Origin of the sequence: Pseudomonas sp. NPDC089569 (assembly GCF_050280625.1) — a bacterium.
Lineage (GTDB): Bacteria > Pseudomonadota > Gammaproteobacteria > Pseudomonadales > Pseudomonadaceae > Aquipseudomonas.
The window spans coordinates 1-101,190 of record NZ_JBNNVQ010000002.1 but is presented as its reverse complement, the minus strand read 5'-3'; the positions used below and the strand labels follow the sequence as shown (position 1 = coordinate 101,190).

Here is a 101,190-nt window from a genome sequence, read left to right as displayed (position 1 = left end):
AATTCCGGACATCCACATTTAGGTAAATGTCCATTCCACGCTAATTCCCTATCAGAGTCACCCTCCGCGCCGCCGGGCAAGTGAGTGTGGCTATGGCCGTATCAGCACTGATGATTACTCACTATTTGGGTTGCCGCCGCGGGCATTGTGGAGTAGACCGAATCATTTCTGGCCCGATCGCTCAGGGGTGCAACATGGGAAACGAACCCTTTATCTTGAAGTCGGTGACCCGGGCCCGCGAGTGGGTCGATGCCTATGCCACGTCCCTGAAGATCGAAAAGGAAGAATCCTCCAGCGTGCTGGCATTGCTTTGTGGCTTTGGCTCCTGGGACGTCATGGTTTTCGCCATCGAATCAATGCCGCCGACACCCTGTGACGAGTCCATCGGTGAAGACGGGGCCAGCGAACGATTTGAGGGGTATATGCACGTTTTGGTGTGCCTGCAGAACGTCAGGCCAGCCATAGCCATGTTCATTCTTGAACGGCTCTCGCCGTCGGCGAACTATCCCTTCAAGGCTTTTACTTTGGAAGACGCCCTGGCTGAGGAAGCCAAGGCCGAGGATGACGACCTCGATGAGGAACTGATCAGCGACCTCGGCGTGCTCCCCAGCCCTTTACGGGTGTTCACCACCGCCCGTATGTGCGGACATGCCAATCAAAATGAATGGGCTAACTGCCTCGAATCCATTGGATGGTACGTGGACCCCAACAGCATTGGCGAGGACGCGAACATAGGGGAGCCCTCTTTTGAAGTTGTCGACGAGAACCTCGGCCGGATACCGGTTTACCTTGGCTCAATGACTCGGACACCTGAAACCGACGACGATCCATCGGTTCGACTCATGATGAAAGCCTGTCTTGGAGACTTCATTCAGGAATACGCTAGGGATGAAGTGCCCCACCACGTGTTCTTCATCCTGTGGCAATTCCCGCAACACAAGGAAATCAGCGGCAATGACTATTGCTGCATCGGTGTCAGATATTCTTTGGTGGATGAATCATGGAAAGACATATTAATCAGTCAGGCGTGTGACAGTCCCGGCCGGATGTTGGAGTTGAACGACAAAGTCGGGCCTATTGCTGAAATCGGCCTGAGCAAGAGCCGTGTGGAGCTGGCCGATGGCGGGAAGACCCTGGGTAGTACCTTTGCAGTCATTCTCTCAGGAAAATTTGACCCGGATGAACCGCCACATGCCTGGAACATACAGAGTGACGAGTTGGATGGCTCCGGGTGGGGCCGACTGCACCTTCCAGACTTTGAATCGGCTGATGTCGAGGACTAGGCCGAGCCAAGGCACTCATTTCACTGGCTTCAGACCTACCCCTTTCGCGTGAAGACGAGCCTTTGATTGCTCATAGGGCTCTCCGGTCGCAACTGACCGTTCGACCACATCAAGCAGGCCAAAGCCGGTTTTTGCCACCTCTGCCCGTTCCATGGATTCGAGCCTGGCCATGACCAGGCGACGGAGTGTGATGAACACCTGCAGCGTGTTTGGCATCTCACGAGCCCACTCTCCAGCCTGCTGTTCATCCTGGCACTGAAAGCCCAGTTGAACCCCGATGTTTGTCACCCAATCGGCATACACCGGGTAAAGCACACATAGGTCGCTAACCTCCAGCCCTCCCTCAAGTGTGATCACCTTGTGGACGAGCTGCTTCTGGACCAGGCACGTCTTCAACAGCATCAGGTGGGCCTCTGCCGTACTAGCTTGACCGTCGGCCTCCAGAGCACGCCTCAGAAGCTCACAGAGGTCGTTGAGGTTGAGAACTGTCGTAGCAGTCATGGAATGAGACCTGCGCTGGGATTATCCGGGGTTTGTGAGTTGTCTTGGGCCAGCCGGTGAAGTCGACCTGAAGAACGTGGAAACGTTGGCAGAGCCGATAGTGAGGTGTGCCAGCCCTATTGATGCCACCCGTGCGTGTCGGGGAAAGTCTTCAGCACCCCATAAACGGTGGCTCCAAGCACGGCCGTAGCCAGAGTGAGCACCATCGCCACAATCAACAGGCTGCGCATCATGAAACCACACTTCCGTTATTCGCTTGCGTAAGTCTTGAGCCGCCATTCGTGCTGGGCTCTTGAAACCTCAGGCAACATCACCATGTACTCCACCTGGTCCAACTGATCCGCAGTCTTGTCGAACATGTCGCTTGTATTTTGGCGACCCTTTATGAAGCGGAGAAAGATGGACTGGTCATTAGCCTTGACCACATTCTGGAAGCGGTCGTATTGCTCCAATTTCGACGCCCGCAAATCAATGCGACCCTTAGCGATTGCGCTAAGTGCAGCCGCCCGCAGTTCTGCGTCGTTTGGGTTTTTTGTGAGCCACTGATACCCGATATAGCCGCTGGTCATACCACCCACTGTGGTACTGGTTTTTGACATTGCGTCAATGACACAGGATCGAGCGCGGGCCGAATATTCATCATCAGTTGAACCCTGATCAGAGCAAGCCCACAAGCGATGCACGTCAGCTTCAGTGTCGTTCTTCTTCTGCTCGATGAACCTAACCATTTCCGGTGTCCCCAATTCGCGCATTGCAGCGCGATACGCGCTGGTGTCAATAGTGACCCAAGCGGAGAGGCCCAGAAGGACCGTAATTGCAGAAAGCCTATGAAGGGGTTTTAACGATCGTTTCATTGCCATTAATCATCCGTTGTTGCAGAAGTCCGACAGCGATGCTGGTGCAAGACAATCCGTTGCGGTGCAGAGCCTACTCACCCATCTCAGCCACAATTTTTGCCTGAACTTTCATTGGTACCCGGTGCCTGGGAAATGATCGGCTGGCATCGGCGATCCAAGAGTTCGCTCAAGTACTCGGCGTCATTGGCAGCGTCGACACAATCCCGATCTAACGCTTGCTGCAGTGACTGGCGAAGCCAGTAGCTTGTGCCGGGGGAGGAAAGCACTTTCTGAATTTCGTCGTCGATAGTCATCGTTGTCCTGATTTATCCAGCTGGAACCAAATTGGTTAGTTTGGAGGCGGTTCTGCGGCAGCGCTGCTTTCTACGCACACTGGGGCCGCCGGAACCAGGTCCTGCGGACCGGTGCCACAAGAACTGCAATACCAGCCATTCCGCTTAAACGTTTTGGTCCCGGGCACGTGAGAAAAACACCGATGCTCCATGTTTAAGGCTTTGCAGGAGGAGCAGGGAGGCACAAACACGTTGTTGTTCATGGCTGCGCTGCTCCTCTCGCCTCGAGGCAGCTTTGCGAGGTCTCCTGGCCGCGAGCAGCTGTTTTCGCAATCACACCATCCCCCACTCGAAAAACTCACATGGGATCTGTTTTGCCTTTGGGGTATAGGTGGCCACGTACTCCAACTGGTGGGCCTTTTCAAGGAACAGAGACCCGACCAAATTGCCGCCACTGAGCAGGCCTTTGTCCCCATGACAGTCACGATCACCAACGCCATAACCCATGCGTTTCAATTTACCTGCAGGGACTGCACCCAACGTGTAGGTCTCATCTCGATTCGTAATGACGAAATATGCTGGTTCCTGGACCGGTGACCCCAAAGAATCAGTGCAAGGACTAATGCTCATTGATTGCTCAATCATTATTGGTTTTAGGCGAAGCGCAGGTGCGCCGTTAAAGCGTGCGAAACGCTTCGGGCAGAACGCTATCGCAAAGAACCGGCGTCGTGTAGCCAAAATGAGGGCTAGAAATTCAAGGTGAAAATGGAAGGCAGTTCAGGTGTTGTTGGTCGCATAATTAAAAGCGCGAAATTGATTTTGCTTTTTTGAGTACGTCTTGAAAAAGAACAACTCGACGTAAGAATGACTCTTAGCGGGTATAGGCGCTGCTGTAAACAGCACGGATCAGGAGGCTCGACAATCTATGCACCCCGCACAAGCAAATAGCTAAAGGAGTAACGATGGAAATGCAATGGTGGTACTGGGTTGTTCTGGGCTTTGCCCTGGCAGCTCTGGAAATTTTCACAATGAGCTTTTTCGTACTGTGGTTCGGGATCGGAGCTGTACTCGTAGGATTGCTATGTTGGGCAAGCCCCGAACTAACCCTCGCAAACCAACTTTTAGCGTGGACTGTATTGTCGACGCTGTTAGTGGTGTTCTGGTTCAAGGTCATTAACAAACGAGGACCTGATACTCGTTGGACCGCTGAGGACGTGATCGGTCAAATTGGTTTGCTCACATCCCCAGTATCTGAATTCGTTAAAGGTCGGGTGCGGTTCCAGAAACCAATCCTCGGAAGTGAGGAATGGGTATGTGTTTCCAACTCGGAAATTCCATCAGGGGAGCGGGTACGCATCGTATCCGTTGAAGGCAACACTGTGCGTATTGAAATCGCTTAAGCCGGCTCAGCCAAAATTTACTCAAGGAAGCAAGAAAATATGTCAGGTCTAATTCTCACGGGTGTGATCGCTGCGTTTGCCATTCTTACTCTTTATCAGGGGGTTCGCATTGTTCCGCAAGGCGAAGAGTGGATCGTTCAGCGTCTTGGGCGCTACAGCAAAACGCTCAAGCCGGGACTCAACCTGTTAGTCCCGTTCATGGACGAGGTGGCTTACCGCTTGCCTACCAAAGACATCATTTTGAAAGTGGACCAGCAAGAGATCATCACCAAGGACAACGCGGTCATACTCGCAAATGCTATCTGCTTTGCAAAAGTGGTTGATCCTCAAAAAGCGTCCTACGGCGTAGAAGATTATCAAGAGGCTGTCACGACATTAACAATGACTTCGTTGCGGGCCATTGTGGGTGCAATGGACTTGGACGAGGCACTATCGAGCCGCGACAAAATCAAAGCACAACTGAGGGACGCGATGTCCGAACAGACTGAGGACTGGGGCATCACTGTCCGCTCAGTTGAGATACAAGACATCAAACCATCGGAATCGATGCAGGGTGCAATGGAGCGCCAAGCAGCCGCTGAGCGCGAAAGAAAAGCCCAGGTAATTGAGGCTGAGGGCACCAAGCAGGCGACCATTTTGGAAGCTCAGGCTCGCCAAGAATCTGCCAAACTTGACGCTGAGGCTCAGATCGCCCTGGCTGAAGCGTCAGCAAAATCGATCACGTTGGTTAAACAGGCAATGGGCGACCAATCGGTACCAGCGTTTTATCTCCTCGGTGAGCGCTACATCACTGCTATGGAGAGTCTGGCTGGTAGCGAAAACTCCAAGATCGTTCTCCTGCCGGCTGATTTGCAAGGCACGATCGGCGGCTTGCTTGGTGGAATCAAGAAAGTCTAAAAAGCTACTGCCTGCGAGCAAGCGGGTCATCACCTCTTGGTGGGGCACGAAGTAAGCGTGACCTCGACCTGCTTTTGCTCAGTACAGCATCCAAAAAGAGCTCCGAGGCCCTCTTGGTTATCGTAGGGCTAAGGGCGCATTCAGTAGTATCCCTACCTAGTGCTTCTGGCACACGTTGACCGAGCTTCTAATGGACTCATCAACTAATCAGGAGCACGACATGTCCCATGTCATCAACACCCCCGGCAACAAGTGGATTCGAGCGACCAAAGTCATCGCCGAAACTGATACCCAGGGCGACGCCACTGTCAGTGGCTTCTACCAGCGCCTGGCCACCGGCATTCGCTTCTATGGTCTGGATGGGGAACTCTTTGCCTGCCTGATCACCAACCGTCACGGCGTGTTCTTCGTAACAGCCAACGCTACGGTGAAAGGCACTTGGTTCATGCAGAGCACCACAACGCATACCGAACGCATGCTGGGCATCGAAGGACTCGGTTACCGGGCGCAAAAGGAACTTGAGCAGAAAATCGTTGATGAGCTCGACATCTACACTGCGAACACGACTCTGGCCAAACACGGAGTAACCTTCGAGCAGTTCGTAGGAATGGCTAACCAGGAACCAACTTCTGAAGACGCTCTGCAGGTCTTTTACAGGGCCGGACTTACCGCCGACCTTCAAGGGATTGAAGACGACGGCTACTTTTTGGCTACCCGTCTCGGTCGAAACATGCTTGCCGGGCAAGGCTACGACACCGTGGGCGGCAAATGGGTGAAGCTCCCTGTTGCATCCGCTGCATGAGTTACGTCACCGGCCGGCTCCGTCCCTGAGGGATGGCGTAGGCCTCCTCGCCCCCGTTGAATTTTAAACCCCTGTTTTAGCTGGAACCTGCCCCACCCAAACCTGAGAATGGGAACGCATATGCAGAGGGCCTTGACTGCGCGCGCACCGTGGTTACCCCTTGCCTCATTGATCGGCGATTTTAAGGGTGTCATGACTCATTCCGAACTTTGCGAAGTCGCCAAGAAGTGGCTTCGTCGTCCCAATAGCCAAGGCGGGCATGGCTGCCAAGTCGCCCTTTCAGAGTGCCGATCCGGCTGGGGTGGTGAAATGCCGGACAGTATTGGCTTTCGCGCAGCTACGCGCGAAACGGAGACCGTTGTGGTTGAGGTGAAAGTATCGCGCAGCGACTTTTTGGCCGACGCCAAGAAGCCACACCGGGCCGATGGCGAAGGAATGGGCCTCTATCGTTACTTCATGTGCCCCGAGGGCCTGATCCAACCCGACGAGGTGCCTGAGCGCTGGGGACTACTTTGGGTAAACGCCCGCGGCAAGGTGATCGCCAAGCGCGGCCCTGTCGCCCTTTCTCAGAACAGCGGCACGTTCCAGACTGTTGCAGCCGCCTGGCAGCACAGTCGCGATACAAATCGCGAAACGTGGCTGCTTGTTCGAGTAATGGCCCGAATTGATGATCCGGACAAGGTGAAGAATTCGATCAATACCGCCCTGCGCGAGCAGGCCCGGCTTGCCAAGATTTGCAACCAACAAGCGGATGAGATCCGGTCATTGAGAATGACCAAATCACAGGCAGCGTGGGGAAACATCCAGCCAGGCGAGCTACCGAAAGCCACTCCACGTAAGGTGCGGGTACCCACCGCGGAACAACATTAATGCACTCCAGCACACCAGCTATGCGGAAAAGCTGGCAGTTCATGGAAAGCTGGGCTGCACCGATCGGCTTGTTCTCACGCTGAATTTCTAAGGTGTATTTTGGGTGGCACCCTCCTCGATCAGCTCTGAAAATGGGCAATCAAATGCCCCTTGAGTCCATCCGCCGTGCAAACCCAGGACAAACCAGACATGTCGTCCACCGGCCACATCGCTCCTCGCGCCAGCCAGGCAGCGCTGGAACTGATACGCGCTGACCTCCTGCAATCCGGTTATACAGTCGACGACCAGACCTTAACGAGCGCTCAGCGCTTCATTAACGGTCAGCTCTCGTGGCATGAGTTTCTCTCGCAGGCAAGTTTCGACAACCTTCCGGCTGAGGCCTGGTCGGAATGGGCCAAATAATCCAGCACGCCAAGCGGCCTCAATAAGGCGGGCTGACCCGCCTGTTGCAACCCGGGGTTCGCTGGATTGACGGGATCGATTCTCTAGGTCGACTTTCAAAGCCAAAGGTAGGAAGTGACGCATTGATGCTTGTGTGTGAATTGAATGCCACAGATCGGAGATGCATCGCGGAGGACTGGAGAGTGCCTCTGCCGTTTTCCGTTCTTAATACTTCAGGTGCGAGGGTTCAGGCACGGGGTATCCGGGTAGACGATGTGCCCATGATTTTCACAGGGCATTCGCGATGAGCAACAATCACCCAATGGGTCTTTCAGACTTGGAAACTCGCAAGCTGGTCCGCAACGTCAGCGCTGCAGTGGCCAACTCTTTCTACGCCTGGTACATGTTCGAGCCTCATCTAACCCACTACACCGGCATCAGCACCCAGGACCTTCAGGGTGCGTTCATGTCTGCCGCCGTGGCCATCGCCAAAATCGCGGTCAAAAACTACGAGATATGTTCCCGCGAATCGAATGGCCCCTCGTTTGTGGCCACCTACTGCGAACAGCCGTTCCATTTCCCCAGAATGCCAGCCGACTTCATCGGGGCCCCCTTTCTCGAGCGTGTAACGCACGCCGAGTGGGCGGCGCTGGGGACAGCCTTAATAGTCCCATCATGGCTTGAACAATCGATTCAAGAATGGGCGCAAGCACAAGGCCTGAAACTCAAACCGCAGGTGGCCCTATGAAAGTCAGTATCCGTTCGATTGCAGGTTTTTATGTGAGCGGAACACTCGCGGAGCTTCACAGGCAGAAACGCATGGGCGATGCGGAGTACGACCGACTGGTTAAACAGGCCAAGAACTATCTGGCGGCGCATGGGAAACAAGATCCGTTCGCCGAAAAGTAAATGACCCACGCCCGGGACGCCGGGCACTGTCTGTACGCAAAGGAAATCCTGATGTCCCGGCCTATGAATAAACCCCGCGCCGCGCAGCCCACACCGGAATTCATTGGACTTATGGGGTCCGTGCCTGATTCCGTGATGGCTTTGATCATCGAAGCGCAACGGCTCAACGGACGCATCAATGTCACGCTTACCTTGTGCGAATTGCAACTCCTCGAAGTCGCCCGGCGGGAACTGAGCGAACGCGGTGTCTGTATTACGTTCGATGTAGACGAATCCGAGAAGGTGGAGCTTGCCGCCGGAATTTCACCAGAACAGGCCCAAGCATTCATGCTTCGCCGTAACCGTGTCGTATCCGTCGAATTTAAACCCGGTGCCCGGGGCGGTAATGAGCTAACCAAGAACATCCCCTTTTTCACTTCGCTGGGTAAGTAGTCCAGGTCCGAGCGAAGGCCGGCGATCGACTCGGCCATCGCCAGTCCTGCCTTAACCCCGCTTTGCTCCCGACCTTGGTAAACCAACTAACGGCGAAATTTTCTTAATACCTGCTTCTGGCACCGTCGGGCCAATACGAACATGGACTCATCAACTTTGGGGATAAATTCATGCGTAGATCCGCCGCCCGCAAAGCATCCCCCATCACCGTCCACACCCTTTACGCACGGCGTGAGCCGACCACCGACGCTTTTGCGCAGGCGATCGGTGTGAAGGGGAAAACGGATCTGGTTCTGTACGAAGACAAGACCTGCACCAAACCGGCATCCCGATACATGTGGTGCTACGCCCGGCCAACGAGAGCCAATAAACGTGTCATCCACAACTGCTGCCCCTACAACCTGGAATGGCTGCCAGACCTCAAAGCTGCTTGAAGCTACCTCAATCATCAGGATTTGAAATTCATGATTTATGAAAGTGAAATCATCCCCAAGGGCTCAACAGTCGAGTGGGGTTTTGTCTTCAAAGAATGCGCTGAGAGTGAGGGCGAACAATTCGTCCTGATGCTCGGCATATCGGCGGACATGAACCTGGACGAGATTGAGGCCAGCTTCAAGGCCAATGAGTGGGCGGCGAAGGCTATCTGCTCAGCCTCACTGACGTTGGTTGGGGAAAGCGCTTCTCCGGGCACCTTGCACGACAACCCTGCCTTGGCCGCGCCCGGGGAGGATCATATGCGCATCGCCAAAGCGGTGATGGACGCCTGCCAGCGGGCCGTCGACAAGTCACGGTCACTTTCGAACATCAACCTCGAAAACGTTGTCGACAGCGCGCTGCGTCAGGGATGAAAGCCCGGCATCGCGGGCTTTAATTTACTGCTGAGCGGATTGAGCCATCGCCTGCGATACGGAGACCAATGAACGAGGTGCTGAGCCTTCCAATTCCTGGAGTTCTGGAGTCAACCAGCGATGGATTAAACAGCCGCTTCCCCAGACTCAGGCGTTTCATGCGCGATTTTCCCTTTCTCAAGTTCAATCGCAGCACTGAGAAGCGCGAACTGTTGGCGCTGAATCTTGACCCAGGCCACCAGCGCTTTCAGTACCCAGGTGTTCATCGACCGCTCGTTCCGCTTCACATTATCAGGACCAATGAGCTGGGTGCCGACTGGTTGCTGGCTTTGGGGAATATCGCTGATTCGTTTCACATCCTCGCGCACCGAATCGCGCACCTCATCCGGGAATCGAACGACAAATTCGCGTGGTTGCGTGCAGACCTTAAGGTCAAAATTAGGTACACCCGCCAGAACGCGCATAGACAGCTCCTCACCGAGATTGGCAGTAAGGATGCGCTGCATTGCGCTTGACCGCTCAAAGCCCGATAGCGCCTCAAGGATCGCCGCTACCACCTCGGAGTTGATACTCCGGCCTTGATGGAGACCAATGCCCGCCATCTCCTCAAACAATTCCGAATACCCACGGACGACGAATTTGTCGGCAGTACGGCTGTCGGTTTTCTTGCGTGGTTTCGGTGGTACCCGAGACGCGCGATATGCCCGATCAAGTGCACGAAGTGCAATGGGGTTTTCAATGGGTTTCATTCAATGGGCCTTCAAACGTCAATGCAGTGCAGATTTTGAGTGGATGGTAGTTTGGTGCGGCAGCTGATCGAACAGAGCTGGCGAAGTGCCCGCATTATTCCACGGCCCGGCTGCCAGGTCGAAGTTACCTATCGGCAACCTGGCTTTTTCATGCCCCTGAAACGCATTGGCCCCCTCGAATGGGTTCAATGTGGCGAACTTATTTTGTTTCCAGGTTGTGGCACGGGAATTCACCCCTGAAGATGTACCGAAATACACCTCTGCAAGGACTCACTATGACTCGCTCTATCGACAAGATCATGGAAAATCACCGGGTAGCAGCTGAACGCCGTCGGGCCGGAAAACGGATCTGGGATTACGAAATCGATGTTAAAGCGGTGTTGCACGAAGATCCTCAGAACAAATCGAATGAGCACTGCGCCAGTGTAGCCAACCGAATCGGCGCACTGCTGCGCGAACGTCTACCTATCACCTGGCTCGCGACTGACAACGACAAAAGCGATGAAACCATCATCGAAATTGTGGAAGGGATGGAGGCACTCAAGCACGATAGCTATGAAGGCGAGAATGACATAACGCCGCTGTCCGACCTCAACGAAATGCTTGCGCAACTCTATGACTGGGCGGACACAAAACGGGTGTGGCTGGGCCTGTAAACCCGACGTCACGCTGACTAGCCAACCTAAACAAGCCCCTCCCTGCCGCGGCTTCGCGAACAGAATCGAAAAATACGACAAGGGGCTTCTCTAGCCAAAGCTTTATCGGCCGTTACATTTCAATGACGACCGCTAAGGCCAAGGCTTATGAAAAACTCAACGTGCATTGTCGTGCCATTCCCAACACAAAGCGGCACTGCAAAAGAAGACGCCTCCACGGTATTCCCGGACTTGTGCGGTAAAGGTTTGGAAGTAACTCCAGCGTTGAAACAGACGATGGCAATAGCTTTTTCGGGGTTTGGGATCAACGTCGACGCGGTTAAGACGCACAGCCAATTGTTCCAGGCCGGGCATCACTCATTGCGCAATCCAAAATTGTTCATTCCTTCTGTGGATTTCGTCCGTAGTGAGGCAACCAGGTTAAATGCATTGGCGCGACTGTTGAGTGAGGTGCAGCACTCCCTCACCAAAGATCGGAGTGGAATGCCGGCGCGACTACGGACTGAGGCCCTGCGTGATATTGCAGACGGGAAACCGATCAGCCCTGAGCGTTACTCGAGACTGATCCGGCTGAGCCGGTTTGACGTCATATCCAACCCTGACAACAACGCCTCTGCTGACACATCGAAGAGCCAGTGAAAGGAACGATCTCGCGCCCTGTTCAGATACAACGCTCCCCCGCCCTCACTCATTCACCAATACGTCCGGAACAGATATGCCCGCTAAACGCCCACTACATGACCTGCTCACGGCTGAACCACTCTTCCCCTCCCAGGCTCGCGAAGCCATCGAGCGACGCCTTCGGAATGCAATTCTGGATGGGACGCTGATACCAGGGACGGTAGTTCGGCAGCAGGACGTCGCAGATCTGTTTAGCGTGAGCCGGATGCCCGCTCGGGAGGCGATGAGACAGCTCGAAGCCCAAGGACTACTTGTCGGCACACGTCATCGAGGCGTGATGGTGGGCACCCTGGCAATTCAAGGTGCAACCCCCACCGCGCTCTCAAAATCTGAACTGCTAGCAATCCTGGACCAGTACCCAGAAGACGCAACATTCCACTTCGCAGCTTCGGGCCCCAAGGTTGAGTTCGTCGCACGTCCTAACTCGCCGGCCCCACTCCTACACCAACCACCCGCAGAAACGGCACACTGACCCCAGGGCATTGCCCCCTCTACGTAAATTTCCAAGCCCTATTTTGAGTTGTTGTAGCGCATTGAGCGAACAACAATACCGGTCGATCCGGGTGGGTCATCCACCTGACAAATTGCAAGGCCGCGAGGAGATTTACCATGCTGATGTTGTTGATTGTCGCACTCATAGCGGTATCGCTTGCGTGCGCATTATTGTGTCGAAAAGTGCACCAACTCAACCTCTGGCTCGAGAGCAGTACCTTGCGTCTCCGCGAATGCGAATATACGTTGGCTTCTAAAGAGTACAGCCCGGTACACGAGTTTCAGGCCACTGGCAGCCCCAAAGTCATCACAGAGCCCAAAAAACCAAATCAGGCCTGGATCAACCACGCATACCCTCTTCAACAGCTGACCATCAAGCTGCAGGGCACGCGCCACACCACACCAAAAAGCATCATCGCTCAACTAGGGACTGTGACTAAGCGACTGAACGCAGGCGATTCAGATGGGCAGGCACACGATGACGACTTTGGATACCACTTCGAATTCGTCAAGGCATCACCCGGTCCGTCTTTTTTTGATTCGCCCGCCAGCCAGCGTTGATGAATAGCATCGTACCTGGTGGTAGTGAGGCAGTTTAATCACTGAACAGGAAATACCTACCCAATCGCAGAGTCAGCAAGTGGTTCTGCGATCATCAAGATTGTCGCCGACGCTTCTGGCACACATCCGCCAAGACAACCATGTACTCCTCAATTAGCCATGAGGTGTCCGTCGATGTCTTCCAACTACAACCAACATTCGCCCCATATCGCCACTGCCCTGGGCTTGCGCGAGTTATTGCCGATTACAGGCGTTTTGTCCCAAGTGAAATTTTCCCGGGACTGCAACCACGCGATTGGTACGATCTTCGGTCACAGCCCCCTCACTGACGCCGGCCAGATCCGAACGACCCCCATCACGAAGGTGTTCCGGGTGGCGGACCATACAATTGGCGTTAGCCGCACAGGGTCTGTATATGTCTTGGCCGATTTTGAGGAAGGCGGTTCGCACCAATTGCTGAAGCTCTGCAGGAAGCTAGGGGTACCAGCCCCAAGCGAACTGACGGACCCAACGGCGTACCCCATCAATTCAAGCGGTGTCCTGCAGTGACATCCTCAGCTCAACGTCGACAGTGCTGGTACCGTAGAATTGGGCGACTGTGGCCTCTGTATGGCAGTGGCCCTGGAGCGCGGACAGATCGTGATTGAAGCGCGTGCTCGCCTTTGCCAATCGGAATTCAGATGAAACCCAAACGACACCCTAACCCGCTCTCCATGCCTTTGCCGGGCCCTCACCTTCAGGACCTTCTTACGGACTACATTGATCAGTCGGTACCGGTACTGAAAATCCGACGCGACCGCTCCGATTGGTACCCAGGGTCAGCATTTGAGGGGATGGCGATCAACGCTCGCCGGCAGATCTGGCGCGCGCGCTTCCTCAAGGGCGAAAGCGGGTCTGAATGGTTCAGTATTTTTCTCGACGCGATCGGCATCTGGTGGACGGTGGACTACGTTGCCTGGGGGCAAGGTTGCGCGTTCGTATCAGCAGGCCCGAATCGGTTTTACTGGCCACATGGGACATCAGGTCTGGCGCATCTGGTGCTCCGGCCGCTGTATGTCAATTGGTTGCTGGAGCTGGCACTGACTGCCGAATTTGGCCCCGACACACTCCATGGCATTGCGGGAGATCCGATCCTGCTCAAGGAGTATGACGAGTACGTCGAGCACTTCGCGGCCTTTCTGGAGCATTACCAGATCGGCGGTGGACCGGGAATACGGTAGTGTGAAACTGAGCGTTTCTCGCCGCGGCGACAAAATCAGATACACCCTGACTATCCCGGCCAGCCATGACGCTCTTTCGTCGATCGTGAAAGCTCGCACTGAAGGCCAGGGTGCTGAAGCGCTGGCTGATGACTTTGCGCTGAGTACATCTGCCTTACCATCGCCGGCACACATCACGGGCAACACAGCCTGGCGCTCTGATCGCGGTTAGGGGGAAGGCTTTCTTCCCCTGCTTGCCTCACAGATTTTCTAGCCTAGGTTTTGGAGTGAGGAGCCTGTATCTGCTTCGTATACTCGCCAAGGTTCGACTTTCTATTTCCAGAGGACTCCGGGTGAGACTTCGTTCGACCGCGCTCTGCGCCATGCTTCTTACCGCCAGCGGCTTTATTTCAGCTGAGACAGTTCAGGTAACAACGACGGGCGACATCACGCCGACCACAACACACGTGCAAGGGGTAACGGCCCAGGGCAAATGCACCTATGTCGGCGAGCTGACCCATGACGAAGCCGATCAGAAAAGTTATGTGGTCTTGTACGAGGTGAAGTACTGCTCCGCCGGCGGCCGCGAGATCGTTAGTAAAACGATCGACGCCAGCACCCGGATTGGAGAGATCCCAGTTGATCTATCCTGTGATCCTGCCCTGCAGTGCCCACGAAACATCCCTGCGGGCACTGCATTAGAAGTCACTCTGTAGCAGAGGTTTACCAATGGAGCCAAGTGGGAAAATATACGCCACTCCGTTCAAGCTAGAGCGCATGGGCTACCGCCTGTTCAGCATCCTGCGTCACCACATAGACCAAGCCGTTCCCATCCTCCAGGTTGGCCAGGACCGGATGAGGTACTACCCAGGAAATTCCTTCGAGGGTTTGCTGGGAAACTCCTATACAGATCGCCGCCTTGCGCGCGCCAGCAAAGCGCCAAGTGGACCAAAGTGGTTCAGCATCTATCTGGATGCCGATCAGGTCAGCTGGCAGGTGAACTACGTGGTCTGGGAGGACGGAAATGTGTTCGTGACCACACCGACGGAGCGTTTCTACTGGCCAAACCATACCCTGGGCCTGGCACGCTTGGTCATCCGCCCACTTTTCATGGACTGGATGCTGGATCGGGCTTTGAAAGCTGAGTTTGGCAACGACTACATGATCGAAGTCGCGGACGACCCGGTGCTGAGCCACGACTTCGCTGCTCATCGCCAACAGATGGCTGCTTTCATGGAACACTTCCAGATTGCCCGATGAATGCCCCGCCATTCAGCCTGAGCGCAACAACCGATTGACGACAGTAAGGACAAGCATGGCAATTCAGACGAAGTTCTTCGTACACGACAAGACGCAAGCGACCAGGGCGGTGACCGGACCGGAATATTACGAAGAAGCGATCAAACTGGGTTTTCGCGAGGTCACTGCTGAGGAATTCGACGCGTTCATGGCAAAAGCCCGGGCATCAAGGCCACGCAAACGCAAGGAATCCATGAATGCCTAAGGCTGGAAATGAAATACCGCATCAAACCTCACCAGGTAGCGTCCCGTTGAAATCGGCCAAAGCGCTTTCATTTGGCAGTGTTGTATTCATTGGGATCTTCCTGTACGGCACTTGGCAAATCATGAGCACGTATCTTGATGAATGGTTCAGTGGGAGCGAGCTCACCGCAGAAGGGTACGCGGTAATCGCCAAGGACTATCCTGGCCTGTCTGAAAAAACCAAGCTGGTAATCGACTTCTACTTGAACAAAGGCTATTTGGCGGTGCGCGACACCACACCGATCTATAGTGCCATGCTCAATGACTTACCTAGCGTGGAGTTAAGCCCAGGACCAGACCTCGGCGACCCCAAGGAGTCCCTCAATAATGTGATCTACCGGCGAATCATGGGCATTCCCACTCAGTCCAAGGGAAAGGACCTGATGATGCAGCACCGCCAACAGTAGCGTCACCGCACACTTAATTCATTTGTCGAGGGTTCTGCCACTCTGCATCCGCCCTAAATATGGCATTACTTATTTAGGAGGTTCATCCCCATGCAGCAGGTCAGTCCTGGTCACACCAAGCCCCGGTCGGCACCTACCGACATTAGCAATGGTCCATCGTTGGATAATGTTGCAGCTTACCTTGAGCAAACAATCGCCCGGCTGGAAGCCCATCGCGACAATCTGCTTTCGGCCGTCTGCCTAATCGCCATGCACGACGAACAGCGCAACGCCAACTACTGGCTTATCCAACGAACCAAAGCGTTCAACCGAATCGACGCTCCGAGATTCTTACAGATTGCTCAATCTACCTTCGAGGCGATCGACAGCGTGGCTAGCGGTATGGTGGCCAACACTACCCTGACCAGCTTCCTGCATGATGTTGGTGCCGATGCCAAAGCAGCCCTGTGCCAATTCAACAGACAGGTCGGTCGCTGATGAAAAACGTAAATATTCGCTACGAGCAAGATGACTGGCGGTCGATGAAATCGGCCCCAAAGAACAAGGTGATACTCACCGATAAAGGCACAGCCCGCTTTGTTGATCCTCGGCACTGGGGGAGCCCCGTAAGAGGCGGCTGGTACCTGTGCAGCACAGCCGGGGACATACCGACGTGTTCTGAATCAAGAATGGCGATCAGCGCGATCGTACCGACGTGCTGGCGTCCAACTCCTCAACTGCCTTTGCCTGCCGCGGTTGAGGCCCCCAACAAACCGAACATTGATCTTCGGACGATCCACGAGGCCCAAATCCAGTGGTGGTGGACGGATAGCCATCTTCACAACGTTGATTACCACATATCCGTGAATGACGGGTCGAGGGCGGAATTAGCCCGACTCTGTAAAATCCATGATGTGGTAGACGACACCAGCTACTGCTGCCAGTGGGAGGGCCTTCAGATTGTCGGCTCGAATCTGGAACAGGTTACGAAGGCTGCCAAGGATCTCGCCAAATTCATGCGACAGTTCAAGCACATCCAGTTCATTTGACCCATACGCCTCACACAACCTGCCAACAGGTTGCCAATAAAAAGGATCAACCCACAATGAAGATCTACGTAACGCTGACAGCCGCGGAACTGGCTGAATCAGGCCTTAGCTCAACTCAGCTTCAGACCTTGATTGTTGAACGACTGGATACCGGTACACCTTCCCTTCCAGGCTTCAGCGTGACCATTGAAACCACACCACAGGCAGTGAAGCTCCCACAGGTCCAGGATCTGGATATAGACCTTCCCCGACATCGGCTTCTTAAGGATTTTGACTTTCAAGGTATTTCGACTCGCTACGTCACGCAAAACACCGGCAGCGTATGCCTTTGGATATCGGCGATCCCGAAACTTGAGGCCATTTCCAAACATGAGTTGTGGATCGATGTTCATCGGTACGCACTGATTGCTGCGGCAATTGCTTTGAAATTGTCCAATGGGAACGCGGAACTCCAGATCGACGACATCGTACGGGTTTTGACCGATCTCAACCAACTGCGCAACATTGTGGACACCCTCTCAGCGACCGTCTCAGTCGAACATGCAAACGCCGTAGACTGGCTGCATGCCTTCCTGCATTTTTGGTACGACGAAGATTGCAAGGTCTGGAAGACCACACTTTATCGAACGCTGCTGCAGTACCTGGCAACAGAGCTGACGTTACTGAACGACTGCACGGAAGTAGTGAGTGCGGTAGCTAATGGTTAAACAGTAATACCAACAAATCAGGCTACCACCGCAATTGCGGTGGTAGCCGGACGATCAATCTTCAGATTTTTATCGTGGGGCAGTCCCGCACATGCTTCTGGCACTCACACCGCCAACGAAAATACTCGCTCAATCCAAACACACAGCAGGATCTCGGATGAGCACAGAATCCCCTCTCAGCACCGCCCGGCGCTTCGCAGAAGCAAACGTAGCGACCCTTTCGACAGATCTACTGGCCTGGCACAAGCAAACCACTCTCCCGGAGGGCTGCCTGTTCCATACGCTCGCTGAGCTATGCCGGGTTACTTCCGGTGATACCGATGACGAATACCAGCAAGCCGAAACGCTTGTCGTACACGCCGCCCTGGAGCAGGCGACCTACGTCGATGCATTGTTTTCTGCGCTGGCCAAATACGCTGCCCGCGGGTTGAGTCCCACGCTGACGGAAACAGAGCTGGCTGAAATTGATGATTTGGTGGGGAAACGTCCGCTACCGCCGGCAGTTGACGTGGCAGCCGTTCAAGGACGCTTAGGGGCGCTCATCTCGACAATCAAGGAAGCGTTGCAGGATGAGCGGGCGGAGCAGTGCTAAAACTCCTGTCGTTCTCAGGTCCATTTGGCAAGCGCCTCGGTACCTTTGAATGATTGCAGCCTTACCCAGGTAAATCTTTCATCGGCACCGGGGGCATCGCTATCGGGTGCAGGCGTCATTTCCTGCACCAGGGATAAAAATCGCTCCCCCTCCTCGGCCTGGCTTATCACCACGTAACCGCGCCCTTGCGCCCGGACGACTTTCAGCACTTCTTCAAAAACGAGTGGGGGGAATGCCCAAGGCTCATCAATCACCAGCGGGCGAGATGGCTCGCTAGTGATCTGGTGCCAAAACCAATGCGGTTTGGTCAAATCTGCGGACCGACCATTAACAAAAACAGCGTCTGGTAACGCCACCGAGAGCAACCACGTTTTACCTACCCCACAGCGACCGGTTACCAGCACTGCCCTACGATCCGCCATCCACTGTGTAAACATCGCGATCGGTAGTTCCCGTTCCCGCCGCCCCATTTGGCACATAACCAGGTGGATCAGGTTGCGTCGCTCACGCCGACTCAAAAACCTGGCCTTAAACCCGACCAGACCACCAGCCTCGATTTTGACACGAGACTCATCCATAACCTTGTGCCCAAACGGTGGGAGGCCTACTCGGACCTGGCCCGCCTGCCAGGCAGATTTAACGCACTCGTAAAACATGGGCTCCTCCTATCCAATAGCCACGCCGGACAACGTTGGTTGGCGTCTAAGAAACTTGATCATTGCCTGCACCACCCCATCCTCGCTCCATCCGAGCGAGATCCTGAGTCCAATCTCTTAGATTGCCGGGAAGAAGTAACTCGTGTTTGGCCCTTGAAGCCGCCGTATAGAGAGTCGAGCACACGCTGGCCATGGAGTGAGCGGTACCTTGCTTAGGAGGGCGCATCAGGTCTCTGGAAATCAAGACGGTGTCGAATTCCTGATTCTTTACGTCGTCGACCCGAGCTAGCTTGATCATCGCGCCCGGATCGGTGCAGTGGTCATTGGTAAACTGGACGAACGCCTCAAGTGTGAGACCTCGCTCGAGCATCTCGTTGGCGGCGAGGAAGCCATGGCTGCCTCCCATCGCGGCCGTCAGTTCATCCCAGGTGCCATACCTGAAGAGCATGCGGTGGTTGGCGCGAATGCCGAGCCGATGGAGCTGCACTAGACCGGCCACAAATGTATGGAACTCATCCAAAGCCCGCGGTGGGATATGAAAGTCCCCGTCGGCATCGAGCAGCTTCTTGAACCAGGTGAACAAACCCCATTCGTTAGCCACAATTATCGTGGTTGGCTTTTCAGGAATTGGGCTGTTTTCATCGTAGGGAATCATCACAGTCGGGTACCCTGCCTTCCCTTCAAACTCCTCTTTGACCGCTCCAGGGTGAAGCTGGATGAATGGGTTTAGGACATCGCCCATTTGTTTGCCTGATCGAAGCGATTGCGTGACATTGCGCTGTCGCACCAGTTGGCTGTGCTGCGACGGTAGCCCGTGCAAATGCTGGTAGTCGTCCCCCAGTGTGAGAACGGCTTGCGGGCTACGATCAAGTATCTGGAGCATTGGGACCGACATTTCGTGACTTTCGTCCACGATGATGTGGGTGAATTTTTCCGGAAATTTTCCGGTTCCCAGGGACAGGTACTTAATCCGATGAGCGTTTCGTACTGGGAATCGGATTTCAGGTGAGGACGGCCACACGGTCTCACGCCACATCAACCGACTGTATTCCAACAGCACCGCGATATCGACCTCTTTGAGTCGATACCCAGTGGCGGGCAAATGCTTCGCCTCGATCTCCCGACTACCTGTCATGCAGAAGCTGTACATCGTCCGCCGACACAGACTGGCCACTTCCTTGGGGCTCAAACGCCCTACCGCCTGGATCTTCAACCACTTCGCCATCTGTTGATCGGTGACCAGGTAATTGGTTTGGGCCCGCTGCGTGTCTGTGAGCTTCCAAGCCTGGTCAGTTCGGTCGCTGTTGAGGATCAGGTTGGCCATATGGCCAAAAGTGTACGAATTCAGCTGCGCGTCGTTTGTAGGTAGTTGCACACGCGCCCTGAGGGCGACCAGCTGACTGGGTAGGTAGGTCATCAACAGGGTGGTAACCGGGTTCAAAAACTCGAAGATCTTTGAAATCAGGAACGTTTTACCTACCCCGGCATAACCCTGAAGGTGGAGTGATTCATCCAGGCCTGTTCTGAGCTCGTCAAGGATTCGCCCCTGCTGGGCCCGCACTTTAAAAACGGAGCCGGAGGGGAGCACAACTTCACGGGACGGAGGCTGCAGCCGCTGGCGGTGGCGCTGTGAAAAAGTAAAATCCCAGCCCCCATCACCTACCAGGTATTCGCGGGCGGCAACGGTCTCGGCGTCAAGAAGGCTGATGCCCTGCATCTGAAGTTCAGCAAGACCGGCGCTGAGGGCGGCCGCATCGAATCGCGCCAGAACTTGGGAAGCGAACGTGGGATTGCCCGGAGCAACCTTCGCCAGCCCCGCACGAACAGCCCCTTCGAACATCACTTCGATCTTTGTGAGAGTTACCTTCTGGTGCACTAATGCTGGAAGGTTCTGCAGCAGTAAGACACACGCCAACTCGGCGTGGGACGCTCCGAGAAAGAAGGCATTGACTCCCTGATTTTGGCTCAGAGCGCCCGCAACCTCATCTGCCAATGGCAGAAAAAGCGTTGGTGGAGGAGCAAAGGTGCCAGAGCGAATCATTCGCGGTCTTCCTCAACAGATGAAGGTAGTTCGAGCCGGGAGTTTAACCCTTAAGGTGGCTTTCACCGTATTCCTTTGGTTTTACCAGAAACACACATGATAACGGGCGCGTTAGGGCCGGCGAATTAAATCACGCGGCCCAGGGTCCTGGCACAAACCAAACCTCGGTAGGATCTATGCAATCAATCAAGAGGGTCGTACTGGTATGGCACTGCTCTCCGCTGGCCATGCTGTTGAACTCAAGCGTCAGTATGCCGATCGTGAATTGGTCTCGACCTACATAGACATCTTGGCTGTCGAGCATACTCAAGGTGAGGATTCCCCCACGAATGCCAACCTGGTCGATGACTTCCGAATAGGCCAGAGCCTGCTCCACACGGCCCCATATCATTCCATGAACAAGGACTGGGCATTGGCTGCGGAAGAAGTACTCACCGCCGCGCGGCATGGCATTTCAGTTTGCCTGGGCATTCAATTTGAGCGATTCAACCACGAAACCGCGAACAAGCGCCTGTTGCACATTCACGGTTTGTTGACTCAATACCTCGATCAGTTGGACGGGGTCACAGGGACAAAAGCTGCACAGGCTTACCGTGACCAACTTGCTGATCGTGTGATTGATGAGATCCTGGCCGAGGAAGCCAGCCGTTAAGGAAGGTCGATCGAGATCGCCCATACCGCCTGGGGCGATCTCAATCTCGGGATGGACTAACGTCCGAGGCTGATAGTGGATGTTAACTTCGACTTCTCGATTCCACCTCAAGTAGCCTGCGGCCCTTTGTCGATTGACCACCATGCAGGCGTGCCGGCGACCTTCAGACGCCACTGACTGGCGAGCACCCAAGCTCGCAGAATGAAGCCGAACCCTCCCATAGCCCCCAATAGCCCAAACAGCCTGGCTACGAAAGACAGGTCAGGCCCCCACACCAGATACCAAATCGGCACAAATGCCCCAAGCCCGAACACCAGGCAAAGGACAAAAGCCCTGCGCAAAGCCTGCGCGGTCATTTCAGGAACATCCGGTTCAACCACCATTTCATCAGAGATTTCGCGCTGCATAGACGCCCACTCCTCGAGCTCGCCGAAGTCGCGAAACAGAAGGGCGTTACGACTGCCCCAGCTATCCCACCCAACGACAAACATCCCGTCAGCATCCTCACCGGAGCGATCAAACCAAAACTGCTGGCGGGCCCACTCAATTTGTTCGGGCGTCATGCGTCCACTCCTAGGCGCACGTGCAGACGCGGCGACTAATAACATATCGAAGCACCAAAGAGGTGACCCCACCCAGGCACATCAAGGACATTAAGATCGGCGAATGGATGAACCGGAGAAAATCATTGAACGTTGCTGTATCAGGATTTGACAACACCAGCCAGCCACAAACCGTGACTACTGCCATTCCGGCGGCTCCAGTGATGAAGGTAGTGGCCACAGCGGGCAGCACAAAAAACGCATGCTGAGCGCAACGCACGAGGTACAGCAGGATGTAGCCTGCCTTTTGGATCATCGTCATAGAAAACCCCATATCAGATTTGAATCATTGAATTCTGACGATAGGGAGGCGCTACGTGGCCTGCAATCCAAAACAAGGGTCAAAAATTCCGTCTTCGCCAAGGCGCTGAATACCAAAAACAGCTGGCAATTCATGGAAAGCTTGCATACGCCGGCACTCACCAATGAAAAGCTTGTTCAAGAGCTTCTGGCACTCCAGGGTCTATCGACAATAGGCCCATTAACAGGCAGGTGTAATGGCAGCGCGCCGGTTCAGTCGTAAGTACCCGCGATCGGTCACGGCACCATTGCCGTCGTACCCAACGCAAGTGATCGTTTTAACTGACTGGCACTTTCGCCCTATTTCCGTGAGCATTCACGAAACATATTTGAGGTCACACCGTGGAGTACGAATACGAGATCCAGACGTCAGCAATGCGCGATGTCGTATGGATTCACAGCGGGGAGGATGGCTCCACCGTTGCCCGCTTTGGGCGAATGGGGATTGATTTGCACAACACTGTGACCGAAATGCTGAAAGGCGCCTCGCAGTGCCGCCTGTGCACTCACGGTAAGCCCACCCGCTCTGACTGGGCATTGTTTCGCGAGAAAGCGTTGGAATGGTGGGGAGTTAATGTCCCGGACGATGCTTACAACCTGGACCTGCTCATCGATGACAGATCACTTGACCAGACGGCCATTCAGGCAGGCTGATCGATTCTGGCACGCGGCTGCATTCACTAGCATGGACCCACTACCTACTAGGAGCCTGGAATGTCCAAAGAACTCAAAAACGACGCGCATCTTCAAGACGTCACCCCCCAAGCGCTTAATGCCTCAGGTTGGGTGTCGTTCAACAAAGTGGTGCTGGAGCCGTGCATGACCGACGACCTGTCTAAGATTCTGCCCAACCACCAAGCTTTCGTGATTGATAACTTACTGGCCGATCTGAAGGCCGAAGGCTGGAACCTTATTGGTGCGACTGGGGCAAATCTTGACGTAGGTAAGCAGGGGGACGAACCAAAGCTCATTCTGAATTCAGATATCGCCCGACTAGACTTCGAACACCAGCGGGTGGAAGGCGCTCAGTTCATTCTGGTGGAGATCTTGCTCATTAATGGTCGCGTCGTAATCTCCGACTACACCAAGCATCCATTGTTTCATTGCCTGGTATCTAACTTCATTTCCGGGTTGCATCAGCGAATGTTCCGTGCGGTCCCAGACAGCCTACTGACCAGTGACCAGCTACGCGCCAAGTACGACGCGGACGGCGAGCATACCAGTTTCACCAAGCAGGATTGGAAGGATGAGGTCAGCAACGACGAGACCCTTCGCGGCTACTGGGATTGGGTGCAAGCCCAAATTGAACTCACTGGTTTCGAGGCGGAAGCCGCCTAACCAGCGACCGAGCGCGCCCACCCTGGGCTCGCCTTCATCCCCAATCATCGGCGCTGACCGGCCTCGGCTGCGCTGATCCACCCCGTTAAATTTGATTCTGATGCTCGTGGCACGCCGGCGGTGGGGAGAAGATTCTATCTCCCCAACTGATCCGGAGATGCCCATGAACTCGCTCCCACGTCAAAACGTTGTTCCGCCCACCACCCTCCCCTCGGCAGTTGTTTCGCAGTCTGCCGGCCATGCGAACGAAGACGCCCCAGACTATGCCTTCAAGGGGTTCCCATACGACATGGAGGACATTGGCCTCGACGCGGCAGAACTCCAAGCCAAGTACGTAGAGACCGGCGAGCATGACTTCCATAGCCGGGTGGACTGGCGAGGGGCCGTTGCACGCAGTGGCAACAAACTGGAGTACTGGGACTGGGTGCTCACTCAAATCGCCATTGACGACGAAAATTACTAACGGTTCCAGCGGTCGGGGGTTCCCCCTGCCGCTGTTGGACTTAGCCCACTGGGGCCTTCACCTATCAGCACCCATCCCAGGAGCTCAAATGCTTTGCACAAACCACCCAAGCCACTGGTCCCGCTTCAAGTCTCGCCGCTCCCACAAATGCGACCTCACTTGCCGGGTCGCTCGGCTACCCCAGACATTCAAAATTGCGTTGACCGGTGCCCTATTCACCATCGAGACAGCACTGTGTGCGCTGATTGTTGAACCGTTCAGCCTTCGACTGGCAATCGTCTTGTGCGTGCTGATTGCCACTTTGATTTACCAGCTCTGGCGGCGAATCAGCGATCAATAAGAGGGTAAATATTTTTGAGTGCGGCTTCTGGCACGCGACCGCTGGATCGATTCTGAGCCCTCCTTAAACGCAACAGAGGCATTACCATGAAATTGCTCTTCGCAAACCGCATTTACAACAGCCTGTGCAGCATCGTCATCTCCTACGGGGTTATCACGCTCATCAACGGTGCGATGGCCAAGACGGGTTATTGGTTGACCACCACTCAAAATCTGGCCATGGAGTTGGCTGTATTCGCGGCAGTTAGCACAGTCATGTACGGCATTCAACATGCGCTGTTCTCTGGCTTGAAACTTCCTGCCGAGAAGATGTTCAGCAAAGCGTCGCTCGTGGAAGCGGCCGCTGTCGTATTCGTTTTGCTCAGCGCAAGCATGTTTGCGGACGTCGTGTCCTACTACTTTGTCCTTTCGAAGGTCGGCATCGTGCATGTCGCACTCATGGGGGTTGGCGTTATCTTTATCGCGCGTATTGTTTCGGCCTACGTGAGCCAGAAGGGGTTCATCCACGAACATGCACTGGCCCGCGCATGACCTGAGGGCAGAGCAGCAAACAACAAGGAGCCGCCCGAGAGGCGGCTCTTTCATTTACTCGGACTGACGCAAGTTAAAAGTTTGATCATGGGTTCTGGCACGCATGCAGTCGCCGAATTATGGAGGCATCACAACAGATGGTGTCGCCATGAAAACTGAAACTCTCCAAGGAAATCTCCTCAGCTTCTATGTAGCCGTGTCACTCGGCTTTGACAAAGAACCCAACGGCCGCTTCTGGGCCCCCTGGGATAGCTGGGATTGCTCAATCCACTACAAAGGTGACTGCTTTGTGCCCTTTGGCACTGAGGATCACGAGGTATATCGGGTGCTTAAGCATTTGCACCCGGAGGTCATGCGCCTGCGCATCTCGAGCGTGGCCGTGGAAGACGATAAATGGCTTGTTTCGTTGCCGGGACAGCCAGGCTTCCGCGTAACGGATCTTCTGCAAGGGTACGCCTTGGCTATCGTGGCGAGCGTGTACGGGGCAGAAGTGCCAGACCACTACGACTGCCCAAATTTCAAGGCTCGAATCTTCCTGCCGCCCTTCAACGTGCCGTACGGCGAATCGAACATCCCTACACCAGTGAACGCCAAAACCGCATCCACCTGCGAGTTTGAACCAACTCCCACAACCACCTACCGAGAAGCTCTTGAGGAAGCGAAACGAATGAAGGCGGCCGAAGAGAGCCAGGACTATGTCTGTGACGGCCATTCGTGGGTTTTGGCGCGGTTTCATGACGGCACCAGCAAGTATCTGTACGAGGGGAAAAGCACGATCGGCCTCCCTGACTTGAAATGACCAACACCGGCGGCGCTGTCGTGTACAGCGCCACCACAACCCAAATCAAATTTAATGGAGTCGTATCATGGAACTTAACCAGACACTGACCATTACTATCAGTCAGCGCGTCGGCCAGCCTCTCCAGTACTATCCAGAATACGACAAGCACCTGCATCGTATGCAGAGGCTCGCGTTCGAAGTCGGCAAGGTGATGATGAAGCAACCCCAAGGCTCAGTTGCCAAACTGAGCAATGGCGAGTTCATCGGCATCACCGAGTACCGCGGCAAGCTGGAGGTGGTCCTGTTGTACGATTACACGGACTGCCGTCCCATCGATGACGTTTACTGGTTCTGCTTCACCCGGCAGACCTATCAAGATCCTGACTGGGGCAGTGAGGAACAATTGGACGAGATGTCCGAAATCTTGACCGCATGGATGGCCAACCCGGTCTACGTCACCCTCGCGGACCCCGAGCGCCTTCCAAAGCTCGCCAAGCACCTTGAGGCGTGGATTGCTGACTATGAAGCCAACAACAAACCTTCTGTCGGTACCCACTAGCCCATGCCCGGCCAGGCGCACGGGAGCGCCTCCTGGTTCCCACAATCAATCGGCTGCGCGGTAGACTGAATCACCCGGCGCAAGTGAACCTACTCCGCCTCAAGCTGCGCACCTGATTAGCAAGGAAAGTTAAAGCTCACCATGACCGCGATACTCCCCTTCAAAATTTACAAAGGCTCCTCTGGTAAATCCATGGGCACCCAGGCACTCCTCGACGAAATTAGCCGTCCGCAAGGCCTGTGGCACGAGTTCTGGACGAAGCATTTGCGGCTGATCTCGCCGAACAACCGGTTGCCGCGCGGTTTTCGTGAGCCGAAACCAATGATTGAAGAGGCCCCTCAGGCAGGTCTGAACCGTGGACCAGCAATCATGCACGCCAACGATACACCTCTCAATGTGGACGGCCTGCGCGAAGCCATCCAGAGCATGAAGACCAAACCGGTCACCACCAGAAAACGCTAAGCCGGCATAGCTGGTGCCCGCTTAACGCCACGCCCTCCCTGGCTCACCATCGCGCATGAGGTGAGCCAAACCGCTCACCACCACTCCCCCAAACCTACCCCTCCTTGAATTCCCAATCTTTGAAATCAAACACGCTTCGTAGGACCTGCTCGGATCAGCGTGCCCAATAGCGTAAATGTGATCGCAGAGGGTCGTGGCACGCACGGACCCGGCCAACAATAACTCCACTTCATCACTACCCAGGAGTTACAAATGGCTGCTCTCTACGATTTCCGCTTTACCGTACGCCGCGCTGAGTTCAATCGCGGGATGGTCACGACCATGTATGGCAAAAGCAGCGACGTCTTTCGTGAGGAATGCGCCCAACTGAGCTATGCGGACGCCAAGGCCCGCCTGGCTGCGTTGAGTGCGGCAGAGCCCCGCAGCCATCAGGCGTCGATAGCAATGCAGTACCGCGACGACCGCTGCCCGCCGGGCTTCAAAAAAGCCACAAACAAGATCAACTTCGAATCTCAGCAATCCGCCGCGGCCTGACCTGCATCTCAAATCATGATGGGGGTTATTGAGAATTTTCAGCCCCCACTTTGGCTCTGCAAGTGATCGACCTCAGTAGAGAATGAATCGGTACCGATCTGAAGAAGTTACGAATGCGCGAAGCACTCATGCTGGCGGACTTCCCACCGGCCGCCCGCGAGCTGTACCTCAAAATTGCCAAGGAGTACGCGGTGCTCGGCGGTGACATACAAGGCGCAGCGGGCATTGCAGTTCAGGAAATGCCGGCCTGCTTAATGGAGGCCCTACGCATTGCTGTAACACCCAACACAACAAGCGGTTTTCCACCCCATTGTGAGGATTTCGATGAGCACCACTGAACAAAGCAAACAGGATCGGCTGAAGGCCGCGAATGAATTCATCAAGGTCATCGCCGGCTGCGGCCACAAGTTCTTCCTGCACGAAGATAGCGGCGTCATTGCCCGTCTGGACCTGGACCCGGAGGGTAAAGTGTGGATCACCGACGAATACACCCTCAGGCGCGTCAACACGCACAAAAACAACGACTGGCCAGGCTTCAATCACGGTGGCGGACTTCGGGCGTTCATTCAATCCCTCCGCGACTTCATTGTTAGCGGCCGCAAGATACGTGGGCAGTACTTCACTCCCACCGGACCTGGTGAACTGAAAAACAATCACTGGGGCTACGAGGATGCGGAGCTGCTGGTCGTGCGAGAAGCGGGCATTCGCTTGGGACTGGTCGCCGAGACACCTGCCGCCCTCGCATAGCCGCTCAATCGGGCCGAGCCAGTGGAATTTCTGGGGGGTGTTTTGGTTTGCCCCCCCGTTGCGACTTCGATTCCATTGCCAGGAAACCAACCCGATGGAGTGTTCCATGAAAAAATACTGGCGAGAGTTGGGCGAAGCCTACGCGGCACTGCCCCGATCTGTAGTCGTAATCTTCACTATTGTGTCCTTCCTTCCCGGCATTCTAATGGTGCCCCTCGTCTGGTACATGGCCAAAATGGCAGCGGCCACGGTTGCTCAACTCGAACTGCTGAACGCCGTACGCAGTGGCGTTAAGCTCGAACCCAGCAAAGTGAATGAGCTGATGATGCTGTTGTTTTCGGCGTCACCATCCCTCCTCTACCTGGTCGGGGCGATAAGCGTTGTAACTTTCATCTGCTTTGGCCTATTCGTTTTGGTAAGAACAGCCGGTTACTTTGCCGTGCGGGGTGAGAAATCCATGGCGAATGACGCACCGACGGTCGCTAGCGCCTGACCCCAATCGGAGCTCGGAAATCCAGGGGACATTTTGGCTTGCGGGAAGATCTCCCAAGTTCAAGATGTCTCCAACCCCAGCAACCGAGCATCCCCCATGCCAAAACCCTCCGGGCTGATCGTCTTTGAATCGGCAGACGACATTCAAATCAAGATCGTGAATTCCTCGCCAATGCTTTCAGCACCCGGGTTTTTATGCTCACTTCCGGTCTATACACTGTGTCTCACGAGCGGTGTAGAGGACGAGGTTCGGCCAGGTTTCGATGCACCTTTGGCTTACCTGAAAAGTGGTGGCGTTGAAACTGGTAGTAAGCAGGTATGGTTCAAATCTCGTGACGCAGCAAACCACCTGATTCTCCGTATCGAAGAGGCCTTTAACCAGCAGAAAATAGAGCATCAGCTGGACCTTCGGACACCTTATCAAGAATCCTTCAAAACCAAGATTCAGACGTGGATTGGCACTTGTGCGACGGCCATTTTCGTCTGCTTTCTGGGAGCAGGCTCGGCGAACCTTGGCTGGAAGACTTTTGATCCGATCGTTTCCTCGCTCACGGATGTACATCACTCATCTGACCAGCTGCAGGAGAAGCTCGCGCAGGAGGTCTATCAGCTGAATAATGCCCGGAGCAGCCAAGCAGCGATCCGTGAATGGATGGATTCGCGGGCACTTCAAGAACAAAGGTTTGCTAACTTCAAGACCTCATTGAATCTGGCTGAGGAAAAGATCAAGGCCGCGGCCAACCGACAAAACGCGGCTTGGAACGCTCAACAAGCCTCGGACCAGGCCGGAGAGAAGGCCGGTAAAATCATGCAGGCGTTCCAACTGCTGCCGGAGCAAGAACCCCAAGATCAATAGTCATAGGCTCACATAATACTCGGACACAAATCCTGCATTTGTGTCCACCACCAGGAAATGGCCGTTCAGGATGAGCGGTTTTATTCACCGCAACCATACCCTCGACGAATTCACTCCCTAGGTGAAGATTTCATTCCGAAGTCACCCTACTCCGCCGATTCAAACATGCGTCATCCGCCAACGCATATCACGTAAAAGAGCAAAAGCGATCGCCGAGACCTTCCAATCGATGCCCATGAAATATGGGCATTTTCGTTTTCGGCAGCTTCTGGCACGTGAACTCTTACTCGAAAATGGACGCATCAACCAATGAAATGAGGCGCCATTCATGTCGAACCCCCTGTACATCACCCTGACCGAATTCAAAATCCGTGGCACCGATGAGGTTCTGGTCGGTTACGTCGCCAACGACAATGACAACGAATCGGTCAACCGCGTGGCCTCCACATGGGAAGCCTTTAAAGCAGAGTATCCGAGCCGCGAGCATATCTTGCAGCAGCTGCAGGGTGAGGATGCCTTCTGCGGCCTCAGCGGCTCTTATCGCGTCATCAATGGTCAGATCGAGGTCACCGAGGAGGATGAAGATTTGGCAATCTTCAGCTCAATCATTTTCGAGGGAGATGATGGCCTGTTTTGATCTGCGCATGAGCAAGGCGGGCTGGCCCCGCCTTGTGATTCCAACCCAAGCTAACGCCGCACTCGCTGATAAATTTGACGTCAGTGTTGGCTACGTCGCGGCACAACGTAAGCAACTCAACATCAAGGCAATGAACCCCGTGCCTCGCCGCACATGGACCGCTCAAGACGTTGCCCTGCTCGGCAGCAGCTTTGACAGCAAAGTCAGCCTGCTGAGCGGAATTCCGACGACAGCTGACCAATTCAAGCGGTCAGAACTCAGCATCCAATCCTTCGCCTCGACCCTGTGAGCGGGATTTTTTAGCCCTCCTTTTGGTTTGCAAACCGAAGGGGTCAGCGATTCAATCCATTCGGTATTCAACCCCTAACCCAGGATGTCGAAGTGGCCTCTGTACAATCCGAATTGCTCGTTGAGCAGAAGGTTGCCAATGCCCGGAAATCAACCGGCCTAACGTATCTACTGTTCTTTGTTCTTGGGACCTTCGGGGCGCACCGGTTTTACTTGGAAAAGAAAGAGTCAGCGATTGTGATGCTTGGCCTAGGTCTGGTCGGATGCATGTTCTGGCAGCTGCTGATCGTCTCCATCATCTGGTGCACGGTTGACGGATTCCTGATCCCGGGTTTCATCCGTGAGCACAGCGAAACCTTATACCGGGTGGCGCGCCGGGAGGTTGCGCAGCTGGACCAAGGGCCAGACAAATGAGTCGTCGAACTAATGTGCCAAGTGAGGCGCTTAACCGCCTCAAGAAAACAGAACTGATGCTGAAATACTGATGTGAGCCCGGAAATCCAGTGTAGACAACGCGCCTTTTGGCCCTCCCAAGAATCGCGCTTGCTGGGATACCGGGAAATTGAAGGATAGCCGGCGAAGCATTTCCCTACCGCTGCATAAGCAGGGAGCTTCCCGACATTCCACCGAATAGGTGGCTAGTACCCAATCATCCTTCCCCTTTTAAGGGATTGCCTCACAGCAGGGGGTTTTGCTGCCCCCGACCAAGCGATAGGACACACACATGAAATTTGCCCCCGCAATTCTCACCGCTCTTTTTTCGGCTAACGCCTTGGCATCCGCTATCCCCGGCTCCCCTGAAGCTGCTCAAGCTTATGCTGTGCCGTACTTGGTCAACCGGTTTGTCACTGTGGCCAAACCAGAAATCAACGACGATCAGGCCCAAGTAAGCACCATGTTCGCAGGGCAATCGTGCACTTTGTACTTGGTCCAGGACCCCTCTGACGAAAGCGGCACTGGCTGGCGCTTATACGGGTCAACCTGCGGAGCCAGGACTGCCGCTGAGCAGCAAAAGTGGTACTCGACCCATGGATTCGGGAATAGAGAGACGACCACCCAGTAATCAGAAAAATGATCCAATCCTTGGTATCTGCCCACCTTCAACGAGCTGACAACAAACAGGTGAGAAAAATGACGTCCATCTACAGCCAATCACAGGAAACCCATCAGCAAGAACTCCAACAGGTAGCCACTGGTTTGAAACTCGCCGACGACGAAATTGAGGTGACCGCCCTTGAGACCCTTCGCTATGGAATGATGGCCATGCGAAACAGCGAATCACACCAGGAGTGCAAGGATATCTCCTATGCGATGCACAACATCCCCGAGGCCCTCAGTCGACGCGATTTTGAGTTTCTTCGCAGCTCCACAATTGAAGGCCAGTGGGCAATGTGGAAAATTCGTTCGCAGAAGGCCGCACTTCGTTCGCAGAAGGTCGCACACCCAGCCCAGTAAATTTCTACCAGGGGCTAATGGCACACAACCTATCGAGTAAATATTGCTCCATCGAACTTTAACGATGGAGCAATACCAATGACTTCCTTCGCTTTAAGCGACAAGCCTGATCCAGGCGTCGCCCCCTCAAAGTCTACACATCCAATCACCGACGCCGATGAATACCGCGCCGTGCTTGAGGCATGTGTCCAAGCCGAAAGCAGCGAAGATCGGAAACTGGCTCGCACTCTCCGCGCCCAGGTCGACGCATCGCCATTCGGCGGCTGTCCAATGTGTGACGGACGCCCGACGTGGCGCAACGAGCCGGCCTGCGTGACATGCAATGGTGACGGCTTTGTACCGGACTCAATCTCTACCCCCTTTCTTGCTGGCCAGGCCGCCAAGCTGAAAGGGGTGGATTTACTCAATTCTTCAATCCAGCTGCGAGCGCCACTCGGCAGAACCTTTAACGACTTCATGGCGGGCTACAACAGCGAACCGGCGCTGGTCCAGCAGAATCCTCGAGCGCAATCACTGCAGAACACGCCAGCGAAGGAGACAGGTGATGCTTAGTTCCGTCGTTCACATTCTGCGTTTGGGTTTGAAGTCGGCTGCCCACGAGCTTTCTGCCGCGTCGAAAGCCCATGCCTATTACCAGGTAAATCCGCTGACAAAAAGTGACCGTACTTTTTATTGGGTGTTCGGCTTCACCCAGGGCGTATCACGCGCAATGGCAGACCTGCGCAAGGCTGACATAAATCGCCCGGCCTTTGATCCAGGTGCTGAAATCGAGATGAGCTTCCAAGCTTCTAACGCAAAGCGGCCCGTATTGATCGTCGATGTGGTTCGGGCTGATGAGCATGGCGCGAAAATTCCGGTGACCAGCACGCTGAACTACGTTGAGGCCCAAACCGTACTCAGTGCCCTCAATATCCTTCGTGGTACCGGAATTTACTGCCTGAAGGACTACCAGGCCGACAATTTCATTAATCAAGCCAGCTCGATGCTGGCTCCGGGTACCAAACGAAAAACAGCGAGCAACTAAACGAGGCCGGCAGGCCTCCTCGCTTTTGACCCATTTTTGAACTTAAGGAATAAACATGATCTCGACCCAAGTAGCCACCGCCCCTCACGTTGCACAACGCAACCAGGCCATCGCTGCGTTCATGGACGATATGGCCGTTCAAATGGACATTTCCGCAGTCACCATTCGTTCCTCCGCTCCCGATACCAAAGCTGGTGATTTGATCTCGAAAGCAGCCACCGGCATTGAGGAACGCGCCAGCCAGATTCGCACCTTCACCCGTGAGTTCCGCACCAATGGAGACCTGGCTAAGTTTGACCAGGCTTGCAAGGTGGCCGGCTGGCGTCCATCCCCCGACGCATTGGAATCGTTGATGGAGCAAGCGGCCCTGGGAACCATCCAGTAAACCGGGCCGCTTGTGGGCCTGAGGTTGGGTAACTGGCGCACATGAAAAATTGTTGGTGGTACCGATTCTGGCACGTGGGGGGTACTTCTAAGATTTCTCCATCGAATTCACTTGTTGGAGAAAGACCATGAACCAGACCATGAACGTTGCAACCCGTACCGGTACTCGCGATGCCGCACTGCTGACCACCTTTGCCCATGAAATTGGTGGCGAATCTTTCACCTTCGGGGTGCATCTCGACCTGAACTATGGCCAGCGCTACAAGGTTTCCGAGTTCACCACCGGCATGGGCATTGCTGACGTACTGGTCGCCGCAGACCGCTACGCCATGAAGGACGACGCATTCCCTGAGGCCGACATTCTGGCCCTCTCAGAGAAAGCCTTGCAGCGTCTCATTGCCTCGCACGGCGAAGACAACGTAGTTGAGATCCTGAGCAACAACCGCAGTGCCCGGCCGATTATCAACACCATGCACTGAGTAACCGACAGCCCTCATCGCCGTTGGCGGAGCGCTCTCCGCCAACATGAATTTCTAGCCCATGTTTTGGGATGTGGACCGACCAATGCCTTCGATAAACTGAAAGTAGATCATTGGCTGCAAGTGGCACGTCTCCTCAAACCTAAAGCTGTGTACTGCCAAACCTGTGCTTTTTAAGGATCAAAATGAACCAACCGCTGACCATTTACAGCTCGCGCACTGCAGATAAGTTCGTAGTCCGGCTTCCGGACGGCATGCGTGAGCGCATCGCCGAGGTAGCCCGCATCCATCATCGCAGCATGAACTCGGAGATCATCAGTCGCCTGGAGTCGAGCCTGATCAACGCATCTGCCGTCCAGTACCCAGACGGTGATGCTACTCAACTCTCGCCACAAGAATGGCGTCTTGTCGAAGCCTTCCGCAGCCTTGCGCCGCACCAACGTAACGCCTTGCTCGAAATCATTTCGATCAAGAGCGCCAACGACGCCACTGCCGAGGAGGCATAAGAGTGATCGAGTGGCTGCGCGACGAATTTAATCCGGAAGGACGTTGATGGACGGCAATACGCAAAAGCAAATCCTGGATCTGTTGGAGGGTATGCCCAAGAGCAACCTCCTACAGATGCACAAGATCCAGTTGGGGGGCTTCCGTGGTCAGTCCGTTGAAATGCTCATGTTCGGCAACGCTCACCCATCTGAGACGTTTTCAGAAACTGTTGCGCGATGCTTGATCGATGTACTCAACAAACCACTGTTCCCGGTGTTTTTCGACGAGATCCTTCTCTACACCTGCCCCGAGTCAGAAATTAAGGCCCGTTGTGAGGAGTTCGCCAAGCTGCAGGAGGACGCGACAGCCTCCTACCAGGCAAACATGGATGCTTTGGCTGCAGCGTTTCGGCCGACCGAACTTGCCATTGATGACCCGATTCATCGTCTGACTGCGCTGTATGCCGGTGGGCGCTGTGTGGACCTTCGAGACATTTACGCCAAAGGTTCGGATGTGAAGTTGGCGACGGTAGCCTTGATTGCCAATACCGAGCCGTCGTGCGCAACATGGTTGCAGGTGGCACAAGGATTACTTCTCCCGCGAATCACGAGTGACCTTCTAGTTCCCCCCCAATCTTGGGATGCAGCTGTATAACGCAGACTCCGACGATTTTTACATTGGCGGCTTATGGCACAGTCGCCACGACCTCAACATGGCTCCATTCCAACTCAACGAGCCATGACCATGACCCAAGAATTCGCAAATACCTGCCTTGATTTGAACCAGGCCTTCCACCGCTATACCTCCCTCGGAATGACCCGTCGGTTAAAGGCCCGGGCAACAGTGACCCTCATCCAGCATCCAAAGCACGGCTTCCGTGTAGCCCTGCTGCTCGACTACACGACCACTGCATGGGACCCGCGGCTGGCCCCGGCGCAGGCGATCGCTGCTGAGTATTTGTTCGACGGTCTGACTGAGCGCCAATACCACACCGTCATTCGAGCGGCTAAGGCCCTGTGCGGCGCGTCTACGGACAAACAGGTGAACGCAGCACAAATGGAAGCTTTGAACCGGCTGATCCAGTCGCCGTCAGCGGTCTGCATTTTTCGCGATGATGTGGTTCTTTCTGTCCTCGCCCAATCTCTGCCAGACAGCCAGGTTCAAGTCCCTGCCGCAGCCATCCAGCACATGCGCACTGCTGAGTTGTATGACGGGCAGCAAACACTGGTCGGGGCCGTCGGGCCGGTTACCGCTGAGGCGATTGCAGAACGTGTTCGATCAACACTGGCAGTAGGCATGACCGGCTTTTCCAAAGAACGCATCGCCCAGGAACTAGCATCCGGCGAGCACACAAATTGGAACCTTATTCGCGGTCGTGCCGCGTAATTGACCCAACGATGAACCTGCACAAATGCTGCAGGTCGTCCCATAGCCCCCAAGACATCAGAACGACGAGAAATCCCATGTCCCGACTGAGCATTTACAGCAAGTCTACCCCTCACATCCGCGAGGCATTGACCAAGGCTAAGGAGTTGAATCTGACCGGCGTTCTGTCTCAGGTTCAGTTCCCATCCTCGAAATCGGCTCTAGGCTTCGTCTTCGGCTGCGCTGGCTTCGCGGACGAAACGCCGATCCGTACCAGCACCATTACCCTGATAACAAACGACGTGATTTGTACCGAGAGCGGGAGCCAATACATATTGGCCGACTGCCTCGACTCAAAGGCGACTCAGGACAAGGAAATGATCCGCCAGGAATTGATCGAGCACCAACTCGCCCTTGATGAGTGCGTGAACGGGGGCACTCCAGGCCTTTCTAACGTCACCCACTTCCCAACCTCAAAGCGCTAAAGGTTCCCCATGCCAAAACAGCAGATGTACCGAGTAGTCGAGACCTCAATCGTGGGTACCGAACGTGTCGAACGTGATATCGGTTGCAGTTGGAAACCGGAGCGTGCCGCGAAGGAGGAAATGCGAAAACTAAAACAACAGAAATCCACTCGCTGGTTGTCGCTCCAGAAGCAGCAATAGGAGCTGTAACCACACCCCTCACGTAGCACAGCAATGCCGCCAAGCTGGCCGTTCAGAAGTTGGAACTAGGCATTGCGTGCTGGGCGTCACAACGTGAGCGCGCCCGGGATGGCGTAATTGTCCGGCATTACCAACGCGGCTTTCAAAACCGATCTTGGGGAATACGAAAGTCTGCAAAAGGCGAGGAATATTAGTGATTGTACATTGATGTCGATGTACAATTAACACATACACAATACGCCTTGGAGTTGCAGAATGTCCGCATTTCACATCCTCACCATCTTCACTCAGACCAACTGCGTTCGCTCTCACATCGTCCGCTTTCTGGTCGCCGAGAAGGACATTCCCTGCCGCGTTGTGGACATTGCCTCCAAAGCCAATTTGCTGACGTTGGCAGACGTTACCACTGCCCCGTCAATCACTTCCCGCGAAGTAAGTTTGAGCGATTTTGACGTCATCGTTGACTACCTCGATGAGCGATACCCGCTCCCCGCGATGCTGCCCCCGGATGCCATCAACCGGGCGATGTTTAGAAATCAGGTTCGCGCCTTTCACAAAGAACTGTTCCCGATCCTGCCTCGCGCTGTAGCGGGAGATAAGGACGCTCGCCAGCAGCTGGCAGTCGAGTTGCGCGTTTTGGACAGCGCAGTATCCGGCCAACAATTTTTCGGCGGCGATACGTTCACCATCGTTGACGTGACACTGGCCCCATGGCTGTACGCAGCCAAAACCAATGGTGTGGCGTTGAAGAACTTCCCGGCGCTCTGTGCCTATGCAGAACGGATGTTTGCCCGTGATGGCTTCACTGCAAGCCTTAATGAAAACAACGATCAGACCGAAGTGGCCTAACTCAAACTTACGGGGCGCTGGTGCGGCCAGGCCCCAACCCAGGAGTTGAATGCATGAACATCCAACCGATATATCCGCAAATGGCGCACGGGTCTGAAATTTTCTGTTCCAGTTGCAAACAGACAAAACGCGGGAGTGGTGCGTTTGCTGATTTGGATCAGAAAGGGGCATATCTCTGCGTAAGCTGCACGAAAACGGCCATAGGTGGCGTCAAGGCGTCAAAATTGCTGGAGGAGGCGCAAATGCGTTATTTCCGAGCGACTGGTGGGTACTGCCATGGCATGGAGAAGACACCAATTCGGGCTGCCTGAAGCCTGCTCGCACCCCGTTGGTCGCAGCATTCAAACCCCATTCTCGGAAATACGAAAGTTGATGAAATAGCGTCAACCTTGATGATTGTACACTGTGTTCGATGTACAATTAACACATCAAACAAACAGGGGTTCATCACAATGTCTACATCCAACACTCTGGTCATCATCAAAGCAGCTAACTGCGTGAAGTCCAACATCGTCCGTTACATGGCGAAAGTGAAAGGTGTTGAATTTGTTGTGTTGGACTCGGCGTCACCAGCGGCAACCAAGCTCGCCAAAACCTTGGGAATTTCTGAGTTCCCGGCCATCATCGAGCGCGCCCTGATCGTGTCCGATTTTGACCTGATTCTTGAGTTCGTAGAGGAACGATACCCGGAGCCTTCGCTGTTCCCCGCCGAGCCCACCAGCCGCGCAATGTTCCGTACAACGATGCGCCGCCTGCACGCCGAAACCTTCGCCCTACTTGCCCCTGCTGTTGCCGGATGCGCAGCCAGCCGCGAACGTCTGGAGGCTGACTTGGCAGCACTGGACCAGATGGTCTACGGCTCTAAATTCTTTGGCAGCAACGCATTCAGTTGCATGGACGTGAATCTCGTACCGTTCCTGTATGCAGTTGAAAAAGCTGGCCTGCTGGCCGACAAGCTGCGCAGCCTACGCACTTACGCCAGCACCCACATTGAGAGTGCCGACTTCAAGGCGATGTTCCCGTCATCCGAAGAGTCGCTCGCAGCCTGATAAGAATTACGACAGCATGCCGGGGATTTCCTCGGCTTTTTGCTGCCTGCTTGTTTAATCCCCTCCCGCGCCCCTGCTGAGCTAGGACTAAAATTCGCCCCCGCCGGGTTCGAGCCCTGACCTGGGCCTTGATATTGCGCCACCGATCAGCTGGCCTTGCTGTGAGAAAGCAATGAGTCGCTTCCTGCTTTATGTCGCCAATCGTCCCGAGGCATTCAAAGCCGAAAGTGAAAAACCAAGGTGTGTTATGGCTGGGAGCCGTGAAATTCGCTGTTTAGAATTGGGCATGAATCAATGTCTCCAATGCCAGTCATCCCGATCCCCCTTCAAAACGCACGCAACTGACAAGTCAAACTTGACGGTTCGGCGCCTCCCGCTCTTGAAGTGGCGTCATCGCCATGGCCCGGCTGATAGGTTTTACGAACACCCGGTAATGCGGGAAAGAAATTCTTGCGCCGGTTCTGGCACCACTTTCCCGGCCTTAAAGTTTCCCCATCACTTAACGAATGAGGGAAACACAATGGAATTCATCACTGATCTCAAAACCGCGCAGGCCGCTAAGTTCGCCTTCAAAAAGTACAAAGTCGGTGCCGGTACCGAGATGGGCGACGGCGCACCGCGTTGGTCGGCTGATGTCATCCTCGACGGGAAAAAAATTGGCACGGTCAACGATGAGGGGGACGGCTCGCCCTTCAACATCGATATCCCGGTTCCAGAGCAAGATCTGTTGGTGGCTGCCCTGAAAGCTGCAGGCTATGTGCTCGATCTGAAAGTGCCGGGATCTAAACATGTGCTTAATGAGCCTAAGGACTCTTACGAATATCTGACCCTCGCGCTGAATGACTTCGCCGATCATTACGACGAATTGAAGTACTGGAAGTCACGCTGCAAAAACAAGATCGTTGCTCGCCGCAAAGGCGATAAAGAGCGTGAGCACGCGTTCTATTCGCTCGTGTATACCGAAGAGTTGGCCGCAGAGGTGCGGAAGGCCGAAGGTGACAATCTGGTAATGATCGTAAACGAAGCCATCGCCGGCCTCTAAGCCTTTAGGGCCAGCCGCCAAGGGATGGCCCAACATTTCCGAGAACTGCTGCCAATCGCTCACACCGATGGCTCTCAACATGCAAAGGAGCAGCGACGTTGAACGCTACACCAAACAAGTCGGCAAAAAGCCTTCAGATCCCCATAGGACCAGGCGCAAACATTCATGAATACCTCAGCGCCGTAAATGGATTGCCGCTGCTTGCTCCTGAGGAGGAGCGCGAACTGGGACGACGCCTTTACCATCACCAGGATCTTGATGCAGCGCGCCAAATGGTGATGGCTCACCTACGTTTTGTTGGCCATGTCGCCCGCAGTTACTCGGGTTATGGGTTGTCACTCTCGGACCTGATCCAAGAAGGCAATATCGGCCTGATGAAGGCCGTCAAACGTTTCAATCCCGATGTTGGGGTGAGACTCGTTACCTTTGCATTGCACTGGATCAGGGCTGAGATTCACGAGTTCATTCTGCGCAACTGGCGCATTGTGAAAGTGGCGACCACCAAAGCGCAGCGCAAACTGTTCTTCAACCTGCGGAGTCAGAAGAAACGACTGGGCTGGATGAGCAACGACGAGGTAAGCCGCGTTGCTGAAAGTCTTGGCGTTAAGCCAAACGAAGTACGGGAGATGGAAAGCCGCCTGAGCGGGCAGGATCTGGGGTTCGACCCAACCGATGCCGATGACGAAGAAACCGCTATAAGGACGCCAGCGAATTCGCTGGAAGACTTCAGCTATGACCCGGCCAGGCAGTTCGAGAATTCGAGTCAGGGTGAGAACATGGGTGCCAACCTTAAAAACGCCCTCGCCGTGCTGGATTCTCGCAGCCAGGACATTATCCAGCAGCGTTGGCTCATTGACGACACCGCTACCCTTCAGGACCTGGCCACCAAATACAACGTGTCCGCCGAGCGTATCCGTCAGCTCGAAAAAAACGCGCTGGCCAAAGTAAAACTGGCGATGCGGACCATTTGAAAAATCATTGAGTGGGCAGCTTCTGGCACTTCGGCATGCAGCTCAGCATGGGCTCATCAACTGATTACAGGAGCCCCAGAAATGAACACCAAAACAGCAACCCCTGAGCCAACAGTCCGCCTCGACGTCACCCTGACCCTGGCGGATGAAAGCCAAGGCCGGTACTCAATTGCGATCTTTGGAACCCAGCGCCAAGAACTCCCTATCAAGTGGCACCCGAGCGAAACGGACTCGCAAACCGAAACAGTTACCTTCGCACTTTCAGGGTCGCGGTTCGTCGAGTCTGCGGAGCAACTCTCCGGCGAAATCTGGCGCACCCTTGAGTCGTTTGATCTCGTAGACCAGCTCATTGATCGACTCCTTGAAGGCGTGCCTGCTGAGGAAGCCGCTGAAGCCCTCATCGCCACGTTGTGACCGACTTTCCTTCCCATAGACAACAGATAGTCTCCACGCGAGCTTCCGTTGGCTATGTGGACCGTATGAGCATCCAGAAACGGAGCACCGCAATGCACGTCAAGACCACGGCCCCAATCGCAGGGAAAGTCAGCAAAGAAAACGCAACCAAACCAAAGCCGCGCTCAGAAACACATCGCCGCACTGATGGCGTCCGCACTCGCGACTCCTTTGCCAATTGCCCACCGCGATTGGACGAAACACGGCATACATGCCGTCGGCCGGAATACTTCAATGTCCATCCGTTTGTTCCTTGTGTTGCGTGCCTGAGCGCCCTTTCTAGCCAGGCCGGCGGTTCACGTCGGGAAAAGCCGGCACTGCTCACTCGCAACATCACCACGAAGCACCGCGGGAGCCCGCACTCCCGACTCCCTCACACTCCACCTTTAGGAAAACACATGAACACCGCCCCGCCGCAAAACATCGAAGCTGTTCTGGTTACCTCTGAAAACGGGTTCCGTGACTACGACATCAAAGGGCACCCGGTTGTCCACCGGATTACCGTCGGCCACGGCATCCGAAAAGGCGACAACTTCAATGTCTACTGTACAGGTGGTCGAAAAGTCGGTGGTGTCTGGCAAGGCGGATTGGAAAAATCACTGATTACCTTGTTCGAACGGCTCAGATCCGAGATGCCGAACTAAAATCTCTCCGGCCGGCGGCCAGGCGCTTCGCACCAGCAGATGGGACTATGCTGATTCAGTCCCTCACTGGATTAACGAAGATGTCTGGTCCACTCACGGCCGGGGTCGTTTGTTTCCTGATTGGTTGCGGCTCAGGTATTGCGACGGCGGGGCCGCCTTCGCGCGGCTGCGTAATGCTCACACCCTCGGCGGTCACTTTCGTTTCCGCCGAACTAATGGCCTACAGCGATCTGTGTGTACCTGACGGCCAGGTCGTCGGCTATCTCTCAGTCTGGGATACCAGGGCCTGGACCGGCAAAGTGGTACCGCCATATAACCGCGTTACCTTGACGGCAAAACCGGGGGACTCGCCTGCCACCGTGTCGGTACGGACTGCAAGCGGGCTTTATCGGGCAGAAATATCGGCCCTTCAGGGATGCAACTCACTCCCGCCAACTGTTTGCTTCTGCCATCCAGCCCGCTATCTCCCCTACCCGGCTCTCCATCCACCAGTGCTCGCCGACTGCTCCAGGTGATGCCACTACTCACAACTGGATGAAACCAATGCCCAAGTTGCCGAGCGAATCGCCGCCCTCTGGAATTTCGCCTCTGGCACTAACACTTCCGAGCTCGAAGGATTGATTGCGGCGGGAATGACCGTCGATAAAATGATCACTCTGCTACTCGAAAAACACGATCAAAAATCCTGAGCCTTCCCCCCCTACGAATTAATCGAATAACCGGGGGGCTTCTGGCACGCATGCTCCTCGGCGACGATAGATTCATTAACTCGACGGTGGAGACCGACATGAACACAGCTCAGATCAACACTGCAGCACCGACACCACGCTCCCTGGCCGACTTCGGTTTGGTTGACCTCACAAAAGTCTCTTGCGCTTCGTTCTACATCGATGCCATTACCGGCCCCAAGATCACTTTCCGAGAAGTCGGGACCGTGTATTTTGACGATCATGAAAACCAACGCCGCGTCGTGCTCCACCTCACAGTGGAAACGAAGAAACGCGGGAACAAGAAGGTGCTGGTACCAGACAGCATCCCACGCTTCATAGTCTCTAATCTTTCAGGTTACGACCCCCTGAAAAACATCTGGGGCAGTGGTGGACATGAGGAGTCCAACGTCGAACTTACGGTTGAAGAAGCAGCAGCATTCCGTCAACAGTTCGAAGCGCTGCGCGCGGGGATGGTGAAGGAGAAGAACCTCTGGACGTGGTACCGCTCCGACTTGGCTCTTGCCAGCCAATCGGCGGCCTAAAGGCTGTTGACGGCCCCGGGATTTCCGGGGCCGCAATTGGCTGGCAGCTAAAGAAGGGGTCGATATCCTCGGGGAAGCATCTTCCACATGCAGGGCAGGCATTTCATGAACGACGCAACAATCAAAGCAATTTTTCTGGCGAATGGATTCAAGGAGAAAGACCAAGGCGACGGCCACATGGGATTGAACCCCAATGTTTACGACGCAGCCCGGGCTTTGATATCCGCCTTCGCGCCGCCGGCGGACATACGCCGCCCTTTCGGCGATAGCCTGCTCTATGGCGCAGCCAAGGCCTATACGGCCGCTTTGACGAAAGAAGCCGACACCGCCCAGGGCATGATTAACGCCATGCGAAAAACGCTCAACAAACTGCTAGCGAGCTCTCCGGCGAACGTCTGGACGACAGTTGCACGGTTGGTTGGGCACGACGAACATACCTTTGATCAATGGTATGAAGCACATGGCAAGGCGTTGCTAAGTTATGAGCTGGGTTGTGAGCACCTGATGGAAGCAGCGTGGGATGCGGGCCTGGCCAGACACCCAACACCACGACGCTGGGGACGTGCCGCGCGGACTGCCGAAGAAATGACGGCACAGGATACAGCGCTGTATAAAGTGATCCACCAACAGCTTTCACATTACCGACTTCAGGAGCAGCAGAGCGATTCAGAATCCGGCTACCCGCTAGTCGACGCCTTAACCGCCGAAGGAGCCGAGGACATCTCCAGCGGCCAACGAGAAATTGATCGACTGGCAGATCATCTCTTTGGCGAGATTCTGGACAAAATCAACCTGCGCCGGGACTCGTTGGAAAGTCTTCGGGATGTTGCCGACTGGAACCGCGAGGTTGCAGGAAGTATTGGCATGGAGCGCTACGAATTGCAGGCCGAGGTCACCCGGCTCGAAAAACAACTCAAGGAATTGATGCCCGCCGCCGAGGCTGCGAGCGCAATGCTCGCGGACCAGTGTCCAAACTCGACAGTGGGGAATGAACTTGCCCGTGTCTTCGACAAGATTGCCAGGGAGAGTGTAACTCAACGACTATCCCCGACGGTGACAGTAAGCAAAGCCCAGACTGGGGTACCAAAAGTGGCTCTTTGGGTCGTGGCACATCCCGGCGGACAACGGTACTTCCAACGCTACGAGGATGCGCTACAACAAGATCCGGATATAGCGCCAATCGCCTTGATTACTCTCCAGGATCACCTGGCCAATGTCGAGCTACGGGGGCAATTCAAAGAAACGATTCTTCACGCGCTGCTGATCAACCATGCGTTGAAGGCCGAGCATGAAAACGATCCCGAGAAGGCTCTCTCCGAACTAATCAAAATTGAAGTAGCCATGGCCATTGATCCCGCGATATCGGGTTCGCCGCACATAACAATTTCCTCGAAGTAACCATTCATTCTGAATCCGATGGTGGTGGCACGCACCATCCAGATCGAAGATAGCCCCATACATTCCAGTTGGGGCTTCAATCATGCAAGACACCACTTTCCGTCCGATTCCAGAACCGATGATCCGTGTAGGCGCACTTGGGTTTATGTTGGGCCGTAACCCTGCCGACAAGCCCCACAACATCCAGCCCACTGAAAGCCTCTGGAATGCACCTGACGGGCGCGAACTCACCTACAACCAAGCAAAGGTTGAAGCGTGGAATACACCATCGTTCCTGGTGTACTACCTGGTATCAGGCCGTTACTGCCTGGACAATATCTACGAAGCTGACACTTGCCGCCCCGCGGTCTTCGGTACCAAGGAGGCAGCTCTGCTGTTCGTGCAGGAGCGGATCGATGGAAAGCAGAGCATCAGCCGCCAGTTTCTGCTCGAAGGGCCTGGAGCCGACTACCACATCACCAACGATGCAGAGGGCCTCAAGCAAATGCAGTGGCACCTTCCCTATTCCCTGCGTAGTCGCTAGGGGGTATGACGATGGCTTATGAAGATCCTGCAGGTAAGACTCGACCTGAGTTAGAAACGCTTCTGCGCCGCGTCTACAACGAGTACCCGGAGTACAACAACTCCGAGTATGGAAGTGGCCGGTTCGAGGACATGGTCGACCGCTTTGCCGAGGACGCCTTCTACAAACTCCACTTTGTGGCCAAAGCCTTCCTAGAGACGCCAAGGACAAGTCATGTCAGGCATCAGAAGGATCAATCGTAGCGGCCAACATCCGGAAGGCCTGCTCACGCTCCCCGCAGACATAGCGGTCGCGGCAAGCGGCAGCCAGCATCAGAACCACCGGGGTTGCCGCCCACATGCTTTGCGTGAAGGCATAGATAACCGCGGACAAGGCCAGGCTGTACAGGAAGAATCGCCCTTTCCCGCCACCAAAGACCGACCCTATTTGAATCAGGTGGTTGACGTGGAAATTAAAATGGATCACTTCGCGTTGGCGGTCCTCGTGACTTAGCTTCCGGGCCAGTTCAAGCCCGGTTGCTAAAGCCGCGTCGGGATTCTTACGATATGCATCCACAAATTCGCTGTTCAGCCACTCGCGGAACGCGACGGTCTCGGGTGAATCGCTTGCAGTCATGTCCTTCCCTATATTCGGCAGTAAACCTTGAGTCAGTTTGTTTCTTCGGTCGCTTGCTTGTCCACTAAAAGGCAAGGCTTTCAAGACGTTTCTCCACTCGCATTCCAAAACCTAGGATAGAAACTCAAGCTCACTGACAGCCCTTTCCCCTCACTGGTTGCACCCGACTTTCAAACGGGCAGTGTTTTCCATTGCACCGGTTCTGGCACGTACTTGGGCAATCAATACTTCCTGTCAGTTACTGAAATAAATGCGACATCTGACAGGCAAAGGCCTCAATCGGAAGCTCAAGATTTCCGAAATACCTGCGACGGCTGATGGTAATTAATGCGACTGTCCTAGTTTTTGCTGGCAATAGCTGCGACTGGCCGTGCAACTTTCTGATAACACCACGGCGGGCCTGCTGATATGCTTTGCAGGAGGCCCACGCCTCACTCTCTCGGGATCGAGCACGATCCGCATTCAATCCAAACAGAGAGAGTCCTATGGCCCCACGCCAAGCCGCATCCCTTCGCCCTGGTCAGTTCAAACACCTCATTCGAGTAGCCAGCGTTACAGGCCGTATGCCTGAGCGTGACGTGATGCTGATTTGGGTCACGCACACAACCGGCATCCGTGTGACCGAGCTTGCCCAGCTGGAGATTGGCGACGTTCTCTACCCAAGCGGATCGTGGCGGCCCGAAGTGTATTTGCGATCTGCAATCACTAAAGGTGCCGTGCACGAAACGTGTATCTGACCCACCCCCGTTGCCTTGCCGCCCTGGACAACTGGCTTGCGGTGCGGCACCAGCGCGGCTGGGGGCTTTCAGGTGTGGATGAGTACCGGGGGTTTCGCCCAGGTTCAAAGCTGGTCACGACGTTCAAAGGCGAGGCTTATGAGCTGGCATTTAAGCATCGCATGTTGGACAGCGGGCCGGAGGTGTACAGGTGCTGCGACACCCTACAACAAACGTTCAGCCGACTGTATCGTCAGGCGGGCATCAAAGGAGGGTCGTCGCACAGTGGCAGGCGTTCGCTTGCCGCCAAGGTGTTGGCCGCGACTGGTGATGTGGAAGTTGTCCAGACCCTTCTAGGCCACGCATCCCTGGATGACAGCAAGCAGTATCTAACCGTGGATCAAGCCTCGGTTAAGCGTGCATTTGAGGATGCATTGTAGATACTATGTTTATACAATTCTGTTGCAATTCACACCTTGTGTATCTACAATGAGACTACGCTTTAGGAGGTTGTTATGGAAGTCAAAGTCCAGCAGTGGGGCAACAGCGCGGCGATTCGTCTGCCTGCGGCTGTGCTCAAGCTCATGAATCTGGTCAGCGGCGATGTGCTGAAACTCGATGTCTCCGCCGAGGTAATGACCCTCAAACCTGCGAGAGCAAAACCGCATTACCAATTGGCCGACCTGATGGCGCAGTGCGATTTGTCCGCGCCGGAGCCTGCCGAACTGGCCGGGTGGAATTCCATGCCCCCAGTAGGGCGTGAAGCGTGAAGCGGACCAAATTTAACCGGGGCGATATTGTGCGCCTGAACCTGAACCCCACCGCTGGCCGCGAGCAGCAGGGCGATTTTCGTCCGGCGCTGATCATTTCGCCTGCGGCCTTTAACGTTTCGGGCTTGGCCCTGATCGCGCCAATCACCAAGGGCGGCGACTTTGCCCGGTATGCCGGGTTTGCCGTACCGCTGAGCGGTTCCGGTACCGAGACTCAAGGTGTGGTGCTGTGCAATCAGATCCGCACTGTTGACCTTGAGGCCCGTGGCGCCAAGCGGGTGGAGTCGGTTCCCGAGGTGGTGATGGACGATGTACTTGCCCGCATTCAAGTGCTGATCGAGTAGCAGAGGAAAACGCAGATGAAAAAAATAATCGATGTGGTGAACGACGAAGTGGAGGCGAATGCCCGACCCCTACGAACCGTTGCTGTGACCAACTTGCCCCTTGGAATGGCTGTTGGCGTGTTGAGTGTGATTACAGCCATAGCGGGAGCTGATGGCCACTTTGGTTGGGCGGCAGGCGCATTCACCACCGCGCTTGCGCTGTTATGGTATGGCATCCGTCGCACATACAAGTGTTAAGGGAAAACGACATGGCACGCGCACGGCTCCACCTGATTTGCGGCAACTGTGGTTGCAACGATATGTGGTCATACCGCATTGCCCCCGAAGGCACAGACATTGATGGTGACCTGTTCCCCGCCGTGTACCTGTCCTGCGGGAACTGCGCCACGCTGCACGACCTGGCGGATACGGCCAAGAACTCCGACCCCAGCCAGAAGCTAATCAGTTAAGGGAAAACGAACATGGCACTGAAAGTTTTTGGTGGGCTAACGATGGTAAAGGGCAAGCAGGTTCGCACCATCGTTGCTGCATCGAGTCAGAAAAAGGCGGCTGAATTAGTTGGCGTTTCGCTCAGCTATTTGCGGGGCTACTGGTCCGAAACTGGCAATGCAGTTGAATTGAAAACAGCCTTGTCCCAGCCGGGGGTGGTCTTCACGGCACTCCCCGAAAATGACAAACAATTTGCGCCTGTTTCGACAAGCGTTTAATCACGGAAAACGCCGCCATGCCAGTCTCCAAAGTGATCTATGAGTGCATCGGCTGCAAGCGCATGCATGCCACATTTGAGCAGGGGTGTGACTGCCAGAAAAACCCGGAAGGCCTGTACAGGGAATGGGTAGCCACTCCCAAGCAGGTGCCGGTGCCTCAATGCAGTAGCTGCGGGGGTAGCGATGCCCCGTGCGACCAGGTTGATTGCCCTACGATCCCCTGCAAGATCGGCAGGCCGAGCACACGATACGCGGATTTGGTAACCGGCCAAATCGCCGAATGAAGGAAAGAAATCAGCATGAAATCAGAAGTCGCGAAAGGGAAAACAGAGTTCTTCGACAAGCTTACAAAGCAGCTTGCCGATAGACGGTCTGGATTGGGCTGGAAGGACGCTTGGGCGCTTCGACTGGGAGACTTGGGTGAAAAGAACCGTCTTCCTCGTGGCTTCAATGCCAAAAATCTGCGTGAAGCCCAGGGGTGACCCACGCCGTTACCGAGGAAAACGCGGTACCGCCCAAGCCCAGCCCTGCGCTGGGCTGCGGCAGTACAAGGAGGCGATTTCCGCGTCCATGATCGAGCAGGGAGAACAGAGCATGGGAATCCAGGCCAACCAGTTTGTGACAACCGCCAATGAGCGGGTGCTGACCGATGATGGCCAGCAAGGCATGCGCGGCAAGGAGGGTATTGGATCATCGACCGAACGGCACCAGGGCCACGTCGCCGCCACGATCTACGCGAATTGCGCCCAACTGGATAACCGCCAATTGGAGGAGATTATCGAATGGGTCCGCCGTTACAAGAACGGCCAGCAAGGCATGCGGGATAATGAGGGCATTGGCTCATCAACCGATCAGCACCAGGGCCACGTCGCCGCCGCGATCTACGCGAACTGCGCCCAGCTGGATAACCGCCAGTTGGATGAGATTATCGAGTGGGTTCGCCTCTACAAGAAATGATCCGGGAAAACAGCATGACTATCGTAAAAATGAAAACCGCAACCGGCGAAGAAGTGACTGTGAAACTGGCGGAAGGCGCTGGTTCCGGCAAAGGCAAAAGCTTTTTGCCGGAGGTGTCCAAGTCGATTGAGCAGGCTGAGCAAGAACGGCTCAGGCTCAACCGCGAGTATTTCGAGGAAGGCTGTGCCTGCATCCACAGGGCCAAAACGCTGCAACCGTGCCCTACCAACATGCCTGACAGAGAAGCAGTTGCGTTCTACGAGCAAAATTGCAAGTGCTCACGCAACTACGTCCCGAATTGAGGGAAATCTGCGATGAATGTGTTGCTCAGCTTTTTAGTAGCCCTCGGGTTAATGGTATTCGCCTTCTGCTGTCCGGGTTTGCTCGCGAAGCGGTCGGAAGTCATGTTCAAAGGTCAGGAAATTGCCGCTGTGCTCGGGCTTATTTTGGCCTTGGTATGTGCTGTTTTTGTTTGGCTGCTATCCACGCCTGACACCCTGTTTGCGAAGGCGTATCTGAACTGAATTCTGGATAGGAAAAATCCGCTGTACACCACCGGCCCGCATCTGCGGGCTTTTTTCTGTCTTGGTAGTCGCAGCTATTTCCGGAATTTAGCATTTATTTCGGAAACCGACACTTCCTCATCACAGCGACGGCCGGGACGGTGACTACCAGCCAGACGTTCAACATTTGAAGGGAAAACTCGATGGAAAACCAAGACCACGCAGGAAACCTGGCCCTATTCCTGCTGGATAAGACCGGCAGCATCTGGGGTTGTTGGTCCGGGAAACTCACCGCAGCGGAACAACGTGCGCTTTTTGGCCGGTTCCTGGGAAAAGGAAAAATCGTTATCGATGGCTTGAGAGAGCAAATCTGCAACCGCGTCAGCGTTTGCTTCGGTCAGGACTGGGATGATCGAAACGTAACCACCTGGCAGCAGCTCAACTATGCCGATGGATGCCTTGGGTAAGCAGCATTTCCCCTCGCCTTAGTGAATAATAATCGCCATAGCCAATGGCTCTCCCTGTATTGAATCTGGAATACCAATGTCCGGCCTTAACGACCTAAAAGGTGTCGCAACTAACCTCGAAAGCCCGTACGTGCTCAAAGAGTTTTTCCTGTTTGAGTCTCGCCCGCAGAAGCGAGAACAGGCACTGCTTGTTGTAGGCATCGAGCAATGCAACCTTCCTGGCAAGGGATCAGATCCATCCTTGGGGTATGATCTTTTTCGTGCCAGGGCAGAGAAATCAGGCGTTACCAACTCTCCCTTTCACCCTTGGGGTAACTCAATTTCAGTCGCTGTATGTCACAAGACGAGGACTGTGATGTTTGGACCCGTCGGCCAAATCCAAATGTACCCGGAAGGCAGCGGATTGGGGCCGGCCCTGATGGCCAAAGTCATCGACTGGCTGCATAAATCCGAGCTGCATTCGTACAGCATTGCTCCGGGCACCCTCTCGGATAACACAGTCAAGACCGACGAGGCTCGCGTTCAGCGAAACCTCTTCTACATGAATTTTGGGTTCGCTTTGGTGGGCAGTGACAAGCACAAGGCTCCAGCCCTGGGTACGGAGGTACTTAACGGCAATTTCTCAGCTCCAAGCGTCGGCGATTTGGTGGTACCCGCAAAGTACGCAAAGCTACTGCGAAAATGCGCTGACTTTCACTCGGCGCTTAGAGATGAGCGCGCTGCCTTTATTCGGCTGAAGCATGATGTGAGAGGCGATCGAATCTGGGCCCGCGGGCAAACCAATTTCGCCCCGATCAAACGATTTGTGTTGTGGATGATGAATTGCCCGATTAAGCCACCAGAAGACTCCAACCCTTCGGATCTTAAGCGGCCTCGGCCGGGGAGCGAGCTCCCCATTATTGAAGAGCCTACAGCAACGCCGCGAGTTGCCCTGGTGAAAGCCGGACTTCTAACAAGCGCCCTAATCATCAGCGCTCTTCTAATTGCACTGGGAGGGTTCGTAACGGTAAAAGACGCCCAACTCTACTACCGCGTGGTAGACAATCCAGGCTGCTGCGGGTGGGTCGAAGAAAGCCGACTAGCTAGGCCATGGACATACCTGATGGTCGATGAGTGGACTGAGCCCGCTTGGGAGTCTGGGCCGGGCAATACAACGGAGTTTCTGATTTCCAATGGTATGGTTCACGGCGAAATAAAATTCTGGCGCGTCATGGGTGAGCGACCGATCGGTAAGTAGTATTCATCCGTTCCAACCCCAAACGGGGGTGGACTGAACAAAGCAATCGCATAAGCCGCGCCACTCGCTACCACATCCTCAAATCACAGCGGGCGACAAATTGATCGCCCTTGGTTCCAAACTTCATCTCCCTCATTACCCCAATCCCCTGGAAAAACACACCCCGTTTTGGTTTTCGCTCGCTCCTCAGTTTGACGAAAATTCTCCTTGAGGTGCTGGCACGAGCGGTGTCGATGCATCATCAGTGCATCGAATTTAGCTCCAAGGGGAATTGGACATGACCGAGTTGTTCCAGATTGAAGGGAAGCCGGCGCGCCGCGGCGATCGCGTATTTCACAGAGCCCAGACGCGAGAACTGGGCAAGCGCTGGGTAGAAATTATCGAGCTCAAAGATGCCCATCGGGTTAGTGTCCGCGTACTCGAAGGTGCCGGCAAAGGGGCAGTGCCCAGTATCCTGATCAGCGACTTGCGCTGGGAAGAGCACGCCACCGATGAAGAAATTCTGGACATCTACAGCCAGCTCGGCAAAGGCTCTGGCTTGGAGATTGAAGCTTTGGCACTTCTGCATTCACGCGATCTTTCATTGCAGCGTGCCGCAGAAACCGAATTGGAGCTGCGTAGCCAAATTGCCGCGCAAAGCGAGTTACTGACAGAGCAAAACAACCTTCTTTCACGGTGCCAATCACGCCCGCAGTATTTGCCTGACGACTTGGTAACGGGCATTTCAAATGCCATGCGTGCCTACAGAAAGCTTTTTAGACCAGTCCCCCTTCCAAAGACTGCCGAATTATTTCGCAGTAAAGGAACTGGCACCTGGCATGTCGCGGTTCTGCAGAGTCGAATCTGGAAATCGGTTTCTAAAGATTTTCGTTCCAAGCTCGATGCCCGGAAGTGGGCTACCGCAAACGGCTTCCAACTTGACCACTCAGCTAAGGAGCAGGCTTGACATGATTTCATCTGATCTGACGAAAGTCGTAACCGGCGCGCCCGCCAAGTCTCCTAGACTCGTAACCCATGAGGCCGACGATGAGCACGTTTAAGAAAACCTTCACTGGTGAGGCTCCATTCCAAGCTCTGCACGCATGCAGTGACTGGCTGGAAGAGCGTGGATATAGCCGCGGTAGCACCTGCGCGCTCTACCCGACGGGTGTCCTAAATGGAGAATGGGACATTGCGAAGTGGAAGAACCTGACCAAACAAGAGATCGCCGCGCTCGACGGGCAAATCACTGGGAATACGCGTGAAGGTCCTGTCACGCTGCACCTGAAAAAACCTCCCGTCGATCACTCGGAGTAATGGATGCCTGGCAACTCGAGGCTCCACCACCAAAACACAGAAGAAACGCCGGCGGCGTATCGAGGTAGTAAGCTGCATTTCTTGGCGGCTTTAGTAGCGTTGACACTGGTGCTCGCTGTCGGTGCCGCCAGCGCAGAAGCAATCCAGGTCATCAACGACAGGAAGATCATCGAGGGGATGACCCAGCCTGTGATACTGGAGGTGGTCGGTTCCAATCCGCGGTGTGGCTACGTTGCATTCCTGACATTAATCAACCCAGGCACCCCAAAAGCTCAATGGCTGCTGAAGGCAAAGAGCCTCAGTTGTCGGGACCCCGAGCAGTATTCGATCAAGGTTACCGATGCCAAGGCACTGGTGGTTTTGGATGAACTACCAGTGCCGGCCAAGACTACTCTTAATCTCATCGACCGTACGGGTAAGTGACCATGCGGCGCAGCCTGCGCATACAGCCCGCGCTCATAATTCTTGGCCTGGGGTTCTGTCACCCTCCAGGGTGCGTGACGATACCTCCACTCAGGCTCTCCAGGGCCTTCTATCCCAGTGGAGGCATTATGTCGAACCCAACCAACTACAAAACTCTGGCCGGCCTCCTCAAGGCGGCCGAACGCGTACTGCAGGATAACCACAACGGTTCCCGGACCAGGTTCGACGGCATGTCGCACGCGATGTGGCTGCACAATGCCGAATATGTGGCCAATACCACGTTCAGTGACGAAACGTCGATTCAGGAGCTGCGTCGGAAATGGTCCATCAGCCGCCCCCAGGAACTTCGCGGAGGCCATGCAGTGTTCGGATTTCCTCTGCCTACCCGCGAGTACGCGGTAGGAGACAACGTCCCAGGAGTAGGTGAAGTTAAGGATGTCTTCAACGAGCAACTGCTGGTGGGTGGCCAGTGGTTCCACAAGAGTTGTTTCGAAAACGTCACCCGCGCCTGATCAATCCCAGGGACAGTCGTGAAACGTGGAACAAACCTGACTAGTTTGTCCGCGCGCGTCGCGGATGCTTTGATCCGACGCTGTCCGCTCCGTGTCAGCCCCAAGCACACTTCGTGATGCAGATGTAACTGTGGAGATTCCCATGCTCGACCTATCAATCGAAGCGCGCGCCAGCTGGGCACAACGTCTAGTTGTTCACCACTTTGTAGATCTCTCCTTGCTTTCCCTCGAGCTATCGAAAGCACTCCATTCAACTGGTCAACAGATCAGTGCGCCAGATATCCAAAGCCTGATGCTGCAGTGCATCAGCGCGAACCAATTGAACGGCTGGCACCAAGTCATATCCGGAAACCACTATGTCGGGGTACCGCTGTTCCTGCGGCGTTACGGAAAGTGGCTGAGCTCATTGGGCGAGACTCTTGGATTCAACTGCCTGAATTTGGATTTCGAAGACTTGTGGGCTGACGAATCAATGCCAGAGGTACAGGCAATCATGTTTGGGTTGACTGATCGCTTGACGACGGAGTTCCAAGCAGCCAAAAAAATCAAGGACATCTCGGGCCTGGTGCTGGCGCTGAAGAACATGCACTTGTCCAAATGCCGCGGCGATGCTCCGGACCAGACCACTGTACGTACTCAGAGAGCGATACACGGGCTTTGGCTCGTTAAGTAACTTGGTTGGAACAATGGACACTACTTTGATATTCATAGCTACTTTTACCAAAGTTGCGATTTAATGCTTAAAGAGGTCTTGTCACCTGTGGAAAGAACAATTTCAAATGGTGTTTCTTCATGTGCTTTGATTGAGTCTTCCCAAGCAGTTTGCACCGTCTTTGTAGATTCATCAGGCTCTCCAAAGCAAAAATCCACTTGCTTGTAACCATGCGCCTTGATCACGGTGAATTTCTCAGCATAAATCGAGAGCTCTCCTTTCGGCAATATCAATTTTCCGTAATCAAAAACAACGCCATCAAAGTCGCCAGAGTTTAAAATATTGACTGAAAAGCACATTTGACCGGTACGAACTTCTTTGGTATCAGCGCTAGCCATTGATAGCCAAGTTGTTAAATTCTTTAATGCTGCATTAAATTCTTGTATCTGGCCAGGCGTTGGAATTGCATCCGCCATATTTCGCGGCATAGGAGAAGATGACACCGCTGTCAGGCTCCCCTGTAAGCCTCTAGATACGGCAATAACTGTTTCGAAACACGAGTCCTTCCAAGGGTTTCCGTCAAGCCAATCAACGCAAGTCGCATCGCCCTTCATCAGTTCTTTTTGGGTAATTACGTCGCGGATTTTCGCCTCCAGCCAAGGCAATGAGTGAAGCGATGAAATAACTGATTCCGGAATTATGTGCGACTGCAGGGAATAGGTTTGCTCGATACTTTCAATAAAAAGTTCAGGTTTCTGAAGGCTGTGGTTTAGATAGAATCCGAGTGCAACCGAAATCGGACTTAAAAATATTGAAATTATTGTCGTTATAAACGCCTTTCGGCTTGTACTTTCTTCAACCGGAAGTGGAGGCGCGCCGGTTGTTTCAGCTCGCCCGGACGCTGGCTGCGTAGATTGAGTGGATTCAGGCATATTACCTCCTGAAGCGGTGACGTCGCCTTACCCCGCAAGAGAGCGATCTGAGTTGATATTCGCGTTCCCGCTTTGACGGAATATTAGGTAGCTTCCGAAACGCGAATTAATCTGGGGCTCACATGTAAGGTAGACAAAACGATAACAAAAGCAAGCCGCTCTGCGGTGCAAGCTCGGCTGGGTACCACCACATTCCAGAAGCTCGACTCAGCGTGGGGCATTGGAAGTTGACTACCTTAAAGTGGGTTCTACCTAAATTCGGTCACTGGTTAGCTTGCGAGTGACAGAAGATGGTCGCTCTTTGCTGGTCATGGCCAAATTCGATGCAAATGATTGGTCAAGTCTGTGCAATTAACCAGCAAGTCACGAATGCCCCCGTCTACGACCTACTCGCACCGCGATTTCTGTGAATTTCTGGTCCTTGTTTTGGCTTGCAGGCGCCCTTCAGCACGGTACTTTTAACGCCGAATGATAGGCGTCCTGCAAGTCAGGGACACACGAAATTGAACCAGGGTGACTGCATGTCCAAAGTGGGAATCAAAGCTCGAGCAGCCGCAATTTTGCGAAGCCGAATTGCCAAATGCATTCTCTTCGTAACCCTTCAGGTTGTGCTTCTTGTTGGCATCTGGATCTACAAACACCACGCTCCCGCGGTAGTCGTAGATGATGGCACCATCACCACCATGGGCAAAGCGCTTCAAAAGGACGATAAGCCATGGACAGAACACGAAGCTAAGTTTTCGACGTTCGTGGACGACATGCATGCAGGGAATATCGCGGAAGCTGTCTCAGGGCAAGAAAACCTGTACGTCACCCTCAAGGATGGAAGCAAATATGCGATCAACGACAAATACGGATTCGTAAACCGGCAACTCTACGATCGCTTCCTAAACGACACTCCACCTCAATTCCAATATTCCGAGATGAAAGGCCACGCGTCCTTCGGATCGTCGGCCGATGTCTCGCCAGGTTATGCCGTCGACATGGTGATGCGCTTATTGTTCATCATCTTCATCCTTGTCACGCTCTACCCAATGGTCCAAGGCTTTATTCCGTCCCGCACGCCAAGGAAGGTAACCGGCGTCACGTTCGACGATGTGATCGGCTGCGAGGAGGCAAAGCGTGCATTGCTAGACATCACCAGGGCGCACAAGCACCCAGAGCAATATGAAGCGTTGGGCGCTCAAGCCCCCCGCGGTGTTCTGCTGACTGGCCTACCTGGTACGGGCAAGACACAACTGGCCAAGGCCTTGGCCACCGAATGCGGAATGAATTTCATCACCGCCAGTGGAAGTGACTTTTCAAGCATGTGGATGGGTATGGGGATCATGAAGGTGCGCAACCTCTTCCGGCAGGCCCGGAAGAAGGCTCCTTGCATTCTGTTCATCGACGAGATCGAGGGTATCTCCAAGCGCGTCTCTGAACCACGATTTGGAGAAAGTGAGCAGAATAGAATCATCAACCAACTGCTCATAGAAATGGATGGCTTTAAAAATTCCAAAGGCGTGTTTGTGATCGGGGCGACAAACCTTGCCGAATCGCTCGATCCAGCACTACGTCGCGAAGGTCGATTTGATCGAACCATCGTTGTGCCGTTGCCCTCCATGGAGGACCGCAAAAAGCTCTTGACCCATTACCTGGGTAAATTGCGGAACGTCACCCCGATGGACGTCGGTCGACTGGCCTCGACCTGCATGGGTCTCACCCCCGCGGCGATCGCCGCAATTACCAACTACGCCGCGATCCTGGCAGCACGTGAGGATTGCTCCACGATTGAGGAGCGTCACGTAGTTGATGCCATCGAGAACCACCGAATCGGTGAGCAGCAAACGGGATTTAATTCCTACTCGGATGAAGATCGACACACTATTGCAGTACACGAAGCAGGGCACGCGGTTGTTGGCGCTCTTCTTAAGGTCGGCAACATCGACAAGGTCACCATTCTTCCCCGCGGCCAGGCGCTGGGGGTAACGCTGATCATCCCCCTTGAGGACAAGCGTCTGCACCGAAAGTCAGATTTGGAGAACCGAATAGTCATGTTGCTCGCCGGCCGCGCCGCGGAGCTCGTGTACAAAAGCGAAACGTCTTCCGGCGCAGCCAAAGACCTTGAGGAAGCCACCCGTATCGCGCTGACGATGGTGAGCAGTTTCGGCATGGGCCCGTACGCTGACCTGGCCAGCTTGGGAGTTTTGCGTGAGGCAGGTATCGAAGTCGACGCAACCAGTACTCTGAACCTGGTGAACAAAGTCCTCCAGGAGCTGGATGCCAAATGCCAGGGGCTACTCAATAAACACAGCGAAGCGGTTGAAACGGTGATCGAGCAGCTGCTGAAAAAGGAAACCATTGACGGCTACATCGTATATCGCGCCTTGAATTTGCCCGGCGCGGTTTCCCAAGCTGGAGAGGCTGATCACCTCACCCAAGCGGCCTACGTGACCAACGAAATGGTGTAATCGATCTCTCAGCGCCCCGCTTAAGCGGGGCGTAAACGGCCAAAAACGGCTGACCCGCCTTACGACTCCAGATCTACTTCGTATCCAAAACGACAATCAGACTGTTCAAGCAAAGCTCCTGGGGAATAGAGCCGTCAATCGTCCCTGCGTGTTCAGATTTATATCCCAAGCAAGGGGTGGAGGCACGGGTGGGGCTGGATGAAGATCTGCTCACTAACCAAGGAGTTCAACCATGCAAACATCAACTCAACAACCCAACTCTCTATCGCGCAACACCATCTTGTATGAAACCCGCGAGGAGCTCATTCAAGAGCTGAGTACTCGGCGCTCCATCTCCCAAGCGGATGCCTCAGGCCTGGATCGAGGCGGCCTGTGCCGCCTCGCTGACGACCACTGGGGCGCCTGTTCGGAGGATCTGCGCCAGGCGATGCTGAAGCACCCACACCATTTTGTGCGTAGTTGTGCCGTGATTGCGCAAGCCGGTCTCATTAAGGCGCACGACGGTGTTTTGAAAGAGCAAACCCAGGAATTACTCAAGCTTCGTCTACGTGACCTCGATCGCCAGGCGGCCGAGATGGAAACCAATCCCGAGTTTCAATCCCGGGTCAGCGTTCCCAACAGCCAGGAGAACGAAGAGATGGTCGCTCTGAACGTTACGCTGTTCCATGTACGTCACCGTTTGAAGCACCACTTCGGTTATGTGGAACCCAAGCACGCCGGAAATTGGTTGCTGTAGGTCGGACTTGAACGAGTGCTACATATGACACAAACGACGCAAAGCAAAGGCGCAAGGCACAACCAACCACGGCCGAGTATCAGCCTGGTTGTTGTGTCCCCACGGGTAAGCCACCGGCCGACAGCGAGATGGTCCATTCCTCTCAGGATAATTACCCGCGAGCGAAAGATTGACCGCTCCGCGGCCGCTTGCGCCAGCAAGGCGCATCGCATGGCCGCCACCATCCGTGCAAATGCGCCGGCAGACTGGTTGGTTGAAGGACTCAACGATTTTGACATGGAGCTGTGCGATATCGTCGAGCGTCTGGAGGCAATGACGCCTCATAGATTCCCGGGGGACTGTGCAGATACGCATATCGACGACCTCAATCAACTGCTTGCGCGCATTTTCGACTGGGCGGACGACTCGAACGTGTGCCTCGGCCTTTGAGTGTCCTGGCGGCATTGCCGAGCTAGGCAATAAACGGAATAACACCGCTTCTGGCACATTAACCGGAATTGTCCAATAGCCTCACCACAACGGGCACCGGCCCAATTTCTGAGGTATCAAATGGACGACATCAAACGCCAGACACAGAAGCGCTTCGAACAGCTGGCCAATGCGGCAGGCTGGCAGGCGCACCTCCCACCACCGGAGGCAGCGGAAACCGCCGTACCTGTATGGCTGTACTCCGTTAGCCACGACAGCGGCCCTCGCCTCTTTTCACAGCTGTACTTAAGCGCTTATCGAGATGGCAAGTTCCCGTTTGAAATCCCCAAAGGCCCTGGATTCGAGCCGTGGGATATCTATGCCGGGGCCATTGCCGAATTCGATGCGATCAAAGACCCTGCCTCCAAGATCGATCTGCACCAGCACATGATTGCGGCCCAGCTTCTATACGCACGGAGCACTCGTACCTGGGAAGCTTTGCCTCCGCTCAATTCGGTCCCTGGACTGCACTTTGTGGTGTTCGACTGGCTGGATAAGAAAGGCGTTCGACACATGCGGCCGGCAGCGGCCACCGGTGTTCAGCCGCTGTCCATCGAAGCTCTATGCGAGATGTTTTTTCTTGCCCTGAACTTGCATCTGGCCCGGAACCCCCATGAAGGACCGGTTTTCAAGGAACCAGCTTCGGCATAGCGCGAACGTTAACTCTGCGTGCAACCATAGGCATTCATTTCCAGCCGGCAATAACGCCACCTGAAATCTTGTCATGGTTGCCCTGCTCCCTCCGACCACCGCCACAAAGTGAACCTGGCTCGGAGCAGGACGTTCGTTTGTGATTGCGAAATACCCAGATCAGTATCTTGCGGTGGGATATTCTCCCAACGTTGGTATTTCATGGTGGTAGGGAGTCAATACCGAATACCGCTGCCCAGCAGGTACTGGGCTTGGGTGTACCTGGTGAGATTTTCCTACTTCAGAACAGCCAATCGAGAGAGATATCACGTTGTTCGCGAGGACGATCCGGCGTCGCTGGACGATCAAACTCCTCGCGGCAAGGATCACACAACGTGTAACGAACACCTGCAGTCGAATAGCTGCGTGCTGTTGGCTGACTGGTGCCGCAGCGATCGCAGGTAAGACAAAGCGGTTTCATCGTCATCATCGGTCGTTTTCCTAGGCTTACTTGCGGGGCAGATCGAGGTAGGCCTTCATCACTCGATTCAACTCTCGGGACAACAGAAAAATGGGTGCCCCCGACGCACCTTCGCCATTCTCAAGGAGCGGTTTTCCCGACCATCCCGCAATGAACAATCGCTGATCGCCTTCCAGATCCTTCGCAAAGGGATCGGCCATCAACTCTTCCTCGGACTGAAGGTTGGACCAGTTGATGGATTCAGCACCCACCCCCACAGACGGGCCAGCGTTTCGCGCAGCTTGCTTGCTGCATCCTTGGCGACTGTGGCCTCGATGAGTACCGAACGGCATGAACCCCGATCCCACCAGTGAATTTCCGGCGTATCATCGCGTGTATCTGCCACGTTCTGTTCTCCAATCTCTGACGCGAAATCCGCGTTCGTACTTAGCCCCGAAAGGCCGGGGCTTTGGGGTAAAGCGGTCGATTATTCCGACTATCCGTCAGGGTCAACCGCGACCCACGCTTTGGCACCGTTGTTGTCGTCGCCGCCCTCGGCCTTGAAGACCAGCCCGGCCTTGTCCACGGCATAGGCGCCTGGGCGTTCGCTGGCCGGATCACGCAGTTCATTCTTCCAGCCGTACACCTCACCTTCCCACACCAGAACGACGCCATCACGGTGTTCCTGGTTGCCTGCTCGCCACTTCGCGGCGGTCGAGCGTAGCGCCTCGATCAGTTGTGCCATGGTCACGTTTTCCTTTCAGTTCTTAGCTTGCTCCTGCTGCTCAGCAATCACCTCAATCCACAATGCCAAATCAGCGGCGGCATCGTTCATATCTGCCAAGCGCATCTTGTAACCGTGTTTCTGGCCGCGTTAGGTTTCTGGCGTCTCAAAACCTTTTACGAGCTTCCCGGTACCTACGAACGAGTCGCTGGGCGTCCTTGTCGAGGTTGGCTTGCAACGTATCAGTTGTTTCGCTCAATCTCTTTCCGGTGCACCTAACGGGTGTAGTTGATGAAACCGAAGTTATAGCCACGTAACATATCTACGGTCTTCTGCGCCCGTTCCGGGAGAGGAGCGAACTTTGGCGCAAGTTGTTCGAAATATGCCTTCGTGACATCGATGAAGTGTTCGGGCACGTCAGGGTGCGCCAGGTTTTCGAACATTCCGCCTTTGCCGAAGTGGCGCTCAAGGTACATCCCAACACCATGCATCTTGGACTGCCATGTGTAGGGGTAAACGTCCTTCATGTCGGCGGTCATGGTGACTTTTGGCTGGATGAGGGCGGTCCCGTGGGCGAGCACATTTCGCAGGGTGAAAAGGACGCTGATCCCTTCCTTCACGTCCTTGTCGATTTCAGAGTCAAGCGCCGCGCCGTAGTAAGAAACACCTGCTGTCTTTACAAGATTGTCCCATCCCCCGGAACTCTCCAACTCAATCAGAAATTTCTGCAGGAGGCGGGTAGGAGAATCGTGCTCGGTGCGGCCAGCGCGTGAACCACGTTCCACCGCTTCGTTCAAGTCGGTCTTCACTCTTTCAGTGAGGATGGTACGGACAGTCCCCTCGACAAAGGATGCATTCAAAATGAGCAGCCCGAACGTGTGCATGTAGCTGAAGTGAGCATGCGGTTCAGCGCCACCTGCGCTAGCCCTTCTCAATGTGTCTCTATGGGCAAGCGCCATGCTTTCGTAGGCGAACAGCAGAGAGGTGGCTGTCTCCCAGCCAAGATAGTTTGTCATATGGTTTTCCCTGCTCGATCCTGGGCGCGGGAATCGCGCCTATCTCTACGTCCTCGGCCCCGGTTTTTTAAGCCAGGGCTTCGGGTGCAACGGGCGACTATTTCCTATCGAGTAGTGCTGTTCGGCGGCATCACGCTGGTGATGAAGGCAGCGCCTTTTAGCGCATCACCCCAGACACGCATCGTTTCGACGCATTGAGGCCTGGCGAGAATCTCGGCGCGCTGCATGTCCAAGTTACGCTGTACCTCTTCCAGCCGCTGTCCTGGGGTCATTTTCAGATCCATGCTGAGGTAGTAGCGGAGGGATGATTGAATATCTGACAACAAACTGGAAACCCTACTGCGATGCCATTGCGCGGTCGTGTGATTGGCCCAGCGCGGCGCTTGTTCCTGCATCGCGTTGCGCAACGCCTGGTGGCTCGGTAAATATACCGTTTCTCCTAGCACCACTTCAGCGACTAGGTGCAGTTCCAGAATCTTCAACTGTTCGGCTACTGTGTCACAGGGGAGAGAGAATTTCGCTTTTACCAGCAGTTCGGCTTCCCGCTCCCACTGGTGGCGTTTTTTGGCCATGGCTTTCTCTGCGCGGTCCTTGCGCTCTTTGGCATGCTCAACGTTGTACTTAACCGAATCCAAGAGGGCTGCCGCGTTACTCAGCAGCTCGCGTTGCTCGTGAGAAAGTTTTTCACCAAGGCGTCCGAGCAGCGAATGGTGCTGCGTGAATGCGCGTAGCTCGCGGGCTGCAGTGGTTAAACCTGTCTGCACGCTGCGCATGTCCTTGGCGCTAAAATAAGCTCCAATCTCCATTACCACGTCAGAAGTGATGCCTGTGGCCTTGGTCAGCTCATCGCGTGTATCTGCCACGTTCTGTTCTCCAATCTCTGACGCGAAATCCGCGTTCGTACTCAACCCCGAAAGGCCGGGGCTTTGGGGTACATCGGTCGATTTTTCCTACTGTCGGTCTGGGTCAACCGCGATCCACGCTTTGGCACCGTTGTCGTCGCCGCCCTCGGCCTTGAAGACCAGCCCGGCTTTGTCCACGGCGTAGGCGCCTGGGCGTTCGCTGGCCGGATCACGCAGCTCAATCTTCCAGCCGTACACCTTACCTTCCCACACCAGAACGACGCTATCACGGTGTTCCTAGTTGCCTGCTCGCCACATCGCGGCGGTCGAGCGTAGCGCCTCGATCAGTTGTGCCATGGTCACGTTTTCCCTGAACTTATACCTGCCGAACGATGGTGCAACCCTGCTCCACATATTTCGACGTTAAAGCTTCCGACGTGATAACAACCAAATTGGGATGGCTACAGGTGAGCGCAACCGGGTTTGAGGCTGGCATTGGGCTGGCCGATAACCGTAGTTCCACAATTTTTGCTGCCAACATCAGAGAGTCACCGTTTGCATCTGCACTCAACGCTGAAGCCTGTTGCTCGCTGAGTGGCACCCGCTCGTAATCCCACACAAGGTGTTGTCCACCCGCGAGAGAGTGGAACAATAAATCGCTGGCACTCACTGATTGAGTCTTCGAGGCACAGCCGGTGAGCGACAAAAGGGCCAGCGCGGACGCGGCCAGAGTAATGCGAGCTTTCAGCATGGTTCGTTCCTTCATTGCACTCCGGCCTACCCGGTGTGCTTCTACTGACCTAGCCCCGCACAATGGCGAGGCGTGGGTGAACCTGGGCGGCGAATTCCTGGAACAAATTAGTGGTTGGCCGGGGCAGCACTCATGATGCATGCCAAAACTTCACCAGGGTCGGTTATCCACCGCCCGCCTGCATCCAACATCGGTAGTTTAGAAAGTATCCTTTAAGTCTTCGATATCGATGCAGAGCCTAAGACGGGTCTGGTAGGTAATCAGAGGTGCCTTCCATTCGATCCTCACGCTCGGCCCACATCATTGAAGAACCTGCGCCGCAGGCCTGCGCCAAGGGCACAAGAAGATCTTCTGGAACTGACTTTGACTCAGCACCTAGACGAAGTAGCAGCTCGTAGAGCTGCTTCAATTCTTCGCGTTTCATAGGGACATCACCTCGATTTTCCGTGATTAATCGGCGTCTTCTACATCGTCACTCGCGGCCAGTTGGTGACGCACGAAAATCGCATGGGCGTCTGGATCGTTACGCATCGATTGACCCTCTGCGTAGCCACGCTGGTAATACAGATCGACCAACTCACAGAGCAGAGACGCGGCATTCTCTGGTGTCGGGCACATAAGCATTTTTCAGTGATTTGCTCTAGCAATTCGCCCGCGTCCTCTGGCTCGCCACCCGCTATTTCTCGCAAGGCGCGGTAACCGCCAGTGCTTGTTTATGCTTCATCGTCGATAATCACTAGATCAATTCGCGGCTTTGAAATACTCGTAAAGCATGATCCCGCCAAGCACCAAGGCAAAAATCAAACTCGGCCATAGGACGTTATTCCAAAACCGTCTTTTTTCGATTTCCTCATTCGTCATGCATCTTTTTCCGTTAATAGTTCAGATGGTCCCCGTGGTTATTCGGCGTCGGCCGGTGCGTATTCGTCAGGCTCGCCCAGCGCAATCCGCGCAGCCGCACCGATGAACCCCATCAGACTATCCGCCGCATCGGCCATTAGGGCGCGCAGGCGAAGGGCTTCCTCCGGGTCGCCTTCGTAGGACAGCCAGGCATGCCGTGCCTGGCGGTAGGCATTGAAGCCCTCCAGCTTGAGGTCATCCAGGGTGATGGTCAGCGGCTCGGTCAGCAGCGCCGGCGGCTCGGTGCGGGTGTACTTACGACGGGTGGCCATGGGTGGGCTCCTTGCGTTGGATGAGGTGGACGCCAAAACGGACATCCTTCTACGGCCTCGGCCCAGCGCGGGGCTGGGCTTGTGGTGTTCCTGGGCGGCAAATCCGCGCCTTTTTCCTATTCGTATGCCCAAGAGATTGGGATACCCGTTTCCAGGTTGGCGAAGCCCGAGCCATCGTCGAACATTGGTGAAGCCTTAAGGCCCTCATCAGTCTTCACGAAGAAAATCCGTTCAATCCCTTTTTCCGTCAGCCGAAGAGCCCTCGGAGGTAGCCCATATTTGTCAATGGAATGCCAGTGAATCCGGCTTGGCTTATGCATTACTTTTCCTTGATCGGGCGACCTACGCCGCCACCTAAGATATTTTGTAGAGCGCTTCGGCGCGCTCGCGGAGTTCGAACCGACCTAGCGTTTCGAGCCCGGTACGAACTCGATACCACTGACCATCGAAGGTCAAGAATAGGGCCAGCGTGCTACCCACCATGTTTGGGGGTACAGCGGTCGATTTCTCCTAGACCTTTGCAGGAAGTGTTTCGCTGTAGCCGCACGAGTGACATTTTTGGCAGTCCTGCAATGTCGGTGCCCCCTCACTTTCCCACGCCGCATCAGGCCGATTCATGGTTGTCGAGAAAAGGGCCTCACCGGGCTTCAGTGGGTTACCACAACGCGGGCATTTATCGCCCTGGTTCGCAATCGTGGTTGATTCGATGTTCACCACCGCTGCGTCCGCATACTCGGTAGAAACCAGAATAGTTAGGGCTGCTAGCAGGGCCTGAGCTTTCGACTCTTCACTGAACCGAAGCGGACCATTTTTGCCTTCCTTGGTTTTGATTGGTGTGTCGGGAAGGAGCATGCCAACTGTGGTTGCTGAAGGGTCAATTGCGAAGCTCTGTACCAAGCCCCCATCGGGCTTTTTGATGACCCAGTATTTTTCTTGCTGCATTTATGAATTCCTCAATTTTTCCTATCCAGCTTGGCTTACCGCCAGCATTGCAAACGCACCAATTGCACACCCGACCGCAGCCGGCAAGCAACCTAGATACTCAACGCGCTTCACAACGCAGTAGATTGATGAACATACGAAAAGGGCGATTGCAGTCCAAAGTGCTACGTAAAATGCCACCCTGAACCCATTGACGGCCAATACAAACCCACCCACCCAACACAAAACCCCCACAAAGAACATCAGGATGTCGAAGCGACGGATTTCATTTGACCACGACTCTTTAACGTCCGAAGGCTCCTGCTGGTGTTCGAAAGGGTCAGGGCGCTCAATGGTTACGGTGCCTCGTTTACCTTCAACCCGAAAATCTGCATCCGAAGCGTGGGCGGCATCGAGCATTGCCTTGGCCATACAGTCGACAGCGTTTGTCACACCAAGGGTTTCAATAGCTCGTGCTAGCTGTTTATTGAATTGTCTAAGGTCATCCGATTGAGGCTCTTCATGCTCGCAGTCTTGATCTGCTGCCGCATAATCGGTTGCCGTTTTCAGCAGCAACACCATAGATTCAGAGCCATCACTGTAAACGCCGTTTGCAAGCTCGCTGCCAGTCACAGGCATGATTTCCATAGCTGCACTACCGTGTATACAGATCGTCGTTTGTGGATCAACTCCATCGGCTAGGGCTGCACAGGTGTACTTGTTGAGTTGTTGCAGGCTCATGCGCGTCGGTTTTTTTTGTGAAGTCGGGAACTGAAATACGTTGGACATAGCCAATTTTTCCTTTGACTCGTTGCTGCATGGGTAGAGCGGCCCGGCCTGACGTTTGATTTTCCTCTGACAGCATGGCGATCGCAGACAATCGGTACTCCGGGCAGCTCTCCGATGCTGCCCCGTACGGCTGTTCAATTTTTCCGTGCTATTCGGGCTTGTTGGGCTGCGGCTCAACCAAGGCAAGACCGTAAAGAATCACCACTACTGCCGGGATGCCCCAAAAGAAAAGCTGAGCTACCGCCCGTGCCACGGCTTCAATGTTTCTTTGCACGTCGATGGGAGCGCTAGAGCCAGAATCGGCCATCACGTTGCCCAGGCCGATAGAGCCTACGGCGACGACTGCGACCACAAAGAAACCTAAGAACTTCGCGCTGCTTCTGCCTTTCGATAACGCCCAAAGTATGAAGCTGGTGACAAGGCCACCGAAAAAGTAGCTAAACCCAAAGAAAGACACGCCAATGGACTCTGCACCTTGACGGAAAATTTCGGTCTGGAAACCGATGAATGCCACTACAAAAGAGATACCAAATCCTGCAAGCAAACCTGCACCTATCTGGTTAAAAAAGCTCATTCGTCTCATCTGTTCTATCTTCCGATGTGATTTTCGTGATGCGGAAATTGCGCATCTTCACTGCGTCGGCCCAGCGGTTCGACGGCTAGGCTTATGGTGTACCTGGGCGACTTTTTCCTCTAACTCGCGGATACGCGTTTGTTCTTGCGAAACCGGTGTTTTCGGTAGACGTACATAGTCACGATTTCAAACACCGTCACTCCGGCAAGCAGCAGTAAAAAATTCGTTATGGAAAATCCCAAAACCGCTGGCCCAACGATTACCGCTAGCCAACCTATCAAGCTGACGATTCTGTTAAACGTTCGAATCCGCATGCTCATTTTCCCTACAGGAATCGAGTGTCCAGCGAACGCTCAAGGCGATCAGCCGTTTCTTGTACCTCAATGCGATAGCAGGCCAAGCTATGTTTCGCTGCCTGGGCAAAGGGCATTGTCCCCGTGACCCATTCCTCAAGGCCCATAGGTTCGGTGCCGGTGTTGTCCTGGAACTCGACGAACCAGCGAGCCTGCTGATATCTCGCTGAGCCGACGCACTTCTGACAAGTCACCCGCTTCACGTCGGGTGTAGAAACTGTGTTGTTGGTCTGCCCACAGGCAAGAGCATCGCCGACCGAGTAATGCATAACCATCTTCATTTTTCCTCCACGAATGGGCTACCAGTTCCTTTTCTTTGCGACTCTCAATCCACAGAACCCCAAAACGAAAACGACCACCCCTAGACCACCACCCGGTACTAGCACCACACAAAATTCGGTGCGAAGGTCAGGCCCCGCGAACGGATATGTCCAGATGGCAAGCGCACCCGCTATTGAAATAAACACGCAGGCCAGGCCGCCCCAAAGAAACATCAGGTTCGTGCGCCGCTCAACGTGTTTGAGTTCGCTCATTTGATTTTTCCGTTGTGTCTGTGACTGTCGGCAACCGACTCGTTGAATCGGCTCCTGACAGGCCCCGCACTGCGCAGGGCTTGCCGAGTTACAGCTCCACCTCGTTCTGTACTCACGCCTCGTAAGTGATTACGCTGGCTGCTCGATGAGCTCAAAAACCGTCCCATCAACACGCGTCAATGTCAGACCAACAACATGGCCTGCGACATGATTCGGATATTTCGGTGAGCCATCTGGCATGTTGATGCGATAAAAAAATGCACCATCCTCCGCCACGTCACCGACATGAAAAGAGTCGTTTTCAATGAAACGGTTGTCCTGAAAATACCCTTCAGTAAACATTTCGTGTCCCACCGGGCGCATGCGGTAAATCTTTCCGGCTTGCATCATTTGTGTCATTGCTCATCTCTTCGTTTATTACGGACGCGAACACCGCGCCGCCCTACGTCCTCGGCCCCGGTTTTTAGGCGGGGCTTGTTGTGTACCTGGGCGGCAGATCTGCCGCTCATTCCTAGACTGATTTACGAGTTGTTTTGCGCCGGTTGTGAGCAAACAAACCAGCCAGAGATAGCGCACCAAAACCTAGGATTACGAGCGTCACCCCTAGGTAAGTGCCAGCCAATCCGTTTAGTAGGTCAATCCCCGCGTAATGATCGGGAGCTGCGCTCACATCACTCTCGTTCCAGTACATAAACGTACCGAGAAGGATCGCTGCAATTCCGGCTATCGCAATCTTGCGAAGGGGAAGCCTTACCGCCTGATTGTCCTCAACTTTCTTCATCCTCTTTTTCCTCGTTACTTCGGCTGCTCGCCTACCCTTGCGGTGAAATATGGATTTCCACCACATGACATCCACCAAGGCTTGGAGTTACCAGACTCTTGAACTTCCAAATGAGGGCCGTACAGTTTTGAGTTTTTCCGGACGAAAGCACTCACTAGCTCGCCATCAGTAAGACCATGCTTTGCCACCAAACACTTGAGCACATCTTTGACCTGGCTCTCAGTGAGTGCACTGTGGGGGATCTCCTTCGACCAAGTTAGCTCTGTGCCCTTCCAGCCTTCAATGATCCAAACGCGCTTGGCCATGGTCGTTTTCCTTGTCACTCGGTCGGCGTTTGGGCCGCAGCGCGCTCAGTGTTTTTTGCTGCATCTGCCCAGGCTTCGGAGGCGGTCTTGCCGTTACCAAGTCGAACGCTCTCGCGCCCCTCGGGGTATCCCGACCAGATTAGGACGTAGCTGCCACCACCATTCTTCGAGTAGCGCCTCTTGGCAGCGCGGGGGTGAACTGCTTTGACTTTCTGCTCACTGGTGGCCATTGGAGTTTTCCTTCATTACTGTCCGACTGGGCCGACTCATCTTTTTGCGATAGTCCGCAATGCTGCAAAACGAGAAATCTGCCCCTTGTTGCTCCGCGTGATGACGTATGCGAATCCAATTGCCTGTAAGGGCGCACCGATTGCTAGCACCGTCACACAAACGGCTGTGAAGTAATGCGACGCCAGCTTGGCGGATGAAGCTTCAATCCACGCCCAAGCTATCAGCAGTGCCGCCAATGCACCAACCACGTAGAGAAGTGCAAAAGACCTATGCCGCAATGGCTCCTGTTTCCTCATCGTTCCTTCCGATTTTTCGCGGGCGCGAAAATTCGCACCTTATTCTACGTCCTCGGCCCCGGCTTTTAGGCGGGGCTTGTGGTGTACCTGGGCGGCAGATCTGCCGCTTTGTTCCTTAGTCGATCTGCTCGATTCGGCCATCTGGATAAACGCGACGATAACCACCGCCGTTGCAGTTCACCTCTACGACGAACCCCGGCCAGATTTGGACGATTTGCCAGTCAGCTTTTTGCATGGCCAGTTCCTTCTTCATGGCTCGCTTTTCTATGTGTGCGGATTGTTTACAGCTCAGGGCGTCACACGGTGCGGGCGGTGTGGGCAGCGGCCCGCATTTCAGCGGACAACTGTTTCCACTGCTCGCCACTCAACAGGTGGTGCTCGAGCAGCGACGTCATATAGCCGGCCACGAACTCCTCGGCGATCATGGCGATGCTCGGGTGCTTACGCGTGCGCTCCACCATCTCGACGATGTGGCTGCGTACCTGGGCGATCAGTTCGGGGCTGTCTTGTTCGATTTGGATCATCGGCATGGCGGGTTTTCCCACTTACTCGGCTGCTTTGCGTTGAGCTGCTTTCGCGGCCTTGGTCGGCCTGACAATCAGCCAAAAAATCAATGGCGGAGTGACCAGCACAATCGCTAGATTCAACAGGTCACGCGGGGTGTTCCCCCAGAAAGCGGCAGAGCCAAAAACCAGCAGGACCAGCACGGTCGCGGCCAGAGTCATGCGAGCTTTCAACATGGTTCGCTCCTTCACTGCACACCGGCCTATCCGGTGTGCTTCTACTGATTCAGCCCCGGCGTAGGCCGAGGCTTGGGGTGCAGCTGAGCGTTTTACGTGATTAAACCGGCACTGCCGGATGGGTGGCATTCCACTGCTCGAAAGCTTCCTGAGTGGATGCCGCTTTAATCTTCTCGCCGCACTGGCAGCAGTACGCAACGCCACCGGATGCGCCGACATCACGGTGCCCTTGCTGGCATGGGTTCATGCGCCAATTGTCATCGTGGGCTTCCTCATCCACATCCGGCTGATGCGGCTCCGGCTGGAACTGGGCGACATACTCAAGCACAGCAGCCACCCGCAAGCCGGTTGCACTACCCTTGTCGGTGCACTCGCGGTAGACCTGACCGCTCTGGACCATTTCGCCCAGCATTTCGGCTGCCTTGTCCAAGTACTGCTCAGTTTCGTTGGTGTGCTCGATGAGCTGTTGGTAAGCCTGTTGCGACTCGCGATGGCGCCGGTCCATGGCCTGGACGATTTCGAGCAAGCGCTCGGTTCCGATTTCGTCTGTATCACCCAAGCAGAACCGGTCTCCCGCATCCTGAGTACACTGGCAATCGTCGGTCAGCACTTCCGAGCTACCGACCCACCCGCATATCGTGCACTCGGCTGCATAGAAGCTCCCCACCAGTGGCTCTTGGCCGATGTAGAGCGGCATGCGGACCATCGTCTCAACGTTGCTCATCTTGATTATTCCCGAAACTATTCGTTAACGTCGTCAGGGCACTGATCCAGGGTCTCTCCTACGGCTCCCAAGGGTGTGACCCATCGCCCAAACGCAGGCACGCCATCAATATCTTCTGCAAGCCAGACCTCAACCTTGCCACTCTCAAATTCGACCCGCCAGGCGAGCACCTTCTGTTGTTCAGCCATGCTCTCTTTCCCTCTACCACTACATGTTGTGTTCGGTTAGCTGCTTACTGGCACCAGATATTGTGCTGGGCCTCCTACGACCTCGGCCCAGCGATTGTTGGGCTTGGGCGTACCTGGGCGCTTTCCTAGATAACTTGATCGACTGGACGGACCAATATTTGACTCCGCTTCGAAGCCGCCGAAACGCTGGAAAAATCTTCACCGAGTCGTACGCTCAAGAGTTTGAGAAGGTCATTTTCTTGAATGGCCCAAAGCCCAAACCAGCTGTTCGTTCCGTGGGGTGTAGAAGGCAGGTCCCAACGCTCTGGGAGCGCTAGGGCGGTGGAGTCAGCGACTGGACGGACAGCGATTCCAGTTCGCATAGAAGCGTCACGCACGCTCACATAGGTTGCGCCAATCCATACGCTCATGAGATGCAACAGATTGCACTCACGTACCGCCCACAAGGAATGACTGTCGGAGAGATTGTCCGGGATCTCAACCGCCTCCCAGTGCTCCGCTTCAGTAAAACTAGTATTTACCGCGTTGCAATCCTGTGCTGTGTTCACGATGGCCGTACTCCCTGAAATTTGCGGACGTGAAAATCATGCCCCTCGACGTCCTCGGCCCCGGCTGTATGTCGACCAGGGCTTGTGGTACAGGGGGCGATTTCCTAGATATGGATAGGCGCTTCTTTGAGTATGTGGAATGCCTTCACCTGCTCAGCGCTGAGAGGCCCCCAGTAAGTTGGCCCACGGCAATCATCCATTTCCAAATAGTGCTGACCATCCGAGCCCTTGAACAACTTGAGCGCACCGTAGGTATTGGAGAACGGAGAAAACGAAATAAGCTTTTTGTTGGGTGTGACAGTCATATAAGGTTTTCCTTTCAGGTGTCGATGTTCGGCCAGAACTCGACGTCGGGCCGAACTGGCCGGCCATGCGCGGCGTCGGCGTAGCCGAGGCGGGCTAGGCGCTGGGCACGGTAGGTCAGGCCGCGTGCATTGCTCCAGGGTGCTCCGGCCTCGTGACGCTTACGACCGACCATGTACGGTATATCAACACTGATCGAGTGGTGCCCTGCACCCTCGGCCCGCAAACGGGCGACATAGCGGTCTAACAGTTCGGCACGCATGGCGTCGGATTGCTCTGCTAATCGATTAACACTTGAATGCGAGCCAGCACATCATCCATCACCACTTCGGGGACCAACTCCACGCGCTTAGTGCCACGAGCCTCAAGGTCTACAGTGCGGATCTGATTGCACAGCACCACGCCTTGCGTTTCAGTACCGGAACCACTCAGAGGCACGGCAAACCCGGCGTACCGGGCGAAGTCGCCACCTTGGGTGATGGGCGCAATCAAGGCCAAGCCCGAAACGTTAAAGGCCGCAGGCGAAATGATCAGCGCCGGACGGAAATCGCCCTGCTGCTCACGGCCAGCGGTGGGGTTCAGGTTCAGGCGCACAATGTCGCCCCGGTTGAATTTGGTCCGGTTCACGCTTCACGCCCTACAGTGGGCATGGAGTCCCACGCGGCCAGTTCGGCTGGCTCCGGCGCGGACAAATCACACTGCGCCATCAGGTCAGCCAGTTTGTAATGCGGCTTGGCTTTCGCAGGCTTGAGGGTCATCACCTCGGCGGAAACATCAAGTTCCAGCACATCGCCACTGGCCACATTCATAAGCTTGAGCACGGTAGCAGGCAGGCGGATAGCTGCACTGTTACCCCACTGCTGAACTTTGACTTCCATAACAACCTCCTAAAACGTAGTTTCATTGTAGATACAATACGGGGAGACCGCAACTGCTTTGTATAAACATAGTGTCTACAATATCAGTTCGAAAGCCAGGCGTAGAGAGGACTGACTAACCGTCAGATACGGCTTGGAATGGTCGAGCTTCGGAGTGCCCTAAAAGGGTTTGCACGACTTCTACGTCCCCGGTTGCAGCCAGCAGCTTTGCGGACAGAGTTTGCCGCTCTGATTTGCGGCTCCCCCCATCGGTCTTGTGCCGTTCGCACCGTTCGGTCATGGTGGAACGACCCGGATAAGCCCAGCTCTTTCCCCTGTCCTGACTGGGCCGTGAAGGACCTAGAAAGCGCGATCTACGAGCGCAACAAGAAGTGATATTCAGGAGCGCAATGCTCCTGCAATCAACACAGCGCAAAGATCACGGAAAACTCGAGACGGCCCAGCTACTCTGCTTCGGCCTGCCTGACCAGCTCGGCAAGGCGCTGCGACAACTCGATGGTGCAACGGGCGTAGGTCGCATAGGCGTCTATTTGCTCGGCTCTCAGTTGATCGAAGGCGTAGACGCTGACCCGATCGCCGGCCAAGCTCAACTTGTAATCAGCCTTTTCCAGTGCCTGGCGAGCGCCTTCCACCGCGACCATCACCATTCTGAGCGGTGTAGCATCAATCATCAGCGACATAACGACGTGCTCAATCATCCGTAGATGGGCTGTCAGTTTAGCGCGTCCGTGCTGCCTGGAAACTGGATGCGCGAACGTCATGGTTAATTGCGCGGATAGTCGCCCCCACTTCGGGAGATGACCAGAGCCCAATCCGCGGGCATGAGCAAAAATGCAATCCGAATTTCTAGCTCTCAGTTTGGCTTTAACAGACCAAAAATTGATGTTCCAATGGATTTGCCTTGGGGGTAGGCACCCAGGTCGGCGGCTTCAAGTCACGCGCGAGTCGCAGTCGATCGGAAAGCATTCGTGCGTCCCCTCCCCTTCAGCTTGACCTTGGCCCGTGTCTTCACCGACACGGGCTTTTCTTTTTTCAGAATGGCTTCTGGCACGGCTACATCGGCGGATTATCTTCCAATCGATAATCACTAAAGGACTACCGCAATGGTTGCCAATCAAGTTCAATCTACCTTCTGCTGCGTCCCAAAGCCGATGGACATTCACCAACGTGAAATGCTGGCAATCAAAGCTGCAGGTGCATTGTTTGAAGCCATGAAATGTGCAGACAAGTCTTACAGTGCTGCCGGCATCACCTTTGTCCAGGACGGGCGTTTCACGAAAGCGAAATTCAAGGGTATTACAGTGGCCAGCTTGATCGGCCGCTTCAATAAAGAATCGTTGCTGAACACTATCCGCTCAAACATCGCCGATCATGCCCATTGGGTGGGCGTTGACATTGTCCCGATTCTGACGTCACAAATCATTCTTCCGCAGGGGTATACCTTCCGCCTGGACATGGAACCTCAGCTCATTGAGATCAGAAATCGCGGTACCAGAATGGTATCCGGCTACGTCCGCGGAAAACCGTCCGCAGACAATCAAGCACTGCAGTTCCATGCCGAATTCCATATAGGCTTGCAAGCCTGCCAGGCACATCTGATCGTGAGCGCCGGCGATCGCCTGAATCCCGGGGAAGATCTACTCGCTGAGGGAGAGCACATAGTGACGGCAGAGACGTATCCGGAGCTTGGAGAGAAGATTGCCCAGCGTTTCAATCAAGCCATCGCCCGCGCGACAGCAACCAGCTCAATGCAATAATTTAAACGTCGGTGGTTTAAATGGGAACCAGTTGGTTACCCAGGATCTGAATCGAAATACAGGACGCACAATGAACTGCGCTGAAAAACCGTGCCCAACCTGCCCATGGCGGAGATCATCCACTGTCGGTGGTGCTGACATTCCTGGGTTTTCAATTGAGGACATGCGCAGGCCGGCCAATACGGTTCCACCAAGAGGAACCGCCCAGGATGGATTTCTTACCATTATGGCCTGCCATCACAGCAAACCCGGCCAAGAGTACGCCTGCGCTGGCTACATTGCTCAGCACGGCCAATCGAACATCAACGTCAGGTTCATGGCCCGTGCAGGCACTGACCTCAACAAAGTGCTCGCAAATTGTGCCGGAATCGATCTTTACGACAACTTCTATGAAATGCTGGATACCTTTGAGGCCGCCTTGGCAGTTCAGGACAACGAGTCTTTCAGGTAACGGCCGGCGGCTACTCCCTGAACACGCTGTGAGCCCACTAATAAAGTTCGCCTCTGCACATTCGCCGGCACGAATCCTGATCGTAGAGAGATTCCTGCACCTTGACGGGCTGCTCGTCGTAGACCTGCTCGCTACGGTATAGCCGGCCAAATCTCACAATGGCGAGTCAATCACACAGGCGAACTGTCGAGTGGTTAGTCTCGACAACGACGTTATGCTTGAACCTGCGCTGAATGGAAGAGCAGCGCCAGTACCCTGCCCCCACTCCCTCCTTCTGAGGGCAAGGCCTTTAGCCGGACTCTGTGCCCATTCAGAGCCCGGCTATTTTTTGCGTCTCAACAAGCACTTCTGGCCATGCCGGTACATTAGGAATTAAGTCCTGGTGCAAACACACATGCGAGGTGGTGGCACGTCCAACCCGGCGGGACGATAGCTTTACTCAGGAAGAAGCGAGCGCTGTTTCAAACTCAACCCTTCCTCCACTGCCACTTCAAGGACTTCACGATGATCGAATTACTCGCCGCTGCTCTGACCACGTTGATCAAGGACGAGCAGTCCTTTGCGCGTGCTGAAGGGCTGTACGCTGAATATTTCCGAAGCGCTGAAACCTTTACCGTGGCAGACGGGCACTACCCACGCTCGACGCTGGTGCAGTACCTGATGGAACCGATCCTCCGCGCTATTCCCAGCGAAAAGGTGCCTGTGTATTTCGACGAAAACGACGACGAAGACTTCGACCGTTGGGACGAGCACATGCTTGAACCGGAGATCCTGAAGCCAGGAATGTCCCGGGTGGAGGCTGAGCAGGTTGTCGATCATTTGGAGTTTGTAGAACTGTGCAACTACAAGGGCGAAGGCGAAGGCGGCTTTGAACTCGCCTGCCGCGTCGCGCACCTGCGGGTGTTCATCAGCAAATACGAATACCAAGCGGCATAACAAATCTGGAACCGTCTGGAGCCCTGGGCGGACTGAATCCCAACATGGGGAATCCAACATGGATGGTCCGCTGCTCAGCGGTGGAGATATTCCATGCCCGCAATGCCAAGCTACGTCCTCAGAGGCCAACGCCGAGGCCTGAAACTCCATCGACCCATGTGCATCCCCGCAAAGGGCAGTACAGAGCAGGCGCACTGATTCTCGCCCTTGCACCGAGTGACGACCATCTTTGCGATGCAGACCCCGGTTTATTTCCCGGCCTCGGTTTCCACCTGCGCTGCACCTCATGCTCCAAAAAACATGGGGGAAAAATCCGTGGGGCTGCTGTTGGCACGGGTTAACCGGCGCAAGAATTTGCTCATCAAATCACGCGATGGAGCAACCCTATGTCTCAGCCAGTTCTGTATCCATATCACCCCGTCAGCGGTAAGCGCTTGAGCGCCACTCTGGACTTTATTGAAGGCTCAGTGGCCTGCGACATCTTCAAAGAAGATGGAAAATTGGTAATCGAACAGGGTTCAGAAACCCAGATGCTCTGGGATACCGCAGAAGAACAAAACAGCTGCGCGGTTCGTTTTCTACTGGACGACGACAACACCGAATGTCTTGAGCAGGAAGCGCTGTGGCGCGAGGTCGATGCGGATCGCATCGAGATCGATGTCCCGGGCAGCGCAACCACTGCGCTCACCGCGAATACCCTGCGTGCGCGACTTGCAGAACTGGGCAGCGCCGCGCGTGAAGTGGTGCTGAATGCCGAAGCCGGCCAGAAAAATGGTGATGCCCTGGCACAGCTTAAATACCTGCTGGAATCGTTGGGCCTGATGGAGCCAGTAGACGAGGAGTAATCAGTATCGCGCTTCACACGGTGGGGCTCACGTCCCCCACCGCCCCAACCTACTTGAACCCAATGGATACCTTGCTATGACTCAGCGCCCTACTCAGTTCCTTCAATCCGATATCGCTCGCGGCCGTCAGAGCGTCAACGCGATTTTTATCTTTGACCGCGGCACCGCCAAGGTTCGCATCAAAATCTGCTCGGACTCTTATGATTTCCAAAGCTTCGCCCGAGTCGAGCTGTTCAGCGCGACAGATCACAAATGGAATGTGGTAGGTCACATCCCATATCCAGAGATGAAGACACCGCACAGTCTCGCCTACACCCAAACCGGCACAGACAAAAACAACTTCATGGCGGATTTCGATAGGCTGCTGGGCATTGTCGACGGTCTACTGGGAGGCGTCTCACCGGTGAAAACTGGGCCTGCAGTAGTACTTTTCTTTGCAGACATCCCTGAAGGCCATTCAGTCGAGTCTGGCCTAATCGGCCCGAAGTTCTTCAAGGACCAGCGGTCGGCGCTGTTGCGATTTGCGCAATACTTCGTACCGCGCATCCGTGACAACGCCGAACTAAGCGAGTCGCTGGCGATCTGCTTGGGGATGGTGGAAGACGCTGATTACGAGCTACGGATTGCGCAGATGACCGAATCGGAACTCTTGAATTTGCTGGCTGATAGCCAAGAAGATCACCTCATGTTCCTGTGCGATGACTACGTCAGCTATCAGGTCATGACCGGGGCAAAGGCCTTTTACCGTGTGGCGCAGGTGCCGGCTTCACTGGACTGAGCCAGTCCACTCTCTATCGATTTCGGGTGCAGTTGCTTGTGGCGGCACCCCAGATCATTTCCCCTGCTCACACCTGAAGATCCGGGGGACGAAATCGGTTCTGCACTCCACTCCAATCCTGGGCTCCGTATGACCACGACCGCCTCAATCCAGATCTCAAACCAAACAGCCTCGGTACTGTTCTATCAGGTAGGCGACGGATACCCATCCTTTGCTCTGAACCACCTCGCCGCCTGGCTTGGCAACCCAGCGAGCACCACCGACGATATCGGCACAGAGTTTCTACAAAGCTACGGGTTGGCCGTGGGCTTTCTAGGAGCGGCAGTTCAGCTGGATGACGATCCATTAGACAACGGCGAAGACGCTGATTGGGTCTACCTTATCGACCTGTCGTCCCGGACAGTGACGCTTCAGCACCGGCAGTACACTGGCGATCAATCCCCAGTACACCCGCTGAAGGAGTTGGACTTCATACTGGACAGATACAAAGCCGAGGTTCACTGCTCAATCGTCCGGGCGATACGCAACATCGAATCTGCTGGTTTTACGCTCACCCCGGCGACCACCGATGTCCAACACACCCCTTCACAACTGGAAAAACCAGTAACATTGTGAGTCCGTGGATTTAGAAATAATCGGCCCTGTTTTGGGTGGTGGCACGTTTACAGGCGTTCGACAATTAGCACATCAACTAATTGGGAGTCGCCATGAAAAACCTTGTGCGCGTTTTCGAGATTGTTGGCACTGTTGCAGGTATCTCCGGGGCGCTTCTGTTGTCGGCCAACGTCCAGTACTCAGCTTACGGCTATGTGCTGTTTCTGCTCAGCAGCCTGATGCTTCTCGGCCATGCCCGCTTGATCCGCGCCAAGTGGCTACTCGGATTACAAACGTGCTTCTTGATGACTAACATGAACGGTATTTACCACTGGCTCCTCCTGCCGATCTGGTCGGGACAGTAAGTGGCCATGCCCACGCCGGCTGACGCCTTTTTTGCCATTAATCCGAATCGATTATGAGAACCCATTACGACAACCTACAGGTGCAGGAGGGAGCGGGGCCAGAGGTCATCAAGGCCTCGTACAAGGCGCTAGCGAACAAGTGGCACCCTGACAAGAACCCTGAAAAGCTTGAAGAAGCTACGCGGGTGTTCAGGATCATCACCACTGCCTATGAAGTGCTGTCCAACGCAGAGTCGCGCGCCAAGTACGATGCATGGCTACTTGAGCAGCGCAGAAGTTCAACACCTACCCCAGGTGCTCATTTCGGGTCACCCCAGTCCGCAAAGCCGGAGCGCCCGCCCTACGATGCTCATGGCAACACTTGGACTCCGCCTAAGTCAGATCCGGCTCGATCCGGCACCAATGGCGGCGCACACCATCGTCCACCGCCGCAGGGTAAAGCTCATCCCCCAGAGCAGGGGTTCAATCCGCTGCGCGGACTCGTAGTCGTAGCGCTGGTAACAGCCTGGTTTCTGGTCTTTGGAAAGCAATGGACCATTGAAACCCTAATAGACCACCTATTTTCAAAGTGAATGCTCATGGCACTGGTCGCGGCGAACGATCTTCAATCCACTGATCGTCACCTCCCGCCAGCCTTAAGAAACCACCATGGGCATTCCATCGTCAGTTAATGGACACAGCGCGAAACTGACCAAACATGGTGGAGGGGCTTTTGAACGAAGGGGTTCTGGCACGGACTCTCTCGCGCTTCAATGGTCACAACTATTGAGCGGGAGCCAATCATGCAAACCCAACTGCCCTTCGACTTCACCAGACCCCATGCCCCTCCGTTCCCAGTCGGGTGCATGAGCGGGACTGCATCCGAGCGCGCCGCCAGTGCCATTCGAGCAGTGATGACCTTTGAAGAGATGCGTGCCGAACGCCAGGCAATTACCGACATCGGCATGCACCGGTACGAAGTGGGTGACCGTACCGGCCTTGGAGGGCCTCGCGGGTACCAAGACTGCGGCACTCCATTCAGTGTGTTCGAGTGGCTGACTGACCAGGAGTTAGAGCGCTTCCATCAATTGGGCTTGGCGCTTCCAACCAGTGGTGAAGAGCAGCAGGCGGCCCGGGCGCGCATTCAGAAGCGGATCGCCGCTCGTAAATCTACCCGGCGGCAAGCCTCCTAGTCAGGCGTATCATCGATGACGCCATCGCACTAAGGCGCACACTCCTTCCGGCCTAACGCGGCCAGGTGGCCACAGATCTTGCTTCCGAAAACATTGAGATCGAAGTTTTGAGGGTCATCGTGTCCGCCTTTAAGGCCGTCATCCACTGCAAGGTGGTAAGCCGGTATTAGCCATTGGCCGGCTCGGTGGCTTGCAGCGATGTATACCAACGCCAAGCGTTCGTACTGCACCTGGGTAAAGCCGGGCTTTTCCGCGATCCGATCATTGATACAATCGTCTTTGTATTTACCCTCAGTGAACCTAGGGTTCTGACCTTCCTTCACATCCACTGTCCTTAATTGGACGTTTTCTATGTGCAGAAACCTTCCGCGCGTGAGGCTTTTGTCCACCTTCTCGAGTTTCGTAGCGGCCCACGGGGTTGCAAATGTCCGGCCTTGTGGGGCAATTAACTTCCCATCCCGAGTAATGTACAGATGGGCCTCGTCATCGTTGTCCCATCTTGAGATCTGATTCCAGGGCGCGTCAGGCTGGTTTGATTTCAACGATTTGGAGTCTTTGTCATCACAGAGATTCCAGCTGACATCGTGAATGACGAAGTACTTCGCACCTGGTCCCACCGCGGACTTGGAAAGCGGAGTCTCTATATCTCCACCCAGGCTGTTGGGGCCCACCTGTTGAGTCTTCAAGTAGGCGCGGAAAGCCAATGGGTCCAACCGAAAGGAGGTCCCTAGGACATGCTCAAGTGGAGCTGGTAGGGTCGCCAACTCTGCCCCCAAATGACCTGCAGGCAATGTAGGTCTCAGCAGGCATTTCGCCTGCTGCAGGTCACTACCCTTGAAAGTCAAAGATTTAAGGTCAAACCCGCAGCCGCCAATAAGCTTGTCAGCATTTGCAGATTGAAAGGGCAAGAGCGAGATGATAGCCATGAGGGCAACACCACCAACGGTGGGGCGCGCGAAAGCTTCCGTTTTCATTGTGTCCTCGGCTCATGTGGTTTTTACCAACCCAACAATAGCCGAGGCTGAAAATAAAGCGCGCAGTCACTTATCAAGATCTGCGCGCTGCAGTGACAGTTACTTGTGTTGATCCCGAGACTTTTCCGAGTATTCGCGGGCAGACCTCGCCGTCTCGGTAACCCTCATCATGCGCAGGCATTTACATCTGTTGTGGTGGACGAGCTGAGCGTTCGAATTGCTGGCGCAAGTCTTCAACGCCCATGTCGCCAATGGAATGCTTCAACTCTGCTTCGAGCTTATCGGCATAGTCCATCTCATGGTGTACCGAGCTGGCGATCACCGATGTATCGCATTCGACCATCAACGCGGCAAGGCCTTCGAAAAAGCGCGTGCGCTTGACTTCATCGCGAGGCAGTTGGAAAACTCGAGTTGCTACCTTTGAGAAATTCCCTGACTCTATTTTGCTCATCGAACCACTCCATTTGAGATGCAGGTAATCGGCCATCGAGACCGCAATTCTGGAAACACGCCCTGGGGATGTTCCCGTTGTAGAGCCGTAACCCGATCTAGTTTTTGGGCCGGCGATTAGGTGATTTGCTAGTTCTTCATGATGGTTTAAATCCCAGAAGACGTTGGTACTGGATTCATTCCCGAACCGAGAGCTCAAACGGTAGTGACATTCGGGAGCTTCAGTTGCTGATGTGCATGAGCCTCCGAAAGAAGAGCCTGGACGGCGGCATCATCGCTATCACAGCCGCGGCCGGCCCCAAGTAGAGAAGCATTCAATTTTTTGAGCCTATCCTCGCCAGCATGCCCGCCTCCCTGCACATCAATAAACTTCCAATCGACCAATTCGCTCTCAGGCGTGAACCGGTACGGGTCTACAACCAGGCCGCAGGAAACACTGCGATCGGGGTTTCGAATGAGCGCCTTGCAGCTTTGGTCATCACCCAGCTCTTTGCCTAAGTCACAGACCTGAGCGATGCAACAAACACCGCAGCCGTTGCAGGGGTCACCAAATACTGGTTTTTCAATGGTGACTGAGTCGATTAAATGCCACGCCACTGCAAACCCCTCCTCCTTTCACGCCACCTACCAGGCGCTGTGCCAAGAGCAATCGTTTGGCCGAACAACGATCATAACGTCAGTGTGTTCTCCTGCAATTCAAAATGCCGGTCCGAAATCCTACATTGGATGCTCAAGCCCTACTCCCCCAACTTCGAGTCCAAACAGAGGATTCAGTTTGATGAGCGCCACGACGACTTTCGCCACAGCACCCTTCTGGCACACGTTACTGCCGCTCAAGATGGGCACATCAACAAATTGATTCGAGGTCGTCATGTCCCCACCCATTTCTGAAGCTGCTACTCCACTGATCGAATCGGGTCTTCCCCGCGAAGAAGTAGAGATGGCCATCGCCACGCGGTACATGAAGGCAATGCGCGAGAAGGGCAACCAGTTTCCCGATGTAGTTCGCGACTATCACATTGACTTCGCCAGGGCCGTCCTTGACCGTGCTTTCTACTCGCTGGAGTTCATTACCAATGGCCTAAACGAGACCGGTAAAGGGGTGTTCTGCGATGTCACAGGCCTCAAGCTGCCGAAAGCGATCGGCGCTTCCCGTAAGGCCTTGATGGAATGGGCGGGAACCGATCCGAAACAGGATGCGCTACGCAAGGCGCAACGTTTGCTTAAGATCAACCGTGACAGTGTGGCTGGTCAGATCGGAAACATGGATGAGTTTGTCGCCTTGATTGACGGGTATTACGCCAGCGGACTCGTTCAGGTGATCCACATGAATCGCTCCTACATTCTCGCAAACCGGGAAGGCACTTCAGGCATCAATCTCTCTGAAAAAGGTTTTCGCGGCAGTATCACCCGACCATACATCGACGCATTCCTCAAGGTGCAGCAGCTGCGGGTCGAGGTTCGTGAAATTCAGGAGCCCCAATGGCTCTCACCTAAGGCCAAGGCCCCGGATGCAGCGCCTACGCTCCCCGCGCCGACCTCACAGCCGGTGCAAATCGGTTTCGGCTTCTAGGTCCGGAGAGTGATCATGACGGATCTCCAGACCATTCAGAATTTTGTACGCATCTGCCACGCCTTCAACGCCGGCGACGCCGGCACCCGGGGCAACGTTTGCGCCATTATCATCCCGACACTGCGCCGGTACCGCTGTGAAATGGTTTCCGCCCTGGCGTTCGCGCGCCAGTCGGCGATCAAACGCAGCTATGCGGATATCCTCGCTCAGAACAGGAGCATTCGGCATGCGATCGTAGCGGCGGAGCGAAGGCTGGGCTGGAGTCAGACGCGATGCCATGCTGCCGGCTATGACGTCGATGGGGAGTTTGACGAGTACGGCGCATTCGAGGAACCGAAAGCCACGAACGGCTCTCAGCTACCTACCGGGCCTGCGAATTTCTAGACCCTGTTTTGGTTTGGCAGCTCAATTTCGATAGGGAAGACTAACCGTTCCGGACTACGGCCCTAGCGTCGCTAAGGTGTGTAGGTACACAACTCAGAACGAGAAGCTACGATGCGCCTTAACAAAGCCACGAGGACAACATTCACTATTTTCACGATTGGTGTCGCAAGCGTCTTTGCGATGTGCTGCGCCGCAAACTTTGTTTTGACTCACTATGTCCAACAAGAAGTTGATGAAAACGCCAAGTACCTGCTGGAAGTTTCGAAACTTGAAACCGACTCAGTATTTTTCAACATGTCCGAGTCAAAACCAGTAGGTACAAAGCTCCAAAACTCAGATCAAAGCAATCAGAAAACACTTTACAAGATCTCACAGAAGTACAAGTTCAACGACATCGGTGGCGAGCAGTGGCCATCGGTAGATGGCTTTTGGTGGGCGTTTACTCTGCTGGACAACCCCCCCTTAAAACGAAGCTTGGGTCTGCACCGACCAGATCTCATTTCCCAGTATCAGGTTTCGCTGGGTGAGTCGCCAACCGTCACCAAATCGATGGCTCTGAGGGATGGGTTTGCCATTCGAATCATGGAGCAGTTTGAGGGCAATCAATTAGACACATCGCCACTGACCTACGCTCCTATCTGGGTTTCTCAAACTGACACCTGCCGCTTTATCGAATCCCAGAAGCTGACCTGCACGACTACCAGTGGCGAATACCAACTGGAAATAAAACAAATCGGTGAACGTACACTGGTTACCGTCAACGACCCAGGGTTCGAGCCGTTTTACCTGTTTTAATTCACTCCTTCGACCCTAGGTCACCGGGCTTCTGGCACACGCAACCCTGGGCGACTCTGGTGATGAACTTCATCAGAGTCGAACAGCATGGGCAGTACAACTCAAGTGATATCCCAAGAGCAGCGCGCAGAGTTCAAGGCGCGATTTGAAGGCGGGAACCCAATGTCCGACTTCTTGCCCATGGTTTTCCCATCTGGCTTCAAACTTACAGTCCTCACCGTCAGCTGCTCAACCTGCCAGAGGGACATTGAGCCGGCGCACTTCCGATGCAACGTAGCGACACTGCTGCCCGGGGTCGTTCGAATCGAAGGTCTCGGGATTTGCACCAAATGCCGCCGTGCGATCAATTATCTGTTCAGATTACGAGACGAATGTCCGTTTGTGATCGAGAAGATCAACGATCGTGGCCAGTGGGACCGGTACACCTCAGAACCTGTCTCACGCATCAGTCGTGCCCAGCGGGGGCATCTCAAGCTGCTTCAAAACCTGTGGCACAGCTGAGGCCTACCAGCCGCTATTATCGATTCAACTCGACCTTCAAAGTGACTGGTTCAGGCACGTATTCCAATACTGCAGGATGACATGACACTCAACGCAAGGACCCTCAAATGAAACGCACAGACATCACGGCAGGCTGCATTTACTCGGACGGCAAGCTTGGAGTTCGCCAGGTACTGGATCTTGACCAGGAGAGCGTCCACTACAAAACACTGGCAGCCGCCCAATCAACCAACATTCGTGAAGCGACCATGCTACTGGGTAGCTTCGCGTCCTGGGCTTCGGTGAAGATCAAACCAGAAGCGTTGGCCACACACATGCTTAGCCTTGAGGCCGGCAAGCTGGTGCCAAAACTCACTTCGATCCAACGCGAGTTTCTCGAGTCGATCGAGGAAGTTGTGCTCGAGTCCAGTTCCGTCGAATGCCAGCGGGACGAGTGGCGCACCGCCCGGGACTGTGCCAAGAAAGGGTTCATCGGCCAGATGCCCGAAAAACTCAAGGCATCTGAGGACAGCTTCGAGCTCACGCTGTCCGCACTGGGCATTCAAGTACTCAAGATCGTGCTATCTAACAAGCTGTCGCCGCCGGCTGGCACCGTAGTTGAAAACCGGGCTTAAGGATTAAGTCGTGCCACCGCCTGGTGATCGACGATAATGACGCTTCTCCGATAAACCCACCCACTGGAACCACCATGGGCGCGAAACCAACAATCACCCTCACCATGTCCGCGGAGCTCTTTGAGCTTTGCGCGAAGTTGTATAACCCGGAAACACCGGATCAACTGCTCGCGGCAGTGCGGCCAATGCTAGTGGACGGCCTGGCTCCCGCGGACGCCAGGGCACCGTATGCAGAGAAGGTGACTCGCCAAGGACAGAGCAACTACGCATCGATTCTCCGAGCTGTTTACACGGAGACCGTCATGAAAATGAGCCCAACGCAATTCGAGCTCTGCGTCCAGTTCTCTGGTGTCGATACCAGGCCGGCATTGTTGGAAGCCGCTCGCGCAGTGCTTGTTGATCGCAAAATCGCGGCCGACGTGGTCAAGTCAAAACACTTGAAGTGCAGCATCGAAGATCTTGAGAGCACCACAACTGCCATCCTGGAAACCCACTGGAAGATTCTGGGTGTCTACGGCGCGCCAAAGGCTGGCAAGGTTCTGTAGGTCGTGACGCTGATCATCAAGCGTTTTGCTCTTGTCCACGAATACATGGAAATATTTGATCCAACGAAGTCTGAAATCATGGCGGTGGATTTCCGGCCCAGGCCGATCTGTCTGATGTAAAGAGCGCGAACTGAACCCCACCTTGCCCTATAAACAGCCCGTCCTTGCAACGGGCTTTTTCATTTCTGAGTCCTATTTTCGTCCCTCTAGATTTTCATCCTAGCCTGATTCTGGCACAGCCAAGACCGCCCGAACCTGACCTCTCCACTACAACAGGCGAGGCCACGGAAATGTTCGAAAATCTCAAGGCAGCAAAGGCAGTTGGCGTAACCCTGTCGGGCTTGAAAGGCCCCTCAGCGGAGAGCGGTCATCGATCCTGGACAGCGCACATACTCTTCTATGGAGCGAGGGTTGGCAACGCAAGCGGTAGCGACATCAAGCGTGAGATCAAGCTGATCATCGATGACGCATTGATGCAGCAAATGGTCGATGTACTTAAAGCAGGCGGCTTCAGGATTGACGCGACCAAGCCAGCAAAACGATCCTTTGACACGAATACGGCGCGCGGCTACATGAGTCTTGCGGTGGCCCAGATCGCCGACGAGATGGACCAGGTGAAGGAGTTGAAGGTCGCGGCCCGCTCTCAGACCCTAATCTTGTTGCGTTCGGCCCCAACCAAGGTCACGGTGTTCGGGGAACGGTTCACGCCGGCGGTGAAAGCACGCCTGAGCGCCCAGTATGGGGACGACCTCATTGAGTTCGTAAACGAGGCACTGAAAGGCCTTTGATGTCCCGTAGGGGGTCTTCGGCCCCCCTCACACTCCGGCAGATCCATCATGACTAAACTAAATCGGTAGGCCGATGCAAATTTGCCAGGTCAATTGAGCTCCTGATGGAGGCGACCGCGCTTTTCGAGTCAAGGATGCACGGGAATTCCAATGAGCTGCGAAACTGAAACTTTCATACGTGAAGCAGCGGCAAATCGCTGGTCGCGTACCATGACGCGAAAAGCACTGGGCGTTAGCCGGAAACGGTTTGACCTAATGCTTGCCGCGATGCCACTTATCGCTTGGCCCGGGCCAGGTCATAGCGCAGCATGTGATGCCGCCCGGCGCACAAGCCCCGCCATGCAAGCCGCCAGGGTCCGCGGCGGCCACACAATCAGCCCCACTACCAGCGTGAGGCCTTCGGCAAACGAAATACACTACGTGGGTTTGCAGCTGAGTACGGTGAGTTACGTGACTCTACGACGTCGTATGCTCGGCGGACGGCGTACTCTTGAAGAAGCGCTTGCCTTGCCGCTGAACAGCCGCCAGACGGCTTCTGAAGTCCCTTAGTTCTGCTCTCCTGGCGGTACCAACCCCAATAGCGCGCCGATTGAGTCCCCGGTGCACAGCCAATAATAGTTGGCTGGTCTATGATGCGATCTCTGATAGAGCTTCGATAGTCATTGACCGAGGTCAGCATGGAAAGGAAGCAAAAATCTGAAGCTAGCCAGATCGCCCGGAGCCACGCTCCGACGCGGGCTATCGTTGCGGTCACTCTACTGGTCGCCATCTTGATATTCAGCGTGCGTGCCGTCGAGCGGGTTATCGATTATCAGGCATTCAGCCAGCACGCCTTTGACGTCATGGACCAGTTCATCGCCGCGAAACAATCAGATCAACCCCTTGGACAGTTCAAAGAGGAGTTCGCGCAGCTGGCGGCGAGCGATCGAGACCTGGGGCGCTTGATGGCCATCGCCTATGTTGAACGCATGGGCACGCTGAGTGAGCGGGACAGAGGGATTATCGCGGCAGCCAACGAGCTTTCGGGCAAGGATCTTTATCGACTCCTTAAGGCTACGTCGCCGATGTTCGATTCCAACGCTCGGGAACGATACTTGAAGGGTGAGATTGTCGGGCCCGTCGTCACGGGAATCGATATGACGTTCAATACCTTCACTGAAATGCAGCAAGCAGCCCTTCGCGCTTGCCTCGTAAGCCTTGAAGGCACCTACGAATCCGAGAGCCTGTCCGGCCGAATCAAAGTGGCCACAAAACTGTACGCCGGTGCTTCATGGGAGACCTGCCAGATTCCGGAAACGCCAATCTACCGTGATCCGCACCATATTTTGCAAGACACCATCTAGCCCCCTGGTGGCACTCCTGGCAGCTGCGACCATTGCGTTTCTAATCAGACATCAGGTGTCACATGAACGCAGCCCAGGTACAACAGCAAATCTCGACTCAACGCGCAGAGAATCTAACCCTTAAGCCGGTTCTTCAACTGGGTAAGGTCGTCTGGACTCGCAACTTCGTTGCTCTCTTCCCCAACGAAACCCAGCTGAATACAGCCGTGCACACGGTATTGCAAAAGTACCAATTCGGTGACTGGGGGCTCGTGTCTATACGCTCCAAAGCGTTGAACGATGAGGCGCTCGACGCCACGTCACCAGGGCGGGTTGTTGCGAAGTACAACATCAAGGCTCCCAATGGTCGCTATGTCGACATCTTCGTGATTACTGAATGGGATCGGTCAGCGACGACATTGATGTTGCCCGAAGACTATTGAAAACCACACAGGAAAAAGCCCGCATCACGCGGGCTTTTTTGGACTTCACTTTTCCTGCTGCCTTTAGGTGCTCCCCCGATCAGGCGGCCGCCAGGCGCTCGCTGCGCAGCGCAAACTTTTCCACGTAGTCGGCACCGGTGCAGGTGCCTTCAAGCACCACCAGGTCTCGCAGGGTTACCACCTTGTTACCGCCGGCATGGACCAACTGAAGCATCGCCTCGCACATGCCTACGACGTACAGCGGCACTTTGAATTGGGAATGCAGCGTGTGAGAGTTTGGTTCTTGCTTACGCTTGGCCAGGGCATCATCAATTACGGCGCGGAAGCTAGTCGATTGTTCGTGCGACATTGCAAATTCCTCTTTGAAGCGTGATCAGCAAGATGGCGGCTCAACGTGAACCATCAACTCATCGGGGTTGGTAGATCAGTTGTAAACTTAAAGCTTACAACTGGAAATGAAATGTCCGAGACCGGGCTTAAGCCTTGCTACGCGGTCCATCGAATTTCGGGTACTTCGCCACAAAGACCTTATTGTGAGCACGCATCAACTCGGCAGCCTCGAGCGTGACACCCCACTGAGAGGGGACGCATTCGTAGCCTTGGTAGTTAGAGAACGGGTCAGGAATGGGATCACCATCCACATCGTCGCTAAAGGTCACCAACACATCGGGAGCATCGAGCTCGGCGCATTGGTCGTAGTCACAAAGCGGGTACGTTCCCCAGTGCAGCTCGGGGTGCAACTGCTTGAGCCTGGTAATCAGGTCAAGGGTGGCTTGAGGGGCTTCAATCTGCATGGCGTTCTCCAGGGCATTCGCAGAAAGAGCCGGATTCACCGATTGATTTCCGGCTGCTTGCTACGTTCGAAAGGTCCAGTCCATGGTGCTGTCTCAGAACGCGTGCCACCACCAGGTAAAATTACTTTAGAGCGCGCCATATTTCCGAGCCAGTTCATCAATCCGGACGGCACGGTTCTGGTGAGCACGGTGAGTGGCCTCATCAGGCTGTACAGCGCCATAGCGGACTGCTGCGGTGTACTCACCATCTTGGCGAACCAGCCCCAGCAGTTCTTTAAGTTCCGCCTGCATCTGCTCATAAATCATGGTGCACTACTCCGCTGTGTTGGGCATTCGATGTGCCACTTTAGTGGGTCAGGCTGGGGTTCCGTTACATGTCCCCGCAGGACGGAACGTCGGTTCCCGGTCGATCAACTTTATGGGGATGCCGGCAGCTTTGAGGTCGTCGAGACTTAACCAAAGGTCGGCCTCGTGAATGACGCCCCCATCACTGCCTAGAACCTCAACAAACCGAGCATCAACGCCTGAAACGCATTTGAAGCCCGCGCCTGGCTTGCTGACCTGTCGGACATGACCATTCCAATCGACGAAATAGCCCTGAATCGGGGTCATGGCTGTGGTGTGCTGGGTCATCCTAGGTACCCCTCATTTGAGTTGATGAGAGAATCCTAACTTCGATTTAGTGTGCCAGAAGGCGGCGCTGGAAAAATGGTGCCGTTATGAGCGATTAGGCGGCTCTGCGTACTGACAGTAGAGCCCGCCGTGGGGCGCGATTGGTGATTCAGATACCGAGCGCTACCCAGCTTTGACAATCAGCACCGTCACCTGGCCATTTCGCTGAAATGACCGGTATAGAACTCCAGGACGCTGGCATCTGTTACACCGGCCTCAACCTCCCGCGCCAGGTGACAAACAAAAGCGCCAATGTCGCATTCAATCTCGATTAGCAGATCGGACGCACCATCCGCCCGCGCCGATACGAAACTGGCAAGGAGCAGGGATGCTTCCGCCCGGTACGCGTCCTCTCCGGGAGGCCCCGCGTGACGCCCAGATTGGCTTTCAGTAACTTGAGGTAAATCGAAATGTAACGTACCAGCCATTCCCCACTTCCTTGAGTGACATAACGCTATCGCTGAGAAGCAGACCGTTCAAATGCGGGATGGGCAGATCTAAGACCGCTCGACGACCTATGACCAAGCAGGATCATTGGGATCAAGTAGCGCTGCACCACGTACGATCATTTCCTTGCCGGTATCAACGCGCGCGACTATCCAGTTGCCCTTTCCTCCGTAGTCTGTCGAACACTTGGTTCGAACCAGATTGCCGCTCTTCGCGAAGCGATAGACCTTATCTTCCTGAATTAGCATGGTTCTGTCTCCCGTTACCATTATTGCGCGGTGCGTCCTCATATTACAGGCAACGCCAGTGCAAAGGTTCCAATAAAATCCTGGGTTTTCCCAAGGCTTGAGTCTACGAGCGGACGCCCACTCAGCGGCCCACAACCCCATCCCAGGCCCAATGCTGCTCACTGTGGGAGTCACCGTAGTTGTGAATGATCGCCTCCGAAATTGAATCAGGGCTCACCGAGTCGTCGTAGGTTGGGTTTTGCAGCCACACGGCCAACTGATCACGAATGTCCTGCAGGTCGCTTTCCCCGATACCATTAAAATCGTCCGGCCGGAACATGTTGAATGTTTGGCTGGCACCATCCAGATCTGGCGAGTCGAACATATAGAGCTCGCCATCCAACGCCCCCACAAACAGGTTGCCACCTTGGTACTTGGCAATGGTCCCGGCGGGCATCTGGCGAAGGATGTCAGCCACCTGGTACCAGAGAACCAACATGGACTGGAACATGTTTTCTTCATCGGCGTCGGATGAATACGTGACGATATGGTGATAGTGAGGCAGTGCCACCGGTGTCGGTTGCGCTGCTTGAACCGGATTTAGCAAGCTTGCCACCGCGGCGCATGACATCAGCTGCTCTCGCTGCAACGAAGTCATTTGCCCCCAGCACGCCGCGACAACACTCTCCAGATCTTGGACCAGGTTGGCGGTCTCGCCAGTGACGGAATAGCGGTACTTAGCCGACATTAGGATTCGGTCTAGGTTAGGTTCGGCAGGTTTGTTGATCATGATTTTCCCTGTTAGCGGTCGGACTTTGGTTTCGGGACTCGGCCATTTGCTTTTGTCCGGACAGCTCTCATGCTCACCCCCCTCTTGGCGTGCCACGAGCCTGGCTGAATATTTTCCTGTAGTGGTCCCAAGCCAAGCTTCGGTCACAACAATCTGCATGCAACCCAAACGAAGTAGGTCCGTTAGAATCACGACTTGGGAAATGAAAAGGGAATTCGAAATGATCGAGCAGCATCTTCAACTGACGGCCAAGGGCGTCCCTCTATCTGCCGGCCGTTCCGGGTGGAACCCTGCGCCGTGCGACCGGGTGTGGGGGCATTGATGAAAACTGATAACTCGTGCGATCTGCTGGAAGGCCTATTTGAGCTAATTAAGGACCCAAGCCCTGCATCGACTCCGCGGAAGAGCTTGAGCAGCTATGAGCGCCGCCTAATCGAGAAACAAGCTTCAACCCTTGTTGACCTGTGCGACCACCTTGAAACAAAAGAGGACCGCCAGTACGGGCAAATTAGGCATTATGTTGATTGGCTGGTAACGCAGTTCGACATCCCATGCCAGTCGATTTTTCATAAGCCGCAACATCTCGACGACGACGTCATGGGTTTTTTAGGTTTCACCGCCACGGATGCTGCAGGGTTACTCATTTTCATGGAATCGTTGGGCCTTCGCACCAATCCAGCTCTCCTGGTAGATGCGTTGACTCCGATGGTTGAGAACAAACCCCTCCTCACCACCGCTGAGCACAAAATCCTCACCTACCAGCTGTCCGTCGGGAAAAGCATAACGACGCTTCGATCATCGCTGGAGCGTGATCACTCCTTACCTAAAGAGGAAAGATTTCGTTGTGCCGCCGGCTACCGATACAAGATGACTCGCCAAAATGGCCAGGCACTGTCCTTGGAGGTTCGGGGGCCAAAGCATCGCCAGGTACAACAAATTGTTAAAACGTGCACCTATTGCAATCACACCTACTGCACCAACACACCATCAGAAACCAGGGCTCATCGAGAGATACACAAACGGGCTCAACGCTTATTTGATCCGTCCCCAAACGCACTCTTGGCCAAACGATTTGCACCGGGCTTCAACGCTGAGCGTGTTGACGACAACAGCCCTATGGGAATTCAACGGGAGGTGTTTCGTAGGGCGATCAGCTTCAAACGTGAATTCGGCTACGACTTTATACAGTGGCCCGGAGATGAACACAGAAGTGTCGGGCCAGACTGGCACGGCTACTTGATTCCCGCTGGCCCGGATGGCTGTATTGCAGGCGCGTGTGCATTTGCCCTGCAGCCCGCGGAAGGCGGTTCAAAACAGTGGAGTCTGCAATGGATTTGGCTTGCCCCCAAGTACAGGCGTCATGGACTACTTGTTCAACGCTGGACCTATTATCTGGAACAGTACGGGGACTTTTACATCGAACCGCCATTGTCAGATGCCATGAAAGCGTTCGTACGCGCGCATGGATCTGAAATTCAAAAGGGTTGGCTGCACCCGGCTGACTAACGGCCGAGCCGACACAGCGGTCGCGATTACCGCCCCGACCGCTACACCTTCCACGTAGCCTTTACCTTCCCCCCGATCCAAGTGCCAGCTTCAGGATCAAATGCGGGGTTCTGAAAATGGCTGCTACCCAAAATCCACATGCGTAGCCTATGAGCCGATTCTGATTTGCTTAATTTCGAGTCGTGACCAACGGCCGCGGATCACGAAAGACCCACCTACCGGCAGAATGTCGAATAGATCGGCCAACAGACCAATACAGCTGCCGAAAATCGAAGGCTCTGACGAAATTTGCACCAGCCCCCTTGCCACCAAAAATGGGACTAGGGGGGATGGGATAGCATGCCAGTTAGACCTTTAACGTCAGTGGAGTCGTTGGGTACTCCATAAAGCGGTCGATGCGATTTACTAGCTATTCAGAGGTGGTGTGCTGTCAGCTAAATCGGAGGAAATTCTTGCGAACATCAGTGGGTAAGGCGTATTTGCGTCTCCACGCAAGGTATCTCTACCCACACAGCGCCACGATCCCGAATATTCCTGAGGTTCAGTGACATGCAGAAGGTCAGCCCCTCGCAATGAATCTGCCATACCAACCATCTCCCTGGTGAAAATCGCGAGCCCGGCACTGTCATTCTGAATAATCAGATAGCCGTTTTCATCCACGAATCCATGGACTGTGGGCAGGTCGCGATTTTGGGTTTTCAAGACATTCCAGGTGCTTTCTTTCACGAGTTACGACTCCTTTCAAACATTCACTTGAACTCATCATTAGTAGGCGCACGCATGGCCGCCTCAAATGATTTGAGAATTTCGTCTGTAGGCACGGTCATTGTCGGTATTGCTCGAAGCCCATCCGCAATTTCCCTTCGACTCAGATTGCAGATGATGGCCTGACCGTTATTTATCTGATACTCCAATGACCCACACCAGCGATTCATATACCCAACCGTAGGTTCCAGGACAGCCGCTTTAGGTCGCTTTCGCATCTGATGCTTTGCCAGCGACATCCGCAACAGCTCCATCTGAGTGAATAGCATCTGAGTTCGCTTCAGGTCATGCCTCAGCGTCTCGACAAGCTCTGTATTCTTGATGAGTTGGGTGATTTCGTCGATGCGTCTTTGGATGGTGTAATTCTCATAGTCAATGGGCTTCTGCAGCTCCTTCAGTATTTGCGGCAGCCCGCCATTATCAGCAGCTTTGAGGTACTGACTAATTTTCTCGCGCCAGGTACGCATGAGCTCATAAGCGGAGAAAATCCACATCTGAGACTGGGCTGCGAGGAATGTCGACTGGTAAAGAGTATTTGTCTCTTCAAATTTACTGCGAAGGTATCGGTATTCGAGGTCCATGATGAACTCATCCACAATGGTGATATTCATCGCCTGGTTGCTGAAGTCAAGATTGCTTGAAAAGAACACCAGGCTGTTTAGGGCCGAATAAATTTCCATCTGACCAATTTTTTTGGGATCTTGAAAAGGAACCTTTTCGTCATACCCTTCGTAGCTATCCATAAATTCTCCTGAATTACTCAGGCGCTCCATCTTTCTTGAGTGTGATGAATACGGGCCAACGCGATTTGTTCGTGATCTTCCAGATCCAGGTGGCATTCTCGCCAACGCCCATAATCTCTGAATCGACATCGACCTGTCGGGCCGCTTCCGCATTAACAGCCATAACATCAACCTCATAAAGCGGGAGTCTGGATTTTTGATCGTATGGTCCAGCAGAACGTCGGAACGTTCCATTTGCTGCGATTTCAATTTTACGACTATCTGGCATGTCGTTTTCCTCAGTCAGTCAGCCCATTCGAGATCGCGGATCTGAATCGACCCATAGAGATGGAGTCAAATCCCCCCAAGAAGCCTATCACCAATGATTACGTGGTGATCATGGAGAGCGAACAATCATGCCGTTGTGGTCTATTTACGTGTCCAGACCTTGGCAACCAAGCGATGGGGCGACCCTGCAATCGAGTCTCTGTCACTCATCATTTGCCCATCAAAAACTCTTCGGTGTGGCTCCTGGCACGCAACGTCACGTAACAACATGGTTCCCATCGAATCCAATACAGGAACACAACGATGGCCACCGCACCGTTCACTCACCCCCACTTGCAAGCATCGCTTGCCCCCAACCTTGATCTACCGGCGCGCGTAGTCAAAGGCTACTTCAAGGTTTGGGAAAATGGATTAGGTTGCGAGAGCTATGTCTCTCTGGCCGTTGTAAACGACATGGGCGCGTTGTTGGTTAAAGTCCAGGAGGGGCAGGCAATCGTTGCTCAGCACCAGTTGAAGGCTATTCGAATGGACTATCACCCAGACGAGTGGATAGGTTCTGAGGGGCAGGCTGATCTCCAAGGCCTGGTTATCACAGAGTCGACGTTTGCCTTTGTGCATACGGGCTTTATCGGGACTGAGGAATTGAATACTGAAAAGGTCATTCGGGACATAACAGAGATCCAGTCCCTTAAGGGCTCGTTGTACGCTCCTGAGATTGACGAAGAGATGTTGAGCGATATGCTCACCGACGGATAACTATTGAGACGCAAACCCCACCATCTAGGAAATGGCGCTGCCTCGTAACACATTTAGGCGAAAGCTTTCGCATGCTGATGCATTCGATGTCACACGCTCAAAACGCGCTCGTTTTCTCGAATCGCGAGTGTCGGCTCCGAAAGCGCATCCACTGCCACCATTTATTCGCGGGATCAGTCGTAGGTGTACATTGCCGTTGCGCCACCTGCCGGCGACTTCATTTTCGAGATCGGCGTTAGTAAGAAGGTTGTTTGCTGGCATCAATCACAGCTTCGTGCCAACTGGTTTGCTCGCCCTTTCCAGGCGTACTCACTGCAAATCTGGCCATGCACTGATAGTTACCATTCGCCATCTCTGAACCGTATCCCTCGATCATGCGCAGGACCTGAAAACCGTTCTTCCGTGCTGACGCGTCAACGCGCCCACGAACGGTCTGAAAGCAGTCATCACGCGCAGTCATGGCAGATGCTGTTGGCGGCATCCCTGGGGGGAAATCTGCCTGAGCGACACCAGCAGTCAACAACAAGACCGACGCAAAAAACTTCTTCATGTTTTGTCCTTTCGATTTAACGTGAATTCCTCGCCTTGGTTCTGGCGAACTTGATGGGCAGCGGCTTGCAATCCGTGGTGGCTGTTCACAGCGAGGGACTTTGTCGATCCTCACAGGCGCGAATGGCAGCGTTCACAGCCTCGATCACTTCGTTCAACCGGCCACGAATAATCGGAATGTCACTTGGCTCTAGTTCGTCCCCGATCGCAAGCACAGCACCTAATTCTTTAGCGGCCTGCGATGCAATTTTTTCCAGGGATTCGGCCGGAGGTATGGGTGTTGGCATGGCTTCGTTTCCATCAAGCAAATCAGGCCTTCTATAGCCGAAGATCCGGCCGCGGAAGCTCAAAGGTGGTATTCGGATTTCAAAACGCAATCGATGCAGCATTAGCCAGGCCGGCAATCTCAGATGGGCCAGGTAGCAAGAACCTTCGCAGCAGAATATCGACAGATCGTATTCCGGCAAGCCAAACCAGGTACCAAAAATTCGCACAACCAATTTAGCGATATGCCCCACAAAGGTGGACGAAATTCGCTACCGATTTCTCTTGAGCCCGGCTGGTGGCACAGCCGTCAACCGACAAACTGACTCCAATCCCCCCCTAAGGAGTCACAATGCCGAACGCTCAGCAGCACATCAAATCAATGGTCCAACTCATCGACACCATCAACTACGTCTCCCGGCGCGAGGTCTTCGCTGATTTCGTAGAGATGGGTGCGATTGCATACAGCAACGGAATTGATCTGCGCCTGCGGGTTAATCGTGAGGCCCGCTACCTGAAACTCATTGGCAAGTATCAGAAAAAACACCAGCACATCTTTGGCGACCTGCTCGCAGAACTGACTATGGCCATGGAAAGCGAGCCAAGTGACATCCTGGGACGGTTGTTTCACGAACTCGACGCAGCTAACAAAGCGACCGGGCAATTTTTCACGCCGCCTCATATCTGCGAACTCATGGGCAAATTGATCGTAGGTTGTGGTAGCCAGATCAAAGCCGAGATTGAAGAGCGTGGTTTCTTCCGCCTGAGCGAACCATCGTGTGGGTCCGCGGCGATGGTCATTGCGTTCGCTACGGCGATTCGCGAACTGGGGATAAACTACCAACAGAACCTGCACGTTACCCTGACAGACATCGACGCACGTGCCGTGCACATGGCCTACCTACACCTGAGCCTGATGCACATCCCGGCGATCGTCGTTCATGGCAACACGCTAACACTGGAAGAGTTCGGTTCGTGGCGTACGCCGGCGCATTTCACCGAACTCTTTGAATTCAAATTGCGGCGAGGGTACTCACTGGAAAGCGCCATGGGTCGTGGCCAGCTGGCGCTGGAATCCGAGCCGGCCGAGGAGTTGACAGTGACAACAGAGCACCTGTTTGCAAGCCACTTCCCGGTTCACTCTCTGACAGAGCAGGCATCCCTGTTCTAAAGCCCGCAGGGCCAGGAAACGCCGCCGACGGTAGCAGCCCGGCGGAGGTTACCTGGCCCATGGCGCGAATGAATTTAGGCTGTGCCGATCCGCAGCCAGAAACAGTAAACGCCCCTCTCCTCCTCTTCCCGCACCAACTCATGAGCGCTTTGGGAGACGAATGTCCGGAAATCGCGCTTCGTGCCCGCGTCATTCGAAATCACCTTCAGAATCTGGCCCGCGTCCATGCGGTTCACTTCAAGACGAGTCTTCAACAGCGGAATGGGGCAAGGAAAGCCACAAGCGTCGAGTTCCACATCCACGTTCATGATCACTTCTTGACTGGGCTGTTCGTTCATAACGGGTCACATCCAAACGTGGGAAACAAGCTGTCTCCATTCTAACGACACAATCATCCTTGGTGTGGCTGTTGGCACGCCAGCTTTTCCACGATTCTTTGCTCACCAGAAAATTTGGATTTGACCAGGGCTACTCGCATGAGCGGCAAGCCCGGATACGAATTGAACGAAGAGAGAAGAAAATCAGGATGAAACGTCAAATTACTCAGCACCTTCCAACCTGCGGCCTGGCGTTAGGCGGCACGGCCGGCGAGCTGGCGACCACCCACGCAGCCCTGAAAGAAAAAATGCTCCGCTCGGCCTACACAGATTACTTCACCAGGACCGAGAGACAGGGTATGCGCGAAGAACTGGGGAACATCAGCGAGCGGTATCGATCCCTCACTGGCCACGACTTGGTTTAAGCAGCAGGAGCTGAAAAATGGTAGCAATCAGTCAACTTGCGATCGACGAAGTCCGACGGATGCCACTGGAAGAGGATGGCTGCCCATTGGAGTGCAATTACTTCGGCCGTCAGGTGATCGAGGCCGCACGGGAGTACTTGAGACAACAAGATGACAAGGCTGCAGAACCGGTACCCCTTCTAACGCAGTTCGAACGGCGGGAGGATATGGGGCGCGGGCGTTTGCAGTTCTTGCTGGACGGTGACGCCGACGTGATCGTAACCATCATCGACAAGGAGGGGCAGGCAAGTAGCGTGGAGTTTTGCACTGCGATAATGGGCGGCGGGCGCTCGCCAAAAGTTCGCGAAGCCCTGATCAACGTGATCAAGGCTATTCGTGAGGAAAACCTCACTAACCCGCTGATGCAGTAACGAGCAACAAGCCGCAGGCTTAGAGGTTCGGGAGCGACATCTGACGTTGTTGGCGCTCACTACGAGGCAAGCCCAGCGACTGTTCAGAGGCCCCCATTCTGGTCGATGCTGCCTTAACGTTCTTGATCCACTCATCACCAGGAAAAAGTGTGATGTGGTAGTCGATAGGTACCGGGCGACCACGCGGCCGGCGCTCTGGAAAGACCTCTACGATCTCCACCTTATCCAGCAGGCCGTCTTCAATCATTTTGTCGAACTCTTTTTGCAGAGCGGCAAGACTGCCCGCCAGACGAACGTGGTTCATGCCGGGGGTGAAGGGTTTCATTGCCGCCAGGTTAAAACTCAGTGGCTTCACAAATGAGACGTTCGGAATGACGAAGTGCATCAGACGAATCAGATACGCACCGGCCGGCGTATACCGTTTGACTAAGCCCAATGGGAACTGGCGATAGGTCACGTTGAGGATCGAATGAGCAATCAGTGAGTGAAGCTTTACACGCCACTGGTCATTGCCATTCTCGCCCGTATTGTCAGCTCGGTTTCGATCGAAGGATGGAAGGATCGAATCTCGATTGTCCTTGATCAGGTCCTCACCGTAAGCAATGGTCATGATTGAACTGGATAGCACTTCCAAAGCTTCACGAATCTGACCATGGCTCATCGTACTCCCCATCGACTTGAGGATTTTGGCCAATGAGTTGAGCGAGAAAGTGACGTAATACTCAGTTTGGCCATTCACCGTCTTCGCTTCTGCCTGGAGGCAGGCGTGGTGAATCAGGGCCTGCTCAACGGCTTGCTCTTTTACACCGGGGTAACGACGCATCGGCGTCGCTCCCTTCCTTTTCGGATAGTACGTGCCCGGGAAGAGAGTCATCTTCGCCGGTTTGTCCCAGATGTTGAAGTTGATCACGAAATCGTTCGGGACTATGCCCTCTTTCGTGTTCAGGTGTTCGGCACAGAACTTCGGGATTTGCTCCCAAGCCATGATGACGTTGCCCAATGCTTCACGCTGTTCTGGGCTGTTGCAGAGCAGCCCCTGGAACAGGTTCAACGCTTGGATAGGGCGATCTTCTGGTTTTGTCTTCCCAGGGACGAAGGCACCGTTAGTACCGTATAGGACGATTTTGTCGTCCTTTGCGTACGAAGTACTTGGCTGCATTCCGGCTCCTCCTTTCTGGGCTGGCGTTTAACGATTGAGCAGAACATTAGACGGGCAGTATTCCCGTCGCAATGGGGTTAGGAGATGGATCGCGGGATAATCAGGAGATGAATCACGGGATAATCAACCAGTTCTGCAGCGCGATTTTACATTGGATCGCAGTTTGAGCCCGGCCCGCTGGGCAGATTTTTCAAATGGCTCTGATCTCCCTCGATGTACGGAATTCGTTTCGCATTTCTTTTCAATCAAGCATTGGAGTAGGAGATGAGCGGGCCAATATTCCCGCGAAGGCTTCTACCAGGGTCTGGATGATCCACCGTTGATGAAGTCGAGTGGCTAGGAGATGAGTCGAGCGATATTCGCAATGGCCCCGTGATTACAGGCTTTCATGTATGCGCCACATCCGAATGTAGGAGATAAACCGCCGGATATTCTAGCAAGCACAGGAGATGCTCCCCCGGTTAATCACCGTTGGATTAATACCAGTCGCCTGCAAACGCCCAAACAGGCAGCAAGCCTCCCCTAAATCGGCCGGGCCTGGGAGATCGATCCACGGATAATCGCTTGAGCCGGTGGGTATGTGCTGGGACTAGTCATTCTGGAGATGGATACCGTCATAATCCGTGCTGCGTCGGGAGATGATGCACCGCTTAATCCCTCACAACCGTGGCATCGCCGTTACTTCTCAGCATTTCAGGAGATGGATCTACGGTTAATCGACCCTGGAGTCATCGAAAGAGCCATACCAGCCCCTGCAGGTGACCATTGCCAGTCCCAGCCTGGCTGCCGATGCCAGGAGATGAGTCCATCGTAATTCGACAGGAGATCAATCCGCGGATATTCGCCTCAATCCGTGCAGGTCGAGGGCTCCCCAGCCAATGACCTAGAGATCAATCACTGGATAATCTGTAATTCCGGCGTGCTCGGGCAAACGAAAGGGTTGGAGATAAACAGCCGATAATTCGACGAGGTCCCCAAAACACTGGGTTTTCAGTGTTTATTGAGGCCACAAGGTAGGAGATGGATTGACGCAAAACCCTGATGGACAAGGGTTAGCTCAACAGGAGATAGATCTGGCGATATTCATAACCGAGCCTGGCACCTGAGGGAAATGACTGAGCGGCATTGACCAGGGCAGTTGCCTAGCGCAGAGTTTCTCACGATTGAGTCGCTGGCTTTGGCTGGGCCAACTGGAAGAGTTTGACAGCCCGCCGACAAGCCGCAGGAGATCAATCGCCGGATAACCAAGAGATGAACCGCCGTTTATTCATTTCTGCTCATTTTTCGAACAAAATCTGAGAGTTATCCACAAGAGGTACCGGAGCATTTGGGAGATAAAAACCCGGATATTCGCCGGCACCCTAGAGATGAATCAGCGGATATTCGACTGGAGAGGTTCAGGAATCCGAAAACGGGTGATGAAGCCAGGAGACAGATCAACGGTAAATAGTCAGTAAAAAGAGATGGTTAGCCGCTTAACCAGTAGATAGATCTCAGCTTAATCAGGAGACAGAATCGCGTTTAATCGATACTCAGCCCTTATAAACCGGGCCTTTCAGCGATTCCCTCTTCTTTTCTTCTTTTCCTTCTCCTTTTAAGTCTTTGTTTTTTGGTTAGATTCTGTGCCTCAGCGCGGCGTTAAATGCCCAAGCTGCACTCTCGTATGGAGATGAAACCCCTTTAAATCGCCACTCCCCCTGCTCACATGGCCAGATATCGGTCGAATAAAGCCTGATTGATCTCCCAAACCGCATCAACCCCAGCCCCTAAGCCCGAATAAACGAGGGTTCATCTCCAACCTAACCTCACAATCCAACTGAATAAGCTGGGGGCCATCTCCTACCTACCTCGGAATCAATCTGAATATACGAGGTTCCGTCTCCTACCTGCCCCTGAATCCATCTGAATAAACGACGTCCCATCTCCTATCTACCCAAAAATCCACCTGAATAAGCGAAGTTTCATCTCCCATACAACCACTGAACCATGATTAAACGGCGAGTCATCTCCTGCTCAACATCAATTTCTTAATAAACAGCGTTCTATCTCCTACCTAACCTATTGGGATTAAAAGGGGTTTCATCTCCAAGCCGGGCCAAATCCACTGGAAAAACGAGACCCCTTTTGGGTGGTGGCACACACCCAGGCAACGGATCATTTCTCCACGAATTTTGGAGACTTGATATGAGCACCCGGATCAATCACGGACACATCATCCGCAACTGCACGCTTACCGAGATGTTGGAACGTCTCAAAGCCATCCGCCCACACTGTGTAGAACTGGCACAGAGCGCGATTGCCAAAACCATCGCCAAGAAACGTACGTTCTAGCTGGACATGGACGTCAACTATCTCCCATTTCCACGGAAGGAATTCGAAACTCCGTTCTGCCGTTTAGTCGGCGTGCTCAAGCACGAACGAGCCAAAACAGCCGGAGGTGAGCGGAGTGTCGATTGGGACTTCACCTTGAGCGTCTGCTTGATTCCATGGGGTGACGATCTGTTGGCACTCCATTACCTGGAGAACAACCCCGGGTTTCTCGAAGCACTGAAGGGAATCGGGTTTGAAGACTTCCACTATCAGAACTCAACCGACAGGCCTGACTCGATCAGCGAACTGGACTGGGTGGAACGTTCGGCTACCTGGGCCAGCGCCTTAGACAAAGGCGTTCCCGCATCCGTCGGCCTCACCTACGAGATTGTTCGATGGGA

General features: G+C 54.5%; 158 protein-coding genes and 2 pseudogenes. 105 read left to right on the top strand and 55 right to left on the bottom strand.

The genetic code is table 11. The annotated features are described in order from the left end of the window. The first annotated feature begins 194 nt into the window (after positions 1–194). Entirely contained in the window at positions 195–1,283 is a 1,089-nt protein-coding gene (locus ACQKP2_RS01770; protein ID WP_427573885.1) for a hypothetical protein, read from the top strand. 15 nt (positions 1,284–1,298) lie between these two features. On the opposite strand, the gene ACQKP2_RS01765 is transcribed toward ACQKP2_RS01770, so the two are convergent. The 3 genes from ACQKP2_RS01765 to ACQKP2_RS01755 all read right to left on the bottom strand — a co-directional run bounded on the left by ACQKP2_RS01765 (position 1,299) and on the right by ACQKP2_RS01755 (position 2,934). Next, positions 1,299–1,784 (bottom strand): hypothetical protein, encoded by a 486-nt coding sequence (locus ACQKP2_RS01765; RefSeq protein ID WP_427573883.1) that lies wholly within the window; start codon positions 1,782–1,784, stop codon positions 1,299–1,301. A 248-nt stretch (positions 1,785–2,032) separates the two neighbouring features. Further along, entirely contained in the window at positions 2,033–2,638 is a 606-nt protein-coding gene (locus ACQKP2_RS01760) for a hypothetical protein (protein ID WP_427573882.1), read from the bottom strand. A gap of 86 nt (positions 2,639–2,724) precedes the next feature. Continuing rightward, a complete protein-coding gene (locus ACQKP2_RS01755; protein WP_427573880.1) occupies positions 2,725–2,934 on the bottom strand; it encodes a hypothetical protein in 210 nt (69 codons plus the stop codon). A gap of 941 nt (positions 2,935–3,875) precedes the next feature. Between ACQKP2_RS01755 and ACQKP2_RS01750 the strand changes: the two genes are divergently transcribed. The 10 genes from ACQKP2_RS01750 (at position 3,876) to ACQKP2_RS01705 (ending at position 9,452) form a co-directional block, all read left to right on the top strand. Further along, a complete protein-coding gene (locus ACQKP2_RS01750; protein WP_427573878.1) occupies positions 3,876–4,313 on the top strand; it encodes an NfeD family protein in 438 nt (145 codons plus the stop codon). A gap of 39 nt (positions 4,314–4,352) precedes the next feature. Then, positions 4,353–5,210 carry an SPFH domain-containing protein gene (locus ACQKP2_RS01745; RefSeq protein WP_427573877.1) on the top strand — a complete coding sequence of 286 codons (858 nt, stop codon included), beginning with the start codon at positions 4,353–4,355 and terminating at the stop codon, positions 5,208–5,210. A gap of 220 nt (positions 5,211–5,430) precedes the next feature. After that, positions 5,431–6,012, top strand: a complete 582-nt coding sequence (locus tag ACQKP2_RS01740; RefSeq protein ID WP_427573875.1) for a hypothetical protein — start codon at positions 5,431–5,433, stop codon at positions 6,010–6,012. A gap of 192 nt (positions 6,013–6,204) precedes the next feature. Continuing rightward, the gene (locus ACQKP2_RS01735) at positions 6,205–6,882 is read left to right on the top strand and encodes an adenylosuccinate synthase (protein ID WP_427573874.1); all 678 of its coding nucleotides are present in this window, start codon (positions 6,205–6,207) and stop codon (positions 6,880–6,882) included. A gap of 189 nt (positions 6,883–7,071) precedes the next feature. Next, positions 7,072–7,284 carry a hypothetical protein gene (locus ACQKP2_RS01730; protein WP_427573872.1) on the top strand — a complete coding sequence of 71 codons (213 nt, stop codon included), beginning with the start codon at positions 7,072–7,074 and terminating at the stop codon, positions 7,282–7,284. Positions 7,285–7,567: 283 nt separating this feature from the next. After that, a complete protein-coding gene (locus tag ACQKP2_RS01725) occupies positions 7,568–8,011 on the top strand; it encodes a hypothetical protein (RefSeq protein ID WP_427573871.1) in 444 nt (147 codons plus the stop codon). Next, a complete protein-coding gene (locus ACQKP2_RS01720; RefSeq protein WP_427573870.1) occupies positions 8,008–8,172 on the top strand; it encodes a hypothetical protein in 165 nt (54 codons plus the stop codon). Before ACQKP2_RS01725 ends, ACQKP2_RS01720 begins: the two co-directional genes overlap by 4 nt. 51 nt (positions 8,173–8,223) lie before the next feature. Then, positions 8,224–8,604 carry a hypothetical protein gene (locus ACQKP2_RS01715; RefSeq protein ID WP_427573868.1) on the top strand — a complete coding sequence of 127 codons (381 nt, stop codon included), beginning with the start codon at positions 8,224–8,226 and terminating at the stop codon, positions 8,602–8,604. A gap of 170 nt (positions 8,605–8,774) precedes the next feature. Further along, on the top strand, positions 8,775–9,038 hold the full coding sequence (locus tag ACQKP2_RS01710; RefSeq protein ID WP_427573867.1) for a hypothetical protein: 264 nt from the start codon (positions 8,775–8,777) through the stop codon (positions 9,036–9,038). A 30-nt stretch (positions 9,039–9,068) separates the two neighbouring features. Then, complete coding sequence (locus ACQKP2_RS01705) at positions 9,069–9,452, top strand: hypothetical protein (protein WP_427573866.1); 384 nt, start codon at positions 9,069–9,071, stop codon at positions 9,450–9,452. A 125-nt stretch (positions 9,453–9,577) separates the two neighbouring features. On the opposite strand, the gene ACQKP2_RS01700 is transcribed toward ACQKP2_RS01705, so the two are convergent. Further along, positions 9,578–10,201: an Arc family DNA-binding protein gene (locus ACQKP2_RS01700; protein WP_427573865.1), complete on the bottom strand. Its 624-nt coding sequence runs from the start codon at positions 10,199–10,201 to the stop codon at positions 9,578–9,580. Between the two features lie 275 nt (positions 10,202–10,476). Between ACQKP2_RS01700 and ACQKP2_RS01695 the strand changes: the two genes are divergently transcribed. The 13 genes from ACQKP2_RS01695 (at position 10,477) to ACQKP2_RS01635 (ending at position 18,066) form a co-directional block, all read left to right on the top strand. Next, positions 10,477–10,857 (top strand): hypothetical protein, encoded by a 381-nt coding sequence (locus ACQKP2_RS01695; RefSeq protein WP_427573864.1) that lies wholly within the window; start codon positions 10,477–10,479, stop codon positions 10,855–10,857. Positions 10,858–11,004: 147 nt separating this feature from the next. Continuing rightward, the gene (locus ACQKP2_RS01690; protein ID WP_427573863.1) at positions 11,005–11,496 is read left to right on the top strand and encodes a hypothetical protein; all 492 of its coding nucleotides are present in this window, start codon (positions 11,005–11,007) and stop codon (positions 11,494–11,496) included. 76 nt (positions 11,497–11,572) lie between these two features. After that, a complete protein-coding gene (locus ACQKP2_RS01685; RefSeq protein WP_427573861.1) occupies positions 11,573–12,010 on the top strand; it encodes a GntR family transcriptional regulator in 438 nt (145 codons plus the stop codon). A gap of 137 nt (positions 12,011–12,147) precedes the next feature. Next, entirely contained in the window at positions 12,148–12,591 is a 444-nt protein-coding gene (locus ACQKP2_RS01680) for a hypothetical protein (RefSeq protein ID WP_427573860.1), read from the top strand. 680 nt (positions 12,592–13,271) lie between these two features. Further along, entirely contained in the window at positions 13,272–13,811 is a 540-nt protein-coding gene (locus ACQKP2_RS01675) for a hypothetical protein (protein WP_427573859.1), read from the top strand. A gap of 332 nt (positions 13,812–14,143) precedes the next feature. Continuing rightward, positions 14,144–14,506, top strand: coding sequence for a hypothetical protein (locus tag ACQKP2_RS01670; RefSeq protein WP_427573857.1), 363 nt, complete (start codon positions 14,144–14,146; stop codon positions 14,504–14,506). A 61-nt stretch (positions 14,507–14,567) separates the two neighbouring features. Beyond that, positions 14,568–15,050: a hypothetical protein gene (locus tag ACQKP2_RS01665; protein ID WP_427573855.1), complete on the top strand. Its 483-nt coding sequence runs from the start codon at positions 14,568–14,570 to the stop codon at positions 15,048–15,050. A gap of 55 nt (positions 15,051–15,105) precedes the next feature. Beyond that, positions 15,106–15,294: a hypothetical protein gene (locus ACQKP2_RS01660; RefSeq protein ID WP_427573854.1), complete on the top strand. Its 189-nt coding sequence runs from the start codon at positions 15,106–15,108 to the stop codon at positions 15,292–15,294. After that, entirely contained in the window at positions 15,287–15,739 is a 453-nt protein-coding gene (locus ACQKP2_RS01655) for a hypothetical protein (protein ID WP_427573853.1), read from the top strand. Before ACQKP2_RS01660 ends, ACQKP2_RS01655 begins: the two co-directional genes overlap by 8 nt. Before the next feature lie 90 nt (positions 15,740–15,829). Further along, positions 15,830–16,216, top strand: a complete 387-nt coding sequence (locus tag ACQKP2_RS01650; RefSeq protein ID WP_427573852.1) for a hypothetical protein — start codon at positions 15,830–15,832, stop codon at positions 16,214–16,216. Beyond that, positions 16,216–16,767, top strand: a complete 552-nt coding sequence (locus tag ACQKP2_RS01645; protein ID WP_427573850.1) for a hypothetical protein — start codon at positions 16,216–16,218, stop codon at positions 16,765–16,767. Before ACQKP2_RS01650 ends, ACQKP2_RS01645 begins: the two co-directional genes overlap by 1 nt. A 56-nt stretch (positions 16,768–16,823) precedes the next feature. Continuing rightward, on the top strand, positions 16,824–17,474 hold the full coding sequence (locus ACQKP2_RS01640) for a hypothetical protein (protein WP_427573848.1): 651 nt from the start codon (positions 16,824–16,826) through the stop codon (positions 17,472–17,474). Positions 17,475–17,631: 157 nt separating this feature from the next. Continuing rightward, positions 17,632–18,066 (top strand): hypothetical protein, encoded by a 435-nt coding sequence (locus tag ACQKP2_RS01635; RefSeq protein ID WP_427573847.1) that lies wholly within the window; start codon positions 17,632–17,634, stop codon positions 18,064–18,066. A 14-nt stretch (positions 18,067–18,080) separates the two neighbouring features. Here ACQKP2_RS01635 and ACQKP2_RS01630 read toward each other — a convergent pair whose 3' ends face one another. Both ACQKP2_RS01630 and ACQKP2_RS01625 read right to left on the bottom strand, forming a co-directional pair. Beyond that, complete coding sequence (locus ACQKP2_RS01630) at positions 18,081–18,644, bottom strand: hypothetical protein (protein ID WP_427573845.1); 564 nt, start codon at positions 18,642–18,644, stop codon at positions 18,081–18,083. Between the two features lie 124 nt (positions 18,645–18,768). Beyond that, the gene (locus ACQKP2_RS01625; RefSeq protein WP_427573844.1) at positions 18,769–20,763 is read right to left on the bottom strand and encodes an AAA family ATPase; all 1,995 of its coding nucleotides are present in this window, start codon (positions 20,761–20,763) and stop codon (positions 18,769–18,771) included. 205 nt (positions 20,764–20,968) lie between these two features. Between ACQKP2_RS01625 and ACQKP2_RS01620 the strand changes: the two genes are divergently transcribed. After that, positions 20,969–21,415, top strand: a complete 447-nt coding sequence (locus ACQKP2_RS01620; RefSeq protein ID WP_427573843.1) for a hypothetical protein — start codon at positions 20,969–20,971, stop codon at positions 21,413–21,415. Between the two features lie 107 nt (positions 21,416–21,522). Here ACQKP2_RS01620 and ACQKP2_RS01615 read toward each other — a convergent pair whose 3' ends face one another. Both ACQKP2_RS01615 and ACQKP2_RS01610 read right to left on the bottom strand, forming a co-directional pair. After that, complete coding sequence (locus tag ACQKP2_RS01615; RefSeq protein WP_427573841.1) at positions 21,523–21,978, bottom strand: hypothetical protein; 456 nt, start codon at positions 21,976–21,978, stop codon at positions 21,523–21,525. A 10-nt stretch (positions 21,979–21,988) separates the two neighbouring features. Further along, on the bottom strand, positions 21,989–22,279 hold the full coding sequence (locus tag ACQKP2_RS01610; RefSeq protein ID WP_427573839.1) for a hypothetical protein: 291 nt from the start codon (positions 22,277–22,279) through the stop codon (positions 21,989–21,991). A 380-nt stretch (positions 22,280–22,659) separates the two neighbouring features. Here ACQKP2_RS01610 and ACQKP2_RS01605 point away from each other — a divergent pair, with 380 nt between their 5' ends. The 35 genes from ACQKP2_RS01605 to ACQKP2_RS01435 all read left to right on the top strand — a co-directional run bounded on the left by ACQKP2_RS01605 (position 22,660) and on the right by ACQKP2_RS01435 (position 44,625). Beyond that, positions 22,660–22,971, top strand: a complete 312-nt coding sequence (locus ACQKP2_RS01605) for a hypothetical protein (protein WP_427573838.1) — start codon at positions 22,660–22,662, stop codon at positions 22,969–22,971. 60 nt (positions 22,972–23,031) lie between these two features. Further along, complete coding sequence (locus ACQKP2_RS01600) at positions 23,032–23,655, top strand: hypothetical protein (RefSeq protein ID WP_427573837.1); 624 nt, start codon at positions 23,032–23,034, stop codon at positions 23,653–23,655. Positions 23,656–23,818: 163 nt separating this feature from the next. Beyond that, positions 23,819–24,118, top strand: coding sequence for a hypothetical protein (locus ACQKP2_RS01595; RefSeq protein WP_427573835.1), 300 nt, complete (start codon positions 23,819–23,821; stop codon positions 24,116–24,118). A 426-nt stretch (positions 24,119–24,544) separates the two neighbouring features. Beyond that, the gene (locus tag ACQKP2_RS01590; RefSeq protein ID WP_427573834.1) at positions 24,545–24,988 is read left to right on the top strand and encodes a hypothetical protein; all 444 of its coding nucleotides are present in this window, start codon (positions 24,545–24,547) and stop codon (positions 24,986–24,988) included. 148 nt (positions 24,989–25,136) lie between these two features. Beyond that, complete coding sequence (locus ACQKP2_RS01585) at positions 25,137–25,787, top strand: hypothetical protein (protein ID WP_427573833.1); 651 nt, start codon at positions 25,137–25,139, stop codon at positions 25,785–25,787. 67 nt (positions 25,788–25,854) lie between these two features. Next, the gene (locus ACQKP2_RS01580; RefSeq protein WP_427573832.1) at positions 25,855–26,328 is read left to right on the top strand and encodes a hypothetical protein; all 474 of its coding nucleotides are present in this window, start codon (positions 25,855–25,857) and stop codon (positions 26,326–26,328) included. Between the two features lie 141 nt (positions 26,329–26,469). Further along, complete coding sequence (locus tag ACQKP2_RS01575) at positions 26,470–26,790, top strand: hypothetical protein (RefSeq protein ID WP_427573831.1); 321 nt, start codon at positions 26,470–26,472, stop codon at positions 26,788–26,790. A gap of 252 nt (positions 26,791–27,042) precedes the next feature. Next, positions 27,043–27,324: a hypothetical protein gene (locus ACQKP2_RS01570; RefSeq protein WP_427573829.1), complete on the top strand. Its 282-nt coding sequence runs from the start codon at positions 27,043–27,045 to the stop codon at positions 27,322–27,324. A gap of 113 nt (positions 27,325–27,437) precedes the next feature. Continuing rightward, the gene (locus ACQKP2_RS01565) at positions 27,438–27,662 is read left to right on the top strand and encodes a hypothetical protein (protein WP_427573828.1); all 225 of its coding nucleotides are present in this window, start codon (positions 27,438–27,440) and stop codon (positions 27,660–27,662) included. Then, entirely contained in the window at positions 27,649–28,071 is a 423-nt protein-coding gene (locus tag ACQKP2_RS01560) for a hypothetical protein (RefSeq protein WP_427573826.1), read from the top strand. Before ACQKP2_RS01565 ends, ACQKP2_RS01560 begins: the two co-directional genes overlap by 14 nt. 106 nt (positions 28,072–28,177) lie before the next feature. Then, positions 28,178–28,564 (top strand): hypothetical protein, encoded by a 387-nt coding sequence (locus tag ACQKP2_RS01555; RefSeq protein WP_427573824.1) that lies wholly within the window; start codon positions 28,178–28,180, stop codon positions 28,562–28,564. A 96-nt stretch (positions 28,565–28,660) separates the two neighbouring features. Beyond that, positions 28,661–29,419, top strand: coding sequence for a hypothetical protein (locus ACQKP2_RS01550; protein WP_427573822.1), 759 nt, complete (start codon positions 28,661–28,663; stop codon positions 29,417–29,419). A gap of 328 nt (positions 29,420–29,747) precedes the next feature. Continuing rightward, positions 29,748–30,056, top strand: a complete 309-nt coding sequence (locus tag ACQKP2_RS01545; RefSeq protein WP_427573820.1) for a hypothetical protein — start codon at positions 29,748–29,750, stop codon at positions 30,054–30,056. After that, positions 29,998–30,345, top strand: a complete 348-nt coding sequence (locus ACQKP2_RS01540) for a hypothetical protein (protein ID WP_427573819.1) — start codon at positions 29,998–30,000, stop codon at positions 30,343–30,345. Before ACQKP2_RS01545 ends, ACQKP2_RS01540 begins: the two co-directional genes overlap by 59 nt. Before the next feature lie 92 nt (positions 30,346–30,437). After that, positions 30,438–30,758 (top strand): TM2 domain-containing protein, encoded by a 321-nt coding sequence (locus ACQKP2_RS01535; RefSeq protein ID WP_427573817.1) that lies wholly within the window; start codon positions 30,438–30,440, stop codon positions 30,756–30,758. 717 nt (positions 30,759–31,475) lie between these two features. Then, entirely contained in the window at positions 31,476–31,799 is a 324-nt protein-coding gene (locus tag ACQKP2_RS01530; RefSeq protein WP_427573815.1) for a hypothetical protein, read from the top strand. Positions 31,800–31,877: 78 nt separating this feature from the next. Beyond that, positions 31,878–32,351, top strand: a complete 474-nt coding sequence (locus ACQKP2_RS01525; protein WP_427573814.1) for a hypothetical protein — start codon at positions 31,878–31,880, stop codon at positions 32,349–32,351. Then, positions 32,344–32,823, top strand: a complete 480-nt coding sequence (locus tag ACQKP2_RS01520) for a hypothetical protein (RefSeq protein WP_427573812.1) — start codon at positions 32,344–32,346, stop codon at positions 32,821–32,823. The genes ACQKP2_RS01525 and ACQKP2_RS01520 overlap by 8 nt, the downstream gene beginning before the upstream one ends. Before the next feature lie 55 nt (positions 32,824–32,878). Further along, positions 32,879–33,208, top strand: a complete 330-nt coding sequence (locus ACQKP2_RS01515) for a hypothetical protein (protein ID WP_427573810.1) — start codon at positions 32,879–32,881, stop codon at positions 33,206–33,208. Positions 33,209–33,335: 127 nt separating this feature from the next. Next, entirely contained in the window at positions 33,336–33,686 is a 351-nt protein-coding gene (locus tag ACQKP2_RS01510) for a hypothetical protein (protein WP_427573808.1), read from the top strand. Positions 33,687–33,871: 185 nt separating this feature from the next. Beyond that, positions 33,872–34,192, top strand: a complete 321-nt coding sequence (locus ACQKP2_RS01505; RefSeq protein ID WP_427573807.1) for an Arc family DNA-binding protein — start codon at positions 33,872–33,874, stop codon at positions 34,190–34,192. Positions 34,193–34,238: 46 nt separating this feature from the next. Next, positions 34,239–34,826 carry a hypothetical protein gene (locus ACQKP2_RS01500; protein WP_427573805.1) on the top strand — a complete coding sequence of 196 codons (588 nt, stop codon included), beginning with the start codon at positions 34,239–34,241 and terminating at the stop codon, positions 34,824–34,826. A 90-nt stretch (positions 34,827–34,916) separates the two neighbouring features. Next, positions 34,917–35,558 (top strand): hypothetical protein, encoded by a 642-nt coding sequence (locus tag ACQKP2_RS01495; protein WP_427573804.1) that lies wholly within the window; start codon positions 34,917–34,919, stop codon positions 35,556–35,558. A 77-nt stretch (positions 35,559–35,635) separates the two neighbouring features. Continuing rightward, on the top strand, positions 35,636–36,022 hold the full coding sequence (locus tag ACQKP2_RS01490) for a hypothetical protein (RefSeq protein ID WP_427573802.1): 387 nt from the start codon (positions 35,636–35,638) through the stop codon (positions 36,020–36,022). Positions 36,023–36,457: 435 nt separating this feature from the next. Beyond that, positions 36,458–37,051: a glutathione S-transferase family protein gene (locus ACQKP2_RS01485; protein WP_427573801.1), complete on the top strand. Its 594-nt coding sequence runs from the start codon at positions 36,458–36,460 to the stop codon at positions 37,049–37,051. Positions 37,052–37,104: 53 nt separating this feature from the next. Further along, positions 37,105–37,362: a hypothetical protein gene (locus tag ACQKP2_RS01480; RefSeq protein ID WP_427573800.1), complete on the top strand. Its 258-nt coding sequence runs from the start codon at positions 37,105–37,107 to the stop codon at positions 37,360–37,362. A 141-nt stretch (positions 37,363–37,503) separates the two neighbouring features. Beyond that, entirely contained in the window at positions 37,504–38,100 is a 597-nt protein-coding gene (locus ACQKP2_RS01475) for a glutathione S-transferase family protein (RefSeq protein WP_427573799.1), read from the top strand. A gap of 520 nt (positions 38,101–38,620) precedes the next feature. Beyond that, positions 38,621–39,142, top strand: coding sequence for a hypothetical protein (locus ACQKP2_RS01470; RefSeq protein ID WP_427573798.1), 522 nt, complete (start codon positions 38,621–38,623; stop codon positions 39,140–39,142). Positions 39,143–39,279: 137 nt separating this feature from the next. Continuing rightward, the gene (gene rpoH / locus ACQKP2_RS01465; protein ID WP_427574050.1) at positions 39,280–40,113 is read left to right on the top strand and encodes an RNA polymerase sigma factor RpoH; all 834 of its coding nucleotides are present in this window, start codon (positions 39,280–39,282) and stop codon (positions 40,111–40,113) included. A gap of 81 nt (positions 40,114–40,194) precedes the next feature. Beyond that, positions 40,195–40,527: a hypothetical protein gene (locus tag ACQKP2_RS01460; protein WP_427573797.1), complete on the top strand. Its 333-nt coding sequence runs from the start codon at positions 40,195–40,197 to the stop codon at positions 40,525–40,527. 437 nt (positions 40,528–40,964) lie between these two features. After that, complete coding sequence (locus ACQKP2_RS01455; protein ID WP_427573795.1) at positions 40,965–41,210, top strand: hypothetical protein; 246 nt, start codon at positions 40,965–40,967, stop codon at positions 41,208–41,210. Positions 41,211–41,997: 787 nt separating this feature from the next. Then, a complete protein-coding gene (locus ACQKP2_RS01450) occupies positions 41,998–42,462 on the top strand; it encodes a hypothetical protein (protein ID WP_427573793.1) in 465 nt (154 codons plus the stop codon). 105 nt (positions 42,463–42,567) lie between these two features. Continuing rightward, on the top strand, positions 42,568–43,860 hold the full coding sequence (locus ACQKP2_RS01445; protein WP_427573791.1) for a hypothetical protein: 1,293 nt from the start codon (positions 42,568–42,570) through the stop codon (positions 43,858–43,860). An 82-nt stretch (positions 43,861–43,942) separates the two neighbouring features. Next, complete coding sequence (locus tag ACQKP2_RS01440) at positions 43,943–44,383, top strand: hypothetical protein (RefSeq protein WP_427573790.1); 441 nt, start codon at positions 43,943–43,945, stop codon at positions 44,381–44,383. Between the two features lie 11 nt (positions 44,384–44,394). After that, entirely contained in the window at positions 44,395–44,625 is a 231-nt protein-coding gene (locus ACQKP2_RS01435) for a hypothetical protein (RefSeq protein WP_427573788.1), read from the top strand. On the opposite strand, the gene ACQKP2_RS01430 is transcribed toward ACQKP2_RS01435, so the two are convergent. Beyond that, entirely contained in the window at positions 44,600–45,082 is a 483-nt protein-coding gene (locus ACQKP2_RS01430; protein WP_427573787.1) for a hypothetical protein, read from the bottom strand. The two genes, ACQKP2_RS01435 and ACQKP2_RS01430, sit on opposite strands and share 26 nt — an antisense overlap. 643 nt (positions 45,083–45,725) lie before the next feature. On the opposite strand from ACQKP2_RS01430, the gene ACQKP2_RS01425 reads away from it, so the two are divergent. The 17 genes from ACQKP2_RS01425 (at position 45,726) to ACQKP2_RS01345 (ending at position 53,603) form a co-directional block, all read left to right on the top strand. Beyond that, positions 45,726–46,154, top strand: coding sequence for a tyrosine-type recombinase/integrase (locus tag ACQKP2_RS01425; RefSeq protein WP_427573786.1), 429 nt, complete (start codon positions 45,726–45,728; stop codon positions 46,152–46,154). Between the two features lie 75 nt (positions 46,155–46,229). After that, positions 46,230–46,484: an AbrB/MazE/SpoVT family DNA-binding domain-containing protein gene (locus tag ACQKP2_RS01420; RefSeq protein WP_427573784.1), complete on the top strand. Its 255-nt coding sequence runs from the start codon at positions 46,230–46,232 to the stop codon at positions 46,482–46,484. Next, positions 46,481–46,828 carry a type II toxin-antitoxin system ChpB family toxin gene (locus ACQKP2_RS01415; RefSeq protein ID WP_427573783.1) on the top strand — a complete coding sequence of 116 codons (348 nt, stop codon included), beginning with the start codon at positions 46,481–46,483 and terminating at the stop codon, positions 46,826–46,828. The genes ACQKP2_RS01420 and ACQKP2_RS01415 overlap by 4 nt, the downstream gene beginning before the upstream one ends. Positions 46,829–46,843: 15 nt before the next feature. Further along, a complete protein-coding gene (locus ACQKP2_RS01410) occupies positions 46,844–47,065 on the top strand; it encodes a hypothetical protein (RefSeq protein WP_427573781.1) in 222 nt (73 codons plus the stop codon). A 62-nt stretch (positions 47,066–47,127) separates the two neighbouring features. Continuing rightward, a complete protein-coding gene (locus ACQKP2_RS01405) occupies positions 47,128–47,277 on the top strand; it encodes a hypothetical protein (protein ID WP_427573780.1) in 150 nt (49 codons plus the stop codon). Between the two features lie 12 nt (positions 47,278–47,289). After that, on the top strand, positions 47,290–47,535 hold the full coding sequence (locus ACQKP2_RS01400) for a hypothetical protein (RefSeq protein WP_427573778.1): 246 nt from the start codon (positions 47,290–47,292) through the stop codon (positions 47,533–47,535). 299 nt (positions 47,536–47,834) lie between these two features. Continuing rightward, positions 47,835–48,017 carry a hypothetical protein gene (locus ACQKP2_RS01395; RefSeq protein ID WP_427573776.1) on the top strand — a complete coding sequence of 61 codons (183 nt, stop codon included), beginning with the start codon at positions 47,835–47,837 and terminating at the stop codon, positions 48,015–48,017. Positions 48,018–48,105: 88 nt separating this feature from the next. Further along, positions 48,106–48,492: a hypothetical protein gene (locus tag ACQKP2_RS01390; RefSeq protein WP_427573775.1), complete on the top strand. Its 387-nt coding sequence runs from the start codon at positions 48,106–48,108 to the stop codon at positions 48,490–48,492. 14 nt (positions 48,493–48,506) lie between these two features. Then, on the top strand, positions 48,507–48,794 hold the full coding sequence (locus ACQKP2_RS01385) for a hypothetical protein (RefSeq protein WP_427573774.1): 288 nt from the start codon (positions 48,507–48,509) through the stop codon (positions 48,792–48,794). A gap of 12 nt (positions 48,795–48,806) precedes the next feature. Beyond that, positions 48,807–49,016 carry a hypothetical protein gene (locus ACQKP2_RS01380; protein WP_427573773.1) on the top strand — a complete coding sequence of 70 codons (210 nt, stop codon included), beginning with the start codon at positions 48,807–48,809 and terminating at the stop codon, positions 49,014–49,016. 182 nt (positions 49,017–49,198) lie between these two features. Next, positions 49,199–49,462, top strand: a complete 264-nt coding sequence (locus ACQKP2_RS01375; RefSeq protein WP_427573772.1) for a hypothetical protein — start codon at positions 49,199–49,201, stop codon at positions 49,460–49,462. 76 nt (positions 49,463–49,538) lie between these two features. Next, complete coding sequence (locus ACQKP2_RS01370; protein ID WP_427573771.1) at positions 49,539–50,699, top strand: hypothetical protein; 1,161 nt, start codon at positions 49,539–49,541, stop codon at positions 50,697–50,699. 277 nt (positions 50,700–50,976) lie between these two features. Beyond that, complete coding sequence (locus ACQKP2_RS01365; RefSeq protein WP_427573769.1) at positions 50,977–51,645, top strand: hypothetical protein; 669 nt, start codon at positions 50,977–50,979, stop codon at positions 51,643–51,645. A gap of 80 nt (positions 51,646–51,725) precedes the next feature. Beyond that, positions 51,726–51,995: a hypothetical protein gene (locus tag ACQKP2_RS01360; protein ID WP_427573768.1), complete on the top strand. Its 270-nt coding sequence runs from the start codon at positions 51,726–51,728 to the stop codon at positions 51,993–51,995. Between the two features lie 3 nt (positions 51,996–51,998). After that, entirely contained in the window at positions 51,999–52,418 is a 420-nt protein-coding gene (locus tag ACQKP2_RS01355; protein ID WP_427573766.1) for a hypothetical protein, read from the top strand. Between the two features lie 128 nt (positions 52,419–52,546). After that, positions 52,547–52,930, top strand: a complete 384-nt coding sequence (locus ACQKP2_RS01350; protein ID WP_427573765.1) for a hypothetical protein — start codon at positions 52,547–52,549, stop codon at positions 52,928–52,930. A gap of 142 nt (positions 52,931–53,072) precedes the next feature. Then, entirely contained in the window at positions 53,073–53,603 is a 531-nt protein-coding gene (locus ACQKP2_RS01345; RefSeq protein WP_427573763.1) for a hypothetical protein, read from the top strand. 44 nt (positions 53,604–53,647) lie between these two features. On the opposite strand, the gene ACQKP2_RS01340 is transcribed toward ACQKP2_RS01345, so the two are convergent. Then, positions 53,648–54,514 (bottom strand): hypothetical protein, encoded by an 867-nt coding sequence (locus tag ACQKP2_RS01340; RefSeq protein WP_427573761.1) that lies wholly within the window; start codon positions 54,512–54,514, stop codon positions 53,648–53,650. Positions 54,515–55,035: 521 nt separating this feature from the next. Here ACQKP2_RS01340 and ACQKP2_RS01335 point away from each other — a divergent pair. The 4 genes from ACQKP2_RS01335 to ACQKP2_RS01320 all read left to right on the top strand — a co-directional run bounded on the left by ACQKP2_RS01335 (position 55,036) and on the right by ACQKP2_RS01320 (position 58,822). Beyond that, positions 55,036–56,967: an AAA family ATPase gene (locus ACQKP2_RS01335; protein WP_427573759.1), complete on the top strand. Its 1,932-nt coding sequence runs from the start codon at positions 55,036–55,038 to the stop codon at positions 56,965–56,967. Positions 56,968–57,199: 232 nt separating this feature from the next. Continuing rightward, a complete protein-coding gene (locus ACQKP2_RS01330; RefSeq protein ID WP_427573757.1) occupies positions 57,200–57,703 on the top strand; it encodes a hypothetical protein in 504 nt (167 codons plus the stop codon). A 210-nt stretch (positions 57,704–57,913) separates the two neighbouring features. Beyond that, the gene (locus tag ACQKP2_RS01325; protein ID WP_427573756.1) at positions 57,914–58,132 is read left to right on the top strand and encodes a hypothetical protein; all 219 of its coding nucleotides are present in this window, start codon (positions 57,914–57,916) and stop codon (positions 58,130–58,132) included. Between the two features lie 120 nt (positions 58,133–58,252). Beyond that, on the top strand, positions 58,253–58,822 hold the full coding sequence (locus ACQKP2_RS01320) for a hypothetical protein (protein ID WP_427573754.1): 570 nt from the start codon (positions 58,253–58,255) through the stop codon (positions 58,820–58,822). A gap of 486 nt (positions 58,823–59,308) precedes the next feature. Here ACQKP2_RS01320 and ACQKP2_RS01315 read toward each other — a convergent pair whose 3' ends face one another. From ACQKP2_RS01315 to ACQKP2_RS01180, 28 genes and pseudogenes are all read right to left on the bottom strand, one after another. Continuing rightward, positions 59,309–59,614 carry a hypothetical protein gene (locus ACQKP2_RS01315; protein ID WP_427573752.1) on the bottom strand — a complete coding sequence of 102 codons (306 nt, stop codon included), beginning with the start codon at positions 59,612–59,614 and terminating at the stop codon, positions 59,309–59,311. 143 nt (positions 59,615–59,757) lie between these two features. Beyond that, entirely contained in the window at positions 59,758–60,006 is a 249-nt protein-coding gene (locus ACQKP2_RS01310) for an antirestriction protein ArdR (RefSeq protein WP_427573751.1), read from the bottom strand. 254 nt (positions 60,007–60,260) lie between these two features. Continuing rightward, the gene (locus tag ACQKP2_RS01305; RefSeq protein WP_427573750.1) at positions 60,261–61,001 is read right to left on the bottom strand and encodes a hypothetical protein; all 741 of its coding nucleotides are present in this window, start codon (positions 60,999–61,001) and stop codon (positions 60,261–60,263) included. Between the two features lie 104 nt (positions 61,002–61,105). Continuing rightward, the gene (locus ACQKP2_RS01300) at positions 61,106–61,864 is read right to left on the bottom strand and encodes a hypothetical protein (protein ID WP_427573748.1); all 759 of its coding nucleotides are present in this window, start codon (positions 61,862–61,864) and stop codon (positions 61,106–61,108) included. Between the two features lie 87 nt (positions 61,865–61,951). Next, positions 61,952–62,200: pseudogene (locus tag ACQKP2_RS01295) on the bottom strand (antirestriction protein ArdR). A gap of 19 nt (positions 62,201–62,219) precedes the next feature. Next, positions 62,220–62,594 (bottom strand): hypothetical protein, encoded by a 375-nt coding sequence (locus ACQKP2_RS01290; RefSeq protein ID WP_427573747.1) that lies wholly within the window; start codon positions 62,592–62,594, stop codon positions 62,220–62,222. Positions 62,595–62,832: 238 nt separating this feature from the next. Beyond that, on the bottom strand, positions 62,833–63,018 hold the full coding sequence (locus ACQKP2_RS01285; RefSeq protein ID WP_427573745.1) for a hypothetical protein: 186 nt from the start codon (positions 63,016–63,018) through the stop codon (positions 62,833–62,835). A gap of 26 nt (positions 63,019–63,044) precedes the next feature. Beyond that, the gene (locus ACQKP2_RS01280; protein ID WP_427573744.1) at positions 63,045–63,212 is read right to left on the bottom strand and encodes a hypothetical protein; all 168 of its coding nucleotides are present in this window, start codon (positions 63,210–63,212) and stop codon (positions 63,045–63,047) included. 281 nt (positions 63,213–63,493) lie between these two features. Then, entirely contained in the window at positions 63,494–63,766 is a 273-nt protein-coding gene (locus tag ACQKP2_RS01275) for a hypothetical protein (RefSeq protein WP_427573743.1), read from the bottom strand. Positions 63,767–64,276: 510 nt separating this feature from the next. Then, on the bottom strand, positions 64,277–64,708 hold the full coding sequence (locus tag ACQKP2_RS01270; RefSeq protein ID WP_427573742.1) for a hypothetical protein: 432 nt from the start codon (positions 64,706–64,708) through the stop codon (positions 64,277–64,279). Positions 64,709–64,729: 21 nt separating this feature from the next. Then, positions 64,730–65,476, bottom strand: coding sequence for a hypothetical protein (locus ACQKP2_RS01265; protein WP_427573740.1), 747 nt, complete (start codon positions 65,474–65,476; stop codon positions 64,730–64,732). A gap of 148 nt (positions 65,477–65,624) precedes the next feature. Next, a complete protein-coding gene (locus ACQKP2_RS01260; protein ID WP_427573739.1) occupies positions 65,625–66,050 on the bottom strand; it encodes a hypothetical protein in 426 nt (141 codons plus the stop codon). A 325-nt stretch (positions 66,051–66,375) separates the two neighbouring features. Next, on the bottom strand, positions 66,376–66,684 hold the full coding sequence (locus tag ACQKP2_RS01255) for a hypothetical protein (protein ID WP_427573737.1): 309 nt from the start codon (positions 66,682–66,684) through the stop codon (positions 66,376–66,378). Between the two features lie 18 nt (positions 66,685–66,702). Further along, positions 66,703–66,936: a hypothetical protein gene (locus ACQKP2_RS01250; RefSeq protein ID WP_427573736.1), complete on the bottom strand. Its 234-nt coding sequence runs from the start codon at positions 66,934–66,936 to the stop codon at positions 66,703–66,705. Positions 66,937–67,065: 129 nt separating this feature from the next. Continuing rightward, positions 67,066–67,335, bottom strand: a complete 270-nt coding sequence (locus ACQKP2_RS01245) for a hypothetical protein (protein ID WP_427573734.1) — start codon at positions 67,333–67,335, stop codon at positions 67,066–67,068. Between the two features lie 112 nt (positions 67,336–67,447). Further along, positions 67,448–67,717 carry a hypothetical protein gene (locus ACQKP2_RS01240; protein WP_427573732.1) on the bottom strand — a complete coding sequence of 90 codons (270 nt, stop codon included), beginning with the start codon at positions 67,715–67,717 and terminating at the stop codon, positions 67,448–67,450. Positions 67,718–67,731: 14 nt separating this feature from the next. Further along, positions 67,732–68,022: a hypothetical protein gene (locus tag ACQKP2_RS01235; protein WP_427573731.1), complete on the bottom strand. Its 291-nt coding sequence runs from the start codon at positions 68,020–68,022 to the stop codon at positions 67,732–67,734. Between the two features lie 14 nt (positions 68,023–68,036). Next, entirely contained in the window at positions 68,037–68,252 is a 216-nt protein-coding gene (locus ACQKP2_RS01230) for a hypothetical protein (protein ID WP_427573729.1), read from the bottom strand. A 412-nt stretch (positions 68,253–68,664) separates the two neighbouring features. After that, positions 68,665–68,802 carry a hypothetical protein gene (locus tag ACQKP2_RS01225; protein WP_427573727.1) on the bottom strand — a complete coding sequence of 46 codons (138 nt, stop codon included), beginning with the start codon at positions 68,800–68,802 and terminating at the stop codon, positions 68,665–68,667. 43 nt (positions 68,803–68,845) lie between these two features. Beyond that, positions 68,846–69,079 carry a hypothetical protein gene (locus tag ACQKP2_RS01220; RefSeq protein ID WP_427573725.1) on the bottom strand — a complete coding sequence of 78 codons (234 nt, stop codon included), beginning with the start codon at positions 69,077–69,079 and terminating at the stop codon, positions 68,846–68,848. Between the two features lie 15 nt (positions 69,080–69,094). After that, on the bottom strand, positions 69,095–69,289 hold the full coding sequence (locus ACQKP2_RS01215) for a hypothetical protein (protein ID WP_427573723.1): 195 nt from the start codon (positions 69,287–69,289) through the stop codon (positions 69,095–69,097). 100 nt (positions 69,290–69,389) lie between these two features. Next, entirely contained in the window at positions 69,390–70,013 is a 624-nt protein-coding gene (locus tag ACQKP2_RS01210; RefSeq protein WP_427573721.1) for a hypothetical protein, read from the bottom strand. A 17-nt stretch (positions 70,014–70,030) separates the two neighbouring features. Further along, on the bottom strand, positions 70,031–70,201 hold the full coding sequence (locus tag ACQKP2_RS01205) for a hypothetical protein (RefSeq protein ID WP_427573719.1): 171 nt from the start codon (positions 70,199–70,201) through the stop codon (positions 70,031–70,033). 652 nt (positions 70,202–70,853) lie between these two features. Further along, positions 70,854–71,054 carry a hypothetical protein gene (locus tag ACQKP2_RS01200; RefSeq protein WP_427573717.1) on the bottom strand — a complete coding sequence of 67 codons (201 nt, stop codon included), beginning with the start codon at positions 71,052–71,054 and terminating at the stop codon, positions 70,854–70,856. A gap of 14 nt (positions 71,055–71,068) precedes the next feature. Continuing rightward, entirely contained in the window at positions 71,069–71,314 is a 246-nt protein-coding gene (locus ACQKP2_RS01195; protein WP_427573716.1) for a hypothetical protein, read from the bottom strand. Positions 71,315–71,331: 17 nt separating this feature from the next. Continuing rightward, positions 71,332–71,679 (bottom strand): type II toxin-antitoxin system ChpB family toxin, encoded by a 348-nt coding sequence (locus tag ACQKP2_RS01190; protein WP_427573714.1) that lies wholly within the window; start codon positions 71,677–71,679, stop codon positions 71,332–71,334. Continuing rightward, entirely contained in the window at positions 71,676–71,930 is a 255-nt protein-coding gene (locus ACQKP2_RS01185; protein ID WP_427573712.1) for an AbrB/MazE/SpoVT family DNA-binding domain-containing protein, read from the bottom strand. The genes ACQKP2_RS01190 and ACQKP2_RS01185 overlap by 4 nt, the downstream gene beginning before the upstream one ends. Before the next feature lie 443 nt (positions 71,931–72,373). Further along, positions 72,374–72,610, bottom strand: a complete 237-nt coding sequence (locus ACQKP2_RS01180; RefSeq protein WP_427573711.1) for a hypothetical protein — start codon at positions 72,608–72,610, stop codon at positions 72,374–72,376. Between the two features lie 423 nt (positions 72,611–73,033). On the opposite strand from ACQKP2_RS01180, the gene ACQKP2_RS01175 reads away from it, so the two are divergent. The 9 genes from ACQKP2_RS01175 to ACQKP2_RS01135 all read left to right on the top strand — a co-directional run bounded on the left by ACQKP2_RS01175 (position 73,034) and on the right by ACQKP2_RS01135 (position 78,828). Next, positions 73,034–73,687, top strand: coding sequence for a hypothetical protein (locus ACQKP2_RS01175; RefSeq protein WP_427573710.1), 654 nt, complete (start codon positions 73,034–73,036; stop codon positions 73,685–73,687). A 70-nt stretch (positions 73,688–73,757) separates the two neighbouring features. Then, positions 73,758–74,138, top strand: coding sequence for a DUF6283 family protein (locus tag ACQKP2_RS01170; protein ID WP_427573709.1), 381 nt, complete (start codon positions 73,758–73,760; stop codon positions 74,136–74,138). 504 nt (positions 74,139–74,642) lie between these two features. Beyond that, entirely contained in the window at positions 74,643–75,074 is a 432-nt protein-coding gene (locus ACQKP2_RS01165; protein ID WP_427573708.1) for a hypothetical protein, read from the top strand. A 386-nt stretch (positions 75,075–75,460) separates the two neighbouring features. Then, the gene (locus tag ACQKP2_RS01160; RefSeq protein WP_427573706.1) at positions 75,461–75,919 is read left to right on the top strand and encodes a hypothetical protein; all 459 of its coding nucleotides are present in this window, start codon (positions 75,461–75,463) and stop codon (positions 75,917–75,919) included. A 76-nt stretch (positions 75,920–75,995) separates the two neighbouring features. Beyond that, complete coding sequence (locus ACQKP2_RS01155; protein ID WP_427573705.1) at positions 75,996–76,697, top strand: hypothetical protein; 702 nt, start codon at positions 75,996–75,998, stop codon at positions 76,695–76,697. A gap of 129 nt (positions 76,698–76,826) precedes the next feature. Beyond that, positions 76,827–77,312 (top strand): hypothetical protein, encoded by a 486-nt coding sequence (locus ACQKP2_RS01150; RefSeq protein WP_427573704.1) that lies wholly within the window; start codon positions 76,827–76,829, stop codon positions 77,310–77,312. A gap of 92 nt (positions 77,313–77,404) precedes the next feature. Continuing rightward, on the top strand, positions 77,405–77,656 hold the full coding sequence (locus tag ACQKP2_RS01145; RefSeq protein ID WP_427573702.1) for a hypothetical protein: 252 nt from the start codon (positions 77,405–77,407) through the stop codon (positions 77,654–77,656). A 53-nt stretch (positions 77,657–77,709) separates the two neighbouring features. Next, entirely contained in the window at positions 77,710–78,228 is a 519-nt protein-coding gene (locus ACQKP2_RS01140; protein ID WP_427573700.1) for a J domain-containing protein, read from the top strand. A gap of 210 nt (positions 78,229–78,438) precedes the next feature. Next, a complete protein-coding gene (locus ACQKP2_RS01135; protein ID WP_427573698.1) occupies positions 78,439–78,828 on the top strand; it encodes a hypothetical protein in 390 nt (129 codons plus the stop codon). 29 nt (positions 78,829–78,857) lie between these two features. Here ACQKP2_RS01135 and ACQKP2_RS01130 read toward each other — a convergent pair whose 3' ends face one another. From ACQKP2_RS01130 to ACQKP2_RS01120, 3 genes are all read right to left on the bottom strand, one after another. Next, entirely contained in the window at positions 78,858–79,802 is a 945-nt protein-coding gene (locus tag ACQKP2_RS01130) for a hypothetical protein (protein ID WP_427573697.1), read from the bottom strand. A gap of 181 nt (positions 79,803–79,983) precedes the next feature. Further along, positions 79,984–80,253: a hypothetical protein gene (locus ACQKP2_RS01125; protein ID WP_427573695.1), complete on the bottom strand. Its 270-nt coding sequence runs from the start codon at positions 80,251–80,253 to the stop codon at positions 79,984–79,986. A gap of 194 nt (positions 80,254–80,447) precedes the next feature. Then, positions 80,448–80,849 (bottom strand): hypothetical protein, encoded by a 402-nt coding sequence (locus ACQKP2_RS01120; protein WP_427573694.1) that lies wholly within the window; start codon positions 80,847–80,849, stop codon positions 80,448–80,450. A 274-nt stretch (positions 80,850–81,123) separates the two neighbouring features. Here ACQKP2_RS01120 and ACQKP2_RS01115 point away from each other — a divergent pair, with 274 nt between their 5' ends. The 8 genes from ACQKP2_RS01115 to ACQKP2_RS01080 all read left to right on the top strand — a co-directional run bounded on the left by ACQKP2_RS01115 (position 81,124) and on the right by ACQKP2_RS01080 (position 87,217). Further along, positions 81,124–81,825 (top strand): hypothetical protein, encoded by a 702-nt coding sequence (locus tag ACQKP2_RS01115; RefSeq protein WP_427573693.1) that lies wholly within the window; start codon positions 81,124–81,126, stop codon positions 81,823–81,825. Between the two features lie 15 nt (positions 81,826–81,840). Continuing rightward, complete coding sequence (locus ACQKP2_RS01110; protein WP_427573692.1) at positions 81,841–82,209, top strand: hypothetical protein; 369 nt, start codon at positions 81,841–81,843, stop codon at positions 82,207–82,209. Positions 82,210–82,320: 111 nt separating this feature from the next. Next, positions 82,321–83,004, top strand: a complete 684-nt coding sequence (locus ACQKP2_RS01105; protein WP_427573690.1) for a hypothetical protein — start codon at positions 82,321–82,323, stop codon at positions 83,002–83,004. A gap of 608 nt (positions 83,005–83,612) precedes the next feature. Beyond that, complete coding sequence (locus ACQKP2_RS01100; protein WP_427573689.1) at positions 83,613–84,119, top strand: hypothetical protein; 507 nt, start codon at positions 83,613–83,615, stop codon at positions 84,117–84,119. Positions 84,120–84,193: 74 nt separating this feature from the next. Then, positions 84,194–84,664: a hypothetical protein gene (locus ACQKP2_RS01095; RefSeq protein WP_427573688.1), complete on the top strand. Its 471-nt coding sequence runs from the start codon at positions 84,194–84,196 to the stop codon at positions 84,662–84,664. 290 nt (positions 84,665–84,954) lie between these two features. After that, positions 84,955–85,452, top strand: coding sequence for a hypothetical protein (locus ACQKP2_RS01090; protein WP_427573686.1), 498 nt, complete (start codon positions 84,955–84,957; stop codon positions 85,450–85,452). Positions 85,453–86,129: 677 nt separating this feature from the next. Beyond that, the gene (locus ACQKP2_RS01085) at positions 86,130–86,795 is read left to right on the top strand and encodes a hypothetical protein (protein WP_427573685.1); all 666 of its coding nucleotides are present in this window, start codon (positions 86,130–86,132) and stop codon (positions 86,793–86,795) included. 62 nt (positions 86,796–86,857) lie between these two features. Continuing rightward, the gene (locus ACQKP2_RS01080) at positions 86,858–87,217 is read left to right on the top strand and encodes a hypothetical protein (RefSeq protein ID WP_427573684.1); all 360 of its coding nucleotides are present in this window, start codon (positions 86,858–86,860) and stop codon (positions 87,215–87,217) included. A 79-nt stretch (positions 87,218–87,296) separates the two neighbouring features. Here the strand turns inward: ACQKP2_RS01080 and ACQKP2_RS01075 are convergent, their stop codons facing one another. The 7 genes from ACQKP2_RS01075 to ACQKP2_RS01045 all read right to left on the bottom strand — a co-directional run bounded on the left by ACQKP2_RS01075 (position 87,297) and on the right by ACQKP2_RS01045 (position 90,147). Further along, a complete protein-coding gene (locus ACQKP2_RS01075; protein ID WP_427573682.1) occupies positions 87,297–87,566 on the bottom strand; it encodes a hypothetical protein in 270 nt (89 codons plus the stop codon). A 127-nt stretch (positions 87,567–87,693) separates the two neighbouring features. Then, entirely contained in the window at positions 87,694–88,011 is a 318-nt protein-coding gene (locus ACQKP2_RS01070; RefSeq protein WP_427573681.1) for a hypothetical protein, read from the bottom strand. Between the two features lie 126 nt (positions 88,012–88,137). Next, positions 88,138–88,317 (bottom strand): hypothetical protein, encoded by a 180-nt coding sequence (locus tag ACQKP2_RS01065; RefSeq protein WP_427573680.1) that lies wholly within the window; start codon positions 88,315–88,317, stop codon positions 88,138–88,140. Positions 88,318–88,365: 48 nt separating this feature from the next. Then, positions 88,366–88,644, bottom strand: coding sequence for a hypothetical protein (locus tag ACQKP2_RS01060; RefSeq protein WP_427573678.1), 279 nt, complete (start codon positions 88,642–88,644; stop codon positions 88,366–88,368). Between the two features lie 188 nt (positions 88,645–88,832). Next, positions 88,833–89,111 carry a hypothetical protein gene (locus ACQKP2_RS01055; protein ID WP_427573677.1) on the bottom strand — a complete coding sequence of 93 codons (279 nt, stop codon included), beginning with the start codon at positions 89,109–89,111 and terminating at the stop codon, positions 88,833–88,835. Positions 89,112–89,198: 87 nt separating this feature from the next. Continuing rightward, positions 89,199–89,378, bottom strand: coding sequence for a hypothetical protein (locus tag ACQKP2_RS01050; RefSeq protein ID WP_427573675.1), 180 nt, complete (start codon positions 89,376–89,378; stop codon positions 89,199–89,201). A 121-nt stretch (positions 89,379–89,499) separates the two neighbouring features. Beyond that, complete coding sequence (locus tag ACQKP2_RS01045; RefSeq protein WP_427573674.1) at positions 89,500–90,147, bottom strand: hypothetical protein; 648 nt, start codon at positions 90,145–90,147, stop codon at positions 89,500–89,502. 321 nt (positions 90,148–90,468) lie between these two features. Between ACQKP2_RS01045 and ACQKP2_RS01040 the strand changes: the two genes are divergently transcribed. Then, complete coding sequence (locus tag ACQKP2_RS01040; RefSeq protein WP_427573672.1) at positions 90,469–91,653, top strand: hypothetical protein; 1,185 nt, start codon at positions 90,469–90,471, stop codon at positions 91,651–91,653. 405 nt (positions 91,654–92,058) lie between these two features. Here ACQKP2_RS01040 and ACQKP2_RS01035 read toward each other — a convergent pair whose 3' ends face one another. From ACQKP2_RS01035 to ACQKP2_RS01025, 3 genes are read right to left on the bottom strand one after another with little or no spacing between them, the layout of a single operon-like run. Then, the gene (locus ACQKP2_RS01035) at positions 92,059–92,379 is read right to left on the bottom strand and encodes a hypothetical protein (RefSeq protein ID WP_427573671.1); all 321 of its coding nucleotides are present in this window, start codon (positions 92,377–92,379) and stop codon (positions 92,059–92,061) included. Positions 92,380–92,402: 23 nt separating this feature from the next. Next, complete coding sequence (locus ACQKP2_RS01030; protein WP_427573670.1) at positions 92,403–93,161, bottom strand: hypothetical protein; 759 nt, start codon at positions 93,159–93,161, stop codon at positions 92,403–92,405. A gap of 13 nt (positions 93,162–93,174) precedes the next feature. Further along, entirely contained in the window at positions 93,175–93,429 is a 255-nt protein-coding gene (locus ACQKP2_RS01025; protein WP_427573669.1) for a hypothetical protein, read from the bottom strand. Between the two features lie 302 nt (positions 93,430–93,731). Here ACQKP2_RS01025 and ACQKP2_RS01020 point away from each other — a divergent pair, with 302 nt between their 5' ends. Beyond that, positions 93,732–94,184: a hypothetical protein gene (locus tag ACQKP2_RS01020; protein ID WP_427573668.1), complete on the top strand. Its 453-nt coding sequence runs from the start codon at positions 93,732–93,734 to the stop codon at positions 94,182–94,184. 235 nt (positions 94,185–94,419) lie between these two features. Here the strand turns inward: ACQKP2_RS01020 and ACQKP2_RS01015 are convergent, their stop codons facing one another. Together ACQKP2_RS01015 and ACQKP2_RS01010 are read right to left on the bottom strand one after the other, a co-directional pair. Next, on the bottom strand, positions 94,420–94,734 hold the full coding sequence (locus ACQKP2_RS01015) for a hypothetical protein (RefSeq protein ID WP_427573666.1): 315 nt from the start codon (positions 94,732–94,734) through the stop codon (positions 94,420–94,422). Between the two features lie 85 nt (positions 94,735–94,819). Then, positions 94,820–95,251, bottom strand: coding sequence for a hypothetical protein (locus ACQKP2_RS01010; RefSeq protein WP_427573664.1), 432 nt, complete (start codon positions 95,249–95,251; stop codon positions 94,820–94,822). A 98-nt stretch (positions 95,252–95,349) separates the two neighbouring features. Between ACQKP2_RS01010 and ACQKP2_RS01005 the strand changes: the two genes are divergently transcribed. Then, positions 95,350–96,168 carry an N-6 DNA methylase gene (locus ACQKP2_RS01005; RefSeq protein ID WP_427573662.1) on the top strand — a complete coding sequence of 273 codons (819 nt, stop codon included), beginning with the start codon at positions 95,350–95,352 and terminating at the stop codon, positions 96,166–96,168. Positions 96,169–96,242: 74 nt separating this feature from the next. On the opposite strand, the gene ACQKP2_RS01000 is transcribed toward ACQKP2_RS01005, so the two are convergent. Next, positions 96,243–96,506 (bottom strand): sulfurtransferase TusA family protein, encoded by a 264-nt coding sequence (locus ACQKP2_RS01000; RefSeq protein WP_427573660.1) that lies wholly within the window; start codon positions 96,504–96,506, stop codon positions 96,243–96,245. A 71-nt stretch (positions 96,507–96,577) separates the two neighbouring features. On the opposite strand from ACQKP2_RS01000, the gene ACQKP2_RS00995 reads away from it, so the two are divergent. Both ACQKP2_RS00995 and ACQKP2_RS00990 read left to right on the top strand, forming a co-directional pair. Continuing rightward, a complete protein-coding gene (locus tag ACQKP2_RS00995) occupies positions 96,578–96,910 on the top strand; it encodes a hypothetical protein (RefSeq protein WP_427573659.1) in 333 nt (110 codons plus the stop codon). A gap of 17 nt (positions 96,911–96,927) precedes the next feature. Then, complete coding sequence (locus ACQKP2_RS00990) at positions 96,928–97,320, top strand: hypothetical protein (RefSeq protein ID WP_427573657.1); 393 nt, start codon at positions 96,928–96,930, stop codon at positions 97,318–97,320. A gap of 19 nt (positions 97,321–97,339) precedes the next feature. Here ACQKP2_RS00990 and ACQKP2_RS00985 read toward each other — a convergent pair whose 3' ends face one another. After that, positions 97,340–98,479 (bottom strand): hypothetical protein, encoded by a 1,140-nt coding sequence (locus ACQKP2_RS00985; protein ID WP_427573655.1) that lies wholly within the window; start codon positions 98,477–98,479, stop codon positions 97,340–97,342. 2,184 nt (positions 98,480–100,663) lie between these two features. On the opposite strand from ACQKP2_RS00985, the gene ACQKP2_RS00980 reads away from it, so the two are divergent. After that, the gene (locus ACQKP2_RS00980; protein ID WP_427573654.1) at positions 100,664–100,810 is read left to right on the top strand and encodes a hypothetical protein; all 147 of its coding nucleotides are present in this window, start codon (positions 100,664–100,666) and stop codon (positions 100,808–100,810) included. Positions 100,811–100,816: 6 nt separating this feature from the next. Then, a pseudogene (locus tag ACQKP2_RS00975) lies at positions 100,817–101,190 on the top strand (hypothetical protein); the annotation flags it as partial.

Bases quoted from the DNA above. Each gene is read 5' to 3' on its own strand.
- ACQKP2_RS01770 (WP_427573885.1), top strand. From the start codon at position 195: ATGGGAAACGAACCCTTTATCTTGAAGTCGGTGACCCGGGCCCGCGAG.
- ACQKP2_RS01765 (WP_427573883.1), bottom strand. From the start codon at position 1,784: ATGACTGCTACGACAGTTCTCAACCTCAACGACCTCTGTGAGCTTCTG.
- ACQKP2_RS01760 (WP_427573882.1), bottom strand. From the start codon at position 2,638: ATGAAACGATCGTTAAAACCCCTTCATAGGCTTTCTGCAATTACGGTC.
- ACQKP2_RS01755 (WP_427573880.1), bottom strand. From the start codon at position 2,934: ATGACTATCGACGACGAAATTCAGAAAGTGCTTTCCTCCCCCGGCACA.
- ACQKP2_RS01750 (WP_427573878.1), top strand. From the start codon at position 3,876: ATGGAAATGCAATGGTGGTACTGGGTTGTTCTGGGCTTTGCCCTGGCA.
- ACQKP2_RS01745 (WP_427573877.1), top strand. From the start codon at position 4,353: ATGTCAGGTCTAATTCTCACGGGTGTGATCGCTGCGTTTGCCATTCTT.
- ACQKP2_RS01740 (WP_427573875.1), top strand. From the start codon at position 5,431: ATGTCCCATGTCATCAACACCCCCGGCAACAAGTGGATTCGAGCGACC.
- ACQKP2_RS01735 (WP_427573874.1), top strand. From the start codon at position 6,205: ATGACTCATTCCGAACTTTGCGAAGTCGCCAAGAAGTGGCTTCGTCGT.
- ACQKP2_RS01730 (WP_427573872.1), top strand. From the start codon at position 7,072: ATGTCGTCCACCGGCCACATCGCTCCTCGCGCCAGCCAGGCAGCGCTG.
- ACQKP2_RS01725 (WP_427573871.1), top strand. From the start codon at position 7,568: ATGAGCAACAATCACCCAATGGGTCTTTCAGACTTGGAAACTCGCAAG.
- ACQKP2_RS01720 (WP_427573870.1), top strand. From the start codon at position 8,008: ATGAAAGTCAGTATCCGTTCGATTGCAGGTTTTTATGTGAGCGGAACA.
- ACQKP2_RS01715 (WP_427573868.1), top strand. From the start codon at position 8,224: ATGTCCCGGCCTATGAATAAACCCCGCGCCGCGCAGCCCACACCGGAA.
- ACQKP2_RS01710 (WP_427573867.1), top strand. From the start codon at position 8,775: ATGCGTAGATCCGCCGCCCGCAAAGCATCCCCCATCACCGTCCACACC.
- ACQKP2_RS01705 (WP_427573866.1), top strand. From the start codon at position 9,069: ATGATTTATGAAAGTGAAATCATCCCCAAGGGCTCAACAGTCGAGTGG.
- ACQKP2_RS01700 (WP_427573865.1), bottom strand. From the start codon at position 10,201: ATGAAACCCATTGAAAACCCCATTGCACTTCGTGCACTTGATCGGGCA.
- ACQKP2_RS01695 (WP_427573864.1), top strand. From the start codon at position 10,477: ATGACTCGCTCTATCGACAAGATCATGGAAAATCACCGGGTAGCAGCT.
- ACQKP2_RS01690 (WP_427573863.1), top strand. From the start codon at position 11,005: ATGAAAAACTCAACGTGCATTGTCGTGCCATTCCCAACACAAAGCGGC.
- ACQKP2_RS01685 (WP_427573861.1), top strand. From the start codon at position 11,573: ATGCCCGCTAAACGCCCACTACATGACCTGCTCACGGCTGAACCACTC.
- ACQKP2_RS01680 (WP_427573860.1), top strand. From the start codon at position 12,148: ATGCTGATGTTGTTGATTGTCGCACTCATAGCGGTATCGCTTGCGTGC.
- ACQKP2_RS01675 (WP_427573859.1), top strand. From the start codon at position 13,272: ATGAAACCCAAACGACACCCTAACCCGCTCTCCATGCCTTTGCCGGGC.
- ACQKP2_RS01665 (WP_427573855.1), top strand. From the start codon at position 14,568: ATGGGCTACCGCCTGTTCAGCATCCTGCGTCACCACATAGACCAAGCC.
- ACQKP2_RS01660 (WP_427573854.1), top strand. From the start codon at position 15,106: ATGGCAATTCAGACGAAGTTCTTCGTACACGACAAGACGCAAGCGACC.
- ACQKP2_RS01655 (WP_427573853.1), top strand. From the start codon at position 15,287: ATGCCTAAGGCTGGAAATGAAATACCGCATCAAACCTCACCAGGTAGC.
- ACQKP2_RS01650 (WP_427573852.1), top strand. From the start codon at position 15,830: ATGCAGCAGGTCAGTCCTGGTCACACCAAGCCCCGGTCGGCACCTACC.
- ACQKP2_RS01645 (WP_427573850.1), top strand. From the start codon at position 16,216: ATGAAAAACGTAAATATTCGCTACGAGCAAGATGACTGGCGGTCGATG.
- ACQKP2_RS01640 (WP_427573848.1), top strand. From the start codon at position 16,824: ATGAAGATCTACGTAACGCTGACAGCCGCGGAACTGGCTGAATCAGGC.
- ACQKP2_RS01635 (WP_427573847.1), top strand. From the start codon at position 17,632: ATGAGCACAGAATCCCCTCTCAGCACCGCCCGGCGCTTCGCAGAAGCA.
- ACQKP2_RS01630 (WP_427573845.1), bottom strand. From the start codon at position 18,644: ATGGATGAGTCTCGTGTCAAAATCGAGGCTGGTGGTCTGGTCGGGTTT.
- ACQKP2_RS01625 (WP_427573844.1), bottom strand. From the start codon at position 20,763: ATGATTCGCTCTGGCACCTTTGCTCCTCCACCAACGCTTTTTCTGCCA.
- ACQKP2_RS01620 (WP_427573843.1), top strand. From the start codon at position 20,969: ATGGCACTGCTCTCCGCTGGCCATGCTGTTGAACTCAAGCGTCAGTAT.
- ACQKP2_RS01615 (WP_427573841.1), bottom strand. From the start codon at position 21,978: ATGACGCCCGAACAAATTGAGTGGGCCCGCCAGCAGTTTTGGTTTGAT.
- ACQKP2_RS01610 (WP_427573839.1), bottom strand. From the start codon at position 22,279: ATGACGATGATCCAAAAGGCAGGCTACATCCTGCTGTACCTCGTGCGT.
- ACQKP2_RS01600 (WP_427573837.1), top strand. From the start codon at position 23,032: ATGTCCAAAGAACTCAAAAACGACGCGCATCTTCAAGACGTCACCCCC.
- ACQKP2_RS01595 (WP_427573835.1), top strand. From the start codon at position 23,819: ATGAACTCGCTCCCACGTCAAAACGTTGTTCCGCCCACCACCCTCCCC.
- ACQKP2_RS01590 (WP_427573834.1), top strand. From the start codon at position 24,545: ATGAAATTGCTCTTCGCAAACCGCATTTACAACAGCCTGTGCAGCATC.
- ACQKP2_RS01585 (WP_427573833.1), top strand. From the start codon at position 25,137: ATGAAAACTGAAACTCTCCAAGGAAATCTCCTCAGCTTCTATGTAGCC.
- ACQKP2_RS01580 (WP_427573832.1), top strand. From the start codon at position 25,855: ATGGAACTTAACCAGACACTGACCATTACTATCAGTCAGCGCGTCGGC.
- ACQKP2_RS01575 (WP_427573831.1), top strand. From the start codon at position 26,470: ATGACCGCGATACTCCCCTTCAAAATTTACAAAGGCTCCTCTGGTAAA.
- ACQKP2_RS01570 (WP_427573829.1), top strand. From the start codon at position 27,043: ATGGCTGCTCTCTACGATTTCCGCTTTACCGTACGCCGCGCTGAGTTC.
- ACQKP2_RS01565 (WP_427573828.1), top strand. From the start codon at position 27,438: ATGCGCGAAGCACTCATGCTGGCGGACTTCCCACCGGCCGCCCGCGAG.
- ACQKP2_RS01560 (WP_427573826.1), top strand. From the start codon at position 27,649: ATGAGCACCACTGAACAAAGCAAACAGGATCGGCTGAAGGCCGCGAAT.
- ACQKP2_RS01555 (WP_427573824.1), top strand. From the start codon at position 28,178: ATGAAAAAATACTGGCGAGAGTTGGGCGAAGCCTACGCGGCACTGCCC.
- ACQKP2_RS01550 (WP_427573822.1), top strand. From the start codon at position 28,661: ATGCCAAAACCCTCCGGGCTGATCGTCTTTGAATCGGCAGACGACATT.
- ACQKP2_RS01545 (WP_427573820.1), top strand. From the start codon at position 29,748: ATGTCGAACCCCCTGTACATCACCCTGACCGAATTCAAAATCCGTGGC.
- ACQKP2_RS01540 (WP_427573819.1), top strand. From the start codon at position 29,998: ATGAAGATTTGGCAATCTTCAGCTCAATCATTTTCGAGGGAGATGATG.
- ACQKP2_RS01530 (WP_427573815.1), top strand. From the start codon at position 31,476: ATGACGTCCATCTACAGCCAATCACAGGAAACCCATCAGCAAGAACTC.
- ACQKP2_RS01525 (WP_427573814.1), top strand. From the start codon at position 31,878: ATGACTTCCTTCGCTTTAAGCGACAAGCCTGATCCAGGCGTCGCCCCC.
- ACQKP2_RS01520 (WP_427573812.1), top strand. From the start codon at position 32,344: ATGCTTAGTTCCGTCGTTCACATTCTGCGTTTGGGTTTGAAGTCGGCT.
- ACQKP2_RS01515 (WP_427573810.1), top strand. From the start codon at position 32,879: ATGATCTCGACCCAAGTAGCCACCGCCCCTCACGTTGCACAACGCAAC.
- ACQKP2_RS01510 (WP_427573808.1), top strand. From the start codon at position 33,336: ATGAACCAGACCATGAACGTTGCAACCCGTACCGGTACTCGCGATGCC.
- ACQKP2_RS01505 (WP_427573807.1), top strand. From the start codon at position 33,872: ATGAACCAACCGCTGACCATTTACAGCTCGCGCACTGCAGATAAGTTC.
- ACQKP2_RS01500 (WP_427573805.1), top strand. From the start codon at position 34,239: ATGGACGGCAATACGCAAAAGCAAATCCTGGATCTGTTGGAGGGTATG.
- ACQKP2_RS01495 (WP_427573804.1), top strand. From the start codon at position 34,917: ATGACCCAAGAATTCGCAAATACCTGCCTTGATTTGAACCAGGCCTTC.
- ACQKP2_RS01490 (WP_427573802.1), top strand. From the start codon at position 35,636: ATGTCCCGACTGAGCATTTACAGCAAGTCTACCCCTCACATCCGCGAG.
- ACQKP2_RS01485 (WP_427573801.1), top strand. From the start codon at position 36,458: ATGTCCGCATTTCACATCCTCACCATCTTCACTCAGACCAACTGCGTT.
- ACQKP2_RS01480 (WP_427573800.1), top strand. From the start codon at position 37,105: ATGAACATCCAACCGATATATCCGCAAATGGCGCACGGGTCTGAAATT.
- ACQKP2_RS01475 (WP_427573799.1), top strand. From the start codon at position 37,504: ATGTCTACATCCAACACTCTGGTCATCATCAAAGCAGCTAACTGCGTG.
- ACQKP2_RS01470 (WP_427573798.1), top strand. From the start codon at position 38,621: ATGGAATTCATCACTGATCTCAAAACCGCGCAGGCCGCTAAGTTCGCC.
- ACQKP2_RS01460 (WP_427573797.1), top strand. From the start codon at position 40,195: ATGAACACCAAAACAGCAACCCCTGAGCCAACAGTCCGCCTCGACGTC.
- ACQKP2_RS01455 (WP_427573795.1), top strand. From the start codon at position 40,965: ATGAACACCGCCCCGCCGCAAAACATCGAAGCTGTTCTGGTTACCTCT.
- ACQKP2_RS01450 (WP_427573793.1), top strand. From the start codon at position 41,998: ATGAACACAGCTCAGATCAACACTGCAGCACCGACACCACGCTCCCTG.
- ACQKP2_RS01445 (WP_427573791.1), top strand. From the start codon at position 42,568: ATGAACGACGCAACAATCAAAGCAATTTTTCTGGCGAATGGATTCAAG.
- ACQKP2_RS01440 (WP_427573790.1), top strand. From the start codon at position 43,943: ATGCAAGACACCACTTTCCGTCCGATTCCAGAACCGATGATCCGTGTA.
- ACQKP2_RS01435 (WP_427573788.1), top strand. From the start codon at position 44,395: ATGGCTTATGAAGATCCTGCAGGTAAGACTCGACCTGAGTTAGAAACG.
- ACQKP2_RS01420 (WP_427573784.1), top strand. From the start codon at position 46,230: ATGGAAGTCAAAGTCCAGCAGTGGGGCAACAGCGCGGCGATTCGTCTG.
- ACQKP2_RS01410 (WP_427573781.1), top strand. From the start codon at position 46,844: ATGAAAAAAATAATCGATGTGGTGAACGACGAAGTGGAGGCGAATGCC.
- ACQKP2_RS01405 (WP_427573780.1), top strand. From the start codon at position 47,128: ATGTGGTCATACCGCATTGCCCCCGAAGGCACAGACATTGATGGTGAC.
- ACQKP2_RS01400 (WP_427573778.1), top strand. From the start codon at position 47,290: ATGGCACTGAAAGTTTTTGGTGGGCTAACGATGGTAAAGGGCAAGCAG.
- ACQKP2_RS01395 (WP_427573776.1), top strand. From the start codon at position 47,835: ATGAAATCAGAAGTCGCGAAAGGGAAAACAGAGTTCTTCGACAAGCTT.
- ACQKP2_RS01390 (WP_427573775.1), top strand. From the start codon at position 48,106: ATGATCGAGCAGGGAGAACAGAGCATGGGAATCCAGGCCAACCAGTTT.
- ACQKP2_RS01385 (WP_427573774.1), top strand. From the start codon at position 48,507: ATGACTATCGTAAAAATGAAAACCGCAACCGGCGAAGAAGTGACTGTG.
- ACQKP2_RS01380 (WP_427573773.1), top strand. From the start codon at position 48,807: ATGAATGTGTTGCTCAGCTTTTTAGTAGCCCTCGGGTTAATGGTATTC.
- ACQKP2_RS01375 (WP_427573772.1), top strand. From the start codon at position 49,199: ATGGAAAACCAAGACCACGCAGGAAACCTGGCCCTATTCCTGCTGGAT.
- ACQKP2_RS01370 (WP_427573771.1), top strand. From the start codon at position 49,539: ATGTCCGGCCTTAACGACCTAAAAGGTGTCGCAACTAACCTCGAAAGC.
- ACQKP2_RS01365 (WP_427573769.1), top strand. From the start codon at position 50,977: ATGACCGAGTTGTTCCAGATTGAAGGGAAGCCGGCGCGCCGCGGCGAT.
- ACQKP2_RS01360 (WP_427573768.1), top strand. From the start codon at position 51,726: ATGAGCACGTTTAAGAAAACCTTCACTGGTGAGGCTCCATTCCAAGCT.
- ACQKP2_RS01355 (WP_427573766.1), top strand. From the start codon at position 51,999: ATGCCTGGCAACTCGAGGCTCCACCACCAAAACACAGAAGAAACGCCG.
- ACQKP2_RS01350 (WP_427573765.1), top strand. From the start codon at position 52,547: ATGTCGAACCCAACCAACTACAAAACTCTGGCCGGCCTCCTCAAGGCG.
- ACQKP2_RS01345 (WP_427573763.1), top strand. From the start codon at position 53,073: ATGCTCGACCTATCAATCGAAGCGCGCGCCAGCTGGGCACAACGTCTA.
- ACQKP2_RS01340 (WP_427573761.1), bottom strand. From the start codon at position 54,514: ATGCCTGAATCCACTCAATCTACGCAGCCAGCGTCCGGGCGAGCTGAA.
- ACQKP2_RS01335 (WP_427573759.1), top strand. From the start codon at position 55,036: ATGTCCAAAGTGGGAATCAAAGCTCGAGCAGCCGCAATTTTGCGAAGC.
- ACQKP2_RS01330 (WP_427573757.1), top strand. From the start codon at position 57,200: ATGCAAACATCAACTCAACAACCCAACTCTCTATCGCGCAACACCATC.
- ACQKP2_RS01325 (WP_427573756.1), top strand. From the start codon at position 57,914: ATGGCCGCCACCATCCGTGCAAATGCGCCGGCAGACTGGTTGGTTGAA.
- ACQKP2_RS01320 (WP_427573754.1), top strand. From the start codon at position 58,253: ATGGACGACATCAAACGCCAGACACAGAAGCGCTTCGAACAGCTGGCC.
- ACQKP2_RS01315 (WP_427573752.1), bottom strand. From the start codon at position 59,614: ATGCCGTTCGGTACTCATCGAGGCCACAGTCGCCAAGGATGCAGCAAG.
- ACQKP2_RS01310 (WP_427573751.1), bottom strand. From the start codon at position 60,006: ATGGCACAACTGATCGAGGCGCTACGCTCGACCGCCGCGAAGTGGCGA.
- ACQKP2_RS01305 (WP_427573750.1), bottom strand. From the start codon at position 61,001: ATGACAAACTATCTTGGCTGGGAGACAGCCACCTCTCTGCTGTTCGCC.
- ACQKP2_RS01290 (WP_427573747.1), bottom strand. From the start codon at position 62,594: ATGCTGAAAGCTCGCATTACTCTGGCCGCGTCCGCGCTGGCCCTTTTG.
- ACQKP2_RS01285 (WP_427573745.1), bottom strand. From the start codon at position 63,018: ATGAAACGCGAAGAATTGAAGCAGCTCTACGAGCTGCTACTTCGTCTA.
- ACQKP2_RS01280 (WP_427573744.1), bottom strand. From the start codon at position 63,212: ATGTGCCCGACACCAGAGAATGCCGCGTCTCTGCTCTGTGAGTTGGTC.
- ACQKP2_RS01275 (WP_427573743.1), bottom strand. From the start codon at position 63,766: ATGGCCACCCGTCGTAAGTACACCCGCACCGAGCCGCCGGCGCTGCTG.
- ACQKP2_RS01270 (WP_427573742.1), bottom strand. From the start codon at position 64,708: ATGCAGCAAGAAAAATACTGGGTCATCAAAAAGCCCGATGGGGGCTTG.
- ACQKP2_RS01265 (WP_427573740.1), bottom strand. From the start codon at position 65,476: ATGTCCAACGTATTTCAGTTCCCGACTTCACAAAAAAAACCGACGCGC.
- ACQKP2_RS01260 (WP_427573739.1), bottom strand. From the start codon at position 66,050: ATGAGCTTTTTTAACCAGATAGGTGCAGGTTTGCTTGCAGGATTTGGT.
- ACQKP2_RS01255 (WP_427573737.1), bottom strand. From the start codon at position 66,684: ATGAAGATGGTTATGCATTACTCGGTCGGCGATGCTCTTGCCTGTGGG.
- ACQKP2_RS01250 (WP_427573736.1), bottom strand. From the start codon at position 66,936: ATGAGCGAACTCAAACACGTTGAGCGGCGCACGAACCTGATGTTTCTT.
- ACQKP2_RS01245 (WP_427573734.1), bottom strand. From the start codon at position 67,335: ATGACACAAATGATGCAAGCCGGAAAGATTTACCGCATGCGCCCGGTG.
- ACQKP2_RS01240 (WP_427573732.1), bottom strand. From the start codon at position 67,717: ATGAAGAAAGTTGAGGACAATCAGGCGGTAAGGCTTCCCCTTCGCAAG.
- ACQKP2_RS01235 (WP_427573731.1), bottom strand. From the start codon at position 68,022: ATGGCCAAGCGCGTTTGGATCATTGAAGGCTGGAAGGGCACAGAGCTA.
- ACQKP2_RS01230 (WP_427573729.1), bottom strand. From the start codon at position 68,252: ATGGCCACCAGTGAGCAGAAAGTCAAAGCAGTTCACCCCCGCGCTGCC.
- ACQKP2_RS01225 (WP_427573727.1), bottom strand. From the start codon at position 68,802: ATGAAGAAGGAACTGGCCATGCAAAAAGCTGACTGGCAAATCGTCCAA.
- ACQKP2_RS01220 (WP_427573725.1), bottom strand. From the start codon at position 69,079: ATGCCGATGATCCAAATCGAACAAGACAGCCCCGAACTGATCGCCCAG.
- ACQKP2_RS01215 (WP_427573723.1), bottom strand. From the start codon at position 69,289: ATGTTGAAAGCTCGCATGACTCTGGCCGCGACCGTGCTGGTCCTGCTG.
- ACQKP2_RS01210 (WP_427573721.1), bottom strand. From the start codon at position 70,013: ATGAGCAACGTTGAGACGATGGTCCGCATGCCGCTCTACATCGGCCAA.
- ACQKP2_RS01205 (WP_427573719.1), bottom strand. From the start codon at position 70,201: ATGGCTGAACAACAGAAGGTGCTCGCCTGGCGGGTCGAATTTGAGAGT.
- ACQKP2_RS01200 (WP_427573717.1), bottom strand. From the start codon at position 71,054: ATGACTGTCACACCCAACAAAAAGCTTATTTCGTTTTCTCCGTTCTCC.
- ACQKP2_RS01195 (WP_427573716.1), bottom strand. From the start codon at position 71,314: ATGCGTGCCGAACTGTTAGACCGCTATGTCGCCCGTTTGCGGGCCGAG.
- ACQKP2_RS01185 (WP_427573712.1), bottom strand. From the start codon at position 71,930: ATGGAAGTCAAAGTTCAGCAGTGGGGTAACAGTGCAGCTATCCGCCTG.
- ACQKP2_RS01180 (WP_427573711.1), bottom strand. From the start codon at position 72,610: ATGTCGCTGATGATTGATGCTACACCGCTCAGAATGGTGATGGTCGCG.
- ACQKP2_RS01175 (WP_427573710.1), top strand. From the start codon at position 73,034: ATGGTTGCCAATCAAGTTCAATCTACCTTCTGCTGCGTCCCAAAGCCG.
- ACQKP2_RS01170 (WP_427573709.1), top strand. From the start codon at position 73,758: ATGAACTGCGCTGAAAAACCGTGCCCAACCTGCCCATGGCGGAGATCA.
- ACQKP2_RS01165 (WP_427573708.1), top strand. From the start codon at position 74,643: ATGATCGAATTACTCGCCGCTGCTCTGACCACGTTGATCAAGGACGAG.
- ACQKP2_RS01160 (WP_427573706.1), top strand. From the start codon at position 75,461: ATGTCTCAGCCAGTTCTGTATCCATATCACCCCGTCAGCGGTAAGCGC.
- ACQKP2_RS01155 (WP_427573705.1), top strand. From the start codon at position 75,996: ATGACTCAGCGCCCTACTCAGTTCCTTCAATCCGATATCGCTCGCGGC.
- ACQKP2_RS01150 (WP_427573704.1), top strand. From the start codon at position 76,827: ATGACCACGACCGCCTCAATCCAGATCTCAAACCAAACAGCCTCGGTA.
- ACQKP2_RS01145 (WP_427573702.1), top strand. From the start codon at position 77,405: ATGAAAAACCTTGTGCGCGTTTTCGAGATTGTTGGCACTGTTGCAGGT.
- ACQKP2_RS01140 (WP_427573700.1), top strand. From the start codon at position 77,710: ATGAGAACCCATTACGACAACCTACAGGTGCAGGAGGGAGCGGGGCCA.
- ACQKP2_RS01135 (WP_427573698.1), top strand. From the start codon at position 78,439: ATGCAAACCCAACTGCCCTTCGACTTCACCAGACCCCATGCCCCTCCG.
- ACQKP2_RS01130 (WP_427573697.1), bottom strand. From the start codon at position 79,802: ATGAAAACGGAAGCTTTCGCGCGCCCCACCGTTGGTGGTGTTGCCCTC.
- ACQKP2_RS01125 (WP_427573695.1), bottom strand. From the start codon at position 80,253: ATGAGCAAAATAGAGTCAGGGAATTTCTCAAAGGTAGCAACTCGAGTT.
- ACQKP2_RS01115 (WP_427573693.1), top strand. From the start codon at position 81,124: ATGTCCCCACCCATTTCTGAAGCTGCTACTCCACTGATCGAATCGGGT.
- ACQKP2_RS01110 (WP_427573692.1), top strand. From the start codon at position 81,841: ATGACGGATCTCCAGACCATTCAGAATTTTGTACGCATCTGCCACGCC.
- ACQKP2_RS01105 (WP_427573690.1), top strand. From the start codon at position 82,321: ATGCGCCTTAACAAAGCCACGAGGACAACATTCACTATTTTCACGATT.
- ACQKP2_RS01100 (WP_427573689.1), top strand. From the start codon at position 83,613: ATGAAACGCACAGACATCACGGCAGGCTGCATTTACTCGGACGGCAAG.
- ACQKP2_RS01095 (WP_427573688.1), top strand. From the start codon at position 84,194: ATGGGCGCGAAACCAACAATCACCCTCACCATGTCCGCGGAGCTCTTT.
- ACQKP2_RS01090 (WP_427573686.1), top strand. From the start codon at position 84,955: ATGTTCGAAAATCTCAAGGCAGCAAAGGCAGTTGGCGTAACCCTGTCG.
- ACQKP2_RS01085 (WP_427573685.1), top strand. From the start codon at position 86,130: ATGGAAAGGAAGCAAAAATCTGAAGCTAGCCAGATCGCCCGGAGCCAC.
- ACQKP2_RS01080 (WP_427573684.1), top strand. From the start codon at position 86,858: ATGAACGCAGCCCAGGTACAACAGCAAATCTCGACTCAACGCGCAGAG.
- ACQKP2_RS01075 (WP_427573682.1), bottom strand. From the start codon at position 87,566: ATGTCGCACGAACAATCGACTAGCTTCCGCGCCGTAATTGATGATGCC.
- ACQKP2_RS01070 (WP_427573681.1), bottom strand. From the start codon at position 88,011: ATGCAGATTGAAGCCCCTCAAGCCACCCTTGACCTGATTACCAGGCTC.
- ACQKP2_RS01065 (WP_427573680.1), bottom strand. From the start codon at position 88,317: ATGATTTATGAGCAGATGCAGGCGGAACTTAAAGAACTGCTGGGGCTG.
- ACQKP2_RS01060 (WP_427573678.1), bottom strand. From the start codon at position 88,644: ATGACCCAGCACACCACAGCCATGACCCCGATTCAGGGCTATTTCGTC.
- ACQKP2_RS01055 (WP_427573677.1), bottom strand. From the start codon at position 89,111: ATGGCTGGTACGTTACATTTCGATTTACCTCAAGTTACTGAAAGCCAA.
- ACQKP2_RS01050 (WP_427573675.1), bottom strand. From the start codon at position 89,378: ATGCTAATTCAGGAAGATAAGGTCTATCGCTTCGCGAAGAGCGGCAAT.
- ACQKP2_RS01045 (WP_427573674.1), bottom strand. From the start codon at position 90,147: ATGATCAACAAACCTGCCGAACCTAACCTAGACCGAATCCTAATGTCG.
- ACQKP2_RS01040 (WP_427573672.1), top strand. From the start codon at position 90,469: ATGAAAACTGATAACTCGTGCGATCTGCTGGAAGGCCTATTTGAGCTA.
- ACQKP2_RS01030 (WP_427573670.1), bottom strand. From the start codon at position 93,161: ATGGATAGCTACGAAGGGTATGACGAAAAGGTTCCTTTTCAAGATCCC.
- ACQKP2_RS01025 (WP_427573669.1), bottom strand. From the start codon at position 93,429: ATGCCAGATAGTCGTAAAATTGAAATCGCAGCAAATGGAACGTTCCGA.
- ACQKP2_RS01020 (WP_427573668.1), top strand. From the start codon at position 93,732: ATGGCCACCGCACCGTTCACTCACCCCCACTTGCAAGCATCGCTTGCC.
- ACQKP2_RS01015 (WP_427573666.1), bottom strand. From the start codon at position 94,734: ATGAAGAAGTTTTTTGCGTCGGTCTTGTTGTTGACTGCTGGTGTCGCT.
- ACQKP2_RS01005 (WP_427573662.1), top strand. From the start codon at position 95,350: ATGCCGAACGCTCAGCAGCACATCAAATCAATGGTCCAACTCATCGAC.
- ACQKP2_RS01000 (WP_427573660.1), bottom strand. From the start codon at position 96,506: ATGAACGAACAGCCCAGTCAAGAAGTGATCATGAACGTGGATGTGGAA.
- ACQKP2_RS00990 (WP_427573657.1), top strand. From the start codon at position 96,928: ATGGTAGCAATCAGTCAACTTGCGATCGACGAAGTCCGACGGATGCCA.
- ACQKP2_RS00985 (WP_427573655.1), bottom strand. From the start codon at position 98,479: ATGCAGCCAAGTACTTCGTACGCAAAGGACGACAAAATCGTCCTATAC.
- ACQKP2_RS00980 (WP_427573654.1), top strand. From the start codon at position 100,664: ATGAGCACCCGGATCAATCACGGACACATCATCCGCAACTGCACGCTT.